We start from the raw sequence: 115,343 nt of genomic DNA, 5'->3' as shown, positions 1-115,343 counted from the left end.
GATCTACAGCATTTCCAATCATCACTTCTATGGGCTGACCACGTAGTATTTATTTTTCCTCTGTGGTGGGGAGGGATGCCTGCAAAATTAAAAGGGTTAATTGATAGAACATTTCTTCCCAATTTTGCTTTTAAATTTAAAGCTAAAAGCTTAACACCACAGCGATTATTAAAAGGGAGAACAGCCGAGCTGATAGTTACGATGGACTCACCACCATTTTATTATCGTTGGATTTATGGTGATCCTATTTACAAGCAAATGAAGCGTACTATTTTAGGTTTTAGTGGCTTTGAAAAAGTATCTAAGACCTATATTGGCCCAATAATTAATGCGACTGAAGATAAAAAATCGAAATGGAATCAGCGGGTAGCTAAGCTTGCTAAAAAAGTAGCGTAATTAACTAAATTTAATAACTTTTAGCGATAAACAGTATTTAAGGGGAGCTAACGATAAATTAAATATTTAATGAGTCGTTTACGTCAAAGATAGCCTCAACTTCTTCAACATCCCCTTTGATAACAAGGCTGCTTGTACTTTCCTACATCATACTTAATCTACATTCTTAATAGCGCATCTAATTGATAACTAATGTCTGAGGCTGATGCATTTCTATTAATACTGAATGAGGTGTATTGATCGCCTCGGGTAGACATAGAACGATCTATTTCAGCAAGACAGTGAATGACAGCGCCATCTAAAATAAAAGATAATTCAATTTCTTTATTGCTAAAAAATCCGCTATTACGAAATTCGATTTCTTGATAACAGCCCGATTGTGAAGCAAAGTGCCCGCCTTGTAGAAAACCTTTTTCCACATCAGCTTTCATTAAATTAAAGCCTGCATTCTCAATTTTCGCAATGACACTAGCGATAGCTGGAAGAGGTTTTACCTCGATAAAATCACGATCAGAAGGATCAATGGCGAAATCAATATCTAACGTTGTTTCTAACCATACTTTCGATTGGTTATTTTGAGTGTTAAGTTGGGTGATAGGTGTTTCATCATGCAGTTTAAATTCAAAAGGTAGTGACTTCTCCTCACTGGCATGAATCGTAAAAGGTTGATTAACTTTTATCGTTCCTAACACAAAGGTTTGATAGCTGTGGCCATTTTCTAGTTCTACTTTCATTTCAGTACAGAGCTTTAATGAAATAGCATCAATGACTTGTTCTACATCTCCACCTTTAATGTGCACATTTCCTTGTAATATCTCTCCCTGATAAAGTGAAGGATTATGCAAAATAGTATCTACTTTTGCAGAACCAATACCTAATGAGGCTTTTAATTTTTTAAACATAATCTGCCTTTGTATGTATTTTTAAATGCGCGATGTCAGCAAATTATCACAACAATACCCAGCGATGTAACTTCAAGATGCGATAAAGACGTAAGTAATTATTTTTACTATTTATTATTGTTATATACCTCAATGTTTTGTAAAGAAATAGAGCAGTACGCTAATCAGATTGATCAATCACCCTAAGTGAATCGTTAAAGTTTGAAAATAGACGTTTATATATTAGGTTGATTAATAAGAACGAACATTGATGAGAGGGAAGTATGGGATTATTAGTGGATGGGAAATGGCACACTGATTGGTACGACACTAAATCGACGGGAGGCAAGTTTGAACGAAAAGCTTCAAGCTTTCGCCATTGGGTAACGAAAGATGGTCAAGCGGGGCCTTCTGGAGAAGCGGGTTTTAAAGCTGAACCTCATCGTTATCACTTATACGTTTCCCTTGCTTGCCCTTGGGCGCATCGAGCTATCATTTATCGTAAATTAAAAGGGTTAGAGCCCATGATTTCAATGTCTGTAGTTAATGCTTTCATGGGAGAGGACGGATGGAATTTCGCATCGGGTGACGGTGTTGTTGCCGATCCCATCATTAATGCAGAATTTATGCATCAAATTTACACCTATGCTGATCCTCACTATACAGGGCGAGTTACAGTACCTGTGCTATGGGATAAACAAAATCAAACCATAGTAACCAATGAATCAGCAGAAATTATTCGTATGTTTAATAGCGCCTTTGATAACGTTGGCGCAAATAGCCTTGATTTTTACCCAGAGGTACTACAAACAGAAATTGATGCTTTAAATGATTTTGTCTATGTGAATATAAATAATGGAGTATATCGCGCTGGTTTTGCGACTACTCAAGAAGCTTATGATGAAGCCGTTGTGGCACTGTTTAATGCGTTAGATACGATTGAAGCGCGGTTAACGGAAAATCGATACTTACTTGGTGATAAAATCACAGAAGCAGATTGGCGTTTGTTTACCACATTAGTCCGATTTGATGCAGTATATGTTGGGCATTTTAAATGCAATCTTAAACGCTTAGCCGATTACCCAAATATTTGGGGGTATTTGCGCGATTTATACCAAGTTCCTGGTATTGCTGAAACGGTTGATATTGATTATATCAAAGCCCATTACTATGGGAGCCATGAAAACATTAACCCTACGCGTATCATTCCCAAAGGGCCTGAATTAGACTTTTCAAAGCCACATTGTCGTGAAAAAGTGGGCATTGAGTCATAGGTATTGATAAATATAGTAACAGGGCAATCACAGATGTATTGTGTTTGCCCATGTATATATCAATGATGAGTTACTACTTAAGTTTTGCAAGTACTTCATTCATTGATGTATATATCCCATGGCCTAATGCTTTAACTTCATCACTGGGCTGCACTAAATCAATTACCTGAAATGTTTCCATGCCAGCTGAAACTGCAGCTTTAACACCATTATTTGAATCTTCAAAAGCAATACACGTACTAGGGTTCACGTTTAAACGCTTTGCTGCGAGCAAGTAAATCTCAGGATCGGGTTTGCCATTTGTCACTTCATCACCAGCTGTCACCGCTGAAAAATAGTCACTTAAGCCAGCCATAGCTAATTTTTTTAATGCTAATTGCCGATTGGTGGAGGTTGCTACAACCATAGGTATATTTTGTGTTTGTAACCAATTAAGTAGCGTAATAACACCATCTTTTACAGGAATAGCTTCATTTTCAACAATGTTTAAGTAAGCCTGCTTCCATTGCTTGCGAAATACAGGGTAGTCCATGGTTTCGCCATAACTGACTCGTAATAGATCTTCAACGCCAGCCTCATTACGTCCAATGATATTTAAGTAGGTCTGTTCAAGGTAGGGAAGGTTAAAGTCTTTACAGGTTTGTTTAAATATCTCCATACAGACACGCTCTGTATCAAGTAATAAACCATCCATGTCGAAAATAGCAGCGTTGTATGTCATTTTATTAACTAATTTGTAAATAATAAAGTGATATTTTACAGATAAAACAGCCTTATTAAAATATGACCACTTGTAAAATTAAATAATTATTTAATTGAAATAAATGTTAATTGTTTCTGAAAAAAATGATTAACAATATTATTATTTAGAATGAGGAAGATATTATTGTTAATATTGTTACTCCTATTAACAAAGAAAGAGTAATAAAAATGAAAAATATTAACGTAAAATCACTTCCAAACTTCATAAAAAAAAATTGATGCACATCTAGAGGCAGATATTTACTCACGAAAAAATAAAAAGCATTTAGTATTAGGTAAAACGCCTTCGGATACTTCAATAACATTACAAAGTAATGATTATCTCGCTATCACAGGGCATCAACATATTCGTCAGAAGCACTTAAAAGCCATCACAGATCATAAACATGAAGTAGTGATGTCTGCGGTCTTTCAGCATCAAGCTGAAAATGGCGATACATTTGAAGAACAATTAGCTGCGTTAACAGGTTTTGAAAAATGTGTGCTGTCCCAGTCGGGTTGGGCGGCAAATGTCGGATTAATTCAAACCCTGATCCCTCAAGGTACACCGATCTATATTGATTTCTTTGCTCATATGTCGTTATGGGATGGAGCAAAACGTGCAGAGGGAAATATTCAGACATTTCTGCATAACAATATGCGTCATCTTGAAAAGCAAATTAAACGTGAAGGTCCTGGGTTAATCATGGTCGATTCGGTGTACAGTACAATCGGTACAGTTGCACCATTGCATGATTTAGTTGAAATAGCCAATCGTTATGGTTGTGCCTTATTGGTAGATGAATCTCACTCACTAGGCACACACGGTAAAAATGGTGCAGGATTAGTCGCTGAATTAGGCTTAACCGATCAAGTTGATTTCTTAACGGCGAGTTTAGCAAAAGCATTCGCTTACCGAGCAGGAGCGATTTTATGCAGTAAAGATGTAGCGAAGTCGTTCCCATTTACTGCGTTTCCTGCAATTTTCAGTTCTGCGCTGTTGAATCATGAGCTAGAAATATTAAAAGCGACATTGGATGTCATTAAAGATGCAGATGATAAGCGTAGCCAGCTGTTTATTCAGTCTGAGAAATTACGTAGTGGTTTAGTTAACCTTGGCTATAAGATTAAGAGCCAGTCACAAATTATTGCGCTTGAAAGTGGTAATGATGAAGATACAGAAGTGATCCGTGATTACTTAGAATCTCGAGATGTATTTGGTTCTGTGTTCTGTTCACCAGCGACCCCTAAAAATAAAAATGTGATCCGTTTTTCTTTAAATAGTGATGTTAGTGACGAGCAAATATCGACGTTACTTACTGTATGTCGAGAGATGCGAGAGGAGCTATCGTTGAAGTAATCGAATAAATTCTTACCCATTATTGCTTTACGTTTACGTAAACGATAGTGGGTAAGTGAATTCTAGTTAATAAAGCGTTCAATACTGGCGAAAATTTGCTCTTTAGTTGCTGGCTTAAAAATAAAACCATTCATACCAACTTTACTAAGTTCTTGTTGTTGCTTTTCATCAAGTGATGCAGAGAAACAAATAATGGGGGTATTTTTATGCGATTCATACCTTTTATTAGAACGAATTTGTTGTGTTGCTTCTAAGCCACCCATTAAAGGCATTTCTAAATCCATCATAATAAGATCAACATTGCTTAGTTCAAGGTTTTTTAGAGCATTAACACCGTTCTCTGCATGAATAACATGAAACCCACTACGTTGGAGGAGTATTCCGGTATACATACGTAATGACATATTATCGTCTACAAGTAGAATACTTTTTGTATCTGTTGTTGAGCGTGGTGTATTTTTTTGATTATTAAAATGAATAAAAAAGAATCGACAGATATGATCGGTGAAATTATTATCAATGTTATTAGCATTGATTAGTTTATAGTTAATTTTTTCATTTAATATTAAATTTAATGCTTTAGGTGTACGGTGTAGATATAAGACTTTTGTTGTTAATAATGCGAGTTTATCTTGTAACTTAGAGAAGTAATAATCATGTTCACTGTAACTATCAAGGTTAATAATAATCATATCTACTTGATCAAAAGGTATGTCAATTAATTTAAATGGGCTAACCGTGTTAAAATTATAGCCATGAGAAAATGAGTTTTTCTGAAGTTCAAAAACATCACTGTTGTTATCACCTATGTATAATAGGCGTTTTTTAGACATTAACTCATATTTTAGCTTATTAACTGATTTTGAATCGATTTTAGGTAAAAGGATAGTAAATTCAGTCCATTCACCTAACTTAGATTGACAGGTGATCACCCCACCAAATGCTGTGATCACTTTTTTACAAAAAGGCAAACCTAAACCTGAACTATTTTTTTTACCATGTGTGAAAAAATCGTCAAATATAGCATCAATATTATTCTTTGGAATACCAATACCAGTGTCTCTTACTTTTATAATATTATTGTTTGTATTAATGTCGATATTGATATTAATATTGAAATTACTTTTTTCTTTATAATAAAAAGCATTTTTCATAAGATTGAAAATCACATAGCGAAATAAAATATCACTACCAAAATAATTTGTATCTTTATTAAAATTAACTGAAACTAAACTTCTATCTTTTGATGATTGATAGCCAAAACTGTCTACTGAACTTTTAATAATATTGACAATAGAATATTCTTGAAATGTATTTTTCGAAATAGCGTGTTCATTAATAGAGCTTAATAGTAAGTTAATTGTTTCATTACTATTATTAATAACGGTCATATTACTTCTAATTATAGATTTTAGCTCATTAACATTACCTTCTTTGTTATCACTTTTTTGGCGAAGAATATCAAGCATGAGTTCCATGGATGAGTAAAGTGAGCTGAAAGGGTTTCTCATTTCATGGGCAATACCAGCACTAAAGCTGCGAGCAAAAAGTAATTGATCTTCGTAATGAATGTGATTTCTATAATGTGAAGCAATGCCTGTCACATATGAGAAGCTAATGACTGCAATATAACCCCAATGAAAATTCTCACTGTTTATCGGATGGAAGCCATACGAAAAAAATGCCCCCAACGTTATACCAATAATGGAGATAGCGCTGATAATGTAAGCATCGTAAATCAATAATATTGATAGAAACAGCGCAGCCATGAAAGACATGATCCATGGAATAGACCAATCATTCATAATCAGCATATAGCTGAAAAAGAAAGGTAAGCCAATGGTGATTGTGGCAATGAAATGAATCGCCTTATAACGTAAAAACCAATAAGGAAGATGATCTTTTAAAACGAATGGAATAAATAAAGCGCCACAAAATAGCCTGAGTAAAAAGTTCTCATAAGGTTGAGGGAAAAGATAATGCCAAACGAAGAAGTATAGTGGAAAACCAATGCTACCAAGATAGCCAATAATGATTAAATTAGGCTCAAAGTAACGGTAAACATTATTAATTCTATTTTTTATACTCATTATCTATAAACTTCTAGTTATTAGCTTGAATACTATAAACCAAAATAACTAAATAAAAAAAACAAATTGAGTTTATGCTATATAGCTCACCTTACTAATATTTCATTTCTTTCGTTACATATGATTTCTCAATGTTTAATAATTGTTCCTAATATGTCTCGGTTATTCTACTCGTTATGTATCACTACATAACTCACAGTCTCGTTGTTAACATTTTTTCGCTTTTGTCATTGTGTTGATAATCTAGCAATTTCCTTTGGTTTGATGGTTTTTTAAACTGTGATTTTGGTTTTATTTTGATTTAATGTTAAAAATATGTCACAATTTATACTTAATTGATCGTTCAATAAAAAATAAATGGGAGCATTATGCCAAAGGTTGGAATGCCTGATATTCGTAAACCACAGCTTGTAAATGCCACTATGGCAGTCATTGAACGAGTTGGCTTACATGCAGCAAGTATCTCGTTGATCAGTAAAGAAGCAGGAGTATCAACGGGGATTATCAATCACTATTTTGGTGGTAAGCATGGTTTATTAGAAGAGACTATGCGTGAAATTTTACGTCGTTTATCAATGAGCGTTACAACGTCATTAAGCCAGATACCCCGCAATAATCATCAAGCTCGAATTAATGCCATTATCATGAGCAATTTTGATGGTTACCAAGCAGAAAATAAAGTAGCGAAAACATGGTTAGCATTTTGGTCTTACGCTATGCATGACGCACAGTTGGGTCGTCTACAGCAAGTTAATGAAAAACGTTTGCTATCGCATTTAAAGATTGAGCTTAAAGGGCTACTACCATCTTCTCAAGCTGAATTAGTTGCCCATGGTATAGCTTCATTAATTGATGGTATCTGGTTACGTGGGACATTAAATCCAAAAGGTATTGATGCGAATAATGCTCGCATGATCATTAATGATTATTTAGAAAAGCAACTGGCTTTTTATTCAAAATTATAATTTCTAAGAGTTTCAAATGGATATGAAATCACTATATATCGATGGTAACTATGTTGCTGCATCGTCTGATATTCAATTTACAACGATTAACCCAGCTAATGGTCAACCGATAGCAACCATTGGGCAAGCCTCTCAAGCGGATCTTGAATTAGCGATTAGTGCAGCTAAAAAAGGGTTTGCTATATGGTCGGCTATGACGGCAACTGAGCGTAGCCGTATTTTATTACGTGCTGTGGCGCTACTGCGAGAGCGCAATGACGAATTAGCGGTATTGGAAGTCACAGATACTGGTAAACCGTTACAAGAAGCGATAGCGGTTGATATAGAAACGGGTGCCGATGTTATTGAATACTTTGCAGGATTAGCACCTGGGCTTCAAGGTGAGCAGCAACCTTTAAGTGAAAATCAGTTCTTTTATACGCGTCGAGAACCATTGGGCATTTGTGCAGGTATTGGTGCGTGGAATTATCCGATCCAAATTGCGATGTGGAAATCAGCGCCTGCGCTTGCAGCTGGTAATGCCATGATTTTCAAGCCATCAGAAGAAACACCACTTTCGGTTCTAAAGCTTGCTGAGATTTTTACTGAAGCAGGTCTACCTGATGGCGTATTTAACGTTGTACAAGGTGATTACCGAGTAGGGCAGATGCTAACGGCACACCCTGAGATCGCTAAAGTGTCATTTACAGGTGAAACCGGCACAGGTAAAGCGGTAATGGCTGATAGTGCTCAAACCTTAAAGTCGGTCACGATGGAATTAGGTGGCAAATCGCCAATGATCATTTTTGATGACGCTAATGTCGATCATGCTGTTTCTGCGGCAATGGTGGCTAACTTCTATACCCAAGGTGAAGTATGTACACATGGTACACGTGTTTATGTTCATAAGGCTATTTATGACACCTTTGTAGAGCAACTTAAGCGTCGAACTGAGTTATTAATCGTTGGTGATCCGATGAATATGGAGACTCAAATTGGCGCACTGATTTCAACATCACACCTATCAAAAGTGTTATCAGCCATTGATGCCGCTAAACAAAGTGGTGCCACCTTGCTGACCGGTGGATACCAATGTACTGATAATGGTTTAGCACAAGGTAATTTCGTTCAACCTACCGTTTTTATTGATTGCGATGAATCTATGTCTCATGTTCAAAATGAAATTTTTGGGCCTGTGATGTCGGTAATTAAGTTTAGCGATGAAACCGATGTTATCGCTCGCGCCAATAATACTCACTATGGTTTAGCTGCGGGTGTGTTTACTCAAAACTTAGCGAAAGCCCACCGTGTTATTCATCAATTACAAGCAGGGATCTGTTGGGTTAATACATGGGGGGATTCTCCTGCGCAAATGCCTGTGGGTGGTTATAAGCAATCAGGGATTGGACGCGAAAACGGAATAGAAACCTTACAACATTATACCCAAACCAAAAGTGTACTTATTGAATTGGGCGATTACCAAAGTCCTTATGCTTAACGGATGGAGTCGATTTTGATGGATCAAAATAAGCAGCAAAATAACCCCCAACACTATGACTACATTATTGTTGGAGCGGGTTCGGCAGGGTGTGTATTAGCTGACCGTTTAAGTGAAAGCGGTGAATATGATGTGTTATTGCTAGAAGCTGGCGGTAGTGATCGCAGTATTTTTATTCAAATGCCAACGGCATTGTCATACCCAATGAACAGTGACAAATATGCATGGCAGTTTGAAACTCAAGCAGAACAAGGCTTAGACGGGCGTAAATTACATTGTCCACGAGGCAAAGTACTAGGCGGTAGTTCATCTATCAACGGCATGGTGTATGTACGTGGGCATGCATGTGATTATGACGAATGGGAACAAGAAGGCGCAACAGGCTGGAATTACCAAGCTTGTTTACCGTATTTTCGTCGTGCTGAAACATGGATAAAAGGTGGTAACGCTTACCGTGGTAGCAAAGGTCCTGTTGGGACGTGTAATGGTAATGACATGGCACTCAATCCACTTTACCAAGCCTTTATTGATGCAGGTAAAGAAGCCGGTTATCCCGAAACGGATGATTACAATGGTTACCAACAAGAAGGGTTTGGTGCCATGCATATGACAGTCGATAAAGGTGTGCGTGCATCGACATCTAACGCTTATTTACGTCGAGCATTAAAACGCTCAAACCTGACGTTGAAAAAAGGCATTGTGGCTCGAAAAGTCCTTTTAGAAGGTAAAAAAGCGGTAGGTGTTGAATTTGAACAGTCAGGTAAGCTATCTCAAGTATTTGCAACAAAAGAAGTGATATCTAGTGCTGGATCCATTGGTTCAGTCCAGTTATTACAATTGTCTGGCATTGGACCTGCTGCAGTATTGGAGAACGCGAAGATTAACCTTGTGCACGAACTTCCTGGGGTGGGGGCTAATTTACAAGATCACTTAGAAGTTTACTTCCAATACCATTGTAATGAAGCCATTACCTTAAACAGTAAATTAGATTTAGTCAGCAAAGGTAAAATTGGCGCGCAATGGCTACTAACTCGTACAGGTTTAGGTGCGACTAACCATTTTGAATCTTGTGCCTTTATTCGTTCGCGTAAAGGGTTAAAGTGGCCAAATATTCAATATCACTTCCTACCTGCAGCGATGCGCTACGATGGCCGTGCTGCATTTGATGGTCATGGTTTCCAAGTGCATGTGGGGCCTAATAAGCCACAAAGCAGAGGGTCGGTAGAAGTTGTTTCTAATGATCCACACGCGAAACCTAAAATTGAATTTAATTACATCTCTACCGAACAAGATAAGCAGGATTGGCGCGACTGTATTCGTTTGACTCGTGAAATTATGGCGCAATCAGCATTGGATCAATACCGTGGTGATGAAATTCAACCGGGAGCAGATGTCACATCTGATCAGGCTATTGATCAGTGGGTAAAAGAAAATGTAGAGAGCGCTTATCATCCATCTTGTACCTGTAAAATGGGCGATGATAACGATGTGATGGCAGTACTAGATCCACAGTGTCGCGTTCGCGGTATTGAAAACCTTCGTGTTGTTGATTCTTCTATATTTCCGACGATTCCGAACGGTAACCTTAATGCGCCAACAATCATGATTGCTGAGCGAGCCGCTGATTTTATTTTACAGAGAACCCCGCTTCCTGCAGGCAATGTACCTGTATGGATTGCCCCTGATTGGGAAACGACCCAACGAAACAATTCACAATAAGTACGTGGGATATACGTACTTAATACTGATAAATAAAAAGACAAAGGAATAATTATGTCTGTTACTAAAAAAACACTTCTTGCCTTAGCGTTAAGCTCAGTTGCTTTTAATAGTTATGCTAACCAGTGTGATACGGTACGTTTTGCTGATGTGGGCTGGACGGATATTACAGCAACCACAGCGGTAACTTCTGAGCTTTTAAAAGGAATGGGTTACAGTACGAAAACTGATTTACTGTCAGTACCCGTGACGTACTCATCAATGGCGAATGGTGATATTGATGTCTTTTTAGGTAATTGGATGCCGACCATGGAAGGCGATATTGCGAAATATCGTGAAGCCAAAACGGTTGAAACAGTAAAAGCGAATTTAGAAGGTGCAAAATATACGTTAGCTGTACCTAAGTATGTTTATGACGCAGGTGTGAAGAGCTTTGCAGATTTGGCAAAACATGCGGATAAATTTAAAGGCCGTATTTACGGTATTGAACCTGGTAATGATGGTAACCGTTTGATTCAATCAATGATTGATACGAATGCGTTTGGTTTAAAAGATTTTAGTTTAGTGGAATCAAGTGAAGCTGGGATGGTTTCGCAAGTATCTCGATCTGTACGCCGTGATCAGTGGATTGTTTATTTAGGTTGGGCACCACACCCAATGAATAGCAACGTTGAAATGGAATACCTTGCTGGTGGTGATGACTTTTTTGGACCTAACTATGGTGGTGCCAATGTCTACACCAATGTTCGCAGTAACTATTTAACCGAGTGTCCAAACGTTGGACAACTTCTGAAAAATCTTTCATTTAGCTTAGAAATGGAAAATAGCTTAATGGAAGCGATCCTTAATCAAAAGGTTCAACCTGAAAAAGCAGCGCGTCAATGGCTGAGTGAAAATCCACAGCAAGTGGAAGCATGGCTAAAAGACGTTAAAACTCGCGAAGGTAAAGTGGCCACCACTGCGGTGTTGGATTACTTAAAGCAATCTTAATCCTTTCTTAAAATACTGCGTTAATAATCACTTCTTGTTTATTAGCGCAGATACTTCTTTGATATTAGCTATTGTAAAACTTCATAAAAATAAGGTGGTAAGCATCGTCTTATCAAATAAAAGGCAAAAGTGTGAATTTCATTACGGATAATAAAATCCCTTTGGGTCAATGGATGGAAGCAGGTGTTGATTGGTTAACTATCAATGCTGCAGGGTTATTTGACGCCATTTCATTTTTCTTAGAAACCGTAATTCTATTTTTAGTTGATGTATTTAAGTGGATGCCGCCAGCACTGCCTATTTTAATCACCGCGGCGTTAGCATGGTACTTACACCGTAAAATTTCATTAGTGGTTTTCGTTGTTGCAGCATTATTAGTTATTTTAAATTTAGGCTACTGGCAGGAAATGCTAGAAACCTTTGTGTTGGTCTTTGCTGCTACAAGTATTTCAGTGCTTATTGGTGTCCCAATCGGGATCATGTCTGCGCATCGTCCATGGTTGTATACCTTGATGCGTCCTATTTTAGATTTAATGCAAACGGTGCCAACGTTTGTTTATTTAATTCCAACGCTGGTTTTGTTTGGACTAGGTATTGTGCCTGGACTTATCTCTACCATTATTTTTGCCATTGCAGCGCCAATACGACTCACGTATTTAGGTATCACGAAAGTGCCTGAAGATTTAATTGAAGCAGGTAAAGCGTTTGGTGCAAGTCGGATGAAGTTACTGTTAAAAGTCGAGTTACCAGCGGCGATGCCAAGTATTATGGCGGGTATCACCCAATGTATTATGTTGTCTTTATCCATGGTGGTTATCGCCGCGTTAGTCGGCGCGGATGGATTAGGAAAGCCTGTTGTACGTGCGCTAAATACCGTGAATATTTCACAAGGATTCGAAGCAGGACTTGCGATTGTATTGGTTGCGATCATTTTAGACCGATTATGTAAAACCCCAGCACAGAAGGAGCTGTGATCATGAATGCAATAACGATTAACAATCTGGATGTGGTGTTTGGCGATAAACAGCAACAAGCCTTAGCGTTATTAGATCAAGGAAAAAGCCGTCAACAAATTATTGATGAAACAAACCAAGTGGTTGGAGTAAATAACGTTAGCCTGCAAATCAAAGAAGGCGAGATTTGTGTACTAATGGGGTTGTCTGGTTCGGGGAAATCAAGTCTATTACGCGCAGTTAATGGGTTGAATGATATAAGTCGTGGCGAACTATTGATTAAAGATGGTGACCAAACCGTAGATTTAGCGAACTGCTCAAAAGCCCAGTTACAGCATCTTCGTACTCATCGCGTCTCAATGGTATTTCAAAAATTTGCCTTAATGCCATGGCTAACCGTGTTAGATAACGTTGCTTTTGGTCTTGAAATGCAAAATGTTCCGAAGAAAGAGCGCCATCAGCGCGCTAGAGAGCAGTTAGAAATGGTGGGGCTGGCTGAATGGGAAGATAAATACCCATCAGAGTTATCGGGCGGGATGCAGCAACGGGTGGGACTTGCACGTGCATTTGTTATGGATACCGATATTTTACTGATGGATGAGCCTTTTTCAGCGCTTGATCCATTAATCCGTGCACAGTTACAAGATGAATTATTAGCACTGCAAAGTAAGCTAAATAAGACGATTTTGTTTGTCAGTCATGATTTAGATGAAGCACTTAAAATCGGTAATAATATCGCGATTATGGAGTCAGGGGAGCTGATTCAACACGGGAAACCTGAAGAAATCGTGCTCAATCCGAAAACAGATTATGTTCGTGATTTTGTCGCACATACTAATCCGTTAAATGTATTGAAAGGACGCTCATTAATGACGCCATTAACTGCGTTAGAGCAACAAGGAAATACTTATAAAGTGTGTGATGCCGATGAGCTTTGGATCGCTCAGAATGAGGATACGTTGTCTATCGTGAATGAAGGTAATCTTGATTGTCTTTCATGGCAAATTACAGATGCTATTCCAAGCCATATAAATGACACCACTATAGTGATGGTCAGCCCTGATATTAGTATGCGAGATGCCATTGAGCTGAAGCGACTGAATAACAAACCATTACTCATGGTTGAAAATAACCAATTAGTTGGGGTGTTACATAACAAAGATGTTTATAACGCGCTGCTAGGTGATTTTCAGCTAGCGTCCTAATGAAAATCGGTCAACAAAGACGATATAGAACGTCATTGTTGACCGTGATTTTTTAGTTCGCTAAAGGTACGGCTCGGTTGATAAACAATTTACGATCAACTTTATAATCTGTTGCATAGTGACGAAGTTTACAGTCGTTGCCTTCATCACAACCACAACTTAAACAACGGTTAGCTTCATCAATAGCGGCTTGCTGTGATAGCCCAGTTTCAACTTCATTGAAGCTCAAATGACGCTGTGCCAGTGTTAGCTCTGGCATTTTAGCGCGTAACACTTTAGCGAGGGCGTGATTTAACATCTGTTCGGTTTGCTTAGCATTATCTCCAGTGGCAATACTTGCCATAACACGCTTTAACTTTTCAATATGTTCAGGCTGAATAAGATGACTTCTTTCAACATTGCGAGATCGGAATGACTCGGTATAGAGTTTTTCCATGGTGCCACCAAAGAACTCATCAATCCCTTTTGCCGCTTTTCGCCCATCAGCAATCGCTTCAATCGCTGTTGCCGGCCCTCGACGAAAATCACCAATACCGAAGATATTTTTAACCCCAGAGTGCATCGTTGTTTCATCAACATTGATGGTGTTCCAGCGACTAAATGAAAGTTCGATGTCTTCGTTAGCAATAAAGCTGGTATCGGTTTTTTGCGAGACAGCAGCGATAACGGTATCAAAGTCTTCAACAAAATATTCGCCGGTTGCTTTTGGTGAGCAACGACCAGAGGCATCAGGTTCGCCCAATGCCATTTTTTCAAGTTTTATCTGACAAACATGACCATTGTCATCTGCAATATTTTCAGCAGGGTTCGTTAGAAAGTGAAATTTAACACCTTCATGCTCTGCTTCTTCAATTTCATAGATTTCAGCTGGCATTTCATCACGCGTACGGCGATAAATAAGTGTGGTATCTGCGCCTAAACGTAATGCAGAGCGGGCGCAGTCAATTGCAGTGTTACCACCGCCAATGACCGCGACTTTTTTACCAATAGTATATTGTTTATCGAGTGTCTGATCTTTTAAGAAATCAACACCAAGATAACAGCCTGCTAAATCACTACCGGTATACTTCATCTCACTGGCTTGTGATGCACCAATCGCTAAACAAACAGCATCAAATTCCTCACTAAGCGAAGAGAGGGTAAAGTCTTCACCTAACTTTTTATTGGTTTCGATATTCATGCCGTTACAACACATAATATCGATTTCTTTATCTAGAATATCTTTAGGTAAACGATACTCAGGAATACCGTAACGTAGCCATCCACCGGCTTGTGGCATCGCTTCATATACAGTGACGTTGTAACCTTCGTTGCTAAGGAAATAACCACAACTTAAACCACCAGGTCCTGCACCCACAATAGCAATACGTTTACCTTTATCGTCTTTTTTGATTGGCGCATAGCTATTTATTTTTTCAAGGTCAATGTCAGCGGCGTAACGTTTCAATTGACGGATCGCGAGTGGTTCATCGACTAAGTTACGCTGGCATTTTGCTTCACAGAAAGCAGGACAAACTCGACCAATAGAAAGCGGCATAGGCAATGTTTTCTTTATCACTTCAATGGCTTTTAAGTGTTCATTGTGAGCGATAAAGTATAAATAGGATTGGATATCAACGTTTGCAGGACAGGCGATCTGACAAGGCGGTACGCTGCAGTTGGTATTTGCGCGTTGTAAAATTCGCTCTAAATTGCACTTTCGAATATTTGACAGTAATTGCGATGAGGTAGTGACGACCATTCCATCAGTAGGTTTAACTTTGCACGCTTTCACAATCCCCTTACCTACGATTTCAATATCACAAAGTGCACACTCATCTGCGAATGTGTCTATGTCGCAGAGTGATGGGATCTCAATGCCGCATTGTTTTGCTGCTTCTAATAAGTTTTGATCTTTGTCGACTTGATAGCTATTGCCATCAATATTAATAGTAACCATTAATTGCCTCTATTGTTATTTATTTACTGGGCAGCAAGATTGCTTGGTTATTTGCAGTTAATGATTATGTGAGAAAATTGAATATATTTTTGAAAAGATAAATAAGTAGGGTAAAAGTTATTTATCACTCAGGTGTATTGCGAAGCAACAGCATTGAGCAGCTATTGTATTCACTTTTTATAATCACTATACAAATCTTCTTAATTATATCCTATGCCCTTTACGAATAGAATATGGGTAATTAAGCGTTGTCAGGCCAATATTAGTATTTTAAAGGCCGTATTCTTCTTTTTATTTCTTTCAATCTATTTTTAATTCTAATTTGTTTTATCAAATTTTTGACGAATAAAATTAACAAATAGACTTGTACGTTGGGCAAGATGTTTACGTTTAGGATAAAGGATATATAAAGGCAAACGATTAGGTGTAAACCAATCAGGTAAGATATTAATAATATGTGTTCGTTTATCACTATCTAAGTGACTGAGCGCCATTTCATCAAGCATAGCAATACCACAGCCTTTGATCATAGCCTCGGTCATGACGGTGACTAGGCTAAAACTCATCGAAGGTTTAAGGATAATATTTGTCTTTTCTTGTGTTGTTTGATTAATAAAGCACCATTTGTCGAGCGTGAATTCGCTATTTCTATAAATAATGTGGTGATGATCGAGCAAATCTAATGGATGAGTAATCGCTGGATTGTTTGTTAAGTAGCTTTCATGAGCAAAGGGTTGGCATTGAAGGTGGCGGATATAATGACCTACATAGCCTTCTGGTGGCGTCTCAGTGAAATAAATGGCGACATCAAAACCTTGCTCTATTAGATCTAATGGGGTTTCAGTAAAAGCGACTTCTAATTCAATGTTTGGATGACTCAAATTGAAATCGGCAAGATGTTCACTTAATAGCATCGAGCCAAAAGAAGCAGACGCTGCGATACGAAGTTTGCCATAAACCGAATTAGTGACATCTAATCCTTCGTTTATGGCTTCAGCATGAGCAAACAGTACTTTTACTTGCTTATAAAATTCAAGCCCATCATAGGTGAGGTTAAATTTGCGAGTTGTTCGCTGTATAAGCTGAGTATCGAGTAGTGCTTCGAGTTGGCGCAACTGTCGACTGATATGTGCGCTTGAGCAATTCAATCTTAGCGCTGCTTTTGCAATGCTTTTTTCTTCACATAACGCCAAATAAATGGGTACGTAACTTAGCCACTTTATTTCCATATGGTAATTATTAATCTCTTAATGGTCACTTCTGGTAAGAATAAAGAACAATTAGACTGACTGCAATAAATCAATAGGACGTTTAATATGCAGTTTGATACATGGCTTGAAAGCCAAAAATTAAAAGACACTATTAGTAACCCCAACATAGAAGTTGGTGACTACAGTTACTATTCTGGTTATTACCACGATAAATCTTTTGAAGATCAAGCAGTACGCTATTTGCTTGGAGATAAGCCAACCAAAGAGGTTTGGCAAAGCGGTATGTTTGGCGAAGTGGATAAGCTGTTCATTGGTAAATTTTGCTCTATTGCTTCTGGCGCGACTTTTATGATGGCGGGCAACCAAGGACATCGTATCGATTGGATTTCAACCTTTCCCTTTGGTAATGATTTTGGTGAAGATGTGCCAAGTGGTTTTAAGCGAGCAGGCGATACCGTGATTGGCAATGATGTATGGATTGGCTCTGAAGCGATGATCATGCCTGGAGTAAAAATTGGTAATGGTGCTGTAATTGGATCAAGGGCGGTGATCACTAAAGATGTTGAGCCTTATAGCGTAGTTGTAGCGAATAATCATGTGGTAAAACAGCGATTCACGGCAAAGCAAATTGAGATGTTGACTGAAATGCAGTGGTGGAATTGGTCAGAGCAGCAACTGAAACAAGCGATGCAAGTTATGTGTAGCGCTGATGTCGAGCAGCTTTATGGATACTATCTTGAAAATATTAAGCGTTAGCCACTTTTATACTGAGGATTGCAATAGGGCAGTTGATACTGCCCTATAAGATGAGATAAAAGATGTTAATTACTGTACGATTTCACCGCTTTCAATAACGGTTTGACGCACTTTATCTGCAAACTGCAGCGCTTCTTTACGAATGTTATCTTCATTAACAGTCAGTACATTTCTGTTTTCCATAATCACTTTACCGTCAACAATCGTATGCTTTACGTTCGTTGCATAAGCAGAGTAAACCAGTGCTGAATATGGATTATAGACAGGCACCATATTTGGCGCTTTGGTATCAATAACAATTACATCAGCCAACTTACCGACTTCTAAAGAGCCAACTTTATCTTCCATATGGAGTGCACGAGCAGCACCGATCGTTGCCATTTCAATTACATTTTTAGGTGGCATGGCTGCACGATCTTTATTGACTAACTTATGTACTTTTGCAACTTGGTTAAACTCATCGATAGTACTTAGCGTATTACCTGACATTGGACCATCAGTGCCTAAGCCTATACGTAAGCCGTCATTAAACATTTGTAATGCTGGTGATACACCTTTTGCTGATTTAATGTTTGCACTCATATTATGTGCAATACCCACATCGTACTTTTTCAAGATAGCGATATCTTCTTCGTTTGCATCAATAACGTGTGCTGCGACTAAGTTCTCGTTTAGTGCGCCAATAGACTCCATGTATTTTACAGGAGATAGGCCACCAGAACGTTTTGCAATAACCTCGCGCTCACGATCAGATTCAGCCAAGTGCATCATCACTGGAACATCGTATTTCATCGAAAGTTTGGCAATAGTTTGCAGAGTTTCTGTTGAATTTGTGTATGGGCCATGTGGCGCAAATGCCATTGTGATACGTGGATGATCTTTATATTCGTTAATCAGTTTTTCCGCATATTTAATGCCATCTTCCGGTGTTTTAGCACTTGCTACAGGGAATTGAATAATGGTTTCACCTAAAATTGCACGCATACCAATTTGATCTACGGTTTTAGCAACTTCGTCTTCAAAGTAATACATGTCAGCGTAAGTTGTTACGCCACCTTTAACCATTTCAACGTTACCCAACTGAGCCCCAATACGTACCATTTCACGTGATACCAGCTTTTTCTCTAATGGGAAAATGTAACGGTGAAGACGATCTGGTACATCATCTGCTAATGAGCGGAAAACAGTCATCGATGCGTGGGTGTGGGTATTAATAAGACCGGGCATCACAATATCGCCATCAGCATCGATTGTTTTTACTGATTTATACTCATTAATATCTGAGCCATCAGTAACAGCGACAATCTTATTATCTTTAATTGCAATTAAACCGTTATCAAAAATCGTTTTTTCACGATCCATGGTTAGTATTTGGCCATTCTTGATTAATAGATCAACATTTTCGATAGCAAAAGCAGAAGCGCTTGAAAGAGATAAAGTTGCTAATGATGCAGCAAGTAACGTTTTCTTTAACATCGAGTATCACCGAAGGAAGGTATTTTTCGCAGATAATACTGGGTAATTTTTTATTGAAAATAACATTTTCATTTATTGCTTTTATTTGTGATCTTTATCGCTATAAGTAGGGCTTTATATACTTAATAGAAATAATTTATAACGTGTAATCGTTTGCTATTGATGGGTTAGAGGATTAATTACTTTTCATTTCACAATAAAAAGTGATGTTTAACGTGGCTATATTTTAGTTTAAAACTAAGAATCAATAACACAGATAATACTTGTATTAACCGATATGTAGTTTACTATATATCGAAATATTAGGAGCATCGTCATGACACGTAAATTAGCTTTCGCAACAGCAGCGTTACTCTCAACACTCTCTTTTTCTTCTTTTGCTGCTGATAGTAACATCACGGTATTTGCGGCTTCGTCATTAACCAATGCGTTGAATGACATTGCAGCAAAATATCAGAAGGAGACAGGGGTTAAAACCACGCTTTCATTTGCTTCTTCTTCAGCACTAGCACGGCAAGTTGCGCTTGGTGCACCAGCAAATATTTATTTATCGGCTAACGAAAAGTGGATGGATTATGTAGAGCAGCAGGGTGCGGTAATTGATAATAGCCGTGTCGATGTTCTAAAAAATAGTTTAGTGATGGTTGCGCCTACTGATTATCCACAAAATAATATCAAGCTGACAGCAAGTTGGGATTTATCTAAAGCCTTAGACGGTACACGTTTAGCGGTGGGTAATCCGGCAAATGTTCCAGCAGGACGTTACGCTAAGCAATCGTTAGAATATCTAAAATTATGGCAGCAAGCAGAGCCCTTATTGGCAATGGCGAATAACGTACGTTCGGCATTAGTGTTAGTTGAACGCGGCGAAGCGAAACTTGGAATTGTATATAAAACCGATGCAGAGATTTCTAAAAAGGTAAAAATCGTTGCGACTTTCCCTGCCGATTCACATAAGCCAATTACGTATCCAATGGCATTAGTCAAAGGTAATGCAACGCCTGCGGCAAAAGCGTTTTATGAATACTTACAGCATGACGAAGCCAAAGCTATTTTTAAACAATATGGTTTTGGCTCTGTTAATTAAGACAATAAGTTAGGCAATAAATTAATCATATTATGATTAAAAGACGTTATAGATAAAACTAGGCACTGAGCACTTTGCTCAGTGCTTTTTTGTTTATTTATAGAGCAACTACGAAGTTTTATACACATCGTTACTGACTATGATGTAATGATTACTTATGCTATCGCTATTATTACGAATCTCATGCAGAAAAGAGCATGGGTTTAGATTGAAACACAGGATTGTTCGCTTTGCTCACTGATTATGAATTACAAGCGTTATTATTAAGCCTTAAAATTTCAAGTGTTGCTGTGCTATTTAGCCTTCCTTTGGGTATTGCTTGTGCTTGGTTATTGGCTCGTCGAAATTTTTGGGGTAAATCATTATTAGATGGTTTCATTCATTTACCCCTTGTTTTACCTCCTGTTGTGATTGGTTATTTATTGTTAATTTCAATGGGAAGGCAAGGCGCTATAGGAAAATGGCTTTATGAGTGGTTTGGTTTTAGTTTTAGCTTTAGTTGGCGAGGGGCAGCTTTAGCGGTGGCTGTGGTATCTTTTCCATTAATGGTGCGCTCTATTCGCCTTGCTTTAGAAGGGGTTGATAAAAAGCTGGAACAAGCCGCTCGTACATTAGGCGCATCACCACTACGCGTATTTGTCACCATTACGTTACCTTTAACGATCCCAGGTATTTTAACAGGCACAATTTTAGCCTTTGCTCGTGCTCTTGGTGAGTTTGGTGCAACGATTACCTTTGTTTCTAATATTCCTGGTCAAACTCAAACTATTCCATTGGCAATGTATTCCTTTATTGAAACCCCAGGAGCGGAGAGTGAAGCGGCCCGTTTATGTGTGGTTGCGATTGTGATTGCCTTGTCTTCATTATTTGCTTCTGAATGGCTAACACGCCTTGCTAGAAAACGTTTGGAAGTGATGTGATGACAACTAATAAACGCTTAAAAATTAAATTTAAACAGCAGCTTGGTGATTTATCGCTAGACGTTGATCTCGATGTACCCATGAAAGGGATCACAGCGATCTTTGGTCGTTCAGGAGCAGGTAAAACTTCGTTAGTGAATGTTCTATCGGGTTTAACTAAGCCAGATAGTGGGATTATTAAGCTTGGCGATAGAACCCTTTACAGTAATGAAGAGCGAATATTTCTTTCGCCAGATAAACGAAAAATTGGTTATGTATTTCAAGATGCGCGTTTATTTCCACATTACAGTGTTAGAGGCAATTTAAATTACGGCGTTAAGAGTCCTGATCCCCAGCATTTTGATGATATTGTCCGCTTGCTTGGTATTGAAGCGTTACTAAACCGTTATCCGTCATCATTATCTGGTGGCGAAAAACAGCGTGTCGCGATTGGACGTGCGTTATTAACTAAACCTGACATGTTGCTGATGGATGAGCCATTAGCATCGCTAGATATGCCGCGGAAACAAGAGTTAATGCCTTACCTTGAGTGTTTAGCCAAGAGTGTGAATACACCAATTATTTATGTAACCCATAGCCTTGATGAGATTTTACGTCTTGCCGATTCTATGGTGATGCTTAACCAAGGTAAGGTGTTAATTTCAGGGCATGTGAATTCAGTATGGAGTTCACCTGAAATGCGCCCTTGGTTGCCCGTTAAAGAGCAAAGTTCATTATTAAGTGCTCGTATTAATTATAATCATCCTAAATATGCATTAACGCAGGTGATGCTAAGCCATGATTCATTCTTATGGGTCAGCCGTTTACATCAGCAACGTGGTGAATGGGTGAGGGTACGTATTTTTTCAAATGATGTATCTATTGCTCGCGAACAACCTACTCAAACCAGTATTCGTAATATCTTAGCTGCAAGAATTGACAAAATTCATTATGCTGAAAATGAACGTGTTGAAGTGAAATTACGCGTTGGTGAAACTCACTTATGGGCCAATATTACCGCTTGGGCGGCGGATGAATTAGCGTTAAATATTGGCGATAAAGTCTATGCGCAAATTAAAGGTGTGAGTGTTACTAAAGATGATTTAGCTTAATTATCTTTATTTTCTAGTTATTTATAATTCTACTTAAAATAATTGAACATTGTTTGATAATTATTCATTCACACTGCGTTTGTTTGATATTCGTTTACAGTATGTTGTTTTGCAATTATATTCACTCCGTTTATATAAAGGAGTGAAAATAGTAATGAAAAAAATAACTTTAGCGGTTATCTTTGCTGCAGTAATGGTAACGGGCTGTGCAAAACAAACATTTACAATGGGTGAACAACCTACTTTAAATCAACCTACAATCGAAAAATCACAACCGTTTTTTGTTTCAGGTATTGGTCAAAAGAAAACAATCGATGCGGCCAAAATATGTGGTGGCGCGGAAAATATTGAAAAAGTAGAAGTACAACAAACATTTTTTAACGGCTTTTTAAGTACTATTACTTTTGGTATTTACACTCCTCGCGAAGCTCGTGTTTACTGTAAATAATATAATAATTTATATTTATTAATATTATTAGTGATTAAGTAAAGGCTAATTAATTTAGCCTTTATAATATGTAAAATAGTTTAAAATTGTTCATTAGGGGCTTTGATGACCCTAATTAAAAAATGGTGTGTGATCCAAATTACGATTGAAGTCGCAACCACCGCGATGAAAATTGAGCTGAAGCGATATAAAATAGAGAAAAAGGCATCTTTTTGTTCTGGTATTAATGATGTTGTAAGCGGTACGGTTAAGGCCGACATCGCAGAAAAAGCAATACTTGATTTTATGGTACCTTGTGCAATCCAGTGACAGAAAAAGCCTGCAGCTATCGCATAAGCCATCAGAAATAATATGCCGTTATTAACCCATGAATAAAGCCCTAACTGGATAATCATACCCGCTAAACACCCCAAAAATGTCCCTGTAATACGTATTTTAGCGACAGCCATTGAACCAATTAATGTCATTGGTGCGAGCACAATGAAAATAGATGCTTGTGCTGATAATGAGTCACTTAAATCACCGAATTGGAACAAAAGAAAAGCAACCATTGCCACTAACCAGCCCAGTGCTGTTTGGCGGATCATTCCGATATGATCAACACGCTGTGTGTCATTATTTATACTAGGTGCTGTTTGTTCTGTTTTAGGTTCAGGGAAAAGAAAATACGCAAGGGCACAAATAGGTGCAGTTATTAATCCACTCATCCACAAGGTAATATTGAATTCTTCAAGATCAAATCCGGTATAACTAGCAAAGTTAAGCGCGATTGAACCAACTAACAAACCAGTGAACCCAAATAAATAAGTTTTAGGGTTTATCATCGCTTTGCATTTTGCCATTAGCATAATACCAACAGCGATAGTCATTAAAACAGGGTAGGGTTGTAAGAAGCCTGAAATAAAAGTCACTTGAACTGTAACCCAGATAATCCCTAAAATCAGTTGCACAAGCAATGATAAATTCCAGCGTTCTGCCTTCATTAATACCATTATTGGCAGTAAAGCAGCGAAAAAACCATAAGACCAACCAAAAATCATACTAATAGCTAGCCCTAAAACGCATCCAAACCAGATCCGCATTGTTTTCATTATTAGCTCCTTTATTAAGCGATAAGAAAGGGCGATCAACCATAATATTGATCGCTCAGCGGTTAGTAGATGTAGTGTAGCCAACTAGCGAGACGAATTTGAATGCTAGCTAAGGTTTGCCATAACAAGCTGTTATCTGAATAAATAACAACAGTAGCACGTGAGCCAATAAATAATTGATGTGGTAAAGGTGTGTCACTAGTTAAATTAACGCGCACACGCTGTGCGTCACGTACCCAGCGGTTATTAACCTCAACGGCACTTAATTGACCGTTTGGTGTTTCTTGTGCTGCGGCGACACCAAAGTCTCGATTAGCGATATGGAAATTGAAAACTTGACCGGGTAATGCATCGTAGGTGACATAGGCAACAGAGTCTTTATTAATTAATGCTGTAGACTTTTCACGATAATCAGCTGAAACCCACATAGAACTTGTTGGAATAAATGTAAGCATAGGTTTGTTTGCTGTAGCCATTGTACCTACATCAACTTGTAGATTAGTAATGACGCCGTTACTAGGTGCAATAATTTTAGTATGTGCTAAATCAAGCTCAGCTTGTTTTAATGCATTTTTTGCGGACATTACAGGTGTGCTTTCACTAACGTTATTACCTAATTTAGCTTTAACGGCTAACAGTTGCTGTTGTGATGCATGTAATGTCGATAATGCACTACGATCTTTCGCGAATGCTGAATCACGCATAGACGCAGAGACTAATTTCTTCTGCGCCAGTTTATTTATACGACCATATTCATTTCTTGCGTTGTCATAATTGGCTTGGCTGGTGGCAACATTCGCTTTTGCTGCCTCAATTTGTGCTAATAAAGATTTTTCTTGCTCATAAGATTGTTGTAATGCCAATTTTGCGCGATCAACGGCAAGCTCATACTTAGATGGGTCTATAGTTAATAACACCTCACCTTTTTTTACTTTCTGATTGTTAGTGATCGAAACTGAGGTGATATTGCCAGAGACTTCTGGAGCAATTTGAACGACATAGCCACGCACACGGCTTTCTGTTGTAAGTGGAATATGCCTGTCTGCAACAATGATATAACCCATGAAGAGTAAGAATAGGATGATTAATCCTTTCATCCAGCGACGAAATGTTGTGTCGGCATTTGCCATAGTGTGTCTCTTTTTATAGTGATCTTTATCACATTATTATAAAGAGAGTTCATTTGATTAAATAGACTAATAAATATTACACTTGCGCTCTATTTTTAGGACAATGGTAAATTGGGATTATGAAGGCATCGTTAGACGATATTTATTTGTTTATGTTAACGGTCAGGCATGGTGGTATTAGCGTTGCGGCAAAAGCACATTCGTTACAACGTTCTAAAATTAGTAGAAGAATACAGCAACTTGAAAAAGAACTTGGTTGTCAGTTATTGATTAGAACAACACGACAAATTGAATTAACAGAGAATGGGCGATTGTTTTACCAATATATTAATCAGCCATTAACTGATGTCGAGCAAGCCGTGAATTTAATTAAAAACCAGCAACAGGCATATAGTGGTGTGCTTAAAATAGCGATTCCTGCTGCTTTTATTTCATCTTCGGTTTTTCTTGAAATCTTGGACCGATATACAGAGCAATTTCCAGACGTAACATTAGATGTTGTTCATCGCCACGAAAGTATTGACTTAAAAAGAGAAAATGTCGATCTTCAGCTGTTGCCTAAGAGTGTTGATGTATTTAATGAAAACTATGTTCAGCAATCATTGTTAACTTCTTCGAGTCATCTCTATTGTTCTTTAAAATATTTAGAAAATCACACGTTACCAACAACGATGGAAGAACTTTATCAACATCCGATATTATTGAGTCGATATAATTCATCGCTATTGCCAGATAGGATGAATGTGCGATTAGTCTCAGAGGACTTTAGCTTAATTAATAGGCTAACAAAATCAGGTAGAGGAATCGCTATACTGCCAGTCGTGTTATTTGAAGATAAGATTGCCAGCGGTGAATTAATTCCAGTCCTTCCTGATATATTTCAGATAGATATAACGATGACATTGGTTTATCCGTCCCGCCGTTTTATCCCTGAAAAAACGCGTGCAATGATTGAGTTAATACGAGAGCTATTTTCTAAATAGTTTTGATGAAATAATAAGTTATAAGACAAAACCTGTGATATTAAAATAAACGTTTAGCGTGTTCGCATACCCATTGTGCGTCATCAAGCGGTATATCGTGACCTGCGGTGGGGTGAACATACACCGGCAAATTCCAATAGTTAGCTAAATCGATACTGCACTGGTAATTTACGAGCTTGTCTTGCTCGCTTGTAAGTAAGCTAATTGGCTGAGATAACTTATTCGGTAAGACAAACTCACGACTAGCATTAAGTTGGTTTAACATATTGAGACATGAAATGGGATGTTGTTCTTTCCAGTTAGCCCAGCGATGAGATAAAGCAATAAGCTCAACGCTATCCCATTGTTTATTTGATGTTAAATGAATGATTTTTTCTTCTTGTTTTAAGTTTGGTAACCATAAAATTTGGAAAATATCGATATAGCGCTGCCAACGTAAACGTTGATGAAAGGGAGAAAGGCTTTGGGTACTGGTATTAATCAATATCGCTTTACGAATATCATTTGGAAATAATGTCATCCACTTTAAAGCAATCATCCCTCCCATAGAAATTGCAATAATATCGGCTTGATGATCTGGCTGTAAAGCATGGAAATGTTGGTGGAGATCTTGAGCAATACCTTCAAGGCTCGATGGTGTTTTTTCGTTATTACGAGCGCCATTGCCCGCAATATCAAGACAAACAATATTCGAACAGGGAAAGTTCGATTTTAGGGTTTGCCTAAAGTCCCCCCAATGAAATTGGTCTCGAAATAATCCTCGCAATAATATAATGGTGTGTTTTTTTGTCATATTTTAAGCCGCAAGTGGTTTATTGTTGTTTTTTGTACCAGCGTGATAATGCTTGTTGTTTGTAATGAGGATTATCTGTGTGATTGAACCATGCTTGATAGTTGGCTGCCGCATTGATCATGAAATCCATCAGTACAATGTGTTTTTGTAATACGCGTTGTATGCGTTGAGGTTTCATTGGGTTGAAAATTCCCAATGCTTGTCGAATTTGAAGTGGATTTTTCTTTATCCAACGCCAAGATCCCATTTCTAATGTTAGCGGTAATATAACTTGTTGTTGTCTTAAACATTGTAGGGTGATGTGATCCCATAAATCACCATGACAGAGATAATGCAAAGCCTGAGGCTCAAAAATATAATTTTGATTAGGGTAAGTCGTCATAAATGTATGACGGAGGTGGTAAACATCACCAATATAAGGAAAGGCTTGTTTTGCACTATGGGCATAAGGAAACCAAATTCTGTCTTTTAAACCAAAGCCTGAATGGCAATCTAACGAAAGTGTTAAAGGTCGAGATGTTGTTAAGTCCATAACATATTGAGTGAGTGCTTCAGCTTCTAATTCCATTTGTTGACTGTTGTTTCCTCTAAACCAAGGGATACGAGGAGATAAGCGATGTCCACCAATTAATAAAGCTGTTTTTTCTTGACTGTTTAGAGGTGCATTTCGCATTAAATCAACGTGATTACCATTTGAACGGTAATTTTTCGCCATTCCTACAGGGTTTACTAAAGGAATAAAAACGATTTGAATCCGCTGTAAAAGGTGATGTAGCGTGGTATCCCATGTCATGCGCTCGATAATCGTATGCAGATATGACAGCAGTACTTGAGTGCCAATCCGTTCTAAACCATGAACACCGCCTACAAATAGCATTAATGGCGCACTAGGGTCAGGCGTACCTAGATGAATAGCATAAAGTGGCAAGCTATTTCGATGGTGTTGGGGGAAATGATCATTACAAGGGATATGGGCTAATATGTCACAGTGAAATGGAACAGGGGATTTGTGTTGGCTTAATCTTTCGATTAACGTTTCAAGCTGTATCAGTTCTGGTAATAACGTTGAAATAGAGTGAGTTTTAGCGTTTAGCAAAAGAGCCTCACAAACAAAGATAAAAAGTAACAATATCAATGTATGTTGACAATTAGATGTCAGGCTCTTTCTGTTAAATGCTTATTCAGACTCTTTCTTGGCTTTATCTAAGCGAAACTGTGTTGTTTCCGCTATCCATTTTGGTCGGTTGATAGCATAACCTAGTAACAATGCTGGGACTAAAAAAACAATGTGGGTCATCGCAAGATGAAGATCTTTAGCAACTAAATCTGTTGCCCCGGTCAAATAGTGAATGGCTCCTACTGCCGCAAAAATAACCCCAAGCATTGCTAAGATAAACATACCGACAACACCCAAGCCTAAAATGTCGCGAATATAAATTCTTATTGGATTCATAGTATGGTTCCGAATCAAACTTATCTGGAAAAGTGATAAGCTGGCGATAATAATCAGAATACTATGCGCTTTAGGATGAATGTATTTATTGATCTTGCTCACAATCGCTGTGAGATAGATGAATAAATAAGCATTATTCTGCTAGGCGTGGAATAGCCAGTGGAAAGCGGTTGCGAATAACTGTTTACCATTTGTCTCAATAACTTTTCCTTTTGCAAAAATGATACGGTCAAAAGGCCATGTTAAGATTTCTTGAATTGATTGGCGTAATCTTACGCGGTCGGTAAAGCTGAGTCGTAAATAGAAAGGCATGGCTGGATGAATATAACAACCGTTTAGAAGTCCGTAACCAATACTTAGTGGGTGTTTCTTATCAATCATCCATGCAAGTAAATCACCCAAAATTAATGTTTTTGACAAAGGGTCACAAAAGGCAATTTCTTCAAAATTGTCACTACCCTTAATTAAGGTTTGTAATAGTTGTCCTTGCCATAAAGCTGGGGTGTACTGGCGCAATACATCGTCAAACGTTAGGTCTCCGCGTTTTTGCTGTAATCCTGGAGCAGCAAAGAAATAGGCGTCTGGATAAGCAAGCCACCAATCTGATAAATAGTGATGGTAGCTTTTATTGGGAGTGACAACGGCGACTATTTTGCCAAGTTGCTCTATGGTTGATTTCAATGCATTATCGAGTTCAACAGGGGAGTGAATAAACAAACGATCATCGTCTAATTTTATCACAGTCATTTTACAACCAACCGCAATGCCGTTGGTTTTCATTGCAAAATCTAGATACCAAAGTCTATTTTTATAACATTCGATCATACCGCTTCCTGCGCACTACATTGATAGATTATGTTGTAAACGGTCATTCCTTGACCGTAAATCATCATGAAAATTCTTTCATTAGATTATCATTAAGATATTGTTAAAATCCATTATTCTTTATGTTTCTACAATGGCTTATACCGTGGTGCGTTTTATTTTTTTCATCATGTTGTGGCCGAACAAATTCACAACAGCACCAGAAATAATTAGCAGGCCACCGATGTAGGTCCAAATAGAAGGGACTTCTTTGAAGATAATAAAACCAAGGATGATGGATAGGACAATTTGAACATAAGAATATGCTGTTGCTTTACCTGCAGCTTGTGTTTGCATCGCCTTAGTTAATCCCACTTGACCTACTTGGGTAAATATACCCACAAAAATTAAGCAAATCGTTGTTGGTAAGTCTGGTACAACGAAGTTATCAGCAATTAATATAAGAGATAACGGTAAAGTAATGAGTGGAAAATAAAAAATGATGACGGAGCTATCTTCAGTATTACTAAGTTTTTTTACAATAATATATGAAATGGCACTAACAAAAGCACCGATTAACGCGATCATGACACTGTATAACGGTAGGTGAGAAGCGCCTGTTGTTAGTGTTGTTGGGTTTACAATGAAAAATAACCCCATGACACTTAGAACAATACACACCATGGTTGAAAGTTGAACACGCTCTTTTAAGAATATTACAGCAAGTAAGGCCGTAAATACGGGGTTGGTATATTGTAAAATAGTGGCCTCAGCTAGTGGTAGAGTCGTGACAGCATAGTAAACACAGGAAAGTCCAATTGTGCCCATAATCCCACGAACAACCAATAAAGGTTTGTTATTACCCCATACAGGTATACCTTTTCGTTTAATATCTAAATAACTAATAATCAGTGATACAACGGCACGCGCAGCAACGATTTCAAAGACTGGAATGCCTACTTGACTAACGTATTTAACGGTAGAAGACATTAGGGCAAAACCTAGGGCAGAAAGGAGCATAAAACGTGCGCCTAATGGAATTAAACTCTCATTGCTGGTGGTCATGGATATATGTCTTATTTAAGGTGATTAAAAATATCATAAAGGAAGCGGCTTTATTAACAATGGTTGACTGTAAATATTTAGTTAATTATTCATAGATAACGACAAATGTAATACTTGCCTGAATGAAACGTTGCCCATAAAAAAAGAGATAAAAACACAATGGTTTTTAATCTCTTTTTTATGGGTTTTGTTCTATTTTAGCTGTTCTTATTTCTGCTTATAAAGCCCAATAAGGCCGGCACCGAATGCAGCAATTAGACCAACAAATGCAATAATAACGTGATGGTGATGGATCCAGTACATGTTCTCTCCTTAGAATGGTTTATTATCAACCGCTTTTGCTTTCATAATCATTGGAGTAATCGTTGAGCCTTGGATCAATATTGAAAAGATCACAATGGCGTAAGTCATTAATACAATGATTTCTTTAACACTGACATCGGGATGTGATGGTAAGTAAATATGGGCTGGAATAGCCATCGCCATAGCAAGTGCTAAGCCACCGCGTAAGCCACCCCATGTTAGAATTTTAATAGATTCTGGGTTGTATTGGCGGTAACGTGTAAAGCCGATATAAGATAGGCGAATGCTTAGGTAACGACTTAATAATACAAGTGGGATCGCAATAATAACCGCAATGATATCAATGCTGTGGAAGCTAAAGGTGATCATCACAAAACCGATAAGAAGGAACAATACGGCATTTAAAATCTCATCGACTAATTCCCATAAATGCGCCATTTGGTTTGCTGATTGTTCTGAAATGTATTTACGCGTGATATTGCCAATTAAGATCCCTGAAACAACCATTGCAAGAGGGGCTGAAACTTCTAAATGTTCACCTAATACATAACCAAAGGTAGGAATAAGCATAGTTAAGATTAAGCGCATCATATTATCGCTTGAACCTTTAATGAGGTAATGGAAGATACCGCCTAACACTGCACCAAAAGCAATACCACCTAAGGCTTCACGAATGAAAAGTAGTGCAGTACCAGATACAGTTGGTGCTGTTTTTCCAAAAGCAACTTCAAAAATAGTGACGAAAATAACCAAACCGACGCCATCATTAAATAATGATTCACCTTCAATTTGAGTAGAAATACGTTGTGGCGCTTTCAATTTTTTCACAATTGCTAATACAGCAATTGGATCAGTTGGAGAGATAAGTGCACCAAATAAACAGCAATAAATAAAGTTGAGCTCAATACCGATAAGGCTAAAGATTAACCATAATACGATGCCGATGAAAAAAGTAGAAAATAGGGTGCTGGCAAGAGCAAGAAAGGTAATTTCAAATTTTTGGTCTTTTAAATGGTCTAAATCTATATTTAATGCGCCTGCAAATAATAAGAAACCAAGTACACCTTTTAATAGGAAGTCTTCAAATTTTATATGTTGAATAAGCTCTATTAAGGCATTTTCTTTATTTAATGAAATATAACCAAAGCTAGTTAATGCTAATAGGATAAGAGAGATAGCGATAGACCAACCCGTAATAGCAATTGTTGTTTGAAAACGCCCAATTTTATGGTTAATGATTGAAATAAAGACCGCAATTGCCGCCATAATACATATAGTGTCATATACTGACATGAAGAGTTTTCTCCCGATTTTGATTATTTTTTGACAATATTATTCAGTTACGGTTATTTATAATATAGAGTGATTTTCAAACACATATAATCACTACCAATATATCATTCATATTGTATTAATATTACCTACATATATTGAAACATTTTATACAGATTACTATTAGAATTATTTGTATTATTTTGGAATATAAAAATTCATAAATGTCGCTTGAATTATGGTGTTGCCTTTAAAATAAGGCGAAAAGATAAGCGCTTGCAAATAAGCGCTTATACAGAAAAGGCGTTAGTCGTTAAGTGCTGAAATTAACAATGCTGGATCATCAGTGATGATTGTTGATACGCCCCATCGATTAAATTTGGCTACTTTTTTAGGATCATTCATTGTCCAAATTTGCAGTACTTTACCCGCATGGATAATTTCTTTTGCAAGTTTTTCGTTGAGAAGATGATGATCGAGATGGATACTATACAGCTTCAATTTCTCATCTAATCGTTCAATATCAGGTACCCAATCTTCAATAATTAACCCTCGGCGTACTTCAGGCCATTGCTCTAGGCACTGATTAACCGCGTTATAAGAAAAACTGGATAAAATAAGACGTTCTGGATCAAAGCCATAATTTTTTATTGCTTCAATGGTTTTGGTAACTTGTAAGGTCACTTCTTCTTCGTAATGTACCTTTATTTCAAGGTTAAGATTAAGGCCATATTCATCACAAGCAGCGAGTAGTTCATGTAACGTTGGAATGGTTTCTCCTGCAAACTCTGGTGAAAACCAACTACCAGCATCAAGTTGTTTCAATTCCTGTAGCGTTTTATGGCGAACACTCCCTGAACCATTCGTACATCGACGTACGCTTTTGTCATGGATAATAACAGGAACTAAATCTTCACAAAGTTGAGTATCAGTCTCAATCCATTTTGCACCTGCATCAGCGGCAGCTTTCATGGAAATCAATGTATTTTCTGGTGCAACAGCGCGAGCACCACGGTGTCCTGCAATCATATGAATGTCCAAAATAAATAACCATAGGTTGTAAATTAACGAACTGATTTTCATCTATTTTAATGAACAATCAAGTATTAATATCGCAATATCATGATGTCATTTTGTTACACTTGCCCCCATAAATTCAATGATTATTTCTATACTAATAAGCAATAGGAATTACGTGGCATATCATTGGAATGGTGGTTTTAGCAACAAACGAAAACTGATTTCATAATTGGTTTTGTATCTAGTCTCTGATTAGATTAGTATTCTGTTCGTTGTCTGATTAAAAATATTCATCGTTACTATTTACGTCGTATTTTTAATTACTAGGCCATTATAATTTGAGACAAGGAAAACGAATGAAACTGTCAGCGCTAGACCAACCTCTTTTTGATCATCTTTACCGCGATATTAGAGAGTTTCGTTCCACATTCGATCTTGATATCGAATCACCTCAAACACTTGATACTCAAGCTGACGCATTACATACATCACTTGCTGTTGAAGAAATGACAGAACTAGCAGAAGCGGATTCTTTAGTTGAGCAAGCTGATGCGATCGTTGATTCTGTTTATGTGTTAATGGGGCGCTTAGTTCACCTTGGTGATAAACAAGTAGAAGATAATATCGGCATTAGTTATTTAATTGATATTCTTTTGCAAATGTCAGCGCGCCTAGGTATTGATTTTATGGCTTGCTGGAATGAAGTCCACTCTAGCAATATGAGTAAAGTGTGCCGTAATGCTGAAGAATATGCTGATACTGAAGCGTTTTATGCAAAGCAGGGCGTTGCACTAACGGCTAGCACCAAGGGTGATTATATTATTGCTAAGTGTGCTCAAGATGTAGATCTTGACGGAAAAATCATTCGTAAAGGTAAGGTATTAAAATCGGTTTATTATCGACCTGCCGATTTGGTCAAACTTGTTATCCGCTAATTGTATAATTAGAAAAATTATCCTCGCTCATGCGGGGATTTTTTGTTTTTACGTAATAACTTATATCAGTAAGAGAAGTGATCTATGAAACTATCTTCTAATACTCGAACTTTAACTCTAGACCTCTTTAAAATGACATGGCCGATGTTATTCGGTGTGTTATCTCTGATGAGTTTTCAGCTTGTAGATAGTGCCTTTATCGCTCAGCTTGGTGTGCTTCCACTCGCTGCTCAAGGCTTTACACTGCCAATGCAAATGGTGGTTATTGGTCTTCAAGTTGGTTTAGGTATTGCGACTACTGCATTGATTTCACGAGTGTTAGGTGCCAATGAGGAAGTCAGAGCGCAACAACTCGGCGGTTTAGTTGTGCTTGTTGGCGGTATCGGTATTGCGTTACTTTGCGGTGTTATTTGGTTACTCCGAGATGTGATCATGCACTTGCTTGATGCGCCAGAAAAGGTACTTCCCATCATCGATACTTATTGGCCTGTTTGGCTAATGAGCGCATGGTGTGGATCTATGTTGTATTTTGCCTATAGCTTATGTCGCTCCAATGGTAATACTTTGTTACCCGGAACTATGATGATGGTAACAAGCTTATTGAATATTGTTTTAGATCCGTTGTTCATCTTTAAATTCGGACTGGGTATTAATGGTGCTGCTTGGGCAACGATCACTGCATTTATTATTGGTATGCTGGTGGTTTTCCCATTAGTGATGAAAAAAAAGTGGTTAAGCTTTCATTGGGTAGGCTTAAATATCATTCAGTCGATTAAAGAGCTGGGACATATCATGGCTCCGGCTATGATGAGTCAATTATTGCCTCCTGTTTCTTCTATGTTAGCGACGAAATTAGTCGCAGGTTTTGGTGCCGCTACTGTCGGAGCTTGGGCATTGGGTTCGCGAATTGAATTTTTCTCTATCGTAGTCGTACTGGCTTTGACTATGTCGATGCCACAGATGGTAGGAAAGCGGTTAGGTAAACGAGATATTCAAGGGATCAAAACCTTGATAAACATTGCCGTCACTTTTGTTCTTGCATGGCAATTTATTATAGCGATCATCATTTTCTTACTGTCGTCACCATTAAGTTCATTATTGTCATCTGATGTCAAAGTACAGCAAGTGCTTTTAATGCACTTAACACGCGTTCCTATCAGTCTAGGCGCATTGGGTGTTTGTATGATTATGGTATCGATTTGTAATGCGCTAGCAATGCCGATGCGCGCATTATTTATTTCAGCTTGGCGTTTGTTTATCTGTTTCCTACCGATTTTATGGATAGGATCGCAACTTGCAGGTCTTCCTGGTCTATTTACTGGAGCAATGCTTGGTAATTTTGCAGCAGGGAGCAGCGCATGGATTTTTTATCGAAAGGGTCTTGCCTTGATCGATAAAAAATATCAATTTGAAGTAGATGCAGTAAGATAGCGTGTGAATCACGTATAAATGATGACAAGGATATGCATGCAAAGTTATGTAATTGAAGATCGTAAATTAACGTATTTAGATCAAGGTACAGGCCCTGTACTCGTTTTGGGTCATAGCTATTTGTGGGACAGCAAAATGTGGCAACCACAAATAGAGGCATTGAGTCAGCATTATCGTTGTATTGTGCCTGAGTTATGGGCACATGGTCAGGCTGATGTCGCACCTGAAAAAACGCGTACGCTGCGAGATTACGCTGATGATGTTATTGCACTGCTTGATCACCTTAAGATAGATAACTTTTCGCTTATTGGTTTATCTGTGGGAGGCATGTGGGGAGCAGAGCTTGCCATAAAAGTACCTCAACGTGTTACAGCATTAGTATTGATGGATACGTTTTTAGGTTACGAGCCTGAAGTATTACACGCTAAATACTTTGCAATGTTAAATACAATTATTGAGCAGCAGGCTATTCCTGAGGCGATTATTGATAGTGTTGTTCCTTTATTTTTCCGTCGTCAAGCCGAGCAATATACGCCAGAGCTTGTTGATGGTTTTAGACAACATTTAGCCTCTCTAAAAGGTGATAAAGCAGTAGCAATTGCACAAGTGGGTAAAATGGTGTTTGGTCGTCGAGATACGTTTGACGATATAGCGCAACTTAAAGCACCCACTTTGATTTTATCAGGTATGGAAGATAATCCGCGTCCGCCACTAGAAGCGCAGTTGATGCATGATGAGATCAAAGATAGCGAGTATGTTTTGATCCCAGAGGCAGGGCATATTAGCAACTTGGAACAACCTGAATTTGTTACCAAACAACTTGAAGCTTTCTTAGCGAAGCACATTGAACGCTAATTCATAAGTAAACAGAAACGAAAATGGCATAACACGAACTTGGAGATCGAGGAAAGATCATAAGCAGCGTTATGCCTTTTTTACAATCAAAATGTTAAGCCGTATAACTGGCTTTGTGTTGTTTAATAAAGTCGATGGAGTGTTGATTAAAATCATCCGGTCTTTCAACGTTGCAAACGTGCCCGCAATCTTTTAATTCAGTCAAAAAACTAAACTTATGACGTTGAACCATTTCTTTTACTGGCTTGATAAACATATAGTCATTTGCCCCCATCAAATACAATGTCGGTATCGATAGTTCTTTTTCTTTAAAATACTTCATGATGGGGTTTACTTCTGTTGCCAGTTTAAACCATCGCTTAAATTCTTTCTGACATAATTTTTTGGCTTCTCTGACGAATAAATGCCGAGATTCGCGTTGATTTTTTTGTGGCATAACGACATAGGCAAATAAACGATATAACCACATATAAGGGATAATATGCTTACACATATTACCTAGCTTCACTAAAATTTGAGAGCGGGTATTTAAACGTGTCACCGCACCACCCAAAATCATCGTTTTAACTCTATCTGGTGCTATCTCTGCTAAGTTACGAATAATAATTGTACCTAGAGATATTCCGACAAAGTGTGCTGATTGAATCTTCAAGTGATTAAGTACATGAACAATATCTTTTGTCACACTTTTAAAGGTATAGGGATTAGCGATCATGTCTTTGAACATGTTATTGGATTTACCATGACCACGAAGATCGAGGAGTAACAAATTAAAGTGTTGTCTATATGCTTTAATCTGTTTGTACCAAATTGCTGAACTGCCACCGGCACCATGCACAAACACTACCCATTCCTTACTACTAGGGTGTAGATATGTTTTGTAAAAAAGCATGTTGTCTGTCATCAAAAGTCCTTTATACGCTAGAAGCGTGAATCATAGCACGGTGTTAATTATTAACTCACCTGACCACAAGATAGTTATTTTATCGTTAAAGATAGCAACTTAGTAAAGAATAATTGTAATAATTCCAACAAGGTCGCATAACCTAACACTGTGTTGAACATAAATTAAACAATATGCTATGTTTTATTTTTTCTATATAAATTACTTAAAAAACATATAGATAAATCTATAAGTAAAGGGGGGGAGAGTCTTTGCTTATAGATTTAAGCCGAAAAGATGAATAAAAACGCCGTTTTATACACTTTATGATGTTTTATTTTATTTTTTGGTATCAATCGTCTTTAATTTACTCAGGATTATTTATAAAGGAGCTTTTCTTATGTTTAAAAAAATATTATTAACACTTGCGTTTATTCTGCCATTTACATCTCAGGCTGCTACCACTGATACCACTAAGCTTATCAATAAATGTGAAACCAAATATAAGGCAGATAAGCAGAAAAAAATGGATTGTATTACCAAGGTGAAGAAGTCTGCGAAGAAAGAAGCAGATAAGACAAAAAAGGCATCTACATCCAAAGTTAGTGACACTAAAAAAGATCTTAAGACAACATCATCAAAGCTTGATAGTAAAAAAGATGTAGCTAAAAAGTCAAAAACAGCAGTTAAAAAGCAGCTTAAAGCTGTTAATGTGAATACTGCTTCTGCCTCAGAGCTTGCAGCATCACTTCCTGGTATTGGTGAAGCAAAAGCGAAAGCGATTGTCGATTACCGTAAAAAGAATGGCAAATTTAAAACGAGTAAAGATTTAGAAAAGGTAACTGGGCTTGGCGAAAAAAGCGTTGGTTCAATGAAGAAATACTTAAAGTTCTAAAGTCGATCTTTACTTTAAACCTCTTAAACACCTTAGACTACTTTTTGGTTGAAGTGTTTAAGAGGTTTTTTATTTGATGAAAGAGAAAAATATTAGTAAATAATTTCTTCATCTTCCTCATGGGGCATCAAATTAAGTACGCTTCGTTTAATAATGTGCGGCACAATAGCATAAATTGGCATACGCTTTAAACGGCCCCGAAAGCGTAATGATTTCACTGCAAAACGGTAATTAGAGTTTTGGTGTTTAGGAAAAGCATTATTGATAACTTCAGTAAACCTTTCTTTATAAAGGCAGAAAATTGTACGCTGGTATTGTGATTGATTTAAAAATTGCTGCATGTTGCTAGGAATAGGTAAATCGAATAATTCATGACATAACGATAGTGCAAGATAAAGGCTGCTATCTTTTCCTATTTGCTGGTGAAGTTGAATTAAGTTATGCCAGAATAATCGCTGCTGCCCATAATGCTGAAATTGTAAATTTAAATCATATATATCACGTAAACCATGATGAAAATCAACTTGATTAAATAGCATAATAGCCTGATGAAGTACCATTGCATCAGGAGATAAAAGCGTGGCAGGGTGAGCAATACTTGGAGATGTATGATGATGAAGTAAAGGTGCTTCTTTTAATTTATGGGTAAGCGTTTTAGGTAATAGATGATAATGAATAGCTAGTTCAGTACGTCTTTCTTTATGAACTAACGGAGTAGTTTGCTGAGACCAGCGACAATAGAAAGTTTCCTCATAGTCGGTTATATGTTTATAACGCCATCCATTATTTAACAACCGTTGTAAAACTGCATCAACAAATGACTTAGAAATTAATATCTCAATATTGTTTTTAACCCTACCTGAAAATGCCTCGACTTCAGAAAGTTGTAATGCGCTACCGCGAATATAGCGCCATGACGGTAATATACCGTGAAGCTGTTTGGTTAACTCCTGATGTTCAAATTTCAATGATTGCTTTTGTTTTTCATAACTATGAAAGCCTGAAATTAACTGTTGTTGGAAGAAAAGAGGAAGATCTTGCCAAATCTCATTACGTTCACAGGTATTTTTTAACTGCCCAAGCAAGGATAGATATCGAGCTTCAGTAATAATTTGGTAGAGAGATTTTGAATCTAAAGAAAGTAAAACCGTTGGAAGTCTCAACACATCAATAAGTCGTACTTGTTGAGAAATCATAATTCCTCCCAGATCGGTTATTTAATTCATAGTCTAAGTATTAGTCCTTAATGATAAAAATCAAATTTAGTCATAATGAAATAGGATTTTTATTGTTATGCAATCTTAAAATTAAGACATTTTTGGCTTCTATTGCTGCCATTTAAAATGTGGTGACAGCAAATATTTTCTATTCATGTTTATAACTGTGAAATGCCACAATACAGCATGGTTTTAATAAGTTAACATTCTGTATTTTAAATAATTAATAGGTTAACTATGCATGTAAAGCCTTTGGTAGGTACAGAACTGATCCTTGGTGGAGCACGCTCTGGTAAGAGTCGTTTAGCGGAACAGCTCGCAGAACAATCTGGCTTGGTTGTTAAATATGTAGCAACAGCAACCGCTTGTGATAATGAAATGGCTGAACGCATTCTAATTCATAAACAGCAACGTCCTTCTAAGTGGATGCTGATTGAAGAGCCTTATGATTTGGCAAATATTATTCGTGAACATAGTAACAATCAGACATGCTTACTGATTGATTGTTTAACGTTATGGTTAAATAACTGCTTATTTCAACCTATTGGTAACCATTCATGGCAACAGGTAAAAGCAGACTTTTTACACGCTATTAGTGAGGCAGAAGGGCATATCATTTTAGTGAGTAATGAAGTAGGACAAGGAATAGTGCCGCTAGGTGAGGTTTCTCGCCGATTTGTCGATGAGAGTGGTTGGCTGCATCAAGCGATTGCGAAACAATCTGAACGAGTAATATTTGTAACTGCTGGTCTACCACAAGTATTAAAAGGCCCGACACTAAGCGTTATATAATCGAATGAGGCTTTAATGGCAAAGATAACCCAAATAGATATTTTACGGCATGGTTTACCTGAAGGTGATAATTGCTTACGAGGCCACACTGATTTTGTTCTAACTGAACAAGGTTTTGAGCAAATGAGTATGGCTATCGAAAATCTAAATGAACTTGATTGTGTTGTTAGCTCCTCATTACAACGTTGCTCTTCATTTGCCGACTTTACAGCGCAAAAATTCACGATTAATGCTTTGCATAGTGATAGTTGGAGAGAAATGGATTTTGGAGATTGGGATGGGTTAACACGTCAGCAGTTAGTTGAACTACTTGGAGATGATATTGACCATTATTGGCATGACCCATGGCACGTTTGTGAAGACGGAACAGCACCACATAACGGTGAAACGCTAGAGCAGTTTGATATTCGGATAAAGCGAGCTTGGCAAGCTTTGTTAACACAGCATAAAGGACAAAAAATCCTATTAGTTACTCATTCTGGTGTTATGCGACAGCTGTTACGTCTATTACTAGAAATGCCACGTAATACCACTTACCTTCATCGCATTCATTTACCTTATGCCGCCAGAATACGTATTACTGTCTATCATGATGACCAGCAAGATTGGCCTCAGTTACAATGGCCGCCATTTTGTGATTAATTGCAATATCTTTAACTGGATTAAATAAAATCAAACATGGATAAAATAATGAAAACAACACGGACATTAATGGTTCAAGGTACAACGTCAGATGCAGGAAAAAGTGTACTTGTGGCTGGTATCTGTCGTGTACTTGCGCGTAAAGGAGTTCGTGTTGCGCCATTTAAATCACAAAATATGGCGCTTAATAGTGCTGTAACGAAAAATGGCGGCGAAATTGGACGAGCACAAGCCGTACAAGCTTTCGCTTGTGGTATCGAGCCCACCGTTCATATGAATCCAGTGTTATTAAAACCCAATACGGATATTGGAGCCCAAGTTATCGTTCAGGGTAAGGCGTTGGAAGATATGGATGCGATTGGTTATAACAGTTATAAAAAAGTTGTTATGAAGCCTATATTAGAATCTTTCCAGCGGCTGACGGAAGAATATGATGCAGTAATCATAGAAGGCGCTGGTAGTCCTGCCGAAATAAACCTGCGTGAAAATGATGTTGCCAACATGGGCTTTGCTGAAGAAGCGGATGTGCCCGTGATTATTGTTGCTGATATAGACAGAGGAGGGGTATTTGCGCATCTCTATGGCACATTAGCTCTGTTATCTAAATCTGAACAAGCGCGAGTGAAAGGCTTTGTTATAAATAGATTTAGAGGGGACATTAAATTATTAGAATCAGGGCTAGATTGGCTTAAGCAAAAAACAGGTAAACCAGTTATTGGTGTGTTGCCTTATCTACATGGACTAATGTTAGAGGCTGAAGATGCCATTGACGTTCAACAAATAGAAGCAGAAGATAATTCTATTACGGTTATTGTACCTATATTTCCACGTATTAGTAATCATACTGACTTTGATCCGTTGCGCATGCACCCACAGGTCAAACTACAATTTATTGGTAAAGGACAAACGATACCGCCTGCTGATTTAATTATCTTACCTGGCTCTAAAAGTGTACGCAGCGATCTAGATTACCTACGATCTCAAAATTGGGATAAACAGATACAACGTCATTTGCGCTTCGGTGGCAAAGTGATGGGAATATGTGGCGGTTATCAAATGCTTGGAGAGTCAATTTCAGATCCTTTTGGCATTGAAGGGGAGAGTGGGAATACACAAGGGCTTGGATATTTACCGATAACAACTGAAATCAAGCAGCATAAGCAACTTAAGCTAGTCTCTGGTTACTTAACATTAACTACGGATAATACTGTTGCAGTCACAGGCTATGAGATCCATGCAGGAGTTACTTCTATTCAAACAGAACAAGATGCGCCTATTAAACTCACCGATGGAGTGGATGGTATGTTAGGTGTAGATAATCAAGTGTTTGGTACGTATTTACATGGGATTTTTGAGCAGCAATCTGCATGTAATGAAATATTAGCTTGGGCAGGTTTAACGGATGTTCGAACTTCCGATTTTCAACAAATGAAAGAAGACGGCATTAATAAGATTGCAGATGCGGTAGAGCAGTATTTAGATTTAAATAAATTAGGGTTTTAGTTAGTCTAATGCCGCAGATAACTATCAATATATTATATTGGTAGTGATTTATTTATTGTTGGAATAAGCTGTATTTATGAAATGTATCGTTAACTTATATTAAATAATGTATGTGTTTATAATATTAGATACGTACATTTGTTGTGTTATTTAAATGTGAGTAATGGAAAAATATTTATTTTCTTAGCACTTACTTGAGATATTATAAAATTAATTCGGGGCTTAACAATGATGATGAATTTTCACCCACGATCTTTTAAAGAAATGGTATTGATAATTTATAAGATAAAGCATGAGTAGAGAGATAAATCTATCATTGATTATTGACAATAAGTATTGCTGTAGAGTATTTAGTGTTATCTTTGTCAATATAATACTTGTCTTAACAAGATGTTATGTTATTGAGAAACCTGAAAAGAATTCACAATTAAGTAAGTAATTTGATTACTTAGTTGTTATTTTGTGCGGTTAATCTCTCATAAATTAAATGAAATTTAAATTGAGTGTTTTGCGATAGGGGGCAAAGTTGAGTATGTAATAGCGATATTGGCTGAAAGTTAAAGTGATATAACTCTCAATTTTTCACCGTTCAATCTCTATTTATAATACTAATTGCCTTATCGGTTGGTAATAAAATACAGGAAGTATGTATAAAACTTTCATATTTAGCTTTTATGGGTTCAATGATTCTTTTGATGACGCATAACATTGCTGTTAAACTAGTCCAAAAGGACGTTTCTTCTTTATATTGTGGCTGTTATTGATGTTAAAGGAATAATATGAGTAAGCTGTTATGTATCGCATCTTTATTAATGATGATGTGTTCATTAAATGTGAAAGCAGAGGATTGGAACTCATCAAGTATTGACGGACATTATGTTTTATCTGCATTGATCACGCCACCAGAAATCGGTGATAAAAAGTTATTCTTTAAACTATACAAAGCGAAATATAACAACAATGGCTTTGAGCGCTTTTTAAGTCAATGTAATATTCAAGGTCTTAATGGTACTGTATCTATGGTCATTAATGGCAAAAAGATTGAAATGGAAAAGCACTGTAAACGAAATGAAGATAATTTGAATTACTGGGCTTATACACCTAAAACTAATAATGATCTAACCTTTGTTGTATCTCAATTTAGAAATACAGAATTTGTAGATATAGAAAAAACATTTGTTAATGTTTATAAGCAAAAAGATGATTTGTTTTTTCATATATCAACACAGCGTTTCAGTGATATCTGGATGAGCCGCTAAAGGTAGCTATGCCATATGCAAGGGAGAAGGTTTACTAACTATTCTCCCTCTATTTCCTTTCTTCTTCTGCATACATGCAAGTAGTCTTAAAATTTAGAAATTTGCTTTGTGACACCCTCTCAAGGACAAGTTATCTTGATATACATAGACGACACTTGTAATTTAATTCAGTTAGACTTTTAATTCGTTCTCGTGTCTGCAAGCTAAGCCATTTTCGCTGCATCTATTATATTAGGTTATATTTTATGCTCTCTAGGTATTGAAAAGGTGTTCAACTTGTCGTCAGGTAATAAGTGGTGTAATTTCTTATCATCGCAAGGGGAATACAATGTCAAAAAGCATTTATCTATTACGTCATGGTCAAACAACGTTTAACGCTCAACAACGCTTACAAGGACATTGTAACTCAGGTTTGACGGAATTAGGAAAAGAGCAAGCTTCCATGATTGGTACTTCTATCAATCAAAAAATTGGTAATAAAAAGCATTGGGCTGTTTATTGCAGTCCACTCGGTAGAGCGATTGAAACAGCCAAAATAGTCTGCGAAGAGTTAGGAATAGATAGCAACTTAATAAAGACTGACGAGCGCTTAAAAGAGTTTAATTTAGGTGACTGGGAAAAATGTTTTATTCCTGATTTAGTTCAGAATAATCCGAAGCTATTGAGTCATCGTGATTGGTATCTATCTGCACCAAATTGTGAACCATATGAATCAGTTGTTCTTCGAATTAAAGATTTTTTGCATGATGACTTAATACCTGATCATCTTATTGTTATTTCGCATGGTTTAACAGGTGCAGTGTTTAGAGGTGTGTATGCCGCCATGAGCTACAATGAAACCTTTGAACAAGATTTACCTCAAGATGCATTTTTTTTATTGGCAGATCATAAAATTAGCCGCATTCAGTGTGAAGTATCTGTTGAAGCTGTGTAAAAATAACATGTACTCGCTGTTTATTATTGCTTTTATAAATTTTAAAATGTTATAGTTTGAAAGCTTCAGGTGACGGCTTGAAGCGGGGAGTGCAGAGAATAATAGTAATCAGCGACTATAATCTGGCTTATCACGGGTTGTGCCGACCTAACTTGCGGTGACGTTAAGTTAGGACATCGCCGACATGGCGGGATTAAGGTTCGATGAGATCGGAGCTGACTCATTGTTGTAGGTATTCCATAGTCCTACCTCCCACCTTATATAGAAACATGCTCTTTATAGTTTGTATTATCACTAACGGTCTTTTGTAAGTTTCAGTTTTCGTTAGAGAAGGTGAAGATTGTGGACAATAGGTTATACGTTCATACTCGGTTCATCTTCAGTCAGTTAATTTAGTTGTAAGCTAAAAATAACTGCTACGTGAGAGTGCAGATCAGTTTAGAAAGAAAATAGTAACAAGTGAGTCAACTATTGTTCTATCTAAATATTATAGAGAGAGGCTTAGCCATGAAAAATTTACTTACTGGTTTTGTTGCTGTAGTTATTGGATTATTTACTGTTTCTTTTGCTGCGATAATGGCTCTTTTAATGGGCGTCGTGGCTTTAATTGCAAAACCATTTATTAAACGCAAATTAGCATCGGAAGGTGTTCAATTTGAAGAGCGTACTTTTAGTGAAGGTTTTGCTGGACGAGATCGCAAAGTTGACACGGATTACCGTCAACAATCAGCACATACAGTGATTGATGGTGAATTTGAAGATGTAACTATGCGTAAATGCTAATTATGTAGCAATCATCAATACAGAATAAGTACTTAGTAAAACGCCAAATGTTTATTCATTTGGCGTTTTCTTTTTCTGGTCAACTACGATTTACTCTTCTCTTTTAACTATGTCTCATTTCTTGTGTGTTGATGCATATTTACTTACCCCGATGGTACAATGCTTTAACGCTTATTAGGGAGAGACGCTATGCCATACGATTCGTTAATTACCATTGCTGTATTTATTTTTGTTGCGATAGTTATTATTGCATCCTGTGTTAAAACTGTTACTCAGGGATCTGAATGGACAGTAGAACGTTTTGGACGCTATACCAAAACACTTCGTCCAGGTCTAAATTTGATTATTCCTTTTATTGATAAAGTCGGTAATAAAGTGAATATGATGGAGCGAGTGTTAGATATTCCTGCGCAAGAGGTTATTTCTCGTGATAATGCTTCAGTAACAATTGATGCAGTTTGTTTTATTCAAGTATTCGATGCGGCAAAAGCAGCATATGAAGTATCAGATCTTGAACTCGCTATTCGTAATCTGACGTTAACGAATATGCGTACGGTGTTGGGTTCTATGGAACTTGATGAAATGTTATCGCAACGAGATACCATTAATAGCCGTCTACTCACCATCGTCGATCAAGCGACAAATCCGTGGGGGATTAAGATCACTCGTATTGAAATAAAAGACGTGCAACCGCCTACAGATTTAACCGCAGCAATGAACGCGCAGATGAAAGCAGAACGTAACAAACGAGCTGAAATTTTAGAAGCTGAAGGTGTGCGCCAAGCTCAAATTCTCCGTGCTGAAGGACAAAAGCAATCAGAAATTTTAAAAGCTGAAGGTGAAAAACAGTCAGTGATTCTGCAAGCAGAAGCGAGAGAGCGTGAAGCCGAAGCTGAAGCTAAAGCAACGAAAATGGTATCAGATGCAATAGCGAACGGTGATGTTAAAGCAATTAATTACTTTGTCGCACAAGGCTATACTGAAGCACTGAAAGCGATAGGGCAGTCTGAGAATGGTAAAGTCATCATGATGCCATTAGAAACCGCGGGTTTGATGGGTTCTGTTGCAGGTATTGCCGAGTTATGGGGTAATAAAACAGATAAAGGTGGGAATGCATGATCGACTTACTAGAACAAATGAATTTCTGGCATTGGATAGCATTAGGCTTAGTGTTATTGCTACTTGAATTACTTGGTACTGCTGGGTATTTATTATGGCTTGGTATTTCTGCTGTTCTAGTCGGCGTCTTATTAATAATGTTACCTGTTTCATGGCCTTTACAGTGGATTTGTTTTGCAGTATTTGCACTATTTACTACTTGGTTATGGTGGAGATACCAGCATAAAAAAGATAAAACGGATGCCTCTGTTTCAAAATTAAATCAACGTGGCGCTCAAATGATTGGACAAATTATTACTGTAGAAAAAGCAATGACTGCTGGAAATGGTCGATTGCAACTTGGTGATACTACATGGAGTGTTAAAACAGACGTTGATTTAGTTGAAGGGCAGAAGGTTGTTGTCGTTGATGTGGAAGGAATAACCTTAATAGTAAAACCTTCATAAAAAAATGCGCAGTACCACGTACTGCGCATTTCATTATTTATTTTTCGCACTTGATGAACGATATGAAAAAATCACAGAGGAATCTTCTTCACTGGTATTATTCCAGACAAATCCTGTTGTGTTATCAAGCATTAATACTAAATGTGGTTGCTCGTACACTAAATAACTGAAGAAAGGTTTATTATTTTTAAAACCTTGTTCAATTAAATTACTATGTTTTAATGCGAGTGATTTCTTTTCATCAAAGTTTGCACTTGGTTGATAAGACCAGTGGAACATTTCTGGTTCAATTTTCACCGTTTTCAAAAACTGAGAACTTTTATCATACAGTATTGCTTTGGCTGCACTTATAGAGAGAGGGTGAAACATGCCGGTCTCTTTCTCTTGGATAAAAGACATCATTGAATAATTAAAGATGCCATTTTTATTGGTCGGAGTAAGAAAGAGATGCGTAACCTGTGATTGAATGCCTGATTTGTCAATATATGACGTGTAGGCAATAGACGTTGGCTCTTGCGTATTCTCTGTATGAATAATCGGTGTACCGTGATAGATCTTTTTATTGTTAACGACAATATTTTCAAATGTCGACCATTCATCTGGTACTATTTTATAGCTAAAATCACTGTTCTTTTTACAAACTTTATTACTGTCTACAGTACACCAAGCCGCAGAATAAAAACTATCTGTCTTATAAAGATAGACTCGTTGATTCTTAGTGGTAATTTCACCGTACTTATCAGTTTGTTGATTAATGATATCTTTTACTTTACCTCGAAGATCAGCAAGATCTTCAGCATTTGACGTTATATAAGTAAAATCATTACTACCAACTCGATCTTTATCAATTAAATAGTTTTTCGGCGAGCCAGAATAAGGATATTTCATCCAAGCGATTCCACTGATAATCACAGCTAAACTAATCGCTGAAAGAACGACAGTTTTTTTGCCAACTTTCTTTAATGGGGATAAACGTTGAGATTCTGATAAATCAACGGTTTCTCGAGTGAATTCTCGAATTTGATAACCAACACGTGGCAATGTTTCAATTACATCACCTTTTTTTTCTTCATTCAGTTTAACGCGTAGAGCGCGAATGACTTGAAATAAAGAAGCTTCTGTAACAATGCGATCGGGCCACCCTACATTTAATAGCTCATCTTTTGTTACGGGTTTACCATAATTATCTATGAGGTACGATAAAATGTATTGCTCAGATAAATTTAACTTGAGCGTAGATTCTGGTGTTTTGAGAACGCCTTGGCTTTCTATATAACACACATTTGTCTGGAATCTTATCTGCTCAGTATTTGGCATCCATGAACCTCTAGCTATTGAAATCATTCAATTTTGTATGATATCACGAAGCTCTATAAAAAGTTACGTAAAACTGCTGCATTAAGTTAGCGTTAAGTGCTTTAAATTGTTGCAACTTGTTAATTATATGGGTTTTTTAATGCTAGGGTATGATTGGTAAACCTGAAAACAATATAAGCAGACAAGATAACGTATTGAGACGTTGAATGTGGTTTTATAAATTAGATGCTATGTTTATTTCTTTTTTTATGTTGATTACATTCTTACTTCATTTTTCCAACAAAAAAGGAGCAGCAAATGCTACTCCTTATATTCTATAGCTATTTATTTAATAACTACTTTTGAAAGATCATATTGAATTCACGTTTCATTGGTGGGTTTTGACGTGCTTTCTTAAGTTGTTTACACATATCTTTCACACAGCTATGAAGAACTTTATCAAGCGCAGATGCTTTGTATTCTGCTTGTTCTTCAGCACTCATGTCTTCAGGGAACTTTGTATCTTGCATTTCACTTAGGAAATCAACACCTGAATAGCTTTGGCTTAGTGCAACTAGAGCATGAAATTGCTCGAAGTTATCTAATACATTTTGAGCACTTGCAGGTAGTGAATTCCATGCTTCGCGTGTACTTGGCTCAGAAACTTTGTAGACATTAACTAGCATATCAATAAGTTCTGTTGGTACTTTCTCAAATTTTACAACTTGACGAAGTTCTGGTGAACAGTCTTCTAGCGTAAACGTTACTTCTTCAACGATTTGCTCATCGTTTTTGTTCATCTCAGACATGGCTTTTTCCTACAGCATAAGTTTAAGGAGGAGAATCCTATATTTCTAACGTCAAATGTCAATATATCATGTCAAAAACAGTAATAAATCGATGTTTTACTTTGATGTGACTATTGTCTCATCATGCTTAATAAGCTTGATTTTAAATTAACTATTGATCCATTGTAAGCCAATATTATATTAGGCATGTAAAATGCTTAATAATTTAGACTAAAAATACTATTAAGGTATCTAGATGGAGCCGATGCACATTTTATTAGTTGAGGATGTCTTATCTGAACGACTGTATCTTGAACTAAGGTTGAAAAACCTGGGTCATGTGGTTAAAGCTTTTTCATCAGGACAGGATGCACTTAACAGTTATGCTAGCTTTGATCCTGATTTAGTGCTTTTAGATATCTGTATGCCAGATATGCAAGGTACTGAACTTGCCCAGAAAATACGTGCGTGTTTTCCTGAGTGGGTACCAATTATATTTCTGAGTGCGCATTCAGAGCCTGAACTCATCGCAGAAGCAATTGATAAAGGCGGCGATGATTATCTGACCAAGCCTGTTAATAGCATGGTGTTATCGGCTAAAATTAAAGCTATGCAACGTATATCGGTCATGAGGCGACAATTAAAACAAACCTCAATTCAGCTACAGCAAGCGAATGAGTTATTGTCACAGCAAGTCAATGAAGATGGGCTTACCACCTTAGCCAATCGTCGTTATCTCGATCAAAAATTGAGTGAGTTAGTGTCCTTGCATGGCCGAAATGGTTTGCCGTTAACGATTATTATGCTTGATGTCGATCACTTCAAACCTTTCAATGATCATTATGGTCACATTGAAGGAGACAATACTTTAAAGCTGTTGGCCTATCAGTTAAAAGGCAAATTCAGCCGAGCGGGGGAAATTTGTGCAAGATATGGTGGTGAAGAGTTCGTTATCCTTCTAAGTAATTGTAATAGTCAACAAGCGGTAAAAGAGTGTGAACGCTTGAAAGAAGCGATTACCTCTTTAGCAATTAAACATGAATATTCAGATACAGCGAAAATATTAACCGTGAGCCAAGGTGCTATTTCTTGGATACCTACTGGTTTAGAAAGTATTGAGAATTTATATCAAGAAGTAGATAAGTTGCTTTATCAAGCGAAAGCAAAAGGGCGCAATCAATATATTGCTGCGGATTACCTTAATCTACCTGTTGATCAAAGTGAAAACTAATATTGTGAGTTAAATATTAAGTTATTGTTGTTTGAAAAGCAGACAAACTGTATTTTTACAGCTTGCTGTTGGCATTTAACGTGATAATCTTTCGTTAAGAACAAAAATAATGCTTCAATATAGTCGTTAATATATCGATTATTGTCTAATTTTAATGAGTTAGTTTTATAAAGGGTGAAAGATGGGCATGGAAATTAATTTAACGCAAAATCAAGCTCGCGTAATTGGTTGTATGCTTGAAAAAGAAATCACAACCCCAGATCAATACCCATTGACACTTAATGCTTTAACCACGGCATGTAATCAAAAAAGTAGCCGTGAACCTGTCATGTCACTTGACGAAGCAACAGTACTCGACACAGTTGAAGAATTAAAAGCAAAACGTATGGTTGCCGATGTCAGCAGTTTTGGTAGTCGAGTATCTAAATTCCAGCATCGCTTCTGTAATACCGAGTTTGGTAGTTTACAATTTACAAAACAAGAACTCGGAGCAATGATTGTATTATTACTTCGAGGCCCTCAAACTGCCGGTGAAATTCGCACTCGAACCAATCGTTTATGTGAATTTACTGACGTACGTGAAGCTGAAGCTGTGTTAACTAAACTATCAAGTGACGAGAAAGGCCCATATGTTGTAAAACTGCCACGAGAGCCAGGTAAACGCGACTGTCGTTACATGCATTTGCTAAGTGGCCAAATTGATCTTTCAGCATATGAAAGTGCAGTACAAGCTGTAACAAGTGGTTCTGGTAATAACGAACGCATTAGTCAACTTGAAAACGATGTAGAAGAATTAAAACAGCAAGTGGCTGAGTTACAGGCAGTGATTACTTCATTAACTGAATAAATGGATACGTTAAGCATTGTTTTATTGCGCTGTTAAACCATCCATGATTGAATACCACGCGAACAGGTTCAGCATTGCTGAACCTGTTTTTGTTTTTACGAGATGAGTATTGGATGAGTAAAGAAACGACAAAAGACGTAGCACCTTGGTATGTCTATTTAATAAGAACTTCTTCTAATACGTTATATTGCGGCGTGACAACTGATATAGAACGTCGGTTTGCAGAACACCAACACAGTAAAAAAGGTGCAAAGTACCTTAAAGGGAAAGGACCACTCACATTGGCTTGGTCACAAAAAGTACTCAATAAGCGTGATGCGATGGTGTTTGAATATAAAATTAAAAAAACACTGACTAAAGCAGGCAAAGAGCAGTTAATAAAAATAAACACTGATCTTTATCTGTTATTTCCGCAAAATTAAGCCGCAATAACAGACAATCCTCATCCGCGGTAAAGCATATTGATAACTAATTGTTTTTAGAACAGTTAGCACAAAGGATAAAAAAATACTGTTATACGCGCCAGAAATGGCACTAATTATGTAAGACATAACCTCAACGGAGGGCGTATAACATGCAACAGTACAATAATAAGGTTTACTATATGGCTACCAATGCCACTATTTACAAAGTACAAATGAACGTGGCAGACATGGATCGACATGTCTATTTAGATCAGCAACATACTATTGCTTGTCATCCATCAGAAACTTTACAACGTTTCATGTTACGCGTCATTGCTTGGGGTTTGAATGCTGATCCCAACTTGCAGTTTACAAAAGGTGTAAGTAGCACAGAAGAGCCTGATTTATGGACTAAAAGTCTAATTGATGATGTTGAATTATGGGTTGAGCTTGGCTTGCCTGATGAGAAACGTATTCGTAAAGCGTCACATAAATCAGAGAAGGTGATTATTTTTGCTTATGGTGATAATGCAGCTTCTATCTGGTGGCAAGCAAATAAAAGCAAAATCAATGCATTAGATAATGTTTCTGTTGTCTATATTCGTGATGAAGAGTTGAAACAGCTAGAAAGTGTGGTGGAACGTACCATGCAATTACAGCTAACAATCGAAGGTGAACAGGCTTGGTTGAGTGCGGCGAATGCGAACGTAACAATCATTCCTGAATGGTGGAAGCGCTAATTTTAATTAATAAATGTTTCGCTTAACATTGGTTGTATACGAATAATTTACGACATAACCCCGAAGTGGATTAGTAGCGAGTTAAACGTGTCATACCGTAAGTTATAATGTTAAGACCAAACATACTAGGTGACGTAGACGAGTCTATGTCACTTTTTTTTGCTTGTTTTATGATGTGATTCAGTTTTTGTTAGTCAGTGTCTTATATAATAATAAGGCAGGAGCAGCGTAGCGTTTTTGATGAGTACAACATACTTGCTGTTACTTATTTTGATTATCAGTATTGAAACAGTTTTATCAGTATTAAGTGAATTTCTTATCTTTGTCATTATGCAATCATAACTAAGACGCATTATGCCACTTATCCCTTATTGAAAAACAATGTAGGGTTGTATCAATAGCGTTAATTTTCAGACATTATCTATTCATCTTGCTGCGAATAAGGACGATTTATGCCTAAACGAATTTATGAACTAGCAACCATAATCTGGGATTATCACCAGTTGAATCACGAGATAGTAAAGAGTGATTGTATCTTTGTGCTAGGAAGTAATGATGAACGTGTCGCTGAGCGAGCGGTAGAACTTTATAAGCAAGGACTTGCACCTTATATCATTTTCTCTGGTGGCGTCGGTGAGCTAACCGAAGGCTTATTTAACACTTCAGAAGCCGAACATTTTGCAAAAATAGCGCTAGATATGGGGGTGCCAAAAGAGGCGATATTAATTGAACCTGAATCAACCAATACGGGGGAGAATGTCCTTTTTACCCGTCGTTTATTACAGCAAAAAGAGCTGTCACCTCAAAGCTTTATTCTCGTACAAAAGCCCTTTATGGAACGACGCACACTGGCGACGTTTGAGCAACAATGGCCCAACATGCAAGCTATAGTGACATCACCAGCTATTAATTTTGATGATTACGCCAATGATACAATCAGCTTTGGTGATTTGATTAATGTGATGGTTGGTGATTTACAACGTATCCGTTTTTACCCTGAGCGTGGATTTTCAACGCCACAATCTATACCGAATGAAGTGTGGGATGCGTTTGAGCGTTTAGTCAGTTACGGCTTTGATCAGCACTTATCAACAGAGTTAACAGCACTAGCTTCTTAAGTCTTCTATTGGGTAAGTGTTTGGAGGTTAGGGTGTTTAATCGCTAATCTGATGACTTTTGTTTTAGAAAGTAAAAAGGCGAACAATGAATGTTCGCCTTTTTCTTTGACACTTAAAGTCTATTAAAATGCTTTAGGTGCGTAACCTGTAACTTCTTTTAAACCCATGCTACGACCTAAAGCCGTCATAGGGTGAACAACGACTAGGCCTTTAACTGTTTTTTTCAGTTTGCCCATATCTGCTTGTTCAGCTTTAGTTAGTACACGGTTAAAAGCAAGAGACTTAACATCTTTACCTTTGCTACTCACTTCAGATGATTTACGGTGTTTAACGTTTTGAGCTTTTTTATTTAGCTTGGTAAGCTCATCTTTAAACTGTTTGATGATAACTTTGTCATCTCGTTGAATAGCAGCAGCAAGTTTACGCTGGCACTTGTCCATACGGTTATTAAGATTTTGAAGCTCTTGGTTTAAATTCATGTGTTTTCATTACCTTCGTATTTACGCTCGCAATACACCAAATCGCAGTGTTTTCAGCGAGTAGGGTATTGAGTTCTGAATATTATACCTTATATATGCTAAATCGTGACCAATATCATGAAAGTATTTTTATTTCTGCTATGACGGCGGACTTTCTGGTTGTATTGCCCATGTTTGGGTGACATGGAGTAGCGCTTTTTTTTAGCCACTTATTAGAAAATAAACCGTGTTTGCGTTGTGGTTCTCTTTTGATAAATAGTAACAAACATAATGATGCTTAAGAGGTAGAGTGATGATTAATTGGCCGTGTTTCTTTAAATTAGAAGGTGATGATGAACTCATTTACCTAAGCTCAGAAAGTGACTTAATGGATGAATGCCAGTCACTTATTTGGAGTGATGCAGATGTTATCGTCGATAGTAATGGTCAACAGTTTACGTTTACTCTTTCCAAAACCAATATGTTTTGCTTTCAAATGAAAGGTGATCTTCTAGCATTAGAGGCCGTTACAGCTCTGATTAAAGCACATGAATTTTCAAAAGCAGAAATGTGTTTAACCAAAATTCAGTTTAGATCAATAGATGATGCGATTGAATCATTGTCATTCGAACAATAAAAGGTTTGTATATCTATTAACGTCAAATCTGCCTAATCATTTCTAATCAGAGAGTTAAAACAAACCTTTTATACCTTAGCATCAAGTTTATAAGTACGCCGATATTCTCGCGGAGTCATACTTTTATATTGTTTAAACTGACGATTAAAATTGGCTTGATTTCGATAACCGACTTGTTCTGCGACATGAGAAATTGGTTCACTACTTGATACTAATAATTCTGATGCGTGGTTTAAACGGAGTTTCTTAAGATATTGGATAAACGTTTCATTGAAATGTTGTTCAAATAAGCGATGAATAGTGCTTTCGCTGGTACAAATAAAGTTAGCTACATCTTCTAGTGTTATAGGTTCCGCGTAATGTTGATCGATAAATGCACAGAGACGCTCAATTTTCTCTTTATTACATTGATCGTAATTTTTATTTTCGACATTATGGGAGAGCAAGGTTTGACTGGCTTTATCTTGGCAAAGTGCTTCAAAGATATGGATTAAAGCGGCCAGCAGGTTAATCGGATCAAAATGATTTTCATCGATAGTCTCGATGATAGTGATCACCTTTTGGGTAGTGTCTGGGCTAAAAAGTAAACCTTTCTCAGCGCGCTTTAGCAGCGAGTCAACTTTCCTCAACTCCTGACAACTGAACATCATATTAGCTATCCAGTCTTGCTTAAACCACACAACAAAAGTTTCATAATCTTTATTATCAGCTGTCCTAATTGACTCGATACCATGCGGCACATTAGGCGCAATTAAGATCATCGAGGCTTGATCAAAGTCACCTTGGTAATGGCCAATATGACAGCGTGAGCGAAAGTTACGGTGGATCAGTAACTCAAATTCTTTTTGATGATAATGCCAACTAAATTCTTTTACTGGCTCTATGATTTTTTTAAATCGCCATGAACAGCCTATACGTTGTGGTACCTTTTCTAATGTCGCTTTCAAGTTCCGAACTCCTAAGATTATTTATCTAAAAAAATAAGACCTGATAGAAAAGTATTATTTTGTAGCAATATAGTATCGAAATTATCACTAAAAATACGGTTGTGATAAAAAAGTACTACTATCTGATAAAAAAGTATCAAATCTTGATCGGTGAAAAGATTATTGTATGGCTAAAGGCAAAGGTAGGGATAAACAATGAATGTTATCCGTACACTTAAAGGTGAAATATAAATTCCCCCTTATATTTCACCAGCCTTATCTATCCTCTAAAAAAAGGCATACATATATGGTCAATTTCGCTTATTTTCAACGATTAGGTAAAGCACTGATGCTGCCTATCGCGACATTACCGATAGCAGCGTTATTGCTGCGCTTTGGACAACCCGATTTGTTAGACATCACTTTTATAGCCAAAGCGGGTAGCAGTATTTTTGATAATCTTCCCTTAATCTTTGCTTTAGGTATTTCGGTAGGTTTATCAAAAGACGGCTCAGGTGCAGCAGCATTAGCAGGGGTTGTGGGTTATTTTATTTTAACGCAAGCGACAACGGCGATTAACCCTGACGTAAAACTAGGATTCTTTGCCGGTATCATCGCCGGTATTATTTCAGGGCATGCATACAATTACTCCTACCAAGCTAAAATGCCTGACTACTTAGCATTTTTCTCTGGGAAGCGATTAACCCCGATTGTTGCAGGATTATGCTGTTTAATTATGGCAATCGTATGCGGCGAAGTATGGGTATATGTGCAGCAAGGTATTGATAATTTTAGTGGGTGGATTGCTCATAGTGGTTACATTGGTGATTTTATTTATGGCGTATTAAATCGTGCGTTAATACCTCTAGGTTTACATTACTTCCTTCATTCTGTGTTCTGGTTCAGCCTTGGGGAATGTACTAAAGTCTCGTATGAGTTAGGCTCATCTTTACATCAGATTTGTTTAAATCCAAGTGTTGTTTCACACCTATCAATAGGGCAAATGGTACCAAATATTGATGGCTCGGTTATTACAAAGATTGCTGATATCACAACTCGTGGTGATTTAAACCGTTTCTTTGCTGGTGACCCAACTGCAGGCGTTTATATGGCTTGGGCATATCCAGTAATGATGGGTGGTTTACCGGGAGCAGCTTTAGCGCTTACACTCGCTTCTCCGAAAAACAAGCGTAAGTTAGTTGGCGGTATGTTGTTATCACTTGCCTTTACTTCATTCTTAACGGGTATTACAGAGCCTATTGAGTTTAGTTTCCTATTTATCGCGCCAGTTTTATACGGTATTCACGCACTGCTGTCTGGTCTATCCATGGTGATTTGTAATTCACTGGGTATCTTACATGGTTTTGGATTCTCAGCAGGATTGATTGATTTTGTTCTTAACTGGGGACTAGCAACGAAACCATGGTTATTGGTGCCATTAATTGCTGCTTATTTTGTGATTTATTTTGTGATTTTCTACTTTGTTATCAAGGTATTTAAATTACCTACACCTTCAGTTGATGATGACGAAAGTAAAGTATCACAAGAAGTAGGGCTTAATCCTGTCGCTTATATTGAAGCGTTGGGTGGCGAAAGTAACATTATCTCTGTTGACGCGTGTATTACACGACTTCGTTTAGGTGTGAATGACTGTAGTTTATTTGATGAAGAAGCCCTTAAAGCCCTTGGTTCAAAAGGTGTGGTGCGGATTGGTAAGAAAAGCGCACAGGTAATTTTAGGCCCTAAAGCGGAATCAATAGCTAATAGTATAAAGGCAACGATGAACTAAAATTTTGAGTTAATATTTAAGATAAAGGAGTAACAGTTAAAAATCAGTTACTCCTTTTTTGTTTACTTTTTTCGATTAAATACTCATTTAAATGCCGTCTTAAACCTATTTATTGATAGCACAAGGTTTAAGATGGAAATCTAACTAAGTTTCTTACGGGTTGTCTTGCGCCATCCACTCAGCCACTTGCTTGGTATAGTAACTGACAATTAAATCAGCACCTGCGCGTTTAAAGCCTGTTAATGTTTCGTATACCACACGTTTTTCATCAAGAGCACCTGCTAAGGCGGCAAATTTGATCCCAGCGTACTCTCCACCTACTTGGTAAACAGCAAGAGGAAGGTGAGTTTCGCGACGAAGATTCGCAACTACATCAAGGTAAGGTGTTCCAGGTTTCACCATTAAAATATCTGCGCCTTCTTCTTCATCAAGTAATGCTTCTTGTAATGCTTGACGGCCATTAGCACAATCCATTTGGTATTCTTTGCGATCGCCTGTTAATTCACAATCAACCGCAGTTCGGAATGGGCCATAAAATGATGAGGCGAACTTAACAGCGTGAGCAAGAATAGCCACATGCTCATAACCTGCAGCATCTAACCCTTCTCGAATCGCTTTGACTTGTCCATCCATCATTGCTGATGGCGCAAGCATATCTGCACCTGCACGTGCAGCCGTTACACTTTGTTTAACTAATAGTTCTAATGTTTCATCGTTTAAAACATGTTCGTCATGGTAAACACCACAGTGACCATGCGTAGTGTATTCACAGAAACAAATATCAGGGATCACCATCATATCTGGGCATGCTGCTTTAATGGTTTTTACCATACGTGCCAGTAAACCATCATCATTCCATGTATCGCTACCGATCTCATCTTTGGTATGTGAAATACCAAAAGGCATAACATATCGAATGCCCAACTTATAAAGTGTTTTTACTTCTTCTGCTAACATAGTTTCAGGAATACGAGAGATCCCAGGCATGGTGCTGATTGGCACTTCTTCAGTTAACGTTTCTTCAATAAAGATAGGGTGGATCAGATCGGCTAATTTGAATTCGTGTTCACGAACTAGATCACGCATATTTGCACTGCGACGCATACGACGGATACGTTTTAATGGGGAAGTTAGTGTAGTAGTCATTGGATTATGTCTTTTAATAATAATTAGACATATATCATACAAATATTACAACGTAGATCAAATTTTTATGCAAAGAAAATAGCTATTACAGCAATAGGTAGATGAGTAATTAGAGCGGTTATCTTGGGGATTTCTAACTATTATTACAAAGTTACACTTATATTTTGAAGAAACAAGTTAGATTGAAAAGAAGCAATATACTATGTTAAACATAAAGAAAGCGAAAATTCCCTTATTCATCTTGTTTGTTTTATGTTTCTTAGTGGGGGGCTTTTTTGTAGGTAAAGCTTATCGTGACCAAGTTGACCTTGCGAAAGAAAAAGCGAACGAAGAAGCTATCATAAAAGCGAGACTTGAACGATGGATTGACAATAGTGATTGAATGGCATACCACTCGTTTATTTTAACTCATCTACTTTTATTCTACCTCTCTTAAGTTTACATTTTAATATAAAGCGACACTCTGTGATGTATAAATAACTATTGAGATTTCATTATAGCTTATTGCGCTTATATACATATAATATGTGTATTAATCACAACTTTAATACCTAAATTACATTCGATATTGTCATCATAGAATAATATTATTAGCTTATTTTCACTTAATTTATTTACAATATTTAAATTCAGAAAATTTATAAGCTATAGATTAATAGCAATATAAAAAATAAGGTAATAAAGTGAATTAAAAGATAAATAGGTACGATTACCTTGATAATATAAAGTGGTTTTTAACTATTATCGTTATTCTTCATCATTCTGCGGGTGTCGCAGGAGGGAAACCTGTTGGTTATAATTTACCAAGTGTAGAGCCATCTATGGTGTACCAGTATGATTTATTGACATTATTTCAAGGCTTTAATCAATCCTATTTTATGTCTTTGTTTTTTTTCATATCAGCTTACTTTGTAACATCGTCTTTAGAGCGTAAAGGTCAACGATTATTTATAAAAGATAAATTTATTCGATTAGGGATCCCAGTTTTAATCTCATTAGTAGTTATTAATCCATTTATTGGTAATGGTTTTATAAGTAATTTCGCTGATATTTTTAAATCTGGAAATATAGATCTTGGTGTAACATGGTTTTGTTGGACACTAATAGTTTTTTCTATTGTTTACTCAATTTTTGTAAGTAATAAATCTCAGCCAGAAAAGCGTAAAAATTTAGCATTCCCTGCTGTCTGGATAATTATTGTCTTTGCATTTATTTTGATACCTTTAAATTACATATTTTTATACTTACAAAATGTGGGTGGATATAATTTAATGGGCTTTCGTAGTTTGGGCAATTTCCCTGCTTATATAGCTATGTTTTATTTAGGTATTCAAGCCTATAAATATCAATGGTTAGATAAGCTAACCGTTAAACATGCAAGTGTAGGTATTTGTATGTGGCTGTTCGCATTGATTACTATGTTTTACTTACACGCAATTAATAGCGAATACGCTTCATCTTCATATGTGTTGTTTAGAGGCTTTACCGCTATCGGTATGTCAATGTGTGTACTTTATGTATTTAAAACTTTTTTCAATAAAAATAATGACTGGACTAAATGGTTATCTAGAACTGCCTTTGCTGCCTATGTCTTTCAAGATATCGCTTTATATTCTGTTGCTAAGATTTATCAGCCCTTGATGACGCAAACTCCGCTGATTAACTTTTTTGTCGTAGGTATACCAAGCGTGATCATTGCGTTCGCTTTAGCTGGTGTGATTTGTAAAACACCGAAGCTTAAAGAGATATTTTAACTGTCATATTTAGGATAAATATACGTATTTCCTTAAATGATTTTCTAAAATTCACTTGATAATTTTCAGACATTTTCATCTGCTTTTGAGACTGAAAATGTTGAAAATCCATATTGTGATATTTGTCATTAGGATTTAATTGCAAGTGGTAATTTGCTTTTGTATTTATTAACAACAATAAATAAATTATAAATCAAAAGGAAGTGAATATGAAACATAGTGTCGGCTTATTATCTTTAGTTCTACTGGCGGGTTGTGGTGGTGGCGGCAGTGGAAGTGATAAAGAAGCAGAGCAGGTAACTGCTGATAAAGTAGAAGTATCAGAACCTGAAAATACAACCTGTGGTAATTTGCCCGAAATGTCGTGTTACCACGCTCCTAAAAATTTAACATTAAACTTACACCTTAACCTTATAGAAGCAGAGAATGGAGCTTTAGCATTTAATAAGCTTAATGCGGCAGTTGGGATGCATAGCTCATCGGGGCCAGTGCTAATATCAGGACCTGATAATATTGAAATACGTGTTGGCGGTGCGACTTATACTCCTGAAGCTTCGCACTCTGGATCATCAGCACTTAATTTCAATAATTTACCAATAGAGAAGGCGTATGAGATCTTCTGGTATCGTAACGGCGACATTATCTCGCATACCTATGTTGATGATTTACCGAACGGTATCTATTTTTTTGAATCTGCATCTGATGAACAAGCAGATACTCTCACTTTTAGATGGCTTAATTTAGCGAGTGAAGCCAGTAATGCCGGACATATAAATTATTTATCCTGTAATAATGACAATAAAAAAGGGGAACTTATCTTTTCATTAAATTCTAACTATGAGAAAGAAATGTCTTCACCATATTCGATAACAGTCAAAGATATGTTTGGTAAAACACTTACTGAATTAAAAAATGAATATGATAAATGTGAAGTATTATTTAAAACATTTACCTCAGATAAATCAATTCAGATTGTTAATTATACCAATGAGAAAATGATTACTCATATTACATATAATCAAGAACATACAGGTGTTATTTTTCATTAGTCTTAACTGAGACTTATAGGTAGATTGGGGGACGTAATTATCGTTCCCAATACCAGTAAACAGAATCAACAAAAAACTCTGGCAATTGACAAAGTTGATGAGTTAAAACTACTGGTGCTTTGATCGGGAATGTAATGCACACCATATCAAGATTTTATGAAATATAAATACCTATCGGATCAATAGATAATGTGTTAATGCGAAATCGAGTAAGACTAACAACTACTATTTATTAAAGTGCTTATTTTCAGTGATATAAGAAGAACAGTAAACAAAACCGAACACTGAGGTTAATCTTAATTTTACTTATTATTGCAATATGTTTTCTGGTGTTTTTTCTGGTAAACATTACCGTGAAAAAATAAGCCGCTATTCAGAAGGTGAGGCTAGAAAAATGGATTGATAACAGTGAGTAAATTGGGTAGGAAATACACCTATTTATCTTATTGGTATTATAGTATTTATCGAGGATTCAACTTCTACACATAACATGGCGTGATGTTATACATAACATATTATTTATATATGATTACAATTGATTCCAATAAAATACCTGTAATGACAATGTCATAAAACTTTATCATTATATTAATGTTATCAAGAAAATAATAATTTTCTAATGGGTGGTCGAAGTGGTGATATTTGTTTTAATATTCTTAATTATATTGTTAACTGTATATTGAACATTGATGGTAATTATATGACAGATATAATTTTATTTATCAAAGGGGTTATGTATCTAACCCCTAATGTTATTATAAATCTCGCATAATAATTTCATAATATTCATCGGCTTCATTCATCATTTTACTTACAATCTCGGCATCCTGTGGAGTAAGGATAATATCCCAGGAACTCTTTTTTGAACGTGTTTTATATATCAAATCAACTCCTGCATTCATTTTCTTGAATGAAAGATGATGAAAATCACCTTTGAGCACTTGTTGATTACCTTCTATCATTACTTCAATATCGCCTGTTGGACTAATGAAAACATCAACCTCAGAGGTATTATTAGGTAGTTTAAAATGCTTATGTTCAGTATACATAGTCACTCCTTAAATATTTACCACAATATTTAATCCAAAATGTATACCAAGATTACGTCCTTTTATAACAATAAGTTACTTATCAAAGATATAGACATTATATGATCTTGCACTTAAAAGGTGAGCTTTTGGACCATTATGGTGCAGAATTTAACTTATTGATGGACTGTTTTTTGGCTTTCCCCCAAGCTGGTTTATAGTTTGCGTAAGTTATAATTAAGCCTGATATTACAATGAAAATTGCACCAATGATTGTATATGTTGTTGGAATTTCATTGAAAAGCCAGTAGCCAAAAACACATGAAAACAATATCTGAAAATAGAAGAATGGCGCTACGTGAGAGGCTTCAGCCACGTTCATGGCTTTGATTAAACACAATTGCGACACGATAGTCACAATTGGAATCGTTAGAAAATAGGGTAATGCTGTTAATGTTGGTGTTTTCCAAATATCAGGCTGAATAATTAGTAGTATTGTTGCAACTGAACCTAAAATAAAAAACGAGTTAATTAAAACAGAAATCAGAGATATTTTTGAGTCGATAGTTTTGGTGATCAGGTTATAGCCAGAGGTCGTTGCTGCAATAAGTAACGGCAATAAATAGACCCAATGTAACCCATCGACATTAGTGGGATTGATAACAACGACTACGCCAATAAAGCCTAAGATTGTCGCGATAATTTTTGGTAAGGTCAGAGTTTCTTTAAAAAAGATGGCGCCACCGAGCATATACGCAACACTACTCATTTGTACAATAACGATATAGATCTCTAAAGGGATATATTTTAAAGAGATCACCGAAACTACAGCACAGGTTAAGAACATTGCAGAACGGATCAATAATTTACCATTGGTTACCAGTATTGCGGTTTTCGTCTGTTTTGGCATAAAGATAAGCATAAATACAAACGGGATAGCAAAGCGGAAAAAGACCATTTGAACGGGATGGTAACCATGTTGTATCAAATACTTATCGGCACTATCTTTAATAGTAAGTGATAGCGTCGCAATAATGATTAAGAATGCGCCAAGCATATTATTGTATTGAGGTTTCATGATGTTCTAGCCACTTTGCTTAACGCTCTATATAAATATCAAAAGCTACTATAAAAGAGACATGCTGAACCAGAATGAAACCAGATGTGAAAATGTTAGGATAAAAGTGATATTTTTAACTAGTAGGTGACGCCGTTGAAAAAAGTTGATCAGTTAAAGCTATTACTATCTGTTGTCTACATCAGTATAGCGCCTAAGAATTTAACTAGTTCTAATGGGAGAATGCAATCTTGGGAGACGGTTATAGCTCTCACTATTCCCTTTCAGATGGTACTTTTAACCATTAACATCATACTAGACTATTTTTTAAGCGTTCATATTCCTATTGAATTGTTGTTTGTTTTAATAGGTAGCACTACGATTGTACCTGCATTGATGATTAATCATATTGTCAGTCATAATGATAATGTACAAAAAGCATGGAACTACATTTTAGAAATAGATAAAGCAGACCGTGAAGAGAAAGTCTTTTTTATCGGTGCTATTTACTTCATTACTCCAATCATTCCGTTATTACTCATCGCAGGGCTGGTAATTTGGCTTAACTAACTAAGCCCTAAACATGGCTTTTATTTTTAGATAAGTATTTATAAAGTATATAATAATCGATTAAAACGAAGTTTAGAACGGGATATGCAACAATTTATACCTAGTTTGTTAAAACAAGTGAAGTTGTGTGTATGAAAGTCCTTATTGTGTAACTTTTTGTCCTTATCTTGTTATCAGATGTCAGCATAAATCTTTAACATGCGTCTAATTGTACGGTGTTGTGATTAGTTAAGTCTGTATTTATTAAATTGTTAATAGTAAATGCGTTAGTACTTGTATTGATTCTCACAAGGTTTATCTGAAACAAGGTTAACATTTTAATGAATAAAACTTTAATTACTTCTGCTCTAGCAGTTTTACCATTACTACTATCTACACCAGCAAATGCCGATTTGAAAATTAATGGTGGTAGTGGTGCGACACCAAAAGAGTTTCCATATTTCACCTCTGTTTATAAACATTTTAAATATAATGATACTTCTGACGTGATAGTTGCAGATTTTTCTTGTGGTGGTGTGATTGTTGCTGGTCATTATCTTTTATCTGCTTCTCATTGTTTTGTTGAAAACTCGACAACGGGTGTCCCATGGTGGAATGGGCAAGATATTGGAAATCAACGCCCTAAAAAATTTAGTGGTGGTGTTGTTTTAAATACTGTCGTTGACGAAGATCTTATTGTGGGTTTAGAAGCGACTGATATTAACAGGAATAAACCAAAAACTTACGAACAAATCATTAATATTTCAGGAAAAAATAGTAAATGGACAGATTCTGATTGGTCTTCATATTTTGATATTATTGTTATAGATCTAGCTAAGTATATAAACAAGGATTTTCAATTAGAAAAAGCAGTGTTTCTTGGTAACCCTGAATCGTTACAAGAAGAAAAAAAAGCAAATGTAATAGGTTTTGGCGATACATTATGCGGACAAAATGGTAACTGTGACAAGTCTGATGCAGCATCAACACATTTATTGAAAACAAAAACTAAATTAGATACTAAATGTATTGGACTTAAACTTGAGGAATATCCAGAACCATTATCTTATTTTGTACATTACGCTCAAAAAGATGAATACGTTTGTTCAAAAAGTTTAAAATATAAACTCCCTACAAGTAAAAATAAAAGTGAAGAAGGTTATAGTAATGCAAACCATGGCGATTCTGGCGGGCCTATAATTATAACACAGCATGGTAATGATTTTACTTATGGTATTACACATGTAGGTACACTAGTACCATACTCACATACGACAAATAAAACTGTTATTTATCAAACATTCAGCAAAGATGCGATGGATGTAATAACCCAACAAATAAATGGTTGGAACGCGCCAACTGTTGTTGAAGTGAATGATATTGCAAAAGATTATAATATTATGGTTCAGAATTTAACTGTAGCTAGTGTTAATTTATTTGCCAGTGACGAATTATCTTCTAGTGATAATATTACTTTAGACTCTGATTCGGACTGTAATCGCTTAATTAAACCTTTTGACGTATGTCATTTAACCTTTAATGTTAATAATGAAAAAGATGGCTTCATAAAGTTAGGCTCTTTAGGCAGTTCACTTCAAGTGAATGTTATTAATAAGAGTAAATCTGATGATTTAATTCCTTATGATAACGATAAAATTGATGATTTGATTCCATATGATAATGATAAAATTGATGATTTAATTCCATATGATGATGACGATAACGATAATAATAATGGTGGCGGTGGCGGCAGCCTTAATTTTATAGCTCTTTTTCTGCTATTTGCTACAGCTTTACTGCGTAAACGTTGAGTTAGTAGGCAATTAAAGGTAATTCAAAGGTCACTTAGGTGGCCTTTTTTAATGGTTATATAATACGAAATTAATTCTCACCAAGATATTTCACGTAACACACTCATTAAAAACTTGTATGAAAAATAGCCAGTGATGTTTTTTGTTGCTTGCAAAATAATATACTTTTTTAGAGGTGGAATAGCTGATTTACATATTACCTCTCAATGTGTTATGCGATAAATAGATATGATTTTGGTTATTTACTCTAAATGACAGGTGTTGCATTTTTGTAAATAAATACTTTGAATTGTTATGTTGTTGTGTATTATGCACTGGCTCTGCAGCAAAATAGTGTTATTAGTCACTATTAAAATATAAAAATACAACATAACAATCGGAGATGAGCAATGGATAAATCGCTCTCAACAAAGATCTTTGTCGGTCTTTTTGCAGGTCTAATAATCGGCACAGCAATTCAATATGTTTTTAAGGATATCGCACTCTTTGATACTTACTTATTAGGGGCAGCAGAAGGGGCTGGGGGGATGTTTGTATCCCTAATCAAATTGCTTGTTGTACCTTTAGTTTTTGTGTCTATTGTCTGCGGTATCGTGGAGCTAAAAGACGTAAAAGCGTTTGGTCGTCTTGGTGGTAAAACTTTTGCGCTTTACATTATTAATACCATTATTGCGATCAGTGCAGCGCTAGCTGTAGGTATGATTTTCCAACCGGGTAAAGGCGCGAATTTAGCGGGAAGCGTGTCTGAATCCGTTAAACTGACAACAACAGAAACGCCTAATATCTTTGATTTAGTGGTGAATATCGTACCAAGCAACCCAGTTCAAGCTTTTGCTAATGGCGACATGTTACAAATCATCTTTATGGCAATTTTAACGGGGCTTGCTATTCAAGCACTAGATTCGCGTGGTGGTCCAGCTATTCGTACCTTTAAAGTGGCTAACGAAATCATGATGAAGCTGGTTGGCTTAGTAATGAGCCTTGCGCCATACGGTGTATTCGCGCTAATGATTCAATTAGGGGCAACACTGGATTCAGATACGTTGTTATCTGTTGCAGGTTACGTAGCGTTAGTTGTTAGCATGTTGGTGTTCTGGATTTTCATTTTCTATCCAATGGCAGTAAGCATTGCGACGGGCACATCACCTAAGGCATTTTTGCGTGCAACACGTGAGCAGGTTTTATTCTCGCTATCAACAGCAAGTTCAAACGCAACAATCCCAGTTACCATGCGAACCTTAACGGAAAAGTTAAACGTTTCTAAATCTGTTGCAGGTTTTGGTGTACCTCTAGGTGCAACCATGAACATGTCAGGTGTCTCTATTTATATTGCACTAGCAACCATTTTTGTGGCGAATGCATTTGGTCAACCTATTAACTCTTCAGACATTGTGACATTAGGTTTAACTATCTTGCTACTGTCTGTGGGTGCTGGTGGTGTACCGGGTGGCGGTATCGTGATGGTGGGTGTATTGCTTAACCAATTAGGATTACCAGCAGAGGGTTTAGCTATTGTTGCAGCTGTTGACCGTATTAACGATATGTTCTGTACGTCATCAAATGTAGTTGGAGATACGGCAGTAAATACCATTGTTGCTAAAACTGAAGGTGCTATTGAAGAGCCAGTAAATGCAGAAGTAAATCCTGCCTAAAAGAAATTATTGCAATGATAAAGCGGAGCTTAGGCTCCGCTTTTTTATAGTTTCTGATTGATGATTCGGATTTTAAAAGAACTCAATTTTTATCTTTAAGTTCCCGTAAATCAATTATCATTTCAGCTTATCAGGTTGATTATTAAATAAATCTAAGTTGCTCTGAATAAATCAGTAGAACGACTTGGTAATAAAATAGGCTACTGTGTTGAATTCGTTATAGTGAAAGTGCGTTTTTAACTGTGGTTTCAAATTCTTCTTGGTTTTGCTTATTCAATGTATCACTGAAGTAAACAGAATCTTCTCCAACAGGAACTCGTGCATCTGTAATTTTACCTTCGGCCACTGAAAGTATGGCATCAGCGACTAAATCAGGTGAAGGTCCATTGTTTATCATATCTACAACTTGAGGGAGAAGGTTGTTCGCTTGAGCGGCATAAGGCGTATCTTCACTTGTTGTTTTAGTGTTCGCTTTAAGCCCATTTTTTACAAACCCAGTTTTGAATAGGCCTGGCGCGATAGTATGAACCTTAATACCAAATGGACTTAGTTCATAGCGTAACGAATCAGTAATGCCCTCAACCGCATACTTGCTTGAGTTGTAATGAGTTAACAGTGGAAGCCCCATCTTACCTAAGAACGAGCCAACGTTAATGATCATACCGCTTTCGGCTTCACGCATAAATGGAATTACTGCGCGACAAGTTCTGAACACACCAAATACGTTTACATTGTATTGGAGTATGAGTTCTTCATCAGTCCCTTCTTCAACACTAGAAACGAGGCCATAACCTGCATTATTAATGAGAATATCAATTTTACCGCTATCTTTGACAATAGATTCAATAGCCGAATTGACACTATTAGTATTTGTTACATCACAGATAACCGGCGTAATAGTTAGGTCATTAGCAGTAAAATTATTTTTTAATGCCTCTCCAGTTTCAGCATTACGAACTCCTCCGTAAACTTTATATCCTTTTGCCGCAAAAAGTTTTGCTGTAGATAAGCCCATACCTGAATTTGAACCTGTAATAAATACCGTTTTCTTATTCATTTTAATATTTCCTTAATCCAGATCAATAAAGTTGTATTTAAAATACACCTTTGAAATTACAGGTGTCAACAGTTTTAAGGTGTGCAGTGATATGGAATGCTGAATAGCGTTGAAAATTTGAAAATCATGTTTTAGCCAAAGTCGAATGAAGCTTTATTGAATGTATACGGGGAATAAATTTTACTGTCGTTGCAAAGTCTCTGTGGATTACACATAAAAAATATAACCCATTACCCCCAATAGTTAATTTAATAAATGTCCTTAAATTGATACTTATAGTCTAAATGTCGTTATTAGGTGCTTGTTGAACCCATGTAAGATGTTGCCATCACATCGATATGGGGATAACAAAATGTTAAATACTAAAGACATTCGTAATATTGCGATTGTTGCTCATGTTGATCACGGCAAAACGTCACTTGTAGATCAACTATTAAGACAAGCTGATGCATTAACACGTAGAGAAAGCACACAACGATTAGTGATGGACTGTAATGCCCAAGAGCAAGAAAGAGGCATCACTATATTATCTAAAGTGACGGCTATTGACTGGAAAGGGGTAAGAATAAATATTATCGATACACCTGGACATGCTGATTTCGGTGGCGAAGTTGAACGTGTTATAGATATGGCAAATGCGGTACTTGTTATTGTTGACGCAGTTGAAGGACCGATGCCACAAACACGATTTGTTGCTCAAAAAGCGATAAATAAAGGTTTGAAACTATTGGTTGCAGTGAATAAAGTCGATCGTCCAGAGGCACAGCCAGAAAAGGCAATTGATCAACTTTATGATTTGTTTGTAACGCTAGGTGCTGATTGCGAGCAGCTCGATTTTCCAGCAGTATCATGTTCAGCGAAAGAAGCATTTGCCTATGACGCCTTTGGTGTGGCTGATACTGAAAATGGCATGGCGCCATTGTTAGACATGTTAGTTGATAATGTAGCTTCACCAACGGTAACCGTTGAACAAGAACCTGTTATTCAAATTCATCAACTTGATTACTCGGAATATCTTGGTTTGATTGGGATAGGGCGTGTTATATCAGGATCCTTTCATCGAGGTCAGAAAGTTGCGGTTAATGCGCCTGATGAAGATGCACGTTTCTGTCAGATCAAGGAAGTCTATCATCAACAAGGATTAAGTCGTGTTGCCGTTGATTACGGTGTGGCTGGCGATATTATTGCCTTAACAGGGATATCTGATATTGCGATTTCAGATATTGTTACTTCACGTGGCAATCATGTTGAGCTTGAAGCACTAGAAATTGATACGCCGACTGTTTCTGTGAAATTTAGCGTGAATGATTCTCCTTTTTCAGGACAAGAAGGTAAGGTATTACAATCTCGAGAATTAGCGGAACGCTTATATCTCGAAGCTTCACACAATGTTTCTCTGCATGTTACTGAGGCAGAAGAGGCTGGAGTATATGAAGTTTCAGGTCGTGGTGAATTACACCTTGGGGTATTAATTGAGAGTATGCGTCGAGAAGGGTACGAGTTTTCTGTATCTCGTCCGACGATCTTGATGAAATCCGATGCAGGTAAGACGCAAGAGCCTTACGAGAAATGTTACGTTGATTGTGCCAATGAATTTATGGGCAAGGTTATTGAAGAGATGGCTTACCGTAAAGCACAATTCGAGCATAGTCAGCCATTGGATAATAGTCATCAGCGATTATTATTCTTAGGCCCTAAACGTGGATTGTTAGGTATTAGACATACTTTACTAAGTTTGACTGAAGGTTCAGCAAGCATTCATAAGGAAGATGTTGGCTACGGTAAAAAAATCGTGGGAGATATCGGTTGTAGGCGTGAAGGTGTATTGGTCTCAAACGGTATTGGTAAAGCTTTAATATACTCTTTATCTTCGTTGCAAGAGCGAGGAAGATTGATGATTAACCATGGTGATCAGGTTTATCAAGGGCAAATTATTGGAGCTGCGTCTAATGACACCGATTTATGGGTGAACTGCCGCCAAGGCAAGAACCTCGTTCGTATGTGGAGAACAGTGGCAGATAAAAATTATGCCATGAAAGCCATTATGAATTTCAGTTTAGAGCAAGCGCTAACGTGGATTAATAGTGATGAACTGATTGAGGTAACGCCAAAAGCTATTCGTCTTAGAAAAGCGATGTACAGCTATTAGTTTTCAACAAAATAGGTTTAAACGTTATTGTGCATAAGCGCATGTTTTAAACGTAATTCCACTTTAAGCCCAGCAAGTATTGCTGGGCTTTTTTGTGTCTAACATTTATAGCAATAATCTATTTAATTGTAGAGATAATTCATTGCTTGTTAGGCTATTAGTTTTTACTTATCAATGATTAAGTATTGTTCGAATTTTTCTAATTGCACTGGATTATCGATACCAAAGTGCTGTTTTAATATTTGATGAAAAGACGCGACATCATTGATAAAAGTTTCTGTAACGGCATCGGCATGAGTTAACTTCAAACGATTATTTAAGAGAATATTATTGCCATGCTCTGTTCTTGCTACTGCAACTACTTGAGTTGTAAATCGTGAGTTGCTATGAGTGGATGCATAATGATTGGCATATTCAATGTCGCCATCACAGACATAGCTCATGTCTAAGCTATATTGGTTTATCCATTGCTCTTGAACTTTACATTGCAACATCATTCCAAAGAACGCATCTTCGATAAATCTAAAGGTTTGTTCCTCTACTTTTAGCACTTGATTAAACTTAATTGGTAGTGGTGCTCTGGGGGTATTTGAACCAAAACCAGTATCAACGAGCCATTGTTGTTCATTGAAAGTCACAATATTGACTAAATGCCCGCGACCTGATGGATTTTCAGTTAAGTGGACTCTACCTAACTTTTTCTCAACATTAAATTGAAGCGTTTTAAGTACGCGATTCATTAAGCTATTTAATTCAAAGCAATATCCGCCTCTATTCGAATAAACGAGCTTATTAAAGATTTTATCTTCATCAAGTTCGACAGTACGACCATTGACGATATCAAGATTTTCAAAAGGGATACTGCTATGTTGACTTTGATGCAGAGCGAATAGAGTCGTTAAATCAGGGGATGTGTTTCCTTGAAAACCGATTTTTTCTAAATAAGCTGATAGCATTTCTTTATTCATATTGGATCTCTAAACTTGTTCTTGCTGAGGGAATGCTTCAATACATTCATTTGTTAAAGCGACTTTGCACCCTCAAGTTAAGTTGAGGTCAAGGGGGAGCTGAATATTATTTACACTTAAGCCATATATTTCATCATTATGGAAACGGAGCCTAATGTGATGCAGCAAACGATAGAAAGCCAACGCTTAATTCTGAGACCATTTACGCTAACAGATGCTGAACGAGTAGCTAACTTGCTAAGTGATCAAAGAATTTCTGACATGACAGCAAATATACCTTATCCATACAGTGTGTCGGATGCACACACTTGGATTCAGCGGCATAGCAACATGTTCTTAAGCTGTACAGGTATTGTTTACGCCATCGTTTTAAAACAAACAATGGAAGTCATTGGTACGGTTAGTTTCCCGAAAATAGAAAATGGCGTAGGTGTGCTAGGGTACTGGCTGGGTGTTCCTTTTTGGGGGAATGGTTATGCGACTGAAGCGTCAAGTTTATTAGTTTCGTACATGAAAGAGCATCGTGGCTTAACACAGTTACAAGTAACCCATTTAGCTGATAACGCACGTTCAAGATCGGTTATCAACAAGCTTGGCGTCACCTATAAAGGTAATCAGATAAACCACATGCAAGGAAAAGAGCGTGAGGTTTGTGTTTACCTTTCTACATTATAAGCTCACTTTAATGACACGGTCTGACATTAAAATACATTTGCAGAATGTTGTATTAGTAATTATTAAGTTAAATTCTATCAATGACTGATGATATATCACTTAAAAGTAGTTTTGCATCATCGCTTTTAAGCTGTAATAAGGCCATGAAGAGTAGATCAGTGATAACATTCTGTGCAGTTCGCGAAGAAATTGAAGAGCTTCGAAATTGTTTTTCATCGGCAATAGTGTCAATCGTATAGTGGGCTAATTGCCGTAAGGGGCTCTTTTTTATATTTGTTAACGCAATGACTGTCGCGCCTTTGTCGTAAGCTGATTGTGCTGCCATTATTATCTCGCGCCGTTTTCCTGAAAATGAAATTGCGATGAGTATGTCGTTTTTCGTTAATGTATTCGCTGTTGCGATTTGCACATGTGTATCTTGTTCAGTGAGTGCAGTAATACCTAATTTTAACAGCTTAAAGGTGAGATCTTTGGCGGTTAATGCTGAACCCCCAATACCTACAATTTGAATACGATCCGCTTGATTTAGCCGCTTTACGATAGTTTCAAATTCTGAAAAGTTGATAGCGTTGGTTGTCGCAATCATAGCGTGTGTTTTCTCTTGTATTAACTTTTGTGCAATCGTTATTGAAGAATCATCGCTATGGATCTTGTTATGAATAGGTCTTTTGGGTTCTAGGATTGCATTCTTATGAGCAAGATCTTCGATAATGGCAAGTTTTAAAGCGGTAAACCCTTTAAAGCCAAGTCGTTGAGCAAATTTGATCACGCCAGATTGAGAAACGCCAACTTTCACCGCTAAATCTTGGCTGACATAGTTGCTTAACGAAGCTGGATCTTTAAGAATAAAGTCTAATATCTTCACTCCATTACTCGACAAGCTACTTCTTTGGTTTTGCATTCGCTCTAAAATACTCATATAGACCTAATTTTCTTGAATTAATTATTCAATGAGTTGAGAAATTATTCTCATTACATGTGTGGTTATTAAGGTTTTGAAAAATAATAAATAATTATTGTTTCAATGTGTTCTGCTTTGTAAGGTTGATTATTTTTATTCTTTAATTTTGGCATGAAATGAATAATTTTAGTTGTGATTATTGTCACTTAATCGAATTTTTTATTCTATATGATGCCTCTCAAACCTAATCTCCAAGTGAAGAGAGCTGATGATGAAAATTGACTTAACAACCTTAGTGACAGAAAGCCGAAATAAAGATAGTGAAAATATCGATATGCTATCAACGGTTGAGATGTTGAAAGTTATCAATCAAGAAGACAAGAAAGTGGCACTTGCAGTAGAAGCCATTATTCCTGAAATTGCCAAGGTTGTTGATCTTATCGCTAATGCTTTCCAATCTGGTGGACGTTTGATTTATACCGGTGCAGGTACGTCTGGTCGATTAGGTATTTTAGATGCCAGTGAATGTCCTCCTACATATGGCTCTAATCCCGACTTGGTGGTTGGTTTAATTGCTGGTGGACATACAGCGATTTTAAAGGCAGTTGAAAATGCAGAAGATAATGTTGAATTAGGAGCTAGTGACTTACAACAGGTTGGTTTTAATGAAAAAGATGTGCTTGTTGGTATTGCTGCAAGCGGACGTACGCCGTATGTCTTAGGTGCAATGAATTACGCAAAAAGTATCGGTGCAACCGTTGCTACATTAAGTTGCAATGCGAATAGTGCAATGACGCAGATCGCAGATATTTCATTAACAGCTGTTGTTGGACCTGAAGTGGTAACGGGCTCTTCAAGAATGAAGGCCGGTACAGCGCAGAAACTAGTACTAAATATGTTAACCACAGGGGCAATGATCCGAACTGGGAAAGTCTTTGGTAATTTGATGGTCGATGTTGAAGCGACCAATGCAAAACTTATTCAACGTCAACATAATATTGTGGTAGAAGCTACAGGGTGTAGTGAATCAAAAGCTGCAGAGGCATTGGCGCAGTGTAATAACCATTGTAAAACCGCAATCCTTATGATTTTACTTAATATTGATGCTGAGTTGGCGGCAGCAAAACTCGGTAAACATAATGGCTTTATTCGTCATGCACTTTTAGACCAAGAATGATCAAACAATAGGTTTTATTAAGGAGCATAAGATGGCCAAAATAACAGCGTCAATGATACAAGAAATAATCACTGCAATTGGTGGTAAAGCGAACGTTATCAAATGCGGTAATTGTATGACGCGATTACGCCTTACTTTAAAAGATGACAGTTTAGCGGATCGAGATTCAATTAAGCGCATTACAGGCGTGATGGGATTAGTAGAAAGCGATGATCAACTTCAGATCGTTTTAGGCCCAGGTAAAGCACAGACTGCAGCTGAAATGATGAATAACATGCTTGATAATGATCAGGTAGATGAAACTGAAGTACCTAAGAATAATACTGATCTGAAAGATGTGGCTTCTGCACATAAACAGCAATTAAAGAAAAAACAAACAAGTGCTGCACAACGCTTTTTGAGCAAGTTTGCAACCATATTTACGCCTTTAATTCCCGGTTTCATTGCCGCAGGGTTATTATTAGGTATAGCTACCTTACTAGAACAATTATTTGTGACTGGTCAGCCATCACCTAGTGCACATTTACTTGATTTAATCGCTTATATGAAAGTCTTTAGTAAAGGCTTATTCAGTTTCCTCAGTATTCTTATTGGTTACAACGCGCAACAAGCGTTTGGCGGTTCGGGGGTTAACGGTGCAATTTTGGCTTCACTGTTCGTACTCGGCTACAACCCAGATGCAACGTCTGGCATTTTCTCTGGAATGAACGACTTTTTCGGCAATGGTATAGATCCACGAGGCAATATTATAGGGGTTCTGATTGCTGCCATTATTGGTGCTGGCGTTGAGAAAAAAGTCCGCCAATTTATTCCAGATAATTTAGATATGATTTTAACTTCTATGATCACCTTGTTGATTATGGGGGCAGTGACCTTTGTGATTATCATGCCAATTGGTGGTGAGCTATTTAAAGGCATGTCATGGTTATTTATTAACTTAAATGGTAATCCATTCGGCAGTGCGATCTTAGCAGGTTTATTCTTAATTTCAGTAATGTTTGGTATCCACCAAGGTTTTGTTCCTGTTTATTTTGCACTTATGGACGCACAAGGGTTTAACTCACTTTTCCCGATTTTAGCCATGGCGGGAGCAGGGCAAGTAGGTGCAGCACTGGCTTTATATGCTAAAGCGAAAAAAGAATCTTTGTTACGTGTGCAGGTCAAAGGGGCGCTCATTCCTGGATTATTAGGTATCGGCGAGCCGCTTATCTATGGTGTGACATTACCACGGGTTAAACCTTTTGTTACTGCATGTGTGGGGGGCTCTGCTGGTGGTTTCTTTATTGGGTTAGTAGCGTACCTGGGATTACCGATTGGTTTAAACACAGTATTTGGTCCATCTGGTATTGTTGCTTTACCTCTAATGACCTCAAGTTCTGGTATCTTTGCTGGAATGGCAATATTCACCATTGGTTTGCTGATCGCTTATATTGTAGGTTTTGTAGCAACATGGTTCTTTGGTACGAAAAATGTCGATTTAAGTTAATACTAAATCGTTATTGAGCCGTTGTTGAGAAAATGAAAATCTAATTCATAACGGATGTATTAATAAAAAGCGGAGCAAAAGGCTCCGCTTTGTTGTTTGTTACTTCAGAGAACGACATAGTCTGAAATAATAATATTATTGAGATATTTCTTTTAACTTATCGATAATAGGTTTTGACGTAATCATCATTGGTTGTGAATTCTCGAATCCCATTTTATTTTCTTTAACTGTGATTCTGGCTTTTGCCGCGATGAAGGCCATTATAAATGAAGCATTTTGTGCAAGCTGTTCTTTAAAGAAAGCTTCACCAAAATAAGTAAATTCAGAGGTGTTTGTACAACCAAATGATGGTTGGTTTGGATTACTCGCTGTAATAACTAAAGTATGTAAATCTGCAATTTCATTAGCGAATTGTCCTGAGAAACACGATGAAACCACGACAACTTTCCACTTTATTTTTGACTCAACGAGGGATTTTTTAAGATCTTTGGGTTTTATTAACTCTTTGTGATGCGGCCAAAATTTAGAGTGTAAGCCTTTTTCAAAAGAACCATGTCCAGTCAGAAAAAGAAAAACAATATCTTCATTTTTCTCGATAGTGTTACCAATATTTTTTAATACATTATCAAGATTCGATAGTGTAGCCATCGGAGCTTCATTGATAGTTGATGAGTGATTAATCAATGTAACAGAGCGTCCTTTGGTATCAAATTTGTTATCAAATAACTGTTGTGCATATTTAACTTCTTTACTAAATACGTTCTGACTAGAGTCTGCCGCAAAACCTACAAAATATAAGTCTGTTTTATTTGGGCGTTGTGGTAATAATTTTGAAGTTTGCTGTTCAACCAAAGATGGTTGAGCTAGTAGAAGTTCCTTCGACGCACAGCCTGAAAGAATCGCGAAAGAAAGTGCGATAAGTATTAATTTAGGAACAGAAGTAATGAGCTGAATGATTGCATTTAACATGTTATTTCTTGATCTTTTTAGTCATCGATAGCTCTTTATACGAAACTGGAGACTTAAATTAGAGCAATAAATACAGTTTATCGAGTGAGTTCACAACCTCATTTGTAATGCATTTATTTACATTGTAAGCATAAAACCTTTGTTAATTTAGTAGCTGAAAGAGTAGATTTCGCGATTATAAATCTTCTGTAAATAATGAATAAAAAAGCCGCCATAGCTGGGTTAAACTATGGCGGCAAAATGGTAATACCTAGGTAGGTAGTCGGATATTACCAATGTAGTAGCTATTTATTAAATCTTATTAGTAAAGGTACGGCTAATCACGTCTTGTTGCTGTTCACGAGTCAATGAGTTGAAACGCACTGCGTAACCAGAAACACGAATTGTTAGCTGTGGGTATTTCTCTGGGTGCTCAACAGCATCAAGTAACATGTCACGGTTTAATACGTTCACGTTTAGGTGTTGACCACCTTCGATGCCATCTGTTGCGCCTGCTGCTTCGTGGTGGAAGTAACCATCCATTAGTGCTGCAAGGTTTTGTTTCTGTGTTTCTTCATCTTTACCTAATGCATTTGGCACGATAGAGAAGGTGTATGAGATACCGTCTTTCGCGTAAGCAAATGGTAGTTTAGATACAGATGTTAGCGATGCAACCGCACCGTTTTCATCACGACCGTGCATTGGGTTTGCACCAGGGCCGAAAGGCATACCAGCACGACGACCACAAGGTGTATTACCTGTTTTCTTACCGTACACAACGTTTGATGTGATGGTTAAGATTGATTGTGTTGGAATTGCTTCACGGTACATGTGCATCTTCTGAATTTTCTTCATGAAGCGCTCAACAAGGTCGCAAGCGATATCATCAACACGTGGATCGTTGTTACCGAATTTAGGGTAGTCACCTTCGATGTTAAAATCGATTGCTACGCCATCTTCGTCACGTACTGGTGTTACTTTCGCAAATTTAATTGCAGATAGTGAATCAGCAACAACAGAAAGACCTGCAATACCACATGCCATAGTACGGCGTACATCGCGATCCATTAATGCCATTAGTGATGCTTCGTAGCTGTAACGGTCGTGAGAGTAGTGGATGATGTTTAGTGCTGTCACGTATTGTGTTGCTAACCAATCTAGCATTGAATCAAAGCGTGGCATTAGTGAATCAAAGTCTAATACTTCATCTTCAATTTTCGCTACTTGTGGGCCAACTTGTGCTTTAGATTTTTCATCAATACCGCCGTTAATGGTGTATAGCAGACCTTTTGCAAGGTTAGCGCGTGCACCAAAGAACTGCATGTGTTTACCAACAACCTGTGGGCTTACACAACATGCGATTGCGTAGTCATCGTTGTTGAAATCAGGTCGCATTAGATCATCGTTTTCGTATTGAACAGATGATGTTTCAATCGATACTTTCGCTGCGTACTTTTTAAAGGCAATAGGGAGTTGCTCAGACCAAAGAATAGTCATGTTTGGCTCTGGCGCAGGACCCATTGTGTGTAGTGTGTGTAGGTAACGGAATGTGCTCTTTGTTACTAAAGTACGACCGTCAACACCCATACCAGCCATTGCTTCTGTTGCCCAGATTGGGTCGCCAGAGAACAGTGAATCGTACTCAGGTGTACGTAAGAAACGAACCATACGTAGCTTCATGATGAAGTGGTCGATCATCTCTTGCGCTTCTTGCTCGTTGATCAAGCCGTTTTGAATATCACGCTCGATAAATACATCAAGGAATGTTGATGTACGACCTAGTGACATTGCTGCGCCGTTTTGAGATTTAACCGCTGCTAGGTAGCCAAAGTAAGTGAACTGAATCGCTTCTTGTGCTGTGCGAGCAGGAGCAGACATATCGATGCCGTATTTCAAGCCCATTTGACGGATGTCTTCTAGTGCTTGAACTTGATCTGCTAACTCTTCACGTAGGCGAAGTGTTTTTTCTAGATCATTGCCTTGCTCTAGGAATGCTTGAGTTGACTTGTATTGTTCTTGCTTGTCAGCTTTTAGAAAATCAATACCGTATAGCGCTAGACGACGGTAGTCACCAATGATACGACCGCGACCGTAAGCATCTGGAAGACCTGTGATAATTCCAGATTTACGACATGCTAGAATTTCTTTAGTGTATAGGTCGAAACATGCTTTGTTGTGTGTTTTACGGTAGTCAGTGAAGATTTTCTCTACACTTTCATCAAGCTTGCGACCGTATACTTCACATGAGTTTTTCACCATACGAATACCACCGTTAGCGATGATTGAACGCTTAAGTGGTTTATCAGTTTGTAGACCTACGATTTTTTCTAGATCTTTGTTGATGTAGCCTGCATCGTGAGAAGTAATTGTTGATGGTAAATCAGTATCGAAATCAACCGGCGCGTGAGTGCGGCTTTCTTCTTTAATACCTTCTAGAACGGTATTCCATAGTGATGTTGTTGTTTCTGTAACATCAGCTAGGAAAGACTCATCCCCTTCATAAGGCGTGTAGTTAGTTTGGATGAAGTCACGAGTGTTAACTTCTTGCTGCCAGTTGCCCGCGCTAAAACCTTTCCACGCTTCTAACATTTCTGTAGTAGGGATTGTCATAATGTTTACCTCAATAGGTGATATATGCGAATGCGTTATGATGAGACTGACTCACCATAAACTTAAAATCTGATGTGTGTTGAGCACGATCGGCTGATTTTTATTCACTGCTTTTGAAGCGTATTTTTAGTTATTCAACAGTCGTAATTACGCTGTCTTCACTGCTTCTTGGCTTGAGATAAATATTATGATTTATAGGTTTATGAGTAAAATGAATGGTTTTCATTTTTATGATGCATTTTGTGCATGTATTTGATGTGTATGTGCTATAAAAACAATTTTGTTTATTAAAAACAGTATATTAGCTGTTTTTAGGTTAGGGGTGATTTTAGAAGCGTTTTGTGGTGTTTGCGAATTTTAATTCAAAAAAAGTTTAGGCCTATTACATTTTTCTATAATTAGGCCCAGATCCGCTTTCTGGTGGTGTCCAAGAAATGTTTTGAGAAGGGTCTTTTATATCGCAGGCTTTGCACTGTAAACAGTTCCCTGCATTAATTTGAAATTTAGCTTGGTTATTTTCTGTTATTACTTCATATACGCCAGCAGGGCAGTAACGTTGGCTAGGTTCATCAAACGCTTTTAGGTGTTGGCTTATTGGGATTTGAAGATCTTGTAAGTGAAGATGGCAAGGTTGATCGTCTGGGTGGCTAATAGAAGCAAGATAGAGTGAAGATGTTTTATCAAAGCTTAATTGGTTGTCTGGTTTCGGGTAATTTATCTTGTTTGCTTTTGATATAGGCAGTAGGCAAGCATGATCAGGCACGTTGTTATTCAGTTGCCATTTTGCACGACCACTAAATAGGCTTTGTTCTAAATAGGTTGCGATAGCGCCAGTCAGTTGGCCGAATTTATGGATATTTGCGGTCGTATTTCTCGCTTGATGGAGTTCGTCATACAGCCAACTGCTTTCAAAAAGAGCGTTATAGCAAGGCTCGGTATGGGTATGATCTCTAATTAATTCACTGTATACCGCGCTTGCCGCTAACATGCCAGATTTCATTGCAGTATGGCAGCCTTTCAATTTGTTCATATTCAGGGTACCAGCATCACAGCCTATTAATACGCCGCCTTGGAATGACTGTTTGGGGAGAGAGGCTAAACCACCTTTGGTAATAGCTCTTGCACCGTATTCAATTCGTTTTCCGTTTTGAAGAACTTGCGCAAATAGAGGGTGATGCTTTAGCCGTTGAAATTCATCAAACGGGCTAAGGTAGGGGTTACGGTAGTTTAAGTCGGTAATAAGCCCCACTGCGATATGGCTATCATCAAGATGGTACATAAAAGCGCCACCTGTTGAACTTGATTCGCTTAGTGGCCACCCCAAACTATGCACAACTCTTCCTTGTTGATGCTGTTGCTTGGGAACCTGCCAAATTTCTTTTATCCCTAATGCGAAATGTTGCGGTTGTTTGTGCTTATCGAGCTTAAGTTGTTTTATTAGTGCTTTTCCTAAATGCCCTCGACTACCTTCGGCAAAAATAGTGTAACGCGCGTTAATCAGCATACTGGGTTGATAGTTTTCTTTTTTGTTACCTTGTTTGTCTAATCCCATTGCTTTGGTTGTAATCCCCTTTACGGTGCTCATATAAATGGGTAAATCGGCATTATCGCTTGTTACGCTGTCACTCCTTTGGTGTTCAAACTGTATTTTGTCAGCGCAAAAGCCTGGGTAGATTTCGACACCCAATAGTTCGGCTTGTTTTGCTAGCCAACGGCATAACTCACTTAAACTAATAATGTAATGGTCGTGATTTTCAAACACTTTTGGACGTAATAAAGGTGGGATTGAAAATATTGATTGTGAGTTTGTTAACCAATAAAAATCATCATATTTTACTTTGGTGCGGACTGGGCAATCAGTATCTTGCCAGTTTGGTAATAATTCGTTGAGTGCGTGGGGATCAAACAAGGCGCCAGATAAAATATGTCCGCCGATTTCGGCACTTTTTTCTATTACAGCAATAGAGAATGGGCGTTGATGCTCTTTAGCTAATTGAGCAAGCTGGATAGCACTAGCAAGCCCGGCAGGTCCTGCGCCGACTATTAAAACATCAAAAGAGATACTGTCTTGAGCACTTTCTTCCTCTGCCATAGATGACTCCTTTATTGCTTTATTTAACTATAGTTCAGTTGACGTAAACGTAAATTCAACTAGGCTCAAAGAAACAAATACATTCCAGTATTAGCCGTTAAATCAACGACTTCTTATTAGAGGTATGCGATATGGCAGAATCTACAATCCGTATATTAGTGGCGATTAAGCGTGTGGTTGATCCTTATGTAGCGATCCGTGTTAAGGATGATAATAGTGGTATTGACGATCATAATGTGAAGAAAACCATTAATCCTTTTTGTGCAATAGCACTTGAACAAGCCGTACAATTTAAAGAACAAGGAATAGCGTCTGAGGTCGTTGTTGTTTGTATTGGGGATGATAGTTGCAATGAATCATTAAGGACGGCATTAGCACTAGGGGCTGATAGCGCTATTCATATCAATACAAAGCAAACTGAAAGTGACAATGTAACAATTATCACCCCGCTTAAAATAGCCATGCTGTTATCTGTATTAGCGATAGAGAACAAGACTGATGTGGTGTTAATGGGGAAACAGTCTATTGATGGCGATAACAATCAAACACCTCAAATGCTGGCAGGAATATTAGACTGCCCACAAGCGACTTATGCTTCAGAAATTAACTATGACAACCCTTCGATATTAGATGAGCTTATTGTGACCCGTGAAGTCGATGGTGGTCTTGAAACTTTGGCGGTTAAAGTTCCTTGTGTGATTAGCTGTGATTTACGACTTAATACACCCAGATTTGCATCACTTCCAAATATTATGAAAGCGAAAGCTAAACCATTAACGACCATTTCGTTGCAAGACTTTATTAACAAAAATAGCTTGCAGTACCCATCGCTTGAAAATCTGATAAAGACAACATCCCAAACAATACTTCGCTATAACGCGCCAAAACCACGGACAGCAGGGGTTATGGTCGACAATGTCGATGCACTTATTGATAAGTTAAGTCATGAAGTAAAGGTGATCTAATGAAGACAGCAAACGTTTTGATTATCGCAGAGCATGATCATCAGAATATCTCGTTAGCTACACGTAAAGTTGTCACTGCGGCTGCTTCATTACGGCGTTTTAACAGCGATTTAAGTATTCATATTCTTGTGGTTGGTTTTCAATGTGGGTGTGTTGCACAGCAGGCAGCAGAGTTAACCGATATTGATAAGGTGTTATTGGTGGATGATGTTTGTTATCAGCATGGTTTAGCAGAAAACGTCTCTAAGGTTATTAAGGATCTTGCATCGAACTATAGTCATATTTTTATGAGCAGTAGCACATCAGGTAAAGATCTATTACCGCGAGTATCTGCGATGTTGTATATAGAGCAATTATCCGATGTGATGGAATTTACTGGCTTAGATTCTGTAGTTCGTCCGATTTATGCCGGTAACGCAACGGTTGAGGTTAAGTCTTGTGAAGTTCTAATGGTAGCGACGATTCGTGGTGCCAGTTTCGAGCCTTGTGGGTTATCGGAGCAACACACCGAGCAAGAAATGTTAAAGATAGGTCACCCATTAACCCATACCCGATTTGTCAGTATGCAAACAAGTAACCATGAGCGACCAGATCTTACTACTGCACGTGTTGTGGTCGCAGGTGGGCGAGGTGTTGCAAGCAAAGATGGGTTTTTATTGATTGAGCAATTAGCAGACACCTTACATGGCGCGGTTGGCGCTTCTCGAGCAGCCGTGGATGCTGGATTCGTACCTAACGATTACCAAGTAGGGCAAACTGGGAAAATTATAGCTCCAGACCTTTATATTGCCATTGGGATTTCGGGGGCAATTCAACATATTGCCGGGATAAAAGATGCAAAAGTGATTGTTGCTATTAATAGCGATCCTGATGCGAGTATCTTTTCTTATGCCGACTATGGTTTAGTGGGGGACTTATTTGAACTAATACCTCATTTTATTCAACAATGTGAATAAGGTGCTCTGGGATAAAATTCTATGTTTAAGTGTCTAGACTATACCTTTGTATCAATGTTAATTAGTTGTTTGTTTTTATGTTTTGTTTTGTAAAATCACGACAAACAAACATTTATCTTGTGTTTAAGTTCAAATAAATAAAACAAACAATATTAAACTTGTCAGGTGTGTCAAGATTTAGTGTAAAACACTGGTTAATTGGTGATAGCTAGTTTTTACAACTGCCTCGTATTTGCAATATTATTTTTCACTATATTTTGTTGTTTTATTGTTTTGTTTTAATATCAATTGCTTGTCATAAAAAATCCTCAACGAGATTTTATGCTTAATTTGAGTTGCGCATAATTATCCCTTATAACATTTCCTGCATTCATATTTTGAATAGAAATCTGATTAAAAGGAATAATTATGAGAAGAGACTCTAGCACATTACTAGGACACCCTAAGGGGTTGTTCTTATTGTTTGGTACTGAACTATGGGAGCGATTTTGCTTTTATGGCATGCGCGCCATTCTTGTCCTTTATTTAACTTCAAAAACAATGGACGGTGGTTTTGGCTGGACAGCAAAAGATGCGCTAAGTCTTTACGCGACTTATACCGGACTTGTCTACCTTACTCCTTTAATCGGTGGTTGGATTGCCGATAACTTTTTAGGACAACGCCGTTGCGTCATGATAGGTGGTGTGGCAATGGCTGCAGCACAATTTGTACTTGCACTTCCTAACTCGGTTGTTGGGGATTCTGCATTGCATGTTTTTTATGCTGGCTTGACCTTGATGATCATCGGTAATGGTTTATTTAAAGCCAATATCTCCACTATGGTTGGTGATCTTTATGAGGAAGGTGATAACCGTCGTGATGGTGCATTTACCATTTTCTATATGGGTATCAATTTAGGTTCGCTACTTGCTGGTATTATTGCAGGTACAGCTGTAACAATCTGGGGTTATAAAGCAGGCTTTGCAACTGCAGGTATCGGTATCTGTATTGGTTTAACGCTTCAAATGTTATTTGCACGTCGTTACTTGGGTAATATTGGTATTGAAGCTGCGGCTAAACGTGATGCAGCAAAAAACAAATCAGGTAAAAAAGAGCCATTAACAAAAGTTGAACGTGATCGCTTAAAAGTTATCATGGTTATGGGTCTGTTCGTTATTGTCTTTTGGGCTGGCTTTGAACAAGCTGGTGGATTGATGAACATTTACACCCAACAGTATACAGATCGTATTATTGGTAGCTTTACTGTACCAACAGAGTGGTTCCAATCACTTAACCCGTTCTTCATTATTACTTTAGCGCCTGTTATCGCTTCATTATGGGTAAAAATGGGTTCGAAGGAGCCAAGCTCACCAATTAAATTTGCGGCTGCATTGTTCTTCCTAGCAATTGGCTTTCTATTCATGGTGGGAGCAGCGTTAGAACAAGGTGGTGATTTAACAGTAAAAACATCAATGCTATGGCTTGTAGGTGCGTATTTATTCCATACACTGGGTGAACTATGTCTATCACCAATTGGCTTATCGATGGTAACGAAACTTGCACCATTACGATTATGTTCACTACTAATGGGTGTGTGGTTCTCGTTTAACGCATTAGCGAACTATGCGGCGGGTATTATTGGTTCACATATTGGCGATGCCGGTGCGCTATCTATCTTTGGTGGTATCGCAATTGCTGCAACGCTATCAGGTCTTATTCTTATCGTGTTCTCAGGTAAGTTAGTTGACTGGATGCACGGTGCAGAAGGTCAACCAACGACTGCAATGAAAGAAGCGGAAGCTACACTTGCAGAAGCAAATTAAAATTTAAACGATTCATCTCTTCGTTTAGCCCATAGTTAGGAATAGCTATGGGCTTTTTTGTTATATTATTAATTAATTGGTTCTTTCTTGAGCTACTACTTGGGCTGTTAAGGTTAATAGAATTGTAATGTGATATCTTTCTATAACTTACGTAATAATTGTAAATTTGTGGTTAGGTTAATTTTGAATAATGGTTTTCATGTCAACGAATTATCAAATAAATCATGTTAAATTTGATTCTAAAAAAGGTTTATTATCAGATAGTTGCCAACAACATCTTTTGACTTATACAGAGTCACGCTTATTGACACTGTTGCTTGAACGACAAAACGAGATTGTCTCAAAAGAAGAGTTAAAAACCTTTGCTTGGGAGCATACCGTTGTTACAGATTCTTCTTTAACAAAATCTATCGCGAAAATTCGCCAATCTCTTTCTACTTATTTCCCGAATGATGAAATCATTGCAACTGTTCCTCGTGTTGGCTATCGGCTTGACCTTGAACAAACAAGTTTTGCAGAAGATAAACTAGAACATGAAGTCGAGACTTCAACCGTTTTACCTAGCGAAAATAATGTTGGCTATCAAGCTCAAAAATTACCTTTTAAAAAATCATTTTTCATTATAAAGCAAGGGCTTTTAGTTTTATCTATAGCTCTACTCGCATATTCCGCGTTTAATCTATTTCGTAAATTACCAAATGACTATCGTAAATTCTTAAATAATGACTATAGTGCGATTGATATTACGAACAATGGTTTTACTCATAGAATAATAAAACCTAAAAGTTTCATTATTCCCGAAAAGATAAAAACTATACTTGCGGAAAAAAAGTGCAATTGTATTTTTATGATTGATAAAGTTGGTGATCATTACAACTTTTCATATTTTAATAATGATACTAAGTTGGGGGGAAGTTTAATTCTCGATGAAAAACACCTTACGCAAGAGCTCAAGAAAATAGAAATTGAGGAAATATAGTTTGAAAACAATAGTTTTATTTATTTTTTCTGTTTGTGTGTTTTTGTATTCAAATTATGTGACCTTTGACCATTATGGCAAAGACGGTGTATTCATATCTAAACTTCATGTTCACTCTCAATCAAAAGGTATATGGAACTCGTTAATAAAATTGAAATTTGATCATGGTGATTACACGTCAGATATTTATTTAGAGGGAAGTGGTATAGATGACATGGCCATTTTTCGTGATAAAGGCGAAATTTTAAGTTATGTGGACGGGCAGTACACTGTTCACTCTGACTTACAAGTATTACAACAGGCTAAACTTATCAATTTAAAAGAAGCAGAGCTATATACAAGACTACTCTTTGCGTCAAAACAAAACTTTAAACCCACATTTAAAATCATTTATGAAGATAGAAATATTTTTATACTTGAAATAGGTAAAAACAAACAAGTTCAAATGTTTATAAGACAAGATTAGATTTTACTTTAACCAAGTTAACGTTAAATTATTACTCATTAGTGTGTATATAAATATTTATTGCTCAGTTTTCTTTTCAGATGAAGTAAAAATTAAACGATATCTGATTTTAAATAAGTATGAATTATTCAGTATGAAGTATTTAACAGCATTAGTTTAGCAACTAATAAAAGATAACAAGGGGAATCTGTGGCTCTGTCGATAAATTTGGAATCGTGATCGATTATTATCTTATCCCGAATAGTGATAAGTTAACCGCTAAAGCAGTTCTGAACGCATTGTATGGAAAAAACTTAAACAATAATAAAAGGCAATATTACTTGCCTTTATTCATAATGACTAAATATTAATATATGATTTATTTTTTGTCGTTTTACAGTGACCATGACGACACTTGGTCTTTTTCAAAACCTTATTACCAATTTACTATTTCTTTTTTTGTTGTTTTACAGTGACCATGATAGCACTTGGTCTTTTTCACAACCTTATTACCCCAACGATTATATTTAACTACTTTTCTTACATGACCGTGATGTGAAATTTCTACTCTCTTATATGGTCTGGCACTTGAAAGTGGTGCACAACCCATTAAAGAAATTGAGAAAATAGCTAATAATAATGTCTTTTTCATATATATATTAAATCCTATTTTATTTTTTACCCGTATTACATTGACCATGATGACACTTGGTCTTTTTTACAACTTTATCACCCCAGCGATTGTACTTAACTACTTTTTATACATACTCGTGAGGTGAAGTTACCACTCTCTTAACAACTCTAGGCATTTGAAACTGTTGAACAACCAATCCGTGTTGTGAAGTTACCACTCTCTTAACAACTCTTGCATTTGAAACTGTTGAACAACCAATTAACGCAATTAAGGAAATAGCTAATAATAATGTCTTTTTCATATTTATACTAAGTTCTATTTTTTAAAATTTAACTTTGATTATTTTAATTTTTACTGACTCTGATAAACGTAATTTAGGATTCGTTAAAAAATCAAAGTAGATAAATGAACCTATTGTTCTCTTAGTGTTACTAGAAAATAAAACGAATATATGAAGAGCTCACGTTAACGATTCATTTAGTCAAAGGTGCTACGATTTATTTAGAGGGGGAGGCCATTAGATTCCTTTCTAATGGCCTTTAAGAGCTGGCTCGTTATTTATTTTTAAAAATGGTAAGAAACACTTGTTAAGAAGGTTCCTTCACCAGAATTCTTAGTTTTTGTACGATCACCGTAGTAATTATTTTGATCTTTCCATGAGTAACCTAATTCAGTACCGATTGTCCACTGGTCAATATTATATTCAATACCTGTTTGTAGACCATAGATCATGCCATCCAAATGTTTATTATATTTTGGACGATCTTTATCAGATAATTTACCTGTATCCTTAGTTTTGCCATACCACTGATATCCTAAGTGAGTACCTCCTGTAATATTAATATTGTTTGTTAGATTGTAAACATAATCATATTGCAATTTTAATGTATCTACACCGTTTTTAGCTGCTGAAATCGAATCAAAATGCTTTTTATTAACTGCTTCTTTCAGTTTTTGCTCGCTGTGGTTGTAGCCTAGTGTAACTCGGTGATGATCATCAATCGTAACACCGCCATGAATACCATAAACTGGTGCAGCTTTAGTTTTCTGATTTAGCGTATATCGATCGGTTTTCTTCGACTGTTTCGCACCGAAATTTACACCAGCATCTACACCAGCAAAATAATCTACCTTTGCTTCAGCATGGGCAGCTGTGACTGCAAAAGTTGAAACTAGGATTGCCACAGGGGTTAGAATTTTTTTCATTCTTATTCACTCGTATTTATTAAAATAACATGTCCCAAAATCAGCAGTTACTGTAAAGGATTCGGAAAAGTAACCAGTGTCTTTGGAACGAGAGCTAGATTAATGCGGAATGATTAGAATGCTAAGTGAATAGAAAAGATAAGTAAGGAATAATGATAAAGCAATTAAAATCAGATGGTTATATTATTATTTTTTGTTTTTTTTAGGTTTTTTCCTCGCTAAAATTGGCGACAATCATCTTTTAATAGAAAACGGTAGTGATGTTAAATACCAACTACCGTGTTAACGGTTAAATTTTCCTGATTTTAATAATCATCCAACTGGTTAGAAGAAAACTACAAAAAGGTAATGCGACCCATACACCGTTAACGCCAAAAATATGCGCGAACGTAAAGATGAAGATAGAGATAAGGATTAACTTTCCACCAGTTAATATCGACGCTTCTTTTGCCATGTTAATTGATTGGAAATAGGTCGCACCAATGAGTAATAACCCTTCGAAAGGTAATCCCCAGAAATAAAGGTGCATACCGTTTATAGCAACAGGTTGAAGCAGTTGATTATCACCTGCGAATAAATACACGACATAATCGGGTAAACTATAGAGGATTGTGACGCCAATAAGCGCGACAGCAAGAGTAACGGCAAAAGCAAGGTTTCGTGCTTTGATCACACGATCTTTTAAACCTGCACCTGTATTAAAACTCGTGATCGGTTGTGTGCCTAATGCAATGCCTTCGAAAATTAAATAGAAGAAAGCCTCCGTATAGCTCACGATGCCGTAGGCTGCGACATGAATCGGTTTACCGACCATCAAGAAAGCTTTGTTGTGTAAAATCAGTACGACAGAAAGGTACATGTACATGAGTAAACTTGATGTTCCGAGTTTTAATATTTGTAAGCAGGTATCAAGTTTAAGTTTTAGGCTGTCCCAATGAATTCGTAGTGTCGATTTATCGCTAAAGAAATGTTGTAAACACAATATACTGGTGGCAGCTTGAGATAGCATTGTGGCAATAGCTGCGCCTGTTAATCCCCAGGGGATCACCACAATAAATAGCCAGTCTAAGAAGATATTCAGCAGACCACCGAAAATCATGATGTATGTTACACGTTTGGGTTGTCCATCATTACGTAATAGTGATGAAAATGCCATTGAGATGATGGCAAAGAAACCCATACTGAAGTACCAGAAGAGGTAATCTTCAGCCATAGATAGGATTCTTCCCTCAGCGCCAACCCATTGCAGTATATCTGTGCCAAATGTGATTCCTAATCCACAAATAATCATTGCAGCAATTAGGCATAAGCTGAATGCGTTCCCAACAATTTTTCTAGCTTCGTCTGTTTTATCTTCCCCCAGTTTTATCGAAACTAATGCCGATGCACCCATACCAATAAGTGCACCTATGGCGTAAAGAATAGATCCAATGGGATAGCCAAGTATGATTGCTGCGAGTCCGTCTTCACCAATAAAGTGACCAACAAACATACCATCGACAGCAACATAAATGCCGGTAACCAACATAGCAGCGATAGTTGGGAGTGTATAACGCCAGAATAAACGAAAAATAGAATCATCACGTAATGATAACGGTTGAGATGAGGAGACAGACATAAGAACATTCCGTGTATGGTGATAGGAGATATCACACTAAAAACCGTTTAAGTTACATCATACTTATTCGGTTAGATTAAAAATTTGGCGCATTTTCAATCGGAATGGTGAGTTAGTCAATCTTATAAATTGCAGTTAAGAAGATATAACGTAAAACAGGGGATTGATTATTATGACGAACAAAAGGATGTTTAATCGACATGCTGCCATTTATTAAATGAAAGCGTTGTTTTACCGATTCAGTAAAACTGCTCTCACTGTATTGAAGCTTTATTCCTGTTGCAGCATATTCAAGATGATTTTCAGGTAATTCACCAAGCCACCAAGCGGGGAGTTCCTTACTCGCTTTACTGCGATCAAACCAGTGATCTGCAATCACCATTAGGTAGTGTTCACCATTAGTAGAAAAGTTACGTTGTACTTGCTCAATGGTACTAAGTAATGCATCTCTACGGGCTTTATTGGCACTAATGAAGTGATGAGCAATCACCCAGATATATGAGTGTTCGTGCTGTAAGCAGTAGATAGCTTGCGATGTATGTTGGCTTTTGTCTATGTGAGTAATTTTGAGGGGTGCGTTTTGTTGTGCACAATTAGTTGCAATACGGCGGCAAAGCGTTTTAGCTAAATGATCTTCTTGCATGCCTCGGCTATGAATCGTTGGGTAGTGTTGCTCACATAGCAACATGCAATCATGAGCAAATTCCTCAACGCTCGTTGCTAAAATATCACTGAACAAATGAATGGCCTTCATGAAATAACATATACAACAACTAAAGATGCAAGAAGTTTATCGTAGCATAAAATTCTGCAATGTCATGTAATACTTGAAGTTTTAATGATATATAGAGAGTAGATAAAAAAAGACCTGTACCAATTGGGATTTAGGTACAGGTTACTAGACAGTGAAAAGCATTCACTAAAATTAATAGGTGTTGTGTGGATTAATTTGATGTCGTCGTTTTCTGACCTCTGTTGACACCAATATGAGCTAATCCACGTCTAAATTTGTCTCTGCGACTTAATAAAAGCAAGCTTGCAATAACGATATAGATGACTGGCTCAGTAATACCAGATTTGACAGACCATAAATAATGAATTGGGCTCAATATTAAAGCAAGGTATACCCAGTTATGAAGTTTTTGCCAGCGTGCTCCCAGTATACGTTGTAACTTCTGAGTAGAAGTCAAAGTCAATAATAATAAAATTAGCCAGCTAATTGCGCCAATAGCTAAATACGGACGTTGAGTGATTTCCTCACCGACTAAAGCCCAGTCAAATCCTAAGTCAAGCGAGACATAAACACTCAAGTGTAGCAATGCCCAAAAAAAGCTATATAAGCCCAATACTCTCCGTGTTTTTACCAAAGCCCCTTGTTTTAAGTACATAGCAATAGGGCTAATAAGCATAGTAATGAATAATGTATTCAATGCCGCTTTTCCTGTGAAGTGCTCAATGTCCTTAACTGGATCGGCACCAAAACCACCATTGAATGTTTGGAGAACTAATACAATAAGAAAGAATAAGCTAACGGCGTGAATTATTACTTTCAGATAAGTAATATGTTTAGGGTTTAGCTTTAAAAAACGCTTCTTTCTTTGAGATTTCATTATTAGTAGTTCCTTTTTAGATCCATACCTTTATACAAGCTCGCAACAGCATCCGCATATCCGTTAAACATGGTGGTAGGCTGACGTCGACTACTGAATATATTACCTTCTCCTATAAAACGTTCACTTGCTTGACTCCAACGAGGATGATCGACTGTTGGGTTTACATTGGCATAAAAGCCATATTCATCTGACGCTAACATGTTCCATGTTGTTGGTGGTTGTTTGTCCGTTAACGTAATACGTACAATCGATTTAATGCTTTTGAAGCCATATTTCCAAGGTACAACTAAACGGAGTGGAGCGCCATTCTGTGGCGGGAGAGTCTGACCATATAACCCAACAGATAAGAGTGTAAGAGGGTGTAGCGCTTCATCAAGGCGTAATCCTTCCACATACGGATAATCAATACCGCCTCCTAATGAGCGAGATGCTTGTCCTGGCATTTGCTTTGGATCATAGAGGGTCTGAAACGCGACATATTTCGCGCGACTAGTAGGATCGGCACGTTTAATAATATCGCTTAAGCTAAAACCAATCCATGGAACATTCATAGACCATGCTTCGACACAACGTAGCCTGTAAATGCGCTCTTCTAATGGAAACAAAGAAAATAAGTCATCATAGTTAAGCGTTAAAGGCTTATTAACAAGACCGTCAATCTTTACTTGCCATGGATCGGTAACAAAATTTTCAGCTCGAATAGCAGGTGATGATTTATCCGTACCAAACTCATAAAAGTTATTATATTGAGTGATCTTATTTTCTGGTGTAAGTGAAAGCTTTGGATCAGATAACGGTGATCTTATTGTAGAAAGTGGACGACGGTTATCGATTGTTTTCTGATCGTCATTTGAGAACACATCAAAAATACCCGCCGTTGCATTAGAGGCTAACGGAAGACTTGCTGCTGCAATACCCAACTTTTTTAAAATATCGCGGCGTTGATGATAAATGGACTCTGGCGTGACATCATTTTCACTTAAATCCCATTTGTTTGTTCTCTTAATTAGCATAACGTTCCCTACAAAAAATGGCTTAAATTAGTAGACCTGATAAAAGCTGTAAAAATTTCATACGATACAAATTATTTGAAATCTCAATAAATAGTACGTAAAAAGTCTGAGTATTAGATGCTATATAATGAATTTTTATTTTGGAGGAATGAAGGTGGTAAGACATTCATATGACGCTGATCTTGAACTACAGCATATCTATATTGAAGTGCATGCGGAGCGGTATCATCATCTTAAAGCATTCATAGAAGCGTATTACTGTTTTACCTATGGTGCCGTAACCAAACAAGATAAGCCTGATTGGCAAGCAATTTTTGATATAGGTATTCGAACAACAAATGCAGCTAAGATCATGGATCGTAAATTGCTTATTAGAGATATGTTAGTGCCGTTATCTGTAATAATTGGCTATATGAAAGCCATGGTAAGAGATGATGTTTTGACTATTGAAGGCTTGCGTAATTTATTAAATGAGCAATTGAAGTATGTAGTAATGACACGTGAAGAATATGCTTATTTATCCAAGCAAGGGCTACGAGATGCAATGCCGATAAGCTTTTACCAGCGAGAGCATAAACACTATAATCAGATTTCAGCGCGTTATGATGTGGCAGGTATCACATTAGTCGAGTAGGTCGTATGAAAATGCAGCTTATCTATTGATAGTCGTAAATAGCGCATATATTCTGGCTTACATGTGTACGCTGAATGTAGAGTGATTATAGGATGACAACTCAACAGCAAAAACCCCCTGTACTTTGGTTAAATGTCGCCGTTTTTAGTGTGACGTTACTCGTTGCGATTATTGGTGTTCCGCTTTATGCGTATCAATATGGTTTCGATTGGGCACAAATATTAATGTTAGTTGTAGCATTTAGCTTTTGTGGTATGTCTATAACTGCGGGATATCACCGTTTATGGTCGCATAAAACTTATCAAGCGAATGCAATGCTCCGTTTCATCTTTGCAATTGGCGGTGCATTTGCATTGCAAAATAGTATTTTACATTGGTCTTCAGATCATCGCATTCATCACCGACATGTTGATAACAATGATAAAGATCCTTATTCAGCAAAAAAGGGTTTCTTTTATAGCCATATTGGTTGGATGTTGCGTGATTATCAAGCGAGTCGATACTATGACTACGACAATTGCCGTGATTTACAAAAAGATAAAATAGTTATGTGGCAGCATAAATATTATCTATGGCTAGCGATTGGTACCAATTTTGGTATTCCATTAGCGTTCGGGTTTATTCATGGTGATATTTGGGGAGCACTATTGCTTGTTGGCTTTCTACGATTAGTACTAAGCCATCATACGACTTTTTTCATCAATTCATTGGCGCATATTTGGGGGTCTCAGCCTTATACTGATAGAAATACCGCTCGTGATAACGGATTATTGGCTTTTTTAACTTTTGGTGAGGGCTATCATAACTATCACCATATTTTTGAAAATGACTATCGAAATGGTATTTGCTGGTGGCAGTTTGACCCAACTAAATGGTTGATTAAGGCATGTTCATGGATAGGTTGGACAAGAAATTTAAAAGTTACGCCTGCTGACCGAATTGAAAAAACCAAAGCAAAAATGCAATTTAAACGAATCCAACAACAATTGAGTAAGATGCCGAATAATGTCGCAAGGCTAACGCAGCTTCAGCAAGAGTATGAAGCTTTGATTGCTAAAATTTCAGATTATTATCAAGCAAAAAAGCGTTTGCTTGATATGGAGAAGCAAAAAATAGCCAACAGCTATGATAATTTTGAGTTCATTCAGCAATATAAATCTATGCAAGCCCGACTAGAGCAACAACGGCGAGCATGGAAGGGTTTGACGCAGCAATATACGATGTAACTTGCTAAATACCGTAGTCTTGAAATAGTAATTAAAGAGTTGTTAAGTTTACCGTAACCTAACAGCTCTTTTTTTGTATTAACGGTATAGTAGTATAGATATAATTGATTTTACTATTATTCGCATAGTTAAGTTATGTAACTGATTGATTAAAAGGATCAGATTAAATCTAAAACATAACGCTCGCTAGTAGAAATTGCTTATATAAAGTACTATGAATTGTAAAGGTTTGTTTATAGTTTGTATTAGAGAGTAATACTGACTATGCAACAAAATGTTTGGGTTTGTTGCAAATAGACTCAGGAAATTAATTAACGGAGACGTCGTTTTGTACCGCGCATTGCTTCTTTCACTTACTTGTTTGGTATCATCTGCTGTAAATGCAATTGAATATCAATTACCAACCGATGGTAGTAATATCGTTGGTACACCTAATTACTACGAAGTACAAAAAGGGGATAGTCTCGCTGATATTGCCAATAAGTATAATGTCGGATTTTTAGGCATGATGGCTGCGAATAAAGGCATTGATCCTTTTCTTCCTGCTCCTGGACGTTTACTTGAAGTTCCAACAAAGGTTGTTTTACCTGATGTTGCTCACAAGGGCATTGTGGTTAATCTTGCTGAACTTCGTCTGTATTACTTTCCAAAAGACGATGCATCAAAAGTTTATATCTTCCCTATTGGTATCGGTCGAGTTGGACGTGAAACCCCAAGTATGACAACAAGTATCAATGAAAAAGTGAAGAATCCAACGTGGACACCTCCAGCATCTATTCGTAAAGAACATGCTGCAAGGGGAGATATTCTTCCTGCAGTTGTACCTGCTGGCCCTGATAATCCATTAGGTGACTATAAAATGCGTTTAGCTTATGGTCATGGAGAATATCTAATTCACGGTACTAATAAAGATTTTGGTATTGGTATGCGCGTTAGTGGTGGCTGTATTCGTATGAACCCATGGGATGTTGAGTGGTTATTCCCACATGTTGCGTTAGGAACACAAGTTCGCATTATTAATCAACCAGTAAAGTATTCAGTTGAACCTAACGGACAGATCGTTGTTGAAGTTCATTCACCATTATCGAAAGATGAATCACAAATGGGTGAAAAGAAAGTGGTAACAGCGCCAGCAAAACTGATTGATGATTTGAATTACAACAATGATGCTTATCAGGTACTCACCAAGGCATTAGATAATCAAACTGGTATTCCTGTTGTTTTAAATTAATTATATTTGAAATGATATCAAACGAGAGCCTATGCTCTCGTTTTTTTTATCTAAATATTGTGTGTAATAACGATGGTAGTGGATTTGGTGACGCATATGAATAATTGTATTAATAGATGATGTAATATGTGACAGAAGCTTTAAACCCTCATTATTATTAAGTAAGACTATATAAGTATACGAATTAAGAGAATTTAAAATTAACTTATCAACCGTAAGATCGTCTCTATCTACTCAAATTGAAGTTAGGAGATGATAAATTGAAACAGATTTTTACTTCTCTGAATAGAGCGTTGGATAGTTAATAGAGGCAATTATCGGTAATTATTAAGTGAGGGTATGATTGATATGGTGAATGAATATATTAATGTTTATTTTGACAAAAAAAGAGACGGCTTTTAAAAAGCCATCTCCTTAAAGTATTTAAGCTATGACAAATTACTTAGTGTAAGAACCAGCAATGTTGTCGATACGCTTGTTAGCACGCATAGCTTCTTGGTAAGCTGCGTCTGATGCTGCACGAGAGTCGTTTACAGCGCTAACGATTTGGTCTTGTTGACCTTGTAGTGCACTTACTTGCTCAGCTAAAGTGTCTACTTTGTTAGTAAGAGTTTGCATTTGGTCTGCGTCAGTGCTTGAACAACCTACTAGAGATGCAGATAGTAGAAGACCAGCTAAGATAGTTACAGTACGTTTCATTTTTTATAAATCTCCATATTGATTTTGCCACTACAACTGAGTGTGAAAGATTGAGTTGGCAAATTCATTATGGCATAACTTCTTAAAATTGCTCATTAATTTTTTTCGGTCAGTTCAAAAAAATCACGTTAATATCGAATTATCGGTTAAAAAATAAACAATTATGACATTAAATTTTCATATCGTTTTAGTGACTAACTATGCGTAATCCCGCTTGTAATAAGGGCTCGCGCTATATTTATGACTTCAGAAAAACTAATAAGTCAGGTTTATGTAAAAAAATATTCTTAACAAAAAAAGGAATACAACAGACGAATAAATGAACGAAAATGCAAATACAAACTGAGAGTAAGTTCACATAATTTTTTGATTATCGATTTCATGTATTTGTATCTAAATCTCACATTAATATTACCGCTATTGCATATCTTGTTACGTTATTCATCATTATGATGCATTGGGTACACTTTTAATGATATCAGGAATGACTGAAATAAGTGGTGCAGGGCTGAGAAGGTGCGGCACTTTACTAAGAAGTTCACCATTAGGTAATAAGAAGTAAAAATAGGAATTGTGATCAATCGCATATTCAAGCGCTGAATCTTTTAAATCTGTCCGTATGTAAAGTACACCGTATTTCTCCGCTAACTCTTTTGTTTGTTTTTTGGTTCCTGCCATACCTGAAATGGATGAATGGAAGTGTTTTGCATAGTTAGCCGTTTTTATTGCAGTATCGCGTTCTGGATCTAAAGTTATAAATATTGGCCAGATGTTTTGGAGTTGCTCCGCAGGAATTTGTTTCAAGGCTGCAGACATAACTGCTAATGATGTTGGACATACATCTGGGCATTGTGTGTAGCCAAAATAAACTAAACGTATTCTAGGATCTTCGGGATTATAGAGGTCAATGGCTTTATTGCCTGACTCTAGAATATTAAGAGGGTAATGAGGCTCTATAGCGAGTGATGGGTCGCGGCTATCAAGTATATAGCTTGTTGTTAGTCCTGCGATTAATGCGATGGCTAGAATAACCCATTGGTATTTCATTTGTTTATCCTTAAACAAGTTTAATGGTACAACTACGATTATGCTTTTAGCTATCTAATAAGTGTAGGTATGTTTAATACATTTGTGAGGTAAATTTATGCTTGTTCTAAAATATGGTATTGATAAAAAAGGCAACCAAAAGGCTGCCTTCTTCAACAAGCGTTATAGGTAAATTATTTTTGCTCAGTTGCTGCAAATTTTTCTAATCCCCAAACAACCAGAATACCTAGAACCATTGCACAAATAGCGTATCCGATCAGTGCGGGTTGTCCAGTAACTTGCTCGAAGTTAAATGGTGATAAGTTATGTTCAAGTAATGGTACTTGTTCACCATGTGAATTTACACGCCAACTCACCACTTCTTTCCAAGGCCAGATCTTACTTAACGTACCGATCATTAAACCCGTTAAGAATGTTAGCGCAATATCACGGTAGTTACGAAGAACCCATGATAGGAAGTGCGAAAACGTTAATAGCCCAGCAACACAACCTATTGCGAAAAGACCAAGCGTAACAACATCAATAGATTTAGCAGCGGCAAGAATCGGTGCATACATACCTAGAAGAAGTAAAATAAAGCTTCCAGATATTCCAGGTAAAATCATGGCACAAATTGCAATAGCACCAGCAATAAGTACGTTGATAGGTGTTGGCTCCATTGCGACAGGATGAAGGACAGTAATCCCGTAAGCAAAAACAGCACCAATCACAATGGTAACAAATCGATTAATAGACCATCTTTCCACTTGTTTGAACATATGAATGACAGAGACGATGATCAAACCAAAGAAAAATGACCATAATGGAATAGGATGGGTTTCTAGCATCCAAGTAATGAGTTTAGCGAAGGTAAAAATACTGGTTAGAATACCGGCAAATAAACAGATCAGAAATGTTCCATTGATATGTTCAAATGCGCCTTTAAGCCCTTCTTTGCGAATGATGCCAATAAGCGACGGGTTAATACGACGGATGCTCTCAAGTAAGGTGTCGTAAATACCTGTGATAAAGGCGATAGTGCCACCAGAAACCCCAGGGACAACATCTGCAGCCCCCATAGCCATGCCTTTTAGAAAGGTGAAAAGTTTAGTCATTAGATTATGTATCTCTATGATAGCCAAAAACATTTGGTGCATTATATAAGTAATGAGAAAGATACTACCATAAATCTTACTTTTAATATCTTGGGTTATTTGTAACAAAAGCATGATTGATAGTAATAAATATAGTGACGCGAAAATTTTTGATTAGTCGTTATAAAGCGGCAAGTTTGCCTTTTTTTACACTTTTAGCGAAATCAGCAAAGCGCTTACATGGTTGTTGATGAAAGGTGAAATTTGTTTGATCATCTCCAATAATATCAAGCAATAAGAGTTCTGCTTGATATTTAGCCTCTAACAGTTTGTCATTATTAAAATAGCTAAGTACTGGTGAAATAAGACTTTTATCTTTTTTTTGTAAAGAATAATAGCATTGGTTGATTGCAATGTTATCGTTAAATAATTCTAAGGCTTGGAAGCGAGTTTTGATTTGATCTTGTGAGTGTAATAATCGTAGAAGTGTATCCCAGCGTTCTGCTGCTAAAATTCCCATAGCAACATACTCTGAACGCTGATAGCTTGTTAATAACATACGTTCATAGTCATCTCGAATACCATTTTGATTAAGATCTAAACCAAATAGTTCATTATGGTTGGCGGTGTTTGGCATTGCATAAGGACGAGGTACTTGATGGCTGCTGACATTCTTTTCAGCTAAGATCTCAAGTGCTCTAAATTGGTTAAGAGGAAGATCAACATTATGTTGTGTAATTTTCTCTGGAGATAATTTTATTACGCGGGGTATATTTTCTTCTGCTTTTACAGTTAATGCTGAAAAATATGAAAAAAATAATAAAGTTATAGTGACTACTTTTTTCATATGATGCGTTCTTTTGTTTCCATAGACTGTAGTTATAAATAATCATTACGCTATTTTATATAAAGAGCAAATTCATCTTAATGAAAATGAGATCATCAGATAATAAAAGAATGGTAGTTGTAATAATTAGTATTTAAATTCACGTTTCCGGTCACATTATTCTACAAAGCACTTAAAAAACATGAATCTACGATGAAGTGAAAAGACAGGTGTTATGTTCAGCTTTGATTTAGTTTAGAACTCTATACTGTATGTAGAAATTAAAAGTAGATAATCATCATATTATCTAATAAAGATACTTATTCATATTATATCGTATTATAGGAATGATATGCCAGAGCACATATTTGAAGTGTTATTAGTTATAGCTGCAATAGTTATTGCATTAAGTGTATTTTTAATCGCTGTTACAAATTATGCATAGCTCTCTATCAAAGAGTGATAACCTAAACAAATGTGTTAACGGGTTTGATAGAGAGTCTAAATAATTAATGGTTATGCTCTGCTAATTTTTCCATCATTCGGTTATGTACAACTTCAACAATCAGATCTGGTTGGAATTTTGAGATAAACTTATTGCATCCGACTTTGACAGTCATTGCTTCATTGAAACTTCCACTCAATGAGGTATTGAGTGTTATGTATAAGTTTGACATACGAGGATCATGACGAATTTTATGAGTAAGTCGGTAGCCATCCATCTCAGGCATTTCTGCATCAGTAAACATCATCAATATTTCATCGGTTACCGTTTTACCTTCATTGCACCATTGATCTAGTAAGTTATAGGCTTGTTGACCATTGTTTGCTTCAAAGACTTCGATGCCAATTTGAGCGAGTGTTGACTTAATTTGATTACGCGCGGTAGGGGAGTCATCAACAATGAGAATTTTATGTCCTTGTAGATGCTGACTTATATCTCTGTTCAATAATTCGTCAGAAATTTTAATATTGTAATCAATAATATTAGCGAGCACCTTTTCAACATCAATAATACCGACAAGCTGTTTTTGGTTATCACGATGTATTTCACAAATAGCTGTAAGGTAATTATTCTTGCCAACTTGATCGGGTGGTGGCTGAATATCTTTCCAAGTCATGTTGACGATATTCATTACTTGTCCGACTAAAAATGCCTGCACCGAACCATTATATTCAGTCACTATTAGGTTACTCAGTTCATTAATATCGGTTTCTTTCATACCTATTGAGGTCCGAAGATCGATAACAGGGATTGATACGCCACGAATAGATGCTACCCCTTTAACATTAACATGCGATCCTGGAAGGGAATTCAGATGAGGTACTTTAACAACTTCACGGACTTTAAATACATTAATAGCGAATAGTTGCTGACTGTTCAGTCTGAAGATAAGTAGTTCTAGCCTATTTTCGCCAACTAATTGGGTTCGTTGATTAACACTATCAAGAATTGTTGCCATGTTTAACCGTCCTTAGTTAGAGAGATTGGCCTTATTGACGAATTAAAGTTTATCGACAGATAAAAAGATTTATTTAATCAAATAAAGAGTAAGGGATGAGGTTTGATGTTAAACAGTGAGCTAACTCTTAATTTTATGATTGTTATCTGAGGACGTGACAGTATTAATTTGCTTATGATGATCTAACAGCTCTTGCTTCAACGCGATGTAAATTAAATTTACAACAAGAACACAAACAAAAAGGGTTAAAATTAACCATTTATTTATATCACTAAAAACTAACCTCTATTTTTAAAACTTTGGATAAATTAACTCATATTCTGTGATTTTCGACGTTTATTGGCAGTGTTTTCATCTGGATTTTTACTAATTTACTGATGGATCTTCTAAATCTAGCGTTGAAAAAAGAATGTTACTTATTTATCAATAAATTAACAATTGATAATAATATTAATATAGCCACCTTTATTTTCAAAGCCTTAAGTGCTTAATGCATGTTTTTTAACAATTAATACATAAATCTTTCAAAAATGAAATCTTTCAATTCATATATACATCTTGCATTCAAAATGAGAAAATATACCCAGTAGCAATATTTATGATTTTTCGCTTCACAATTGGAGAGGCAAATATGAAACTAGCATTGATTTTCTTACTGTCATCGATCGGTGGTGTTTTATCTGGTGACCATTTTCATTCATTTGCTGCCGGCTTTGGTATTGCAGCCGTTTCTGTAGGAACAGCATATTGGCTAGCATTTCGTTCAACGCGCTACCCGCAATTAGCATTGTTATTACTATTAATGGGAATGATGGCTAAACTTTCCATCACGATTGTTGGTGTTATGTGGGGATTAAAAGCTGAAGTTATTAACTCACCGTTTGTATTCTCGTTATCTTACTTATTCTTCTCTATTGTCGTTACATATGGCTATTTCAAATTAAGAGAGTTTCAAATGTCTTTGGCTAGTAAGCGTGTTGTTATCAATACACAGCAAGAAGAAAGAGATGAAAGTAACAATAAAACGCCAAAACAGTTATCTCATCTAACTACTAATTAATTATAAAGTTTAGATAGGGTAATAATTACTCAAATTTTAAGGCCAAGTCAGTCTCTGAGTTGGCCTTTTTATTTTAATCTGCTTACCAATGAGTCATTAATCAATAGCTACACGGTATCGTTAGAGAATCAATAAAAAAATCCAACCGTAAAATAACAATTGGATTTTAATTGGATACTAAGTTAGCTATTTTACGTGGCTAAGTTAGAAAACGTGTTTACCCATTTGGAATACGTGCTTAACTTGGTTGTCGTCAGAAAGCAACGTAATGTTTGCTTTGTAGCCTTCTTTTAACTTACCGTACTCGTTTTCGATCTTAATTGCTTTTGCTGGGTATAGTGTAGCCATACGTAATGCTTCTTCACGAGATAGGCCAACGTGATTAATCAAGTTGTTTAAGCCTTGAATCATCGTAACTGCAGCACCAGCAATAGTACCATCAGCGTAGAAACACTTACCATCTTTAACGTAAGCTTTAAGACCTGCCATATCGAACTCAGTCATGTCTGTACCAGCAGGTGCAACAGCATCAGTTACCATGAATAGTTGTTCACCCATGATATCATGTGCAATTCGAACAGAAGGGTATGAAGCGTGAATACCATCAACGATAATACCGGCATGTGGCTTTTTATCGAAAATGTAGCCAACAACGCCAGGTTCACGAGAACCAAGTGGTGTCATCGCGTTATATAGGTGAGTTGCCATTTCTAGGCCTGATTTCTCATTTACTTGATCGTAAGTAGCGTTAGTGTGGCCAAGAGACACGGTAATGCCTGCTTCACGAACAATATCGATTACTTTTTGTGACGTATTTTCAGGAGCAACGGTTAAAACACAAATTTTATCTGCGTTATCAGCAAGGTAGTGGGCTGTTTTTTCGTCAAGCTCACGAATGAATTCTTCACGGTGTGCGCCTTTTTTCTCTACGCTGATAAAAGGACCTTCAATGTGAAGACCTAAAATACCTTGTTGTTCAGGCTGCTCTGTAGCTTCAACCATTTCAAGTACTTCAACTAATGAAGCACCGTCACTTGTAATAAAAGTTGGTAAGAACTGAGTTGTACCACTTTTTAAGTTGGTCTCGTTCATGATCTCAAGTGTTTTACTACTTATTGCAGTATTAAGTAGTACGCCACCACAGCCATTAATCTGAAGATCAATAAAGCCAGCAGATGCTAAGGAGCCTTTACCATCAACCACTGTTTCAGGAAGTTCTGATTGGTTTACGTCAGCCATTGGAATGATACGTTGAATAACATCATCTTTAACAAAAATAGCTTGATTGTTAAGAGTCGTTTGTCCATCAAATACATTAACGTTGATAATTGCGATCATGGGTATCTCACTTGTAAATTGGTACTGCTAACAACAAGTGTCACAGTAAATACATCATCTTTATACAATGCCTCGTCAATTGAACTTAAATGGCAACGACACATCGATTGAAAGCATTAAAATAATCTTATTTTTCTATGTAAATTAAGATACCTGTTTAGTTAATGATTCGTCAAACGCTTTCATTAAATAAACAGGAAAAGTATCTAGAATCGGTCTTTAAATATTCATTGAGAGCATTGTAAAAAATGATTTTTTTTATTAGACAATAAGTTGATTATTCTTATTTGTACCGTAATTCTATAGTAATTGACATATATATCATCACATTATTTCAAGGTATGTCAGTATGGGGTATCTTATAGGGGAAGGAGAAATATATGACACCCCCTAAGACAATTTTTGGCAGTGTAGCGTTAGTTATTGCGCTAGGTTCATTAGAAAAAAGCATAGTCACGACGCCTTTACCCATGATAGGGCAAGAATTACATGCGGGAGAATTGCTGACATGGGTAGTTACCGCCTATCTTTTAGCTTCAACTGCGGTACTTCCTTTATATGGAAAATTGAGCGATATATTTGGACGAGTTCGGATGCTAAATATCAGCATTACGTTGTTTGTTCTTGGCGCTATCGCGTGTGGTCTCTCACAAGATATTAATACTTTGATTGCATCGCGTGTATTACAGGGAATTGGAGGTGGCGGTTTAATTGCACTAGCTTTTACTGTGATCGCTGACTCTATACCTGCTAAAGAAGTGGGCAAGTACCAAGGTTATATCTCTGCTGTTTATGCTGTTTCTAGTATTGCTGGGCCATTGCTCGGCGGTTTTTTTACTGAGCATTTAACATGGCGCTGGGTTTTTTGGATAAATATACCACTTGGAATATTGGCAGTATGGTTGATCAATAAAAATCTAAATCATTTAAGTGTTTGCCGTAAGAGTCGTTTTGATTGGTGTGGCGCGCTACTCTTAATGGTAGCGACAACCTTATTGCTATTGATTATCTCGCCAGAGGCGAATTTATCGAAAAGCATACTCGTTGCATTATTTCTTTTCGTTATTGGTATGCTCATTGTGGTTGAACGAGCGGTATCTGACCCTATTTTACCGCGTAAGTTATTTCAATTATCAGGCTACATAACAAGTGTATTTTTGATCTTGTGTTCACAATTATTAATGTTTGCTATGTTGGTATATTTACCATTACAAATGCAGTGGCAGCAAGGGATGACGGCATCGAAAAGCGGCATGATCATGGTGATTTTTATGTTTAGCATTACCACTGGCGCGTATTTTGCCGGCAAGTATATTGCTAAAACAGGGTTCTATAAGCGTGTCGTTGTTATTGGCTTTGTTTTGACAACATGTGCACTCGCGCAATTATATTTTTCTTTTCATGTACATATATCATTGGCATTTGCGGGTTTAGGGCTTGGCTTTACCTTGCCTGCGCTTAGTGTTGTTGTTCAGCATATTTTACCGCCCCAAGATCGCGGTATTGGGATGTCAATGTTTAGCTTTGGGCGGGAACTTGGTGGTGCTATTGGGGTAGCCGTTTGTTCGGCTATCTTTCATAGCCAAGTAACTTCTACGAATATTACAGATGTCGTTAATCCACAGATCTTACAACAGGGTTTTAGTTTAACTTATTTAGCCATGGCAGTTATTGCAGCTATGGCCACCATGCTGACGTTATTTATGTTAAAAACACGACCACTTGATTAGTTAAGCATGGCTTATTTACTGGTGAACAAAAAGGGATAACGCAGAAGTTATCCCTTTTCCTTTTGCACTTAGTTAGGCATTTGGGCAAAATAGCGCCTTCTCATTATTAGTACTGTTAAAACGCTTATTAAAGCGTTAGTTGCTATCCATACTGTATAGGAGTTGTCATGCAGTGGACTGACTGGCCATTTTTACTGTCCCAGGTGTTATCACAATTTTCCATCGGCGCATTTATTGTTATTGGTGTGATTATGTTATCGGGGAAATTATGTTTTGGACAATCTGATAGGGTACTTAAAAACTTTCCCCTGATCTGGTTATTGTTAATTGTTGCAATGTTATTGCGAGAAGGCACATTAATGCTATCGCAAATCCATAGTCAATCAAGTTTTGGTCTAGAAACCTTTTTCTGCTTAACTATTTTGATCTCGACCATGGCTTATTGGTTATGTGAAAAGCACTTAATTGGCAGTGATAAATGGCGGAAGTCGTTTTTATTCTTGGTTGTGGTTTGGAGTGGTCTTTATTTTATTGAAGGGGTGATTAATCATGGTATTAGTTACTCGCTAGCCATACAATTTATCGCTAATGTTATTGTAGGTGGAAGCCTAGTAGCACATTGTATGTTAGTAAAGTCGGAGCATAAATTAACAAAACTTAATACCTTTTTACCTGTGTGTGGTTTAGTACTTGGTGTTGTGGCAATACTATCGAATACGCAGGGTATGAGCTTATTGGTACATCAGGCTGAACTCGGTGACTTAACGGGCTTTGTTGTTCGAATTTCAAGTATTGGTTTGATGGTTTTAGCATTAAGTTTATGGTTAATGCCGATTATTACAAAGAGTAAACCCGTTACAGTGATGCTTGCTACGAGTTGCGTTGTTATGTCTGTTGCCAGCTTCTTTATGGCTCTATCAATGTAGTAACTGTTTCAACAACAGTTCTAATCTTGTCAATACATCAAAGGCATAGCGTTATTCAATAATGCTATGCCTTTTTATATCATCTTCAGCCAAAGAGGTAAGCGCTGCATATTTTAACAACGTTCACTTAATTAAATTTAGTAAGGCTTTGAATCTATCTCCATTGGCGACCCGCTGTAATTCGAACAATACCATTTCTGTTGTACTGATTTGTGCACCTGCACGTTGCATTTTATTAACTGCTATTTGTTTGTTTTCTTCTGTCCGTGAACTTATCGCATCACTTATTACAGTTACTTGGTAGCCTTCAGAAATAAGATCAATAACGGTTTGATAAACACAAATATGTGCTTCAATGCCAATAATGATGATCGACTTACGTTGTTTTAATTGTAGTTGCTCTACAAAACTAATATTTTGAACTGCGCTAAAGCTTTCTTTAGCAATGGGAGTTAATCCTTGCTGAGTAAGAGGTTGTGCTATTTGAGGAATCGTTGCGCCAAGTTTATCGGGTAACTGTTCAAGCCATAATGTTGGTAAATCAAAGAGTTCAGCGCCTTTTACCATAATTTCAGCTTGACGAAAAAAGTGGTCCTTGTGGTGCATTAGTTGCGCGAGGTTGCCTTGTATGTCAATCACAACCAATATTGAATGGTGGATATCAAGCATTGCGCGATTCCTTATGTTTATTGAAAAAGTAATGATTTGTAACCATATTGCTCTTTACAGTGTTGTTTAGAAACGGAACAATGCAAAGTGACTAACGTAAAATAAATGTAAACAAAGGAAGTATTGTCAGATTATGGCTGAGAGAAAATCAAACCCGTTAAGTGAAATTGTTTTTAACGTCATTATACCGTCAGTGATCCTGATGAAGTTTAGTGGCGCTGATCAACTCGGTGCGGTAGGCGGATTACTAGCAGCATTGGCATTTCCTGTTATTTTTGGCGGTTATGAGCTTATTCGTTATAAGAAATATAACTTCATAGCCTTGTTAGGTATTGTCAGTGTTCTTCTAACAGGTGGTATAGGTTTACTTGAGCTCGATACCAAGTGGTTAGCGATTAAAGAAGCTTTGATCCCAGGACTTATCGGTATTGTTGTTTTTGGCTCAACATTCACCAAGTTTCCGGTTGTACGTAAATTAGTGTTAAATGATAGCGTGCTTAATTTAGGACTGATCAATGAACGTTTAAAAGAAAAGAACAACGAACATTTATTTGATCGCTGTTTAACGCAGTCAAATTATATGTTTGCTAGTACGTTTCTTTTCTCATCGGTAATGAATTATGTTTTGGCAACAATAATTGTGACCAGCAAATCAGGAACCGAAGCATTTAATGAGGAATTAGGACGTTTAACATTGCTAAGCTACCCGATGATAGCAATTCCATCTATGTTGATGATGATGGGGATATTCTATTTTGTATGGCGTCAAATACGCCGTATGACACAGCTAGAAACGGCCGAGATATTTAAATCGCAGTGATGTCGGTTTTTATCAAAATCTAAGCAGTGAATCGTTCACTGCTTTTTTTTGTATCAAATATGGTGTCTTACTGTCTTATCTCTAAGATAATCCTTACAGGGAAAACATAATTCAAACTTTTGAGTAATAATTTAGACATGTAGTTTAAAAACGGGCATGTCATGAATCTAACCTCAATAATATTCGTATCGCTATTAATAACTGCTTGTTCAACAATTGAAGTTGCTAATTCTTCAGATAAAGAAGGGGTGCAGTTTGTTGATAAACATTGCGGTAACCATCAATCTCAACGTGGTTCTCATTTCTTCAGCTCATTTTTAGATTCTCAATATCAAAAAATCACAGAGCTTAAAGGTTTTATTAGTGATCAAAATTACAAAGAACTCCATATTGCTTTGTCACAATTTAACGAACATTGGGAAATGCTTAACCAGCAAAGTTACGAAGCATGTGAAAAGCTTGCGCGTTGTGAATTTATAAAAGATCAGTACATAGCATCATTTAATAAGCAGCAAAGAAACAGAATGAAGCTTGATGCAGATAAGCAAAAAATGTGTGATAAAAGCAGCTTTGAATTTGATTTGAGCCGAGTAAAAATGGTTTCTTTTTATAGTGATGTTGAACGTTTAGAGCTTGTTCGTGAAGAGCAATAATTGATATGTCGAGCACACTTAGGTTTTGTTTAACTGATTCTATACGGTGAAAATTATATTCTTATAAGTTAATAACTTATTGGAATTTTTTGTGTGATATCTTTAAATCTACATGGCTTAGGCCAGCGGTTTTCACTTCTATTTAATACTGAACAAACATCAAAAATTCCCCTAAAAGCACTTTTAATGATATTGTATTTGCCACTATATTATTAAATATAGAGATGTTTTTCATTGAAGTTTTATTGTTGTAACGGGTAGTTACGTTATTTTTTATCATTAATACTAGGGGGATATTATGGCTACAAGCCGTAAAATTAGTAAAGAGAGAATGGCGCTGAAGATATCATTAGCAGGAACAGTTTTTGTTGCTACGCTTGGTATTGGATACGGCCTGTACGTTGGTTCTAATGCTATTTTATTAGACGGTATGTTCTCTTTTTTAAGTATGGGGATGACAGGGCTTAGTCTTTATACTGCGTACTTAGTTTCAAAACCTGATGATGAACAGTTTCAATTTGGTTATGCCCATTTTGAACCTCTTATCAACGTGGTAAATGGCCTATTAATTTTAGTAACATGTTTATTTGCCTTTGTGACCGGCATACAAACAATAATGCAAGGTGGTCACGACATTATTTTGGGAGATGCGATTGTCTATGCTGTTCTCTCAACCGTCAGTTGTTTTTCGATTTACTTTTTTGAAACCTCTATCGCACGCAGTGTTGATTCCGAATTAGTCCGAGTTGATTCGCAAGAATGGTTAGTTGACGCTATCTTAAGCGCTGCAATATTGGTTGGTTTTATCTTAGTTATTATATTTGATGCAATGGGTTATTCTAAATGGAATGCCTATGTCGATCCCATTCTTGTTACAACATTATCTATCGCAGCATCAGTATTACCGATAAAAGTATTAAGACGAAATTTAAAGGAAGTATTGCTTGTCGCACCACAAGACAGTGTTCAAGAGCACGTCGATCAAGTTATTGCAGAGCTTTCTGAAAAGTATGACTTTGATGATTATACTCATCATTTTGCTAAAATCGGTCGTCAGTATGATTTAGAAATTAACATCTTAGTAAAAGATGAAAAAAGATGGACGACAAAACAACAAGATAATATTCGTCAAATCATATGGGATAAGTTGGAAGCTGATCTTGGTGAAACATGGCTTTCTGTTAGTTTCACAGGTCAAGAGCGTTGGCTGTAATGTAGTGTAAACAGAGTTTATGTTTAATGTTAGGATAATTCACTACGAAGTAGGGATTATCCTAACTAACATTTTGTAATAATACTTTCTCGAATCATTTATTTTGAATTTTACAAAATGATAACCACTGTGGTGAAATAGATATGGGATTCTTGTATCATTTCTTCGTTCTAAAAATTATCTTTGTTTAACTAAACATGAAATAAGAGTTAATTTTTAGCCAATATTAAAGATTATTTTTATCACAGGTGAATCATGGACACTGCTTTAGTTATAGCATTCATTGTAGGTGCATTTTATATCATTCTTAAAGAAAAAAAATGTACTAAGAATATTGATTATAGCAAGGACAGCTTATAATCCTTATTCAAACTAATCCAAATTTAAAAAAGCGCTATGATTGGCGCTTTTTTTATTTCCGAAAAATTAAAATTAGTACTATGTGATATATATCTAATTTTAATGAAATGATAATAAATTAAAGTATAATATGAATACACATGATTATTTTATTACTAGAGTATATTGGTATTATATATTCCATTATGGGATTGTTTTATCTAAAATATGATTGTGATGATTTGTTTTTATAAATTAGAGTGTCGGAACTTAGTTGAAATGAATATTTTATAACATGTGATCTCTGCTGTTATTTAATTATCTCAATGGCTTGTCTAATAATGCTTTAGGTTTTAACTTTATTATAAGTAATGATTTTCATAGAGGTCTACATGGATGGTAGATTTTAATAATAACAGTGATGGTTTATTTAATGTTTAAGAAAGAGAGATTAACCAAAACAATTAATGACATTTTATTAATGCGATTTTCAGGTCATATTGGTATTGGTTTAATGTTTTTTGTTATCCTAGTTGGCTTTGGTTTCACGACTCTCGCACCATATTTTGCAACTAAGCAGTTATCAACAAAAATTCAAACAGATACTGATGAATTGGTACAAACCTACATTCAAAACATAGGTGATTATCAAGAATTTATAACGAATCTTAGTCGTAATTTCGATTTTACGTGTAGCGAGAAAGAGCAGGAGCAATTAAGGCGTATTGCTTATAGTAATTATCTTATACGCAAGATTTCTTTAACCCCCTCAGGCAAAAGCACTTGTTCGAGTTTTTATGAAAAAAATCATGACCACCGTGTTGAATCTCGTAAAATTAAAACTTACAGCAATACGATGTCTTTGTGGTTATCTTCTGAAAAAAATAGTCTACAACGTATTTTTGAAGTTCGGTGGCAAGGTAAAAAGGGGAGTTTGGTTCTGTCCTTAGAGCCAATCGTTGAAGAAATCTTACGGAATAAATACTGCGAAGGTTGTGTTTTAACATCTGTATCAGCAGATAATGAAATTGATCGCTTTGGTTGGCAAGGTTTTAATAAATCATACACGGCTAAACCTATATATGAAGTTTTAATGCCTAATGGTTTGAAATTTTCTAATTACATTAAATCGGAACTATTAGATAAAGAATCGCAAGCACTAAGAATGCCGCTGTTTTTACTTGGTGCATTTATTGCTGGATTTTTAATATTGTTACGACGTTTATTAATTAGAAGACGTTTATCGCTACATGCATTAGTACAGCGAGGGATAGTTAAACGAGAGTTTATACCCTACTACCAACCCATTATTAATTTAAAGACGAAAGAACTTTATGGTTGTGAAGTACTCGCTAGGTGGAAGAAAAAAGGGGCTGGTTTAATATCACCAATGGAATTTATTCCTTATGTTGAGAAAAGTGGACAAATTATCCCTATTACTAATTTATTGATCGAGAAAACGATTAAAGATTTGAGTACTATCAACTGGCAGTTAACCGATAGAGTGATCAGTATTAATCTGGTACCACAACAATTAGAAAATTTACAAATAATGAACGAGTCATTAGCATTATTTAGCAATTCAAAGATCCCTGTTAAACAGGTCGCTTTTGAAATTACAGAGCGTAAGCAATTTGAAGACCTAACTATTGCTTCTGAGGTTATTCAGTACCTCAAAGCTCAGGGCATTGATATCAAGTTAGATGATGCAGGCACAGGATATGGTGGGTTCAGTTATATTCAAGAATTGAACTTGCGAAGTTTAAAAATCGATAAAATGTTTGTCGAAAATATCGGTACGACTGATATTAAACTTTCTTTGCTCGATTCCATAATAGCCTTCGGTAAACAGGCTGGAATGGAAATGATAGCAGAAGGCGTTGAGACGAAAGAGCAATCTGATTACCTTGTTGAGCGTGATGTTTATCTTCAGCAAGGGTATTATTTTGGTATGCCAATGAATGCTGAAGAGTTTTCGATATATAATATTGAGATTAAAAATAAGAATAAGCTTTTGGCTATTTAGACAAGATAACGAGTTATGGATAAAGAAAAGCCGACATAATGTCGGCTTTTTTTGTTGATAATGATTACAGCAACCACGTGTTAAACGTTTTTCTCTTTCCACTCTTGTGCAAGGCGAGAAACCGCTTTTTGGCTTTCTTTCCACATACGTGTACTGATTAAATCATTATATTCAGCAGTAGGTTTCTTCAATAATGTTTCCAAAATAGGCACTTGAACTTGAGGTAAACCATCAAGGGCCTGTACAGCACCTTCACGGTTATTACACAACATAACCATGTCACAACCAGCTTCTTGAGCCGCGATAGCTCGTTCGCTATAACTGCCTAATACATCAGCTCCTTTCATATTAAGATCATCAGAGAAGATCACGCCTTTAAAACCTAGTTCTTTACGTAATACCTGTTTTAACCAATATTCTGAGCCACTAGCAGGTTTTTCGTCATAAGCATCAAATACAACGTGTGCTGGCATGATGCCTTGCAGCAGGTTATTTTCGATTAGGTGTTTAAATACGGTCATATCATGTTGCTTAATATTATCTCGTGAATCGTAAGGCGTTTCTAAGTGAGAGTCGGCAATCACACCACCATGACCAGGGAAGTGTTTACCGGTTGCAGCCATACCAGCCTTCGCCATACCAGTTATAAACTGGATCGCATAACGGATAATGTCTTGTGGGGAATTTGAGAAAGCGCGATCACCGATCGCTTTACAGCCATAACCAAGATCAAGTACAGGTGCAAAACTGATATCAATATCCATCGCTAGTAGTTCAGCAGCCATTAGCCAACCACCTTGCTGAGCAAGCACTTCTCCATTTTCAGAAGCTGCAAAAGCGCGAGCAGGTGGTAGTTGGGTAAATTCTTCGCGGAAACGTTGAACACGTCCACCTTCTTGATCGACACCAATCAGTAAAGGGCGTTTAGCTGTTTTTCGAATGTCTTTAACTAACGCTCGAAGTTGTTCACGGTTGTCATAATTTCGGGCGAAAAAGATGATACCGCCTACTGTAGGGTGTTGAATAATTTCGCGTTCTTCTGCATCAAGTTCATAACTTGATACATCAAGCATTAAAGGTCCCATGACGGCACTCCGAGTAACATTATATTAGGCGATAAATTACCATAGTCAGTTTTATCCGCAATTTTTAATGCGAATTTAGGCATGATGATAATGGAATTTTTCTAGAGGATGAATATGGTTTAATCATTTCTAATATCAGTATTAAATTAAAGGCACTAGAGTGATCATTGCTGATTATTTTGTGAAATAAAATGTAATACTTTCTGTTATGTGTGATCTTTATTGCTTAATTGGTGAAGATCTTAGGTTACACTAAATACAATTCTGTCATCGTAAAAGAGTGAGTCATGTCGGTACTTATAGCAATCGCATTAACAACAGGAATTTTATCTGGAATTTGGGGTTGGGTAGCAGTATCTCTGGGCCTATTAAGCTGGGGGGGATTTCTTGGATGCACGACATATTTTGCTCTTCAACGCGATGGTATTAAAGGCGTTGGGTTAAGCATTGCAACAAACTTAAGCGGTGTTTTTTGGGCGATGGTGATCATTAAGTTATCATCTTTAGTTAACCTTGAAATTATTGGTTACGTTGTCACAGCTCTAGTTGCTTTTATGATGTGTGCACAAGCAAATAAATCATGGTTATCTTTTATACCTGGCACCTTTATAGGTTCATGCGCAACGTTTGCTGCAAATGGTAATTGGCAATTGGTTATACCATCATTGGTTGTGGGTGTAGTATTTGGCTATTTAATGAAGAGTTCTGGTTTATGGCTACACGCGAAACTCGCAGAAAAAAAAACGGCTCGCGCTGAAACAGATATTCCGATTACTCAAGACTAAGTAAACAATCTTAAATATTGTTCTTATCGTTATTAAAAATGCCGCTAGATTTATGCTTAAAAAAGCGATAAATCAGCGGCATTGTTATATGTAATAATAAATTTAGATTTGTTCTATCTACGATGTATTAGCTATGGCTAGGCACAAAAATACCATTACGATCTACACACAATTTTTTCAATGCTGGACGGTGTTGGTCTTTAGGCGCTAATACACAAACACGCATGCCTTCATTTAGTAACTCTTTCGCACGAGCTATAACGTTCTCATGTTCGTAGCTTTCACGGTCTGCATCTCGACGGCAAAGGTCGACAAAAATATCATTCTTCCCTTCAGGGTAGAGAACAAATTCTGATTGTTGCATCAAACGTAATGCTTTCAGTGTTAATAATTCAGGATCGTTACCCGTTTCAATTAAATACAAGTTAGCACCTGTATCTTGGTATGATGTTAATAATCCACTAAAAGCCTGTTCTAATTCTTGCTCTGTTGTTGCTGTTTCAACTGCAGGTAAACGGAAAAAAGCCTCCCAGAACTTTCTACGTTCATCAACGGTTTTATAATGCTGTTTTATTCGAGTACGCTGCTGACCTGAGTAATGAGCTAATAAGCTTAAGTTTTGCGGCAATTGTGTTTCGAAACGTTCTCGTAAATAACGGACTAGCACAGGTGATGCGCCACCACTTGAAATGGCAACTTGCATTGGTGAACGATCAATCATGGATGGCGTTATAAAATCACAGTATGCAGGGTCATCAACAACATTTGTCCATATCTTTAATGCATTAGCATCATGATAAACTTGGTGGTTGAGTTCACGAGAATCGGTTGTCGCCCAAACTTGGTCAAACTGTGTAAGAAGTGACTTTTCGTAACGTGCTTTTAGATATTCAAATTTACCTTCATCGAGTAGTGATACAAGGTGAGGGTGAAGATCTGGAGAGACAAGCGTAATGTTAGCTTGCGCTTTAAGTAATAAATCTACTTTTCGGCAGGCGACTTCACCACCACCCACGACTAATACTTTTTTATGGGTTAACTTTAGAAAAACAGGGAAAAAATCCATTTCGTATATCCGTTAAATCGCTCATTTTTATTTTGAGCTGTGCAACAAGCTAATGTTTACAAAGAAATCAATTACTTCATAAGGTTACTAATTTAGTACCATGAAAAGATTATTAAGAGCAAGTTTAACATTGTAATCATTTTGCTGTGTTTAGTTACCTTGGTTTCGACGATAGTAAAATATGAGAAGAGTAAGTAGCAGGCTGTAAAAAGTTATCGCGCCGCCACTTTCTGTGTGTTCTGCTGCCGCAGTTACGACAATTTTCGTATTGTCTCTATTACTTGAAGCATCTTTTATTACGGCAAAAGGATCGATATTCAGCGTTGGTTGTAATGAGGAATCATTAAGTGTGAATGTTGAATTATCATAATATTGTATTTGTTGTTCTATCCAATCTCGATGGGTAGAAACCTGAGTATATTGCCCAGTAAGCTGATTATATTGGTTTTCTGGATTGTCATTTCGAGTTGAACATTTTGCCCCATTACTGGTTAACCCGATTAATCGAATGCCTTTATCACTATCAGATACTGCTTGATGGTTTTGCCAGATAAGCGGGCCGCCAGAATCACCGCTACATACATCTTTAATTAAGCCATTAATGTTTGAATCTGCGCAGACAATATGTTCATTACCGATATTGAGCCCTACGCATTGACTATCAGGAACACCCGCTAAACTAATTACCTGTAATGTTGTTGGATAACCTTTTCTAAGTGTGTCTCCCCAACCAGAAGCAATAGCAGTGACAGGAGAATCCATATTTGTCGCCCAAGAATTACTGAATGTAATATCAGCCATGATTTGTTCATTAGAAGTCGCAAGCTTAATCGGTTGGGCAACGTCGTACATTGAACGATTTACGCGAAAAAGCGCTATATCATTGATAAAGTTGTCTTCATTGTAATAAGGATGGCTGATTTTCTGTACGATATTAAAAAAATGCTTTCTATCAAGATTAGTAAAATTACCATCTTCAATCAGACTAGTACCAACAATGGCAATATCACCAATGTCTGATGAGTTGCAGTGTGCTGCTGTTAATAACCAATATTCACTTATCACAACAGCGCCACAGCTAACACTATCAAACCCTTTTTGTTTTAATGCTGCTTGCCAAGGGATCAGCTGTGAATCATAAAGGGTAGCATCGGTACCATTAATGGCTTTTGCTATTGCTTGTGTATTAACTGTTGTATGCGCCAACACAAGAGATTGGTAACTAAAAACAATGAAAATACCGACTAAGTACGTTAATTTTTTTACCCATAA

105 protein-coding genes and 1 pseudogene (2 of these 106 cut by a window edge) are annotated in these 115,343 nt (G+C 36.8%); 60 read left to right on the top strand and 46 right to left on the bottom strand.

Annotation, left to right across the window (positions count from 1 at the left end; translation table 11 throughout):
• On the top strand, window positions 1–396 hold the 3' portion of the coding sequence (locus BTO08_RS20185) for an NAD(P)H-dependent oxidoreductase (protein WP_105062363.1). Its footprint begins 180 nt before the window's first position; 396 of the gene's 576 nt are visible here — the last part of the coding sequence; the start codon falls outside the window, past its left edge; the stop codon is at window positions 394–396.
• A gap of 158 nt (window positions 397–554) precedes the next feature.
• On the opposite strand, the gene BTO08_RS20180 is transcribed toward BTO08_RS20185, so the two are convergent.
• Window positions 555–1,298, bottom strand: a complete 744-nt coding sequence (locus tag BTO08_RS20180) for a sporulation protein (protein WP_105062362.1) — start codon at window positions 1,296–1,298, stop codon at window positions 555–557.
• Window positions 1,299–1,561: 263 nt separating this feature from the next.
• On the opposite strand from BTO08_RS20180, the gene BTO08_RS20175 reads away from it, so the two are divergent.
• A complete protein-coding gene (locus BTO08_RS20175) occupies window positions 1,562–2,551 on the top strand; it encodes a glutathione S-transferase family protein (RefSeq protein ID WP_105062361.1) in 990 nt (329 codons plus the stop codon).
• 73 nt (window positions 2,552–2,624) lie between these two features.
• On the opposite strand, the gene BTO08_RS20170 is transcribed toward BTO08_RS20175, so the two are convergent.
• A complete protein-coding gene (locus tag BTO08_RS20170) occupies window positions 2,625–3,272 on the bottom strand; it encodes an HAD family hydrolase (RefSeq protein WP_105062360.1) in 648 nt (215 codons plus the stop codon).
• A 209-nt stretch (window positions 3,273–3,481) separates the two neighbouring features.
• On the opposite strand from BTO08_RS20170, the pseudogene cqsA reads away from it, so the two are divergent.
• A pseudogene (cqsA, locus tag BTO08_RS20165) lies at window positions 3,482–4,652 on the top strand (alpha-hydroxyketone-type quorum-sensing autoinducer synthase).
• Between the two features lie 62 nt (window positions 4,653–4,714).
• On the opposite strand, the gene BTO08_RS20160 reads toward cqsA, so the two are convergent.
• Window positions 4,715–6,742, bottom strand: coding sequence for a hybrid sensor histidine kinase/response regulator (locus tag BTO08_RS20160; protein ID WP_105062358.1), 2,028 nt, complete (start codon window positions 6,740–6,742; stop codon window positions 4,715–4,717).
• 368 nt (window positions 6,743–7,110) lie between these two features.
• Here BTO08_RS20160 and betI point away from each other — a divergent pair, with 368 nt between their 5' ends.
• The 6 genes from betI (at window position 7,111) to choV (ending at window position 14,051) form a co-directional block, all read left to right on the top strand.
• Window positions 7,111–7,707, top strand: a complete 597-nt coding sequence (gene betI / locus BTO08_RS20155) for a transcriptional regulator BetI (RefSeq protein WP_105062357.1) — start codon at window positions 7,111–7,113, stop codon at window positions 7,705–7,707.
• 16 nt (window positions 7,708–7,723) lie between these two features.
• Window positions 7,724–9,184 (top strand): betaine-aldehyde dehydrogenase, encoded by a 1,461-nt coding sequence (gene betB, locus BTO08_RS20150; RefSeq protein WP_105062356.1) that lies wholly within the window; start codon window positions 7,724–7,726, stop codon window positions 9,182–9,184.
• 18 nt (window positions 9,185–9,202) lie between these two features.
• On the top strand, window positions 9,203–10,903 hold the full coding sequence (gene betA, locus BTO08_RS20145; protein WP_105062355.1) for a choline dehydrogenase: 1,701 nt from the start codon (window positions 9,203–9,205) through the stop codon (window positions 10,901–10,903).
• 54 nt (window positions 10,904–10,957) lie between these two features.
• A complete protein-coding gene (locus BTO08_RS20140; RefSeq protein WP_006645055.1) occupies window positions 10,958–11,893 on the top strand; it encodes a choline ABC transporter substrate-binding protein in 936 nt (311 codons plus the stop codon).
• A gap of 131 nt (window positions 11,894–12,024) precedes the next feature.
• Window positions 12,025–12,867 carry a choline ABC transporter permease subunit gene (gene choW / locus BTO08_RS20135; protein ID WP_006645056.1) on the top strand — a complete coding sequence of 281 codons (843 nt, stop codon included), beginning with the start codon at window positions 12,025–12,027 and terminating at the stop codon, window positions 12,865–12,867.
• 2 nt (window positions 12,868–12,869) lie between these two features.
• Window positions 12,870–14,051, top strand: coding sequence for a choline ABC transporter ATP-binding protein (gene choV, locus BTO08_RS20130; protein WP_105062354.1), 1,182 nt, complete (start codon window positions 12,870–12,872; stop codon window positions 14,049–14,051).
• A gap of 52 nt (window positions 14,052–14,103) precedes the next feature.
• On the opposite strand, the gene BTO08_RS20125 is transcribed toward choV, so the two are convergent.
• The gene (locus BTO08_RS20125; protein WP_105062353.1) at window positions 14,104–15,990 is read right to left on the bottom strand and encodes an FAD-dependent oxidoreductase; all 1,887 of its coding nucleotides are present in this window, start codon (window positions 15,988–15,990) and stop codon (window positions 14,104–14,106) included.
• A gap of 317 nt (window positions 15,991–16,307) precedes the next feature.
• A complete protein-coding gene (locus tag BTO08_RS20120; RefSeq protein WP_105062352.1) occupies window positions 16,308–17,219 on the bottom strand; it encodes a LysR family transcriptional regulator in 912 nt (303 codons plus the stop codon).
• An 87-nt stretch (window positions 17,220–17,306) separates the two neighbouring features.
• Here BTO08_RS20120 and BTO08_RS20115 point away from each other — a divergent pair, with 87 nt between their 5' ends.
• The gene (locus BTO08_RS20115; protein WP_105062351.1) at window positions 17,307–17,957 is read left to right on the top strand and encodes a CatB-related O-acetyltransferase; all 651 of its coding nucleotides are present in this window, start codon (window positions 17,307–17,309) and stop codon (window positions 17,955–17,957) included.
• A 69-nt stretch (window positions 17,958–18,026) separates the two neighbouring features.
• Here BTO08_RS20115 and BTO08_RS20110 read toward each other — a convergent pair whose 3' ends face one another.
• Window positions 18,027–19,433, bottom strand: a complete 1,407-nt coding sequence (locus BTO08_RS20110) for an amidohydrolase (protein WP_105062350.1) — start codon at window positions 19,431–19,433, stop codon at window positions 18,027–18,029.
• 316 nt (window positions 19,434–19,749) lie between these two features.
• Between BTO08_RS20110 and modA the strand changes: the two genes are divergently transcribed.
• From modA to BTO08_RS20090, 4 genes are all read left to right on the top strand, one after another.
• Window positions 19,750–20,520, top strand: coding sequence for a molybdate ABC transporter substrate-binding protein (gene modA / locus BTO08_RS20105; protein ID WP_105062349.1), 771 nt, complete (start codon window positions 19,750–19,752; stop codon window positions 20,518–20,520).
• Between the two features lie 230 nt (window positions 20,521–20,750).
• Window positions 20,751–21,440, top strand: coding sequence for a molybdate ABC transporter permease subunit (modB, locus tag BTO08_RS20100; protein ID WP_005364905.1), 690 nt, complete (start codon window positions 20,751–20,753; stop codon window positions 21,438–21,440).
• Entirely contained in the window at window positions 21,440–22,531 is a 1,092-nt protein-coding gene (gene modC, locus BTO08_RS20095) for a molybdenum ABC transporter ATP-binding protein ModC (protein WP_105062348.1), read from the top strand. Before modB ends, modC begins: the two co-directional genes overlap by 1 nt.
• Before the next feature lie 154 nt (window positions 22,532–22,685).
• Entirely contained in the window at window positions 22,686–22,979 is a 294-nt protein-coding gene (locus BTO08_RS20090) for a Bor family protein (RefSeq protein WP_005364908.1), read from the top strand.
• An 80-nt stretch (window positions 22,980–23,059) separates the two neighbouring features.
• Here the strand turns inward: BTO08_RS20090 and BTO08_RS20085 are convergent, their stop codons facing one another.
• Both BTO08_RS20085 and BTO08_RS20080 read right to left on the bottom strand, forming a co-directional pair.
• Window positions 23,060–24,070 (bottom strand): DUF2955 domain-containing protein, encoded by a 1,011-nt coding sequence (locus BTO08_RS20085; protein WP_005364909.1) that lies wholly within the window; start codon window positions 24,068–24,070, stop codon window positions 23,060–23,062.
• 62 nt (window positions 24,071–24,132) lie between these two features.
• Window positions 24,133–25,200, bottom strand: coding sequence for an HlyD family secretion protein (locus BTO08_RS20080; RefSeq protein WP_105062347.1), 1,068 nt, complete (start codon window positions 25,198–25,200; stop codon window positions 24,133–24,135).
• A 119-nt stretch (window positions 25,201–25,319) separates the two neighbouring features.
• Between BTO08_RS20080 and BTO08_RS20075 the strand changes: the two genes are divergently transcribed.
• Window positions 25,320–26,183 (top strand): LysR family transcriptional regulator, encoded by an 864-nt coding sequence (locus tag BTO08_RS20075; protein ID WP_105062346.1) that lies wholly within the window; start codon window positions 25,320–25,322, stop codon window positions 26,181–26,183.
• 40 nt (window positions 26,184–26,223) lie between these two features.
• On the opposite strand, the gene BTO08_RS20070 is transcribed toward BTO08_RS20075, so the two are convergent.
• The 7 genes from BTO08_RS20070 to BTO08_RS20040 all read right to left on the bottom strand — a co-directional run bounded on the left by BTO08_RS20070 (window position 26,224) and on the right by BTO08_RS20040 (window position 32,902).
• Entirely contained in the window at window positions 26,224–26,976 is a 753-nt protein-coding gene (locus tag BTO08_RS20070) for an alpha/beta fold hydrolase (RefSeq protein ID WP_105062345.1), read from the bottom strand.
• 19 nt (window positions 26,977–26,995) lie between these two features.
• Window positions 26,996–28,072: a M14 family zinc carboxypeptidase gene (locus BTO08_RS20065; protein WP_105062701.1), complete on the bottom strand. Its 1,077-nt coding sequence runs from the start codon at window positions 28,070–28,072 to the stop codon at window positions 26,996–26,998.
• An 81-nt stretch (window positions 28,073–28,153) separates the two neighbouring features.
• Window positions 28,154–28,429: a hypothetical protein gene (locus BTO08_RS20060; RefSeq protein ID WP_105062344.1), complete on the bottom strand. Its 276-nt coding sequence runs from the start codon at window positions 28,427–28,429 to the stop codon at window positions 28,154–28,156.
• A 141-nt stretch (window positions 28,430–28,570) separates the two neighbouring features.
• A complete protein-coding gene (locus tag BTO08_RS20055) occupies window positions 28,571–29,254 on the bottom strand; it encodes a DUF4336 domain-containing protein (protein ID WP_105062343.1) in 684 nt (227 codons plus the stop codon).
• 138 nt (window positions 29,255–29,392) lie between these two features.
• Complete coding sequence (locus BTO08_RS20050; RefSeq protein ID WP_105062342.1) at window positions 29,393–30,298, bottom strand: DMT family transporter; 906 nt, start codon at window positions 30,296–30,298, stop codon at window positions 29,393–29,395.
• A gap of 312 nt (window positions 30,299–30,610) precedes the next feature.
• Window positions 30,611–31,894, bottom strand: coding sequence for a cation:proton antiporter (locus BTO08_RS20045; protein WP_198038514.1), 1,284 nt, complete (start codon window positions 31,892–31,894; stop codon window positions 30,611–30,613).
• 285 nt (window positions 31,895–32,179) lie between these two features.
• Window positions 32,180–32,902, bottom strand: coding sequence for a glycerophosphodiester phosphodiesterase family protein (locus BTO08_RS20040; protein ID WP_105062341.1), 723 nt, complete (start codon window positions 32,900–32,902; stop codon window positions 32,180–32,182).
• A 347-nt stretch (window positions 32,903–33,249) separates the two neighbouring features.
• On the opposite strand from BTO08_RS20040, the gene BTO08_RS20035 reads away from it, so the two are divergent.
• From BTO08_RS20035 to BTO08_RS20025, 3 genes are all read left to right on the top strand, one after another.
• On the top strand, window positions 33,250–33,828 hold the full coding sequence (locus BTO08_RS20035) for a nucleoside triphosphate pyrophosphohydrolase family protein (protein ID WP_105062340.1): 579 nt from the start codon (window positions 33,250–33,252) through the stop codon (window positions 33,826–33,828).
• A gap of 84 nt (window positions 33,829–33,912) precedes the next feature.
• Window positions 33,913–35,259, top strand: a complete 1,347-nt coding sequence (locus BTO08_RS20030) for an MATE family efflux transporter (protein ID WP_105062339.1) — start codon at window positions 33,913–33,915, stop codon at window positions 35,257–35,259.
• A 36-nt stretch (window positions 35,260–35,295) separates the two neighbouring features.
• The gene (locus BTO08_RS20025) at window positions 35,296–36,114 is read left to right on the top strand and encodes an alpha/beta fold hydrolase (protein WP_105062338.1); all 819 of its coding nucleotides are present in this window, start codon (window positions 35,296–35,298) and stop codon (window positions 36,112–36,114) included.
• Window positions 36,115–36,208: 94 nt separating this feature from the next.
• Here the strand turns inward: BTO08_RS20025 and BTO08_RS20020 are convergent, their stop codons facing one another.
• A complete protein-coding gene (locus tag BTO08_RS20020) occupies window positions 36,209–37,018 on the bottom strand; it encodes an alpha/beta fold hydrolase (RefSeq protein ID WP_105062337.1) in 810 nt (269 codons plus the stop codon).
• A gap of 379 nt (window positions 37,019–37,397) precedes the next feature.
• Between BTO08_RS20020 and BTO08_RS20015 the strand changes: the two genes are divergently transcribed.
• Window positions 37,398–37,892, top strand: a complete 495-nt coding sequence (locus BTO08_RS20015) for a ComEA family DNA-binding protein (RefSeq protein WP_105062336.1) — start codon at window positions 37,398–37,400, stop codon at window positions 37,890–37,892.
• Window positions 37,893–37,984: 92 nt separating this feature from the next.
• On the opposite strand, the gene BTO08_RS20010 is transcribed toward BTO08_RS20015, so the two are convergent.
• Complete coding sequence (locus tag BTO08_RS20010) at window positions 37,985–39,088, bottom strand: nucleotidyltransferase family protein (RefSeq protein WP_105062335.1); 1,104 nt, start codon at window positions 39,086–39,088, stop codon at window positions 37,985–37,987.
• A 258-nt stretch (window positions 39,089–39,346) separates the two neighbouring features.
• On the opposite strand from BTO08_RS20010, the gene cobU reads away from it, so the two are divergent.
• The 8 genes from cobU to BTO08_RS19970 all read left to right on the top strand — a co-directional run bounded on the left by cobU (window position 39,347) and on the right by BTO08_RS19970 (window position 46,587).
• Entirely contained in the window at window positions 39,347–39,901 is a 555-nt protein-coding gene (gene cobU, locus BTO08_RS20005; protein WP_105062334.1) for a bifunctional adenosylcobinamide kinase/adenosylcobinamide-phosphate guanylyltransferase, read from the top strand.
• 15 nt (window positions 39,902–39,916) lie between these two features.
• Window positions 39,917–40,543, top strand: a complete 627-nt coding sequence (locus BTO08_RS20000; protein WP_105062333.1) for a histidine phosphatase family protein — start codon at window positions 39,917–39,919, stop codon at window positions 40,541–40,543.
• 36 nt (window positions 40,544–40,579) lie between these two features.
• Entirely contained in the window at window positions 40,580–42,046 is a 1,467-nt protein-coding gene (locus BTO08_RS19995; protein ID WP_105062332.1) for a cobyric acid synthase, read from the top strand.
• A gap of 779 nt (window positions 42,047–42,825) precedes the next feature.
• Window positions 42,826–43,305 carry a hypothetical protein gene (locus tag BTO08_RS19990; RefSeq protein WP_045127529.1) on the top strand — a complete coding sequence of 160 codons (480 nt, stop codon included), beginning with the start codon at window positions 42,826–42,828 and terminating at the stop codon, window positions 43,303–43,305.
• A 328-nt stretch (window positions 43,306–43,633) separates the two neighbouring features.
• The gene (locus BTO08_RS19985; protein WP_105062331.1) at window positions 43,634–44,239 is read left to right on the top strand and encodes a histidine phosphatase family protein; all 606 of its coding nucleotides are present in this window, start codon (window positions 43,634–43,636) and stop codon (window positions 44,237–44,239) included.
• Between the two features lie 507 nt (window positions 44,240–44,746).
• Complete coding sequence (locus BTO08_RS19980; RefSeq protein WP_105062330.1) at window positions 44,747–45,022, top strand: hypothetical protein; 276 nt, start codon at window positions 44,747–44,749, stop codon at window positions 45,020–45,022.
• 189 nt (window positions 45,023–45,211) lie between these two features.
• Window positions 45,212–46,141: an SPFH domain-containing protein gene (locus tag BTO08_RS19975; protein WP_105062329.1), complete on the top strand. Its 930-nt coding sequence runs from the start codon at window positions 45,212–45,214 to the stop codon at window positions 46,139–46,141.
• Window positions 46,138–46,587, top strand: a complete 450-nt coding sequence (locus BTO08_RS19970; RefSeq protein WP_105062328.1) for an NfeD family protein — start codon at window positions 46,138–46,140, stop codon at window positions 46,585–46,587. The genes BTO08_RS19975 and BTO08_RS19970 overlap by 4 nt, the downstream gene beginning before the upstream one ends.
• A 33-nt stretch (window positions 46,588–46,620) precedes the next feature.
• Here the strand turns inward: BTO08_RS19970 and BTO08_RS19965 are convergent, their stop codons facing one another.
• Window positions 46,621–47,904 carry a winged helix-turn-helix domain-containing protein gene (locus BTO08_RS19965; RefSeq protein WP_105062327.1) on the bottom strand — a complete coding sequence of 428 codons (1,284 nt, stop codon included), beginning with the start codon at window positions 47,902–47,904 and terminating at the stop codon, window positions 46,621–46,623.
• A gap of 335 nt (window positions 47,905–48,239) precedes the next feature.
• Window positions 48,240–48,692 (bottom strand): DUF3069 domain-containing protein, encoded by a 453-nt coding sequence (locus BTO08_RS19960; RefSeq protein WP_005364943.1) that lies wholly within the window; start codon window positions 48,690–48,692, stop codon window positions 48,240–48,242.
• A 235-nt stretch (window positions 48,693–48,927) separates the two neighbouring features.
• Here BTO08_RS19960 and BTO08_RS19955 point away from each other — a divergent pair, with 235 nt between their 5' ends.
• The 5 genes from BTO08_RS19955 (at window position 48,928) to BTO08_RS19935 (ending at window position 53,011) form a co-directional block, all read left to right on the top strand.
• Entirely contained in the window at window positions 48,928–49,902 is a 975-nt protein-coding gene (locus tag BTO08_RS19955) for a GGDEF domain-containing response regulator (RefSeq protein ID WP_005364944.1), read from the top strand.
• Between the two features lie 187 nt (window positions 49,903–50,089).
• The gene (locus BTO08_RS19950; RefSeq protein WP_198038513.1) at window positions 50,090–50,749 is read left to right on the top strand and encodes a YceH family protein; all 660 of its coding nucleotides are present in this window, start codon (window positions 50,090–50,092) and stop codon (window positions 50,747–50,749) included.
• 113 nt (window positions 50,750–50,862) lie between these two features.
• Entirely contained in the window at window positions 50,863–51,171 is a 309-nt protein-coding gene (locus tag BTO08_RS19945; RefSeq protein WP_105062325.1) for a GIY-YIG nuclease family protein, read from the top strand.
• 182 nt (window positions 51,172–51,353) lie between these two features.
• Window positions 51,354–51,893, top strand: a complete 540-nt coding sequence (locus BTO08_RS19940; protein WP_198038531.1) for a YaeQ family protein — start codon at window positions 51,354–51,356, stop codon at window positions 51,891–51,893.
• Between the two features lie 452 nt (window positions 51,894–52,345).
• Entirely contained in the window at window positions 52,346–53,011 is a 666-nt protein-coding gene (locus BTO08_RS19935) for a YdcF family protein (RefSeq protein ID WP_105062323.1), read from the top strand.
• A 122-nt stretch (window positions 53,012–53,133) separates the two neighbouring features.
• On the opposite strand, the gene BTO08_RS19930 is transcribed toward BTO08_RS19935, so the two are convergent.
• On the bottom strand, window positions 53,134–53,490 hold the full coding sequence (locus tag BTO08_RS19930) for a YibL family ribosome-associated protein (protein WP_006643799.1): 357 nt from the start codon (window positions 53,488–53,490) through the stop codon (window positions 53,134–53,136).
• 292 nt (window positions 53,491–53,782) lie between these two features.
• Here BTO08_RS19930 and BTO08_RS19925 point away from each other — a divergent pair, with 292 nt between their 5' ends.
• The gene (locus BTO08_RS19925; protein ID WP_105062322.1) at window positions 53,783–54,106 is read left to right on the top strand and encodes a DUF4144 family protein; all 324 of its coding nucleotides are present in this window, start codon (window positions 53,783–53,785) and stop codon (window positions 54,104–54,106) included.
• Window positions 54,107–54,174: 68 nt separating this feature from the next.
• Here BTO08_RS19925 and BTO08_RS19920 read toward each other — a convergent pair whose 3' ends face one another.
• Entirely contained in the window at window positions 54,175–55,053 is an 879-nt protein-coding gene (locus BTO08_RS19920) for a helix-turn-helix transcriptional regulator (protein WP_105062321.1), read from the bottom strand.
• Between the two features lie 286 nt (window positions 55,054–55,339).
• Here BTO08_RS19920 and nagE point away from each other — a divergent pair, with 286 nt between their 5' ends.
• Window positions 55,340–56,821, top strand: coding sequence for an N-acetylglucosamine-specific PTS transporter subunit IIBC (gene nagE / locus BTO08_RS19915; protein WP_105062320.1), 1,482 nt, complete (start codon window positions 55,340–55,342; stop codon window positions 56,819–56,821).
• A gap of 153 nt (window positions 56,822–56,974) precedes the next feature.
• Here the strand turns inward: nagE and hemB are convergent, their stop codons facing one another.
• Window positions 56,975–57,967 carry a porphobilinogen synthase gene (gene hemB / locus BTO08_RS19910; protein WP_105062319.1) on the bottom strand — a complete coding sequence of 331 codons (993 nt, stop codon included), beginning with the start codon at window positions 57,965–57,967 and terminating at the stop codon, window positions 56,975–56,977.
• Window positions 57,968–58,169: 202 nt separating this feature from the next.
• Between hemB and BTO08_RS19905 the strand changes: the two genes are divergently transcribed.
• The 3 genes from BTO08_RS19905 (at window position 58,170) to BTO08_RS19895 (ending at window position 60,770) form a co-directional block, all read left to right on the top strand.
• Entirely contained in the window at window positions 58,170–58,349 is a 180-nt protein-coding gene (locus BTO08_RS19905; RefSeq protein WP_005364965.1) for a hypothetical protein, read from the top strand.
• Window positions 58,350–58,662: 313 nt separating this feature from the next.
• Window positions 58,663–59,721, top strand: coding sequence for an acyltransferase family protein (locus tag BTO08_RS19900; protein ID WP_105062318.1), 1,059 nt, complete (start codon window positions 58,663–58,665; stop codon window positions 59,719–59,721).
• Between the two features lie 209 nt (window positions 59,722–59,930).
• Window positions 59,931–60,770, top strand: a complete 840-nt coding sequence (locus BTO08_RS19895) for a hypothetical protein (RefSeq protein ID WP_105062317.1) — start codon at window positions 59,931–59,933, stop codon at window positions 60,768–60,770.
• Window positions 60,771–61,525: 755 nt separating this feature from the next.
• On the opposite strand, the gene BTO08_RS19890 is transcribed toward BTO08_RS19895, so the two are convergent.
• Both BTO08_RS19890 and BTO08_RS19885 read right to left on the bottom strand, forming a co-directional pair.
• The gene (locus BTO08_RS19890; protein WP_105062316.1) at window positions 61,526–61,819 is read right to left on the bottom strand and encodes a hypothetical protein; all 294 of its coding nucleotides are present in this window, start codon (window positions 61,817–61,819) and stop codon (window positions 61,526–61,528) included.
• Between the two features lie 136 nt (window positions 61,820–61,955).
• Window positions 61,956–62,876 (bottom strand): DMT family transporter, encoded by a 921-nt coding sequence (locus BTO08_RS19885; protein WP_105062315.1) that lies wholly within the window; start codon window positions 62,874–62,876, stop codon window positions 61,956–61,958.
• Window positions 62,877–63,011: 135 nt separating this feature from the next.
• Here BTO08_RS19885 and BTO08_RS19880 point away from each other — a divergent pair, with 135 nt between their 5' ends.
• The 3 genes from BTO08_RS19880 (at window position 63,012) to BTO08_RS19870 (ending at window position 66,867) form a co-directional block, all read left to right on the top strand.
• Window positions 63,012–63,425 carry a hypothetical protein gene (locus BTO08_RS19880; RefSeq protein WP_146108451.1) on the top strand — a complete coding sequence of 138 codons (414 nt, stop codon included), beginning with the start codon at window positions 63,012–63,014 and terminating at the stop codon, window positions 63,423–63,425.
• A gap of 320 nt (window positions 63,426–63,745) precedes the next feature.
• A complete protein-coding gene (locus BTO08_RS19875) occupies window positions 63,746–65,215 on the top strand; it encodes a trypsin-like serine protease (RefSeq protein ID WP_105062313.1) in 1,470 nt (489 codons plus the stop codon).
• A gap of 389 nt (window positions 65,216–65,604) precedes the next feature.
• Window positions 65,605–66,867, top strand: coding sequence for a dicarboxylate/amino acid:cation symporter (locus tag BTO08_RS19870; RefSeq protein WP_105062312.1), 1,263 nt, complete (start codon window positions 65,605–65,607; stop codon window positions 66,865–66,867).
• Between the two features lie 217 nt (window positions 66,868–67,084).
• On the opposite strand, the gene BTO08_RS19865 is transcribed toward BTO08_RS19870, so the two are convergent.
• Complete coding sequence (locus BTO08_RS19865; RefSeq protein ID WP_105062311.1) at window positions 67,085–67,924, bottom strand: SDR family oxidoreductase; 840 nt, start codon at window positions 67,922–67,924, stop codon at window positions 67,085–67,087.
• Window positions 67,925–68,276: 352 nt separating this feature from the next.
• Here BTO08_RS19865 and BTO08_RS19860 point away from each other — a divergent pair, with 352 nt between their 5' ends.
• Window positions 68,277–70,073 (top strand): GTP-binding protein, encoded by a 1,797-nt coding sequence (locus tag BTO08_RS19860; protein ID WP_105062310.1) that lies wholly within the window; start codon window positions 68,277–68,279, stop codon window positions 70,071–70,073.
• Between the two features lie 164 nt (window positions 70,074–70,237).
• Here the strand turns inward: BTO08_RS19860 and BTO08_RS19855 are convergent, their stop codons facing one another.
• Window positions 70,238–71,041: an arylamine N-acetyltransferase family protein gene (locus BTO08_RS19855; protein WP_105062309.1), complete on the bottom strand. Its 804-nt coding sequence runs from the start codon at window positions 71,039–71,041 to the stop codon at window positions 70,238–70,240.
• A 159-nt stretch (window positions 71,042–71,200) separates the two neighbouring features.
• On the opposite strand from BTO08_RS19855, the gene BTO08_RS19850 reads away from it, so the two are divergent.
• Entirely contained in the window at window positions 71,201–71,716 is a 516-nt protein-coding gene (locus BTO08_RS19850) for a GNAT family N-acetyltransferase (RefSeq protein ID WP_105062308.1), read from the top strand.
• Between the two features lie 67 nt (window positions 71,717–71,783).
• Here BTO08_RS19850 and BTO08_RS19845 read toward each other — a convergent pair whose 3' ends face one another.
• A complete protein-coding gene (locus BTO08_RS19845; protein ID WP_105062307.1) occupies window positions 71,784–72,635 on the bottom strand; it encodes an SIS domain-containing protein in 852 nt (283 codons plus the stop codon).
• Window positions 72,636–72,888: 253 nt separating this feature from the next.
• Between BTO08_RS19845 and murQ the strand changes: the two genes are divergently transcribed.
• Window positions 72,889–73,794: an N-acetylmuramic acid 6-phosphate etherase gene (murQ, locus tag BTO08_RS19840; protein WP_105062306.1), complete on the top strand. Its 906-nt coding sequence runs from the start codon at window positions 72,889–72,891 to the stop codon at window positions 73,792–73,794.
• A gap of 31 nt (window positions 73,795–73,825) precedes the next feature.
• Window positions 73,826–75,280 carry a PTS N-acetylmuramic acid transporter subunit IIBC gene (gene murP / locus BTO08_RS19835; RefSeq protein ID WP_105062305.1) on the top strand — a complete coding sequence of 485 codons (1,455 nt, stop codon included), beginning with the start codon at window positions 73,826–73,828 and terminating at the stop codon, window positions 75,278–75,280.
• 135 nt (window positions 75,281–75,415) lie between these two features.
• On the opposite strand, the gene BTO08_RS19830 is transcribed toward murP, so the two are convergent.
• The 3 genes from BTO08_RS19830 to BTO08_RS19820 form a co-directional block, all read right to left on the bottom strand.
• A complete protein-coding gene (locus BTO08_RS19830) occupies window positions 75,416–76,249 on the bottom strand; it encodes a C13 family peptidase (RefSeq protein ID WP_105062304.1) in 834 nt (277 codons plus the stop codon).
• Window positions 76,250–76,540: 291 nt separating this feature from the next.
• Window positions 76,541–78,838, bottom strand: coding sequence for a formate C-acetyltransferase (pflB, locus tag BTO08_RS19825; protein WP_105062303.1), 2,298 nt, complete (start codon window positions 78,836–78,838; stop codon window positions 76,541–76,543).
• 382 nt (window positions 78,839–79,220) lie between these two features.
• Window positions 79,221–80,930: an electron transfer flavoprotein-ubiquinone oxidoreductase gene (locus BTO08_RS19820; RefSeq protein ID WP_105062302.1), complete on the bottom strand. Its 1,710-nt coding sequence runs from the start codon at window positions 80,928–80,930 to the stop codon at window positions 79,221–79,223.
• Between the two features lie 131 nt (window positions 80,931–81,061).
• On the opposite strand from BTO08_RS19820, the gene BTO08_RS19815 reads away from it, so the two are divergent.
• The 5 genes from BTO08_RS19815 to BTO08_RS19795 all read left to right on the top strand — a co-directional run bounded on the left by BTO08_RS19815 (window position 81,062) and on the right by BTO08_RS19795 (window position 86,099).
• Window positions 81,062–81,895: an electron transfer flavoprotein subunit beta/FixA family protein gene (locus BTO08_RS19815; protein ID WP_105062301.1), complete on the top strand. Its 834-nt coding sequence runs from the start codon at window positions 81,062–81,064 to the stop codon at window positions 81,893–81,895.
• Window positions 81,895–82,851 carry an electron transfer flavoprotein subunit alpha/FixB family protein gene (locus tag BTO08_RS19810; RefSeq protein ID WP_105062300.1) on the top strand — a complete coding sequence of 319 codons (957 nt, stop codon included), beginning with the start codon at window positions 81,895–81,897 and terminating at the stop codon, window positions 82,849–82,851. Before BTO08_RS19815 ends, BTO08_RS19810 begins: the two co-directional genes overlap by 1 nt.
• A gap of 408 nt (window positions 82,852–83,259) precedes the next feature.
• Window positions 83,260–84,654, top strand: coding sequence for a peptide MFS transporter (locus BTO08_RS19805; RefSeq protein WP_105062299.1), 1,395 nt, complete (start codon window positions 83,260–83,262; stop codon window positions 84,652–84,654).
• A gap of 199 nt (window positions 84,655–84,853) precedes the next feature.
• Window positions 84,854–85,633 carry a winged helix-turn-helix domain-containing protein gene (locus BTO08_RS19800; protein WP_198038512.1) on the top strand — a complete coding sequence of 260 codons (780 nt, stop codon included), beginning with the start codon at window positions 84,854–84,856 and terminating at the stop codon, window positions 85,631–85,633.
• A gap of 1 nt (window position 85,634) precedes the next feature.
• The gene (locus BTO08_RS19795) at window positions 85,635–86,099 is read left to right on the top strand and encodes a hypothetical protein (RefSeq protein ID WP_105062297.1); all 465 of its coding nucleotides are present in this window, start codon (window positions 85,635–85,637) and stop codon (window positions 86,097–86,099) included.
• Between the two features lie 415 nt (window positions 86,100–86,514).
• Here BTO08_RS19795 and BTO08_RS19790 read toward each other — a convergent pair whose 3' ends face one another.
• From BTO08_RS19790 to msrP, 6 genes are all read right to left on the bottom strand, one after another.
• The gene (locus BTO08_RS19790) at window positions 86,515–86,730 is read right to left on the bottom strand and encodes a hypothetical protein (RefSeq protein ID WP_146108450.1); all 216 of its coding nucleotides are present in this window, start codon (window positions 86,728–86,730) and stop codon (window positions 86,515–86,517) included.
• 546 nt (window positions 86,731–87,276) lie between these two features.
• Window positions 87,277–87,918: an outer membrane beta-barrel protein gene (locus tag BTO08_RS19785; RefSeq protein WP_105062295.1), complete on the bottom strand. Its 642-nt coding sequence runs from the start codon at window positions 87,916–87,918 to the stop codon at window positions 87,277–87,279.
• A 289-nt stretch (window positions 87,919–88,207) separates the two neighbouring features.
• Window positions 88,208–89,536: an MATE family efflux transporter gene (locus BTO08_RS19780; RefSeq protein ID WP_105062294.1), complete on the bottom strand. Its 1,329-nt coding sequence runs from the start codon at window positions 89,534–89,536 to the stop codon at window positions 88,208–88,210.
• Between the two features lie 112 nt (window positions 89,537–89,648).
• Window positions 89,649–90,290 (bottom strand): hypothetical protein, encoded by a 642-nt coding sequence (locus BTO08_RS19775; RefSeq protein WP_242446310.1) that lies wholly within the window; start codon window positions 90,288–90,290, stop codon window positions 89,649–89,651.
• 190 nt (window positions 90,291–90,480) lie between these two features.
• Window positions 90,481–91,146 carry a protein-methionine-sulfoxide reductase heme-binding subunit MsrQ gene (gene msrQ / locus BTO08_RS19770; RefSeq protein ID WP_105062293.1) on the bottom strand — a complete coding sequence of 222 codons (666 nt, stop codon included), beginning with the start codon at window positions 91,144–91,146 and terminating at the stop codon, window positions 90,481–90,483.
• 2 nt (window positions 91,147–91,148) lie between these two features.
• The gene (msrP, locus tag BTO08_RS19765) at window positions 91,149–92,162 is read right to left on the bottom strand and encodes a protein-methionine-sulfoxide reductase catalytic subunit MsrP (protein WP_105062292.1); all 1,014 of its coding nucleotides are present in this window, start codon (window positions 92,160–92,162) and stop codon (window positions 91,149–91,151) included.
• Between the two features lie 148 nt (window positions 92,163–92,310).
• Between msrP and BTO08_RS19760 the strand changes: the two genes are divergently transcribed.
• The 3 genes from BTO08_RS19760 to BTO08_RS19750 all read left to right on the top strand — a co-directional run bounded on the left by BTO08_RS19760 (window position 92,311) and on the right by BTO08_RS19750 (window position 95,253).
• Window positions 92,311–92,796, top strand: a complete 486-nt coding sequence (locus BTO08_RS19760) for a hypothetical protein (RefSeq protein ID WP_105062291.1) — start codon at window positions 92,311–92,313, stop codon at window positions 92,794–92,796.
• A 92-nt stretch (window positions 92,797–92,888) separates the two neighbouring features.
• Window positions 92,889–94,022 carry an acyl-CoA desaturase gene (locus tag BTO08_RS19755; RefSeq protein WP_105062290.1) on the top strand — a complete coding sequence of 378 codons (1,134 nt, stop codon included), beginning with the start codon at window positions 92,889–92,891 and terminating at the stop codon, window positions 94,020–94,022.
• Window positions 94,023–94,350: 328 nt separating this feature from the next.
• Window positions 94,351–95,253, top strand: coding sequence for a L,D-transpeptidase family protein (locus BTO08_RS19750; protein WP_105062289.1), 903 nt, complete (start codon window positions 94,351–94,353; stop codon window positions 95,251–95,253).
• A gap of 438 nt (window positions 95,254–95,691) precedes the next feature.
• On the opposite strand, the gene BTO08_RS19745 is transcribed toward BTO08_RS19750, so the two are convergent.
• The 5 genes from BTO08_RS19745 to BTO08_RS19725 form a co-directional block, all read right to left on the bottom strand.
• Entirely contained in the window at window positions 95,692–95,952 is a 261-nt protein-coding gene (locus BTO08_RS19745) for an Lpp/OprI family alanine-zipper lipoprotein (RefSeq protein WP_005365039.1), read from the bottom strand.
• 447 nt (window positions 95,953–96,399) lie between these two features.
• Window positions 96,400–96,999 (bottom strand): SCO family protein, encoded by a 600-nt coding sequence (locus tag BTO08_RS19740; protein ID WP_105062288.1) that lies wholly within the window; start codon window positions 96,997–96,999, stop codon window positions 96,400–96,402.
• A 173-nt stretch (window positions 97,000–97,172) separates the two neighbouring features.
• On the bottom strand, window positions 97,173–98,093 hold the full coding sequence (locus tag BTO08_RS19735; RefSeq protein WP_105062287.1) for a DUF368 domain-containing protein: 921 nt from the start codon (window positions 98,091–98,093) through the stop codon (window positions 97,173–97,175).
• Between the two features lie 160 nt (window positions 98,094–98,253).
• Window positions 98,254–98,919, bottom strand: a complete 666-nt coding sequence (locus BTO08_RS19730; protein WP_105062286.1) for a hypothetical protein — start codon at window positions 98,917–98,919, stop codon at window positions 98,254–98,256.
• A gap of 488 nt (window positions 98,920–99,407) precedes the next feature.
• Window positions 99,408–100,361 carry a chemotaxis protein CheV gene (locus BTO08_RS19725; protein WP_105062285.1) on the bottom strand — a complete coding sequence of 318 codons (954 nt, stop codon included), beginning with the start codon at window positions 100,359–100,361 and terminating at the stop codon, window positions 99,408–99,410.
• A gap of 631 nt (window positions 100,362–100,992) precedes the next feature.
• Here BTO08_RS19725 and BTO08_RS19720 point away from each other — a divergent pair.
• Window positions 100,993–101,421 (top strand): NADH:ubiquinone oxidoreductase, encoded by a 429-nt coding sequence (locus BTO08_RS19720; protein WP_105062284.1) that lies wholly within the window; start codon window positions 100,993–100,995, stop codon window positions 101,419–101,421.
• Between the two features lie 204 nt (window positions 101,422–101,625).
• On the opposite strand, the gene nagA is transcribed toward BTO08_RS19720, so the two are convergent.
• Window positions 101,626–102,759: an N-acetylglucosamine-6-phosphate deacetylase gene (gene nagA / locus BTO08_RS19715; protein ID WP_105062283.1), complete on the bottom strand. Its 1,134-nt coding sequence runs from the start codon at window positions 102,757–102,759 to the stop codon at window positions 101,626–101,628.
• A gap of 380 nt (window positions 102,760–103,139) precedes the next feature.
• Here nagA and BTO08_RS19710 point away from each other — a divergent pair, with 380 nt between their 5' ends.
• Entirely contained in the window at window positions 103,140–104,489 is a 1,350-nt protein-coding gene (locus BTO08_RS19710; RefSeq protein WP_105062282.1) for an MDR family MFS transporter, read from the top strand.
• A gap of 167 nt (window positions 104,490–104,656) precedes the next feature.
• A complete protein-coding gene (locus tag BTO08_RS19705) occupies window positions 104,657–105,415 on the top strand; it encodes a hypothetical protein (protein ID WP_105062281.1) in 759 nt (252 codons plus the stop codon).
• A gap of 123 nt (window positions 105,416–105,538) precedes the next feature.
• Here BTO08_RS19705 and BTO08_RS19700 read toward each other — a convergent pair whose 3' ends face one another.
• Window positions 105,539–106,084: an isochorismatase family protein gene (locus BTO08_RS19700; RefSeq protein WP_105062280.1), complete on the bottom strand. Its 546-nt coding sequence runs from the start codon at window positions 106,082–106,084 to the stop codon at window positions 105,539–105,541.
• Between the two features lie 133 nt (window positions 106,085–106,217).
• Here BTO08_RS19700 and BTO08_RS19695 point away from each other — a divergent pair, with 133 nt between their 5' ends.
• The 4 genes from BTO08_RS19695 (at window position 106,218) to BTO08_RS19680 (ending at window position 111,135) form a co-directional block, all read left to right on the top strand.
• A complete protein-coding gene (locus tag BTO08_RS19695; RefSeq protein ID WP_105062279.1) occupies window positions 106,218–106,904 on the top strand; it encodes a VC0807 family protein in 687 nt (228 codons plus the stop codon).
• 161 nt (window positions 106,905–107,065) lie between these two features.
• Entirely contained in the window at window positions 107,066–107,557 is a 492-nt protein-coding gene (locus tag BTO08_RS19690) for a hypothetical protein (RefSeq protein WP_105062278.1), read from the top strand.
• Between the two features lie 298 nt (window positions 107,558–107,855).
• The gene (locus tag BTO08_RS19685) at window positions 107,856–108,770 is read left to right on the top strand and encodes a cation diffusion facilitator family transporter (protein ID WP_105062277.1); all 915 of its coding nucleotides are present in this window, start codon (window positions 107,856–107,858) and stop codon (window positions 108,768–108,770) included.
• 772 nt (window positions 108,771–109,542) lie between these two features.
• Window positions 109,543–111,135 (top strand): EAL domain-containing protein, encoded by a 1,593-nt coding sequence (locus BTO08_RS19680; protein ID WP_105062276.1) that lies wholly within the window; start codon window positions 109,543–109,545, stop codon window positions 111,133–111,135.
• Between the two features lie 80 nt (window positions 111,136–111,215).
• On the opposite strand, the gene nagZ is transcribed toward BTO08_RS19680, so the two are convergent.
• Entirely contained in the window at window positions 111,216–112,220 is a 1,005-nt protein-coding gene (nagZ, locus tag BTO08_RS19675; RefSeq protein ID WP_105062275.1) for a beta-N-acetylhexosaminidase, read from the bottom strand.
• 287 nt (window positions 112,221–112,507) lie between these two features.
• Between nagZ and BTO08_RS19670 the strand changes: the two genes are divergently transcribed.
• On the top strand, window positions 112,508–113,005 hold the full coding sequence (locus tag BTO08_RS19670) for a DUF1097 domain-containing protein (protein WP_105062274.1): 498 nt from the start codon (window positions 112,508–112,510) through the stop codon (window positions 113,003–113,005).
• Between the two features lie 127 nt (window positions 113,006–113,132).
• On the opposite strand, the gene BTO08_RS19665 is transcribed toward BTO08_RS19670, so the two are convergent.
• On the bottom strand, window positions 113,133–114,071 hold the full coding sequence (locus tag BTO08_RS19665; RefSeq protein WP_105062273.1) for a siroheme synthase: 939 nt from the start codon (window positions 114,069–114,071) through the stop codon (window positions 113,133–113,135).
• A gap of 150 nt (window positions 114,072–114,221) precedes the next feature.
• Window positions 114,222–115,343 carry the 3' portion of a S1 family peptidase gene (locus BTO08_RS19660; protein ID WP_105062272.1) on the bottom strand. 12 nt of this gene lie beyond the right edge of the window, so 1,122 of the gene's 1,134 nt are visible here — the last part of the coding sequence; its start codon lies off the right edge, out of view — the gene reads right to left on this strand; its stop codon occupies window positions 114,222–114,224.

The organism is Photobacterium angustum (assembly GCF_002954615.1).
Lineage (GTDB): Bacteria > Pseudomonadota > Gammaproteobacteria > Enterobacterales > Vibrionaceae > Photobacterium > Photobacterium angustum_A.
This window is presented reverse-complemented; position numbering and strand designations above follow the sequence as displayed.

What these genes read in the sequence shown, in the direction of transcription:
- BTO08_RS20180 (WP_105062362.1), bottom strand. Translation starts at nt 1,298, where the DNA reads ATGTTTAAAAAATTAAAAGCCTCATTAGGTATTGGTTCTGCAAAAGTA.
- BTO08_RS20175 (WP_105062361.1), top strand. Translation starts at nt 1,562, where the DNA reads ATGGGATTATTAGTGGATGGGAAATGGCACACTGATTGGTACGACACT.
- BTO08_RS20170 (WP_105062360.1), bottom strand. Translation starts at nt 3,272, where the DNA reads ATGACATACAACGCTGCTATTTTCGACATGGATGGTTTATTACTTGAT.
- BTO08_RS20160 (WP_105062358.1), bottom strand. Translation starts at nt 6,742, where the DNA reads ATGAGTATAAAAAATAGAATTAATAATGTTTACCGTTACTTTGAGCCT.
- betI (WP_105062357.1), top strand. Translation starts at nt 7,111, where the DNA reads ATGCCAAAGGTTGGAATGCCTGATATTCGTAAACCACAGCTTGTAAAT.
- betB (WP_105062356.1), top strand. Translation starts at nt 7,724, where the DNA reads ATGGATATGAAATCACTATATATCGATGGTAACTATGTTGCTGCATCG.
- betA (WP_105062355.1), top strand. Translation starts at nt 9,203, where the DNA reads ATGGATCAAAATAAGCAGCAAAATAACCCCCAACACTATGACTACATT.
- BTO08_RS20140 (WP_006645055.1), top strand. Translation starts at nt 10,958, where the DNA reads ATGTCTGTTACTAAAAAAACACTTCTTGCCTTAGCGTTAAGCTCAGTT.
- choV (WP_105062354.1), top strand. Translation starts at nt 12,870, where the DNA reads ATGAATGCAATAACGATTAACAATCTGGATGTGGTGTTTGGCGATAAA.
- BTO08_RS20125 (WP_105062353.1), bottom strand. Translation starts at nt 15,990, where the DNA reads ATGGTTACTATTAATATTGATGGCAATAGCTATCAAGTCGACAAAGAT.
- BTO08_RS20120 (WP_105062352.1), bottom strand. Translation starts at nt 17,219, where the DNA reads ATGGAAATAAAGTGGCTAAGTTACGTACCCATTTATTTGGCGTTATGT.
- BTO08_RS20115 (WP_105062351.1), top strand. Translation starts at nt 17,307, where the DNA reads ATGCAGTTTGATACATGGCTTGAAAGCCAAAAATTAAAAGACACTATT.
- BTO08_RS20110 (WP_105062350.1), bottom strand. Translation starts at nt 19,433, where the DNA reads ATGTTAAAGAAAACGTTACTTGCTGCATCATTAGCAACTTTATCTCTT.
- modA (WP_105062349.1), top strand. Translation starts at nt 19,750, where the DNA reads ATGACACGTAAATTAGCTTTCGCAACAGCAGCGTTACTCTCAACACTC.
- modC (WP_105062348.1), top strand. Translation starts at nt 21,440, where the DNA reads ATGACAACTAATAAACGCTTAAAAATTAAATTTAAACAGCAGCTTGGT.
- BTO08_RS20090 (WP_005364908.1), top strand. Translation starts at nt 22,686, where the DNA reads ATGAAAAAAATAACTTTAGCGGTTATCTTTGCTGCAGTAATGGTAACG.
- BTO08_RS20085 (WP_005364909.1), bottom strand. Translation starts at nt 24,070, where the DNA reads ATGAAAACAATGCGGATCTGGTTTGGATGCGTTTTAGGGCTAGCTATT.
- BTO08_RS20080 (WP_105062347.1), bottom strand. Translation starts at nt 25,200, where the DNA reads ATGGCAAATGCCGACACAACATTTCGTCGCTGGATGAAAGGATTAATC.
- BTO08_RS20075 (WP_105062346.1), top strand. Translation starts at nt 25,320, where the DNA reads ATGAAGGCATCGTTAGACGATATTTATTTGTTTATGTTAACGGTCAGG.
- BTO08_RS20070 (WP_105062345.1), bottom strand. Translation starts at nt 26,976, where the DNA reads ATGACAAAAAAACACACCATTATATTATTGCGAGGATTATTTCGAGAC.
- BTO08_RS20060 (WP_105062344.1), bottom strand. Translation starts at nt 28,429, where the DNA reads ATGAATCCAATAAGAATTTATATTCGCGACATTTTAGGCTTGGGTGTT.
- BTO08_RS20055 (WP_105062343.1), bottom strand. Translation starts at nt 29,254, where the DNA reads ATGATCGAATGTTATAAAAATAGACTTTGGTATCTAGATTTTGCAATG.
- BTO08_RS20050 (WP_105062342.1), bottom strand. Translation starts at nt 30,298, where the DNA reads ATGACCACCAGCAATGAGAGTTTAATTCCATTAGGCGCACGTTTTATG.
- BTO08_RS20045 (WP_198038514.1), bottom strand. Translation starts at nt 31,894, where the DNA reads ATGTCAGTATATGACACTATATGTATTATGGCGGCAATTGCGGTCTTT.
- BTO08_RS20040 (WP_105062341.1), bottom strand. Translation starts at nt 32,902, where the DNA reads ATGATTGCAGGACACCGTGGTGCTCGCGCTGTTGCACCAGAAAATACA.
- BTO08_RS20035 (WP_105062340.1), top strand. Translation starts at nt 33,250, where the DNA reads ATGAAACTGTCAGCGCTAGACCAACCTCTTTTTGATCATCTTTACCGC.
- BTO08_RS20030 (WP_105062339.1), top strand. Translation starts at nt 33,913, where the DNA reads ATGAAACTATCTTCTAATACTCGAACTTTAACTCTAGACCTCTTTAAA.
- BTO08_RS20025 (WP_105062338.1), top strand. Translation starts at nt 35,296, where the DNA reads ATGCAAAGTTATGTAATTGAAGATCGTAAATTAACGTATTTAGATCAA.
- BTO08_RS20020 (WP_105062337.1), bottom strand. Translation starts at nt 37,018, where the DNA reads ATGACAGACAACATGCTTTTTTACAAAACATATCTACACCCTAGTAGT.
- BTO08_RS20015 (WP_105062336.1), top strand. Translation starts at nt 37,398, where the DNA reads ATGTTTAAAAAAATATTATTAACACTTGCGTTTATTCTGCCATTTACA.
- BTO08_RS20010 (WP_105062335.1), bottom strand. Translation starts at nt 39,088, where the DNA reads ATGATTTCTCAACAAGTACGACTTATTGATGTGTTGAGACTTCCAACG.
- cobU (WP_105062334.1), top strand. Translation starts at nt 39,347, where the DNA reads ATGCATGTAAAGCCTTTGGTAGGTACAGAACTGATCCTTGGTGGAGCA.
- BTO08_RS20000 (WP_105062333.1), top strand. Translation starts at nt 39,917, where the DNA reads ATGGCAAAGATAACCCAAATAGATATTTTACGGCATGGTTTACCTGAA.
- BTO08_RS19995 (WP_105062332.1), top strand. Translation starts at nt 40,580, where the DNA reads ATGGATAAAATAATGAAAACAACACGGACATTAATGGTTCAAGGTACA.
- BTO08_RS19990 (WP_045127529.1), top strand. Translation starts at nt 42,826, where the DNA reads ATGAGTAAGCTGTTATGTATCGCATCTTTATTAATGATGATGTGTTCA.
- BTO08_RS19985 (WP_105062331.1), top strand. Translation starts at nt 43,634, where the DNA reads ATGTCAAAAAGCATTTATCTATTACGTCATGGTCAAACAACGTTTAAC.
- BTO08_RS19980 (WP_105062330.1), top strand. Translation starts at nt 44,747, where the DNA reads ATGAAAAATTTACTTACTGGTTTTGTTGCTGTAGTTATTGGATTATTT.
- BTO08_RS19975 (WP_105062329.1), top strand. Translation starts at nt 45,212, where the DNA reads ATGCCATACGATTCGTTAATTACCATTGCTGTATTTATTTTTGTTGCG.
- BTO08_RS19970 (WP_105062328.1), top strand. Translation starts at nt 46,138, where the DNA reads ATGATCGACTTACTAGAACAAATGAATTTCTGGCATTGGATAGCATTA.
- BTO08_RS19965 (WP_105062327.1), bottom strand. Translation starts at nt 47,904, where the DNA reads ATGCCAAATACTGAGCAGATAAGATTCCAGACAAATGTGTGTTATATA.
- BTO08_RS19960 (WP_005364943.1), bottom strand. Translation starts at nt 48,692, where the DNA reads ATGTCTGAGATGAACAAAAACGATGAGCAAATCGTTGAAGAAGTAACG.
- BTO08_RS19955 (WP_005364944.1), top strand. Translation starts at nt 48,928, where the DNA reads ATGGAGCCGATGCACATTTTATTAGTTGAGGATGTCTTATCTGAACGA.
- BTO08_RS19950 (WP_198038513.1), top strand. Translation starts at nt 50,090, where the DNA reads ATGGAAATTAATTTAACGCAAAATCAAGCTCGCGTAATTGGTTGTATG.
- BTO08_RS19945 (WP_105062325.1), top strand. Translation starts at nt 50,863, where the DNA reads ATGAGTAAAGAAACGACAAAAGACGTAGCACCTTGGTATGTCTATTTA.
- BTO08_RS19940 (WP_198038531.1), top strand. Translation starts at nt 51,354, where the DNA reads ATGGCTACCAATGCCACTATTTACAAAGTACAAATGAACGTGGCAGAC.
- BTO08_RS19935 (WP_105062323.1), top strand. Translation starts at nt 52,346, where the DNA reads ATGCCTAAACGAATTTATGAACTAGCAACCATAATCTGGGATTATCAC.
- BTO08_RS19930 (WP_006643799.1), bottom strand. Translation starts at nt 53,490, where the DNA reads ATGAATTTAAACCAAGAGCTTCAAAATCTTAATAACCGTATGGACAAG.
- BTO08_RS19925 (WP_105062322.1), top strand. Translation starts at nt 53,783, where the DNA reads ATGATTAATTGGCCGTGTTTCTTTAAATTAGAAGGTGATGATGAACTC.
- nagE (WP_105062320.1), top strand. Translation starts at nt 55,340, where the DNA reads ATGGTCAATTTCGCTTATTTTCAACGATTAGGTAAAGCACTGATGCTG.
- hemB (WP_105062319.1), bottom strand. Translation starts at nt 57,967, where the DNA reads ATGACTACTACACTAACTTCCCCATTAAAACGTATCCGTCGTATGCGT.
- BTO08_RS19905 (WP_005364965.1), top strand. Translation starts at nt 58,170, where the DNA reads ATGTTAAACATAAAGAAAGCGAAAATTCCCTTATTCATCTTGTTTGTT.
- BTO08_RS19895 (WP_105062317.1), top strand. Translation starts at nt 59,931, where the DNA reads ATGAAACATAGTGTCGGCTTATTATCTTTAGTTCTACTGGCGGGTTGT.
- BTO08_RS19890 (WP_105062316.1), bottom strand. Translation starts at nt 61,819, where the DNA reads ATGTATACTGAACATAAGCATTTTAAACTACCTAATAATACCTCTGAG.
- BTO08_RS19885 (WP_105062315.1), bottom strand. Translation starts at nt 62,876, where the DNA reads ATGAAACCTCAATACAATAATATGCTTGGCGCATTCTTAATCATTATT.
- BTO08_RS19875 (WP_105062313.1), top strand. Translation starts at nt 63,746, where the DNA reads ATGAATAAAACTTTAATTACTTCTGCTCTAGCAGTTTTACCATTACTA.
- BTO08_RS19870 (WP_105062312.1), top strand. Translation starts at nt 65,605, where the DNA reads ATGGATAAATCGCTCTCAACAAAGATCTTTGTCGGTCTTTTTGCAGGT.
- BTO08_RS19865 (WP_105062311.1), bottom strand. Translation starts at nt 67,924, where the DNA reads ATGAATAAGAAAACGGTATTTATTACAGGTTCAAATTCAGGTATGGGC.
- BTO08_RS19860 (WP_105062310.1), top strand. Translation starts at nt 68,277, where the DNA reads ATGTTAAATACTAAAGACATTCGTAATATTGCGATTGTTGCTCATGTT.
- BTO08_RS19855 (WP_105062309.1), bottom strand. Translation starts at nt 71,041, where the DNA reads ATGAATAAAGAAATGCTATCAGCTTATTTAGAAAAAATCGGTTTTCAA.
- BTO08_RS19850 (WP_105062308.1), top strand. Translation starts at nt 71,201, where the DNA reads ATGCAGCAAACGATAGAAAGCCAACGCTTAATTCTGAGACCATTTACG.
- BTO08_RS19845 (WP_105062307.1), bottom strand. Translation starts at nt 72,635, where the DNA reads ATGAGTATTTTAGAGCGAATGCAAAACCAAAGAAGTAGCTTGTCGAGT.
- murQ (WP_105062306.1), top strand. Translation starts at nt 72,889, where the DNA reads ATGAAAATTGACTTAACAACCTTAGTGACAGAAAGCCGAAATAAAGAT.
- murP (WP_105062305.1), top strand. Translation starts at nt 73,826, where the DNA reads ATGGCCAAAATAACAGCGTCAATGATACAAGAAATAATCACTGCAATT.
- BTO08_RS19830 (WP_105062304.1), bottom strand. Translation starts at nt 76,249, where the DNA reads ATGTTAAATGCAATCATTCAGCTCATTACTTCTGTTCCTAAATTAATA.
- pflB (WP_105062303.1), bottom strand. Translation starts at nt 78,838, where the DNA reads ATGACAATCCCTACTACAGAAATGTTAGAAGCGTGGAAAGGTTTTAGC.
- BTO08_RS19820 (WP_105062302.1), bottom strand. Translation starts at nt 80,930, where the DNA reads ATGGCAGAGGAAGAAAGTGCTCAAGACAGTATCTCTTTTGATGTTTTA.
- BTO08_RS19815 (WP_105062301.1), top strand. Translation starts at nt 81,062, where the DNA reads ATGGCAGAATCTACAATCCGTATATTAGTGGCGATTAAGCGTGTGGTT.
- BTO08_RS19810 (WP_105062300.1), top strand. Translation starts at nt 81,895, where the DNA reads ATGAAGACAGCAAACGTTTTGATTATCGCAGAGCATGATCATCAGAAT.
- BTO08_RS19805 (WP_105062299.1), top strand. Translation starts at nt 83,260, where the DNA reads ATGAGAAGAGACTCTAGCACATTACTAGGACACCCTAAGGGGTTGTTC.
- BTO08_RS19800 (WP_198038512.1), top strand. Translation starts at nt 84,854, where the DNA reads ATGTCAACGAATTATCAAATAAATCATGTTAAATTTGATTCTAAAAAA.
- BTO08_RS19790 (WP_146108450.1), bottom strand. Translation starts at nt 86,730, where the DNA reads ATGAAAAAGACATTATTATTAGCTATTTTCTCAATTTCTTTAATGGGT.
- BTO08_RS19785 (WP_105062295.1), bottom strand. Translation starts at nt 87,918, where the DNA reads ATGAAAAAAATTCTAACCCCTGTGGCAATCCTAGTTTCAACTTTTGCA.
- BTO08_RS19780 (WP_105062294.1), bottom strand. Translation starts at nt 89,536, where the DNA reads ATGTCTGTCTCCTCATCTCAACCGTTATCATTACGTGATGATTCTATT.
- BTO08_RS19775 (WP_242446310.1), bottom strand. Translation starts at nt 90,290, where the DNA reads ATGAAGGCCATTCATTTGTTCAGTGATATTTTAGCAACGAGCGTTGAG.
- msrQ (WP_105062293.1), bottom strand. Translation starts at nt 91,146, where the DNA reads ATGAAATCTCAAAGAAAGAAGCGTTTTTTAAAGCTAAACCCTAAACAT.
- msrP (WP_105062292.1), bottom strand. Translation starts at nt 92,162, where the DNA reads ATGCTAATTAAGAGAACAAACAAATGGGATTTAAGTGAAAATGATGTC.
- BTO08_RS19760 (WP_105062291.1), top strand. Translation starts at nt 92,311, where the DNA reads ATGAAGGTGGTAAGACATTCATATGACGCTGATCTTGAACTACAGCAT.
- BTO08_RS19755 (WP_105062290.1), top strand. Translation starts at nt 92,889, where the DNA reads ATGACAACTCAACAGCAAAAACCCCCTGTACTTTGGTTAAATGTCGCC.
- BTO08_RS19745 (WP_005365039.1), bottom strand. Translation starts at nt 95,952, where the DNA reads ATGAAACGTACTGTAACTATCTTAGCTGGTCTTCTACTATCTGCATCT.
- BTO08_RS19740 (WP_105062288.1), bottom strand. Translation starts at nt 96,999, where the DNA reads ATGAAATACCAATGGGTTATTCTAGCCATCGCATTAATCGCAGGACTA.
- BTO08_RS19735 (WP_105062287.1), bottom strand. Translation starts at nt 98,093, where the DNA reads ATGACTAAACTTTTCACCTTTCTAAAAGGCATGGCTATGGGGGCTGCA.
- BTO08_RS19730 (WP_105062286.1), bottom strand. Translation starts at nt 98,919, where the DNA reads ATGAAAAAAGTAGTCACTATAACTTTATTATTTTTTTCATATTTTTCA.
- BTO08_RS19725 (WP_105062285.1), bottom strand. Translation starts at nt 100,361, where the DNA reads ATGGCAACAATTCTTGATAGTGTTAATCAACGAACCCAATTAGTTGGC.
- BTO08_RS19720 (WP_105062284.1), top strand. Translation starts at nt 100,993, where the DNA reads ATGAAACTAGCATTGATTTTCTTACTGTCATCGATCGGTGGTGTTTTA.
- nagA (WP_105062283.1), bottom strand. Translation starts at nt 102,759, where the DNA reads ATGATCGCAATTATCAACGTTAATGTATTTGATGGACAAACGACTCTT.
- BTO08_RS19710 (WP_105062282.1), top strand. Translation starts at nt 103,140, where the DNA reads ATGACACCCCCTAAGACAATTTTTGGCAGTGTAGCGTTAGTTATTGCG.
- BTO08_RS19705 (WP_105062281.1), top strand. Translation starts at nt 104,657, where the DNA reads ATGCAGTGGACTGACTGGCCATTTTTACTGTCCCAGGTGTTATCACAA.
- BTO08_RS19700 (WP_105062280.1), bottom strand. Translation starts at nt 106,084, where the DNA reads ATGCTTGATATCCACCATTCAATATTGGTTGTGATTGACATACAAGGC.
- BTO08_RS19695 (WP_105062279.1), top strand. Translation starts at nt 106,218, where the DNA reads ATGGCTGAGAGAAAATCAAACCCGTTAAGTGAAATTGTTTTTAACGTC.
- BTO08_RS19690 (WP_105062278.1), top strand. Translation starts at nt 107,066, where the DNA reads ATGAATCTAACCTCAATAATATTCGTATCGCTATTAATAACTGCTTGT.
- BTO08_RS19685 (WP_105062277.1), top strand. Translation starts at nt 107,856, where the DNA reads ATGGCTACAAGCCGTAAAATTAGTAAAGAGAGAATGGCGCTGAAGATA.
- BTO08_RS19680 (WP_105062276.1), top strand. Translation starts at nt 109,543, where the DNA reads ATGTTTAAGAAAGAGAGATTAACCAAAACAATTAATGACATTTTATTA.
- nagZ (WP_105062275.1), bottom strand. Translation starts at nt 112,220, where the DNA reads ATGGGACCTTTAATGCTTGATGTATCAAGTTATGAACTTGATGCAGAA.
- BTO08_RS19670 (WP_105062274.1), top strand. Translation starts at nt 112,508, where the DNA reads ATGTCGGTACTTATAGCAATCGCATTAACAACAGGAATTTTATCTGGA.
- BTO08_RS19665 (WP_105062273.1), bottom strand. Translation starts at nt 114,071, where the DNA reads ATGGATTTTTTCCCTGTTTTTCTAAAGTTAACCCATAAAAAAGTATTA.